The organism is Pseudomonas putida (assembly GCF_016406145.1).
Classification (GTDB): domain Bacteria; phylum Pseudomonadota; class Gammaproteobacteria; order Pseudomonadales; family Pseudomonadaceae; genus Aquipseudomonas; species Aquipseudomonas putida_E.
This window is the reverse complement of the sequence record NZ_CP066306.1, coordinates 4,739,887-4,855,229: the sequence shown is the minus strand read 5'-3', so window position 1 is coordinate 4,855,229 and position 115,343 is coordinate 4,739,887. Positions and strand designations below refer to the sequence as shown.

Below are 115,343 nucleotides of genomic sequence, written 5' to 3'. Positions count from 1 at the left end.
AGCCTCGATGCGCTCAAACCGATCCTGATCATTCCGCTGCTGGCGAGCCTTTTCACAGGCCTGGTGATGATCTACGTGGTCGGCCAGCCGGTGGCTGCCATGCTCGCGGGCCTGACGCAGTTTCTCGACAGCATGGGTACCACCAACGCCATCCTCCTCGGGCTGCTGCTCGGCGGCATGATGTGCATCGACCTGGGCGGCCCGATCAACAAGGCGGCCTATGCCTTTTCGGTAGGGCTGCTGGCATCCTCGAGCTACGCGCCGATGGCGGCGACCATGGCAGCGGGCATGGTGCCGCCGATCGGCCTTGGTATCGCCACGTTCCTGGCCCGTCGCAAGTTCGCCCAGAGCGAGCGCGAGGCTGGCAAGGCCGCTCTGGTGCTGGGTTTGTGCTTCATTTCCGAAGGCGCCATCCCGTTCGCCGCCAAAGACCCGCTGCGGGTCATCCCGGCAAGTATCGCTGGCGGCGCCTTGACCGGCGCGCTGTCGATGTACTTCGGTTGCAAGCTGATGGCGCCCCATGGCGGGCTGTTCGTGCTGCTGATTCCCAATGCGATCAACCATGCGCTGCTGTACCTGCTGGCCATTGTCGCGGGTAGCCTGCTGACAGCGGTGGTGTATGCGCTGATCAAGAAGAGCGAGCGGGTGGAAATGGTCGTGGCGCCGGCCAAGGGCTAGGGCGTTCGATCATCCTGCTCTGGTCGCTGGCAAGTCGGCTTCCCCAGGTACGCCACTGCTCTCAAGGCCAAGGGTGTACCTGTGGAGCCGGTGATAGTCCGCAACCGGCTCAGCGCCGATGCTTTTGCCGCAACGGCACCAGCAGATCCCCCAGGCCGTTGTGATCGACCTCGTGCATCAACGCCAGCAACCCACCCAGCTCACCCGCCGGAAACCCCTTGCGCGCAAACCATGCCAGGTAGTCACCCGGCAGGTCGGCAATTATCCGGCCTTGGTATTTGCCGAAGGGCATGGTGCGGATTACCAGCAGTTCAAGGGTTTCCGGTTTCATCGGCAGTGCCTGGCAGTGGAAGTGCGCCGACCATACTGCAATCTGCACGAGCGCCCAAGCGGCAATCATGCATAACGCCGTTTTTCAGTGTTTTGTACTTGCCTATAACTTCTTGTTTTTTAAGTGTTTTTACTTATTGCGCGGCTTGGCACGAAGGCTGCTCCTGTTTACATGACTATTACCTGCCAAGGAGTTTCAGCCATGAGCGACCTCAACAAAGACGTAATCGACGTGCTCAACAACCTGATCGAGTACAGCAAGGACGGCGAGAAAGGGTTCAAGGAGTCGGCCGATGATGTGAAAAATCCGGAGCTCAAAGCGTTCTTCGTCCAGCGCGCTGGCGAATGCGCCAATGCAGCAGGCGAACTGCAGAGTGAAGTGCGTCGCCTGGGCGGCGACCCGGAAACATCCACCAGCATCAGCGGCGACCTGCACCGCGGCTGGGTAAACCTCAAGTCGATGGTTACCGGTAAGGATGAAGAGGCCGTGCTCAACGAAGTAGAACGCGGCGAAGACCATGCCCTCAAAGCCTACAAGGAAGCGCGTGAGAAGCTGGTCAAGCTGGGTCGCTCCGTCAGCGATTCGAGCTATATGCTCGTGGAAAAGCAGCTGCAGGGCGTACAGCGTAACCACGACCAGGTGAAGGCACTGCGCAACGCCGCACGCGCCCGCTCCTAATCCGCAGGGCCCTCTACCCGGTTTCGGCCCTTGGCCTTGGCCCGGTAGAGCGCCTCGTCCGCGGCACCCAGCATGGTCGTCAGGTCTTGTTGGGTGCCGGGGGTGTGGACGCTGATGCCGATACTCACCGTCACCGCGTGTGCATCATCGGCAAAAGGTGCCAATGCCTCGACTCGGGTGCGGATCCTCTCTGCCAACAAGCGGGCGCCGGCCAGTTCGGTTTCCGGCAAAACCACCTGAAATTCCTCACCCCCATAACGCGCCGCCAGGTCCGCCGGGCGTCGTATGCACTGTTCGATCGTCTTGGCCACTTCACGTAAGGCGTGATCGCCTCCAGCGTGCCCATGGCGCTGGTTGAAGGCCTTGAAGTGATCCACATCCACCATCAGCACGGCCAACGGTTTACGGTTGCGCTGGGCGCGCGCCCATTCCTGGCGTAACACCTGATCCAGCCGGCGACGGTTGGCCAGGCCCGTCAGGCTATCCGTTGCTGCCAGCGTGGCCAGACCCTGCTCGGCCTCATGCCTGCGGCGCAATTCGCGGCCCAGCAGCAGGGTGAGCCAGAGAATGCCAATGCACAGCACGCCTGTGGCGATACTGACCACCAACGCCGTGCGGCGCCATGACTGGAACACCTCATCGCTTGAGTGCACCACCAGTATGATCAACGGCAGCTCGGCGACCCGGGCGAAGGTGTACATGCGCTGGGTGCCATAGATGCTGGAGCGGGCTGTAAAGCTGCCGCTGCGCTCGCCCAGGATGCGTTTGAAGTTGGGGCGGTCGGCAAAGCTGGTGCCGATCAACGGGTCCTGGTCGCGGCGCGGCTGGCGGGCGAGCAACTGGCCGTCGACGTTGAGCAGGTTGATGCTGCTTTCATGGCCGATATCAAGGCGCTGGAACAGTTCGCTGAAATAGGAGAGGCGCAGGGCACCGGCGGCCAGCCCGGCAAAGCTGCCATCGGCTGCGGAGATGCGCCGGCTGAAACTGATGCACCAGTCAAGGTCGCCGAGCCGTGCCTTGAAAGGCGGGCTGATCAACAAGCCCAGGCCAGGGTCGCGGCGATGGGCCCGGAAGTCGAAGGTGTCGGCGAAATTGGCCTGGCGCGGGGTGACGCTGGTGGAGTCGCCCACGACGTCGCCATTGGCATTGAGCCAGAGAATATCGCCGCGCACCGGGGCCGCGAACGTCTGGTTGAAGAGGATCTGTTGGCGCAGGTTGGGCGCGACCTGCAGCAGTTCGGGATGCTGCACCGCCCAGATCAGCCCGCGCAATGATTGGTCGTAAAGTTCGACATTGCGCAGGATGTCGCTTTCTATCAGCTGGACGATATTGCTGGAGGAGCGGATGGCCGATTGCTCGACACTCTCGCGCTCGCGCCCCAACAGGTAACTGACGATGCCCACGATAGCGAGCACGGCGATGCAACTGCCCAGATTGAGGATCAGCTCGGGGTGCGACCTGTAGAGTGCGAGACGCGGTAATCGAGTGGGCATGCGCGCTACTGCTGAGGCAGGGCCGGTTGCGGCGGGCGACATTCTAGGGAAGTGGTGATTGTCGGACAAGATTTGTCCGACGGAATCGTGCATTGGGCTGCTACGCAGCCCATCGCCGGCAAGCCAGCTCCTACCGAGACCGCGCAATTCTTGAGGTCTGCGCTTTCCCTGTGGGAGCCGGCTTGCCGGCGATGGGCCGCAAAGCGGCCCCCTCCTACCGGTCTGCACACACCGTGTGGGGCTGACTTGCGGTCTCAGGTCAGAACACGTTCAACGGATAATCGACGATCACCCGCAGTTCGTCGTTATCGCTGTTGCTGTCGATCGACGCATAGCCCTGGCCGCCGCGGTGTACGGCATAACGCACCAGCACCGACAGGTCTTTGAAGTCGCCTTGCTGGAACACGTATTTCACGTCCAGGTCACGTTCCCAGTGCTGAGCGTTCTTGCCGTCGGCGCGGTAGTAGTCGTAGTGGGTGTTGCCCTGGTCAGCCTTGGTCAGGTCCGCCTCGCCACGCGAGTACGACACGGTGGTGGTCAGCCCTGGCATGCCGAGCCCGGCGAAGTCATAGCCGTACTGCAGCTTCCACGAACGCTCGTTGGGCGCGTTGAAGTCCGAGTACATGCGCGAGTTGTCCAGGTACACGCTGTCGCCCAGGTTGATGTAGTCGAACGGCGTGTCGCCATTGACCCGCTGGTAGGCGGCAGTAACGCTGTGATAGCCGGCATTGACGGTGAAGTGCACGCTGTAGGTATTGTTGTCGATCTTGCCCAGCAGCGCCTGGCCGGTGTCTTGGGTGTGGTAGAAGTGCACGCCCGGGTTGAGGCTGACCAGGTCGTTGACCACGTAGGTGTAGTCGAAATCAGCGTAGTACTGGTTCCAGATATCCTTCAGCTCGGCGGCGTAAAGGTTGGCAGTGATGTTCTCGGTGCCGCTCCACGACGCACCAGCCCAGTTCAGATGCTTGCTTTTGTCGTGCTCATCCAGCGAGCCGTAGTAGGTGTCGATACGGCGGTGGCCGCTCTGGTTGTACGGCTTGGTGAAGCTGACCTGGCCACCTTCGAGCAGCAGGCCGTCGATGCTGGTATTGGTCAGGCTGACGCCACGGAAGGTCTGCGGCAGCATGCGGGTTTCGCCGCCGGCGATCACCGGGTTGGTAAGGAACAGGTCACCGGCCTTGAGTTCGGTGTCGAAGGCCTTGAGCTTGACCGCCGCGCCTGCGGTGGAGAACGAGTGCGGGGCGGCGCCCAGTTCGCCGTTGTCCTTCACGTGTTCGGGCAGGATGCTGGTGCCGGCATGGCCGCCACCGCCATCGAGCTTCAAGCCCAGCATGGCGTGCGCATCGAGGCCAAAGCCGATTACGCCTGGCGTGTAGCCCGACTCGAAGCGGGCAACCGCGCCTTGGCCCCACTCGCGGGTGTCGCGCACGCCGCTGTTGTGGTTGTCGCGGTTGAAGTAGGCGTTACGAAAATGCAGGTTGAAGGACGAGCCTTCGATGAAGCCATCAGCCTTGTCTTCATCTGCCTGGGCGGCGAAAGGCATCGTTGCGGTCAATGCAATGAACAGCGGGGTAACACGAAACGCGGAAGGCACCGGTACTAGCTCCTTTGGTCTGACGGTGGGGCAGTTTTTATTTTTGAATGTGCAACTTTCTTGTTAGAGAAATAACGGCCGGGCTGATCGTCAAAGCACATAAAAAAAGCCGCTGATCGGCAGCGGCTTTAAAAGGCTAACATATCGGCACCGGCGGTGCCCATGGTGTAGCCGGGGGGAAACGGGAGCGGCATCGTTGCGCGATCAGCTCTCGGCATTGGCGTCGATGGAAACCTTGGAAGCTGTCTGTTTTGCATCTTTGCCTGCGTCGGCCTTGTGCGCTACGGCCTCGCGGGCTTCCTGGTGAACAGCAGCAAGCTCTGCATTACGGGCGACGAAAGCCGGGGATTCTTCGGCCATGGCCAGGGGCGACAACAACAGGGAAGACAGAACGAAAACGCTGGCAATACCCATACTGTTGGACATGTTGAAACTACCTTCTTGCGGTGCAAGTGCTAATGGAGACAGGGCTAAAGTTAGTCTCTTCATTGCCTTGGAAACAGCACCGGGCGCGATAAGCACTGTTGCGCAAAAGGTAACTATCCCTGCGAAAAACATTAGATCTTTGCCGCAAACCCCTGCAGTTGAGCGTTTGGCAGGCGAATGCCGAAGGTGTTGGCACCCGCCTCGCTGCGCACAAAAACCTCACCCCCATGCATCAGCGCAATCGCCTTGACGATGGCCAACCCCAACCCGTGATTGCCCCCGCCACTGTTGCTGCGCGCCGCATCCACCCGGTAGAACCGCTCGAACAGCAGAGGCAGGTGATCATCGTCGATAGCCGGCCCTGGGTTGCTCACGGCAATGCTGACCTGCTCCGGCCCGGCATCGATATGCACGCGGATCACTTGGTGCGGTGCGGTATGCTGCACGGCATTGTTCAGCAGGTTGATCAACGCCCGGCGCAACTGGGCTTTTTCGATGGGGGCCTGGGCATCGCCGCTGACAGTGACGCTGACCTGGGCGTCTTCGAGGATGTAGTCGAGGTAATCGAGGGTGGTGGCCACTTCCTCGGCCAGCGATACCTGGGTCAGGGCAGTGGCCTTGCTGCCCTGGTCGGCGCTGGCCAGGAACAGCATGTCGTTGATGATGCTGCGCAGGCGTTCGAGCTCTTCCAGGTTTGATTGCAGCACTTCGAAGTAGTGTTCGGCGCTGCGCCCCCGGGTGAGGGCGACCTGGGTCTGGCCTATCAGGTTGGTCAGCGGCGAGCGCAGTTCGTGGGCAACGTCGGCGTTGAACGCTTCCAGCTGCGAATAGGCCTGGCTGACCCGGTCGAGCGCCGCGTTGAAAGCGCCGGCGAATTGCGCCAGTTCCGGGGCCAGGTTGACGGTTTGCAGGCGGCCATCCAGGCGTGGGGGGGCCAAGGCCTGTGCCTCGTTGGACAGCGCCAGCAGCGGGCGCAGGCCAATGCGCGCCACCCAGTAGCCGAGCACCGAGGCCAGCAGCACACCGAGCACCGCCAGCCCGACGATGGCCACCAGCAGGCTGTGCTGAGCCTGCCAGAAGGTCTCGGTATCAATAGCGATCAGAAAGCGCAGTGGCGGGCGAGCGCCCAGGGCCGGCAACTCGCTGACCAGCACCTTGTAAGGGTAGGGCCGGTCAGGCAGGCGCAGGTCGCGCATCCCTTCAGGGCCTTCGGCAAATGCGCGGACCCGTTCGCTGGGGTGGCCATATTCGAACGCCGGGTCGCTGCCGACCACCCAGAAGCGGATACGTTTGTCTTCCTCGCTGAGCAGGTTGAGCTTGTTGCGGATCTTGGCCCAGTGCTCGGGGCTGCCGTAGCGATTGAGGGTGGATTCGAGCACGCTGAAGCGGGCGTCCAGCTCGGCCGCCGGCAGCATGTCCAGGCTATGGTCGACCTGGCGGTAAAGTGCCGAGCCGATAAACAGAAACACGCCCATCGCCACCAGAATGAACAGCGCCGACAGGCGCAGTGCGATGGAGTTAACCGGCACGGTTTTCCAGGACATAGCCCATGCCTCGGATGGTATGCAGCAGCTTGTTGTCAAATGGCCCGTCGAGCTTGGCGCGCAGGCGCTTTATGGCCACTTCGACGACATTGGCATCGCTGTCGAAGTTGATGTCCCAGACCAGCTCGGCGATGGCTGTCTTGGAGAGTATTTCGCCTTGGCGCCTGGCCAGCACGCTGAGCAGCGAGAACTCCTTTGCAGTCAGGTCCAGGCGTTGGCCGCCGCGGCTGGCCTTGCGCGCCATCAGGTCGATCCACAGGTCGCCGACCTGCACCTGCAGTGGCTCGTGGCTGCCGCTGCGGCGAGTCAGGGCCTGCAGGCGGGCGACCAGTTCAAGGAAGGAGAACGGCTTGCCAAGGTAATCGTCGGCACCTTCGCGCAGCCCGTGGATGCGGTCCTCGACGCGCTCGCGGGCGGTGAGCATGATCACCGGTGTCTGCTTACGGGCACGCAAGGCACGCAGCACGCCATAGCCATCCAGACCCGGCAGCATCACATCGAGCACGATCACCGCATAGTCACCTTCAAGCGCCAGGTGCAGGCCGTCGATGCCGTCCCGTGCCAGGTCGACAGTGAAGCCTTGCTCGCTCAGGCCGCGATGCAGGTAGTCAGCGGTTTTCTCTTCGTCTTCGATGATCAGCACACGCATGGTCTTGTCTCAGTAGGTCCTTGGCGCGACCGCGCTGGCGGCCTTGCGGCGATGGAACAGGCGCTCCAGGGCCAAGTATATGACCGGGGTGGTGAACAGCGTCAGGGCCTGGCTGACCAGCAGGCCGCCGACCACCGCGATACCCAGCGGCTGGCGCAGCTCGGCGCCAGCGCCAAAGCCGAACATCAGCGGCACCGCGCCGAGCAGGGCGGCCATGGTAGTCATGATGATCGGCCGAAAGCGCGTCAGGCAGGCCTGGTGAATCGCCTGCTCGGGCGTCAGACCATGGCGGCGCTGGGCTTCCAGGGCGAAATCGATGAGCAGGATGCCGTTCTTCTTGACGATGCCGATCAGCAGCACCACGCCGATCAGGCCCATGATGCTGAAGTCCTGGCCCATGGCCCACAGCAGTAGCAACGCGCCCAGGCCCGCCGAAGGCAGGGTCGAGATGATGGTCAGCGGGTGCACCAGGCTCTCGTAGAGCACCCCAAGGATGATGTAAACCGCCACCAGTGCGGCGAGGATCAGCCACGGCTGGCTCGACAGCGAACTCTGGAAGGCCTGCGCCGCGCCCTGGAAGTTGCCGCTGATCGAGTCGGGCATGCCCAGTTCGCGCTGGGTGCGTTCCAGGATCGCCACTGCATCGCCCAGGGCCACGCCGGGGGCCAGGTTGAACGAGAGGTTGGCGGCCGGGAACAGACCGTCATGGCTGATCGACAGCGGCCCGGTGCTGGGCGCGGCGACATGCGCCAATGCCGACAGCGGCACCATTTCGTTGGTCAGGGGCGAGCGCAGGTAGAAGAAATTCAGGCTTTCGGCCTTGCCGCGCTGTTGGGCGTCCAGTTCCAGGATCACCTTGTACTGGTTGGTCTCGGTCTGGAATTCGCTGATCTGCCGCTGGCCAAAGACGTCGTACAGCGCCTGGTCGACGTCGGTGGTGGTCAGGCCGAAGCGGGCCGCAGCCTGGCGGTCGATGTCGATGCGGGTAACGCTGGCGCCCAGTTGCAGGTCGTTTGACAGGTCGCGCAACGCCGGGTTTTCGCGCAGGCGCTCGGTCAGGCGTTGGGTCCACAGGTTGAGGGCGACGCCGTCGTTACTTTTGAGCACGTACTGGTACTGGGTACGTGACGGGCCGGAGCTCAGGTTGATGTCCTGGCCGGCGCGCATGTACAGCACCACGCCAGGCACTTGCGCGAGTTGCGGGCGCAGCCGGTCGATCAGCTCGCTGGCCGAAACATCGCGCTCGCCGCGGGGCTTGAGGGCGATCCAGAAACGGCCGTTGGCGATGGTCTGGTTGCTGCCGGTAACCCCTACCGAATGGGAGAAGGCCCTCACGGCGGGGTCGGCTTCGATGATTTTCGCCAGTGCCAAGTGCTTGTCGATCATCGACGGGTATGACACATCCGCTGCCGCTTCAGTGGTGCCGAGAATGAAACCGGTGTCCTGCAGGGGGAAGAAGCCCTTGGGGATGGCCACGTAGCCGATCACCGCCAGGGCCAGGGTCAGGCCGAACACGCCGAGAGTCAGGCGCTGATGGGCCAGCGCCCGGTCCAGGCCCTTTTCGTACCACTTCAGCAGCCGTTCACCGAAGCCGCCATGGTGCTCCGTGGGCGGGCGACGCATGAACAGCGCGCACAGGGTCGGTGCCAGGGTCAGCGACACCACCACCGAAATCAGAATGGTGGCTGTGGCGGTAAGGGCGAACTCCTTGAACAGCCGGCCCACCACGCCGCCCATGAACAGCAGCGGAATGAACGCGGCAACCAGCGAGAAGCTGATCGACACCACGGTGAAGCCGATTTCGCCTGCCCCTTTGAGCGCAGCAGTGCGGCTGTCTTCGCCGGCTTCCAGATGGCGGTGGATGTTCTCCACCACCACGATGGCGTCGTCCACCACAAAACCGACAGCAATGACGATGGCCACCAGGGTCAGGTTGTTGAGGCTGAAACCGAACACGTACATCAGTGCGCAAGTGGCGATCAGCGATACGCCCAGCACACTGGACACCACCAGGGTGGCTGACCATTGGCGCAGGAACAGCGCCATCACCCCGATCACCAGGGCTACGGCGATCATCAGGGTCAGTTCCACCTCATGCAGCGACGCGCGGATGGTCTGGGTACGGTCCTGCAGCACCGATACCTCGACCGAGGCCGGCAGCATCTCCTGCAGCTTGGGCAAGGCGCCGAGCACGCGGTCCACGGTGTCGACGATGTTGGCGCCAGGCTGGCGGAACACCACAAGGTTCAGGCCCGGCTGGTTGCCAGACCAGGCTTTGACGTAGGCGTTCTCGGCGCCGTTGATCACCTTGGCCACGTCCTGCAGGTGCACCGGGGCGCCGTCGCGGTAAGAGACAATGAGCCTGGCATAGTCCTCGGGGTGGAACAGCTGGTCGTTGGCGGCGATGGTCGACACGCTGTGCTCTCCATACAGGGCGCCCTTTGCCAGGTTCAGGCTGGTCTGCTGGATGGCCAGGCGCAGGTCGGCGAGCGTAAGGCCCATGGCGGCGAGCTTTTCCGGCTGGGCCTGCACACGGATGGCCGGGCGCAACTGGCCGGTGATGTTGATCAGGCCGACCCCTTCGATCTGGCTCAGCTGGCGTGCCAGCAAGGTTTCGGCATAGTCGCTCAGGTCGTTGCCGGGCATCTGTGCGGAGCTGACGGTGAGTACCAGCACCGGGCTGTCGGCCGGGTTGACCTTGCGCCAGGTCGGCGGGTTGGGCAGGTCCTGGGGCAGGCGGGCGGTAGCCGTGTTGATGGCCGCCTGGACTTCCTGGGCGGCAGTGTCAATGTTCTTGTCGAGGGTGAACTGCAGGATCAGGGTGGTCGAGCCCAGTGCGCTGCTGCTGGTCATCTGGGTCATGCCGGGGATGGCGCTGAACTGCACCTCCATCGGCGTGGCCACCGAAGAGGCCATGGTTTCCGGGCTGGCCCCAGGCAACTGGGCGGTGACCTGTATGGTCGGGAAGTCGGCTTCTGGCAAGGGCGCCACGGGGAGCCGGGGAAAGGCGATGGCGCCCAGCAGTACTAGGGCGAAGGTCAGCAGCAGGGTGGCGACGGGGTGGTCGATGCACCAGGCCGACACGCTGTTGCGGCTATTCATGGCTGGCTCCGGCGGTCGGCCATTTCCGACGGCGGCGGTGCGTCCGGGGTGACCTCCACGCGAGAGCCCGGCTTGAGCCGCGACTGACCATCGAGCACCACACGCTCGCCCGGCTTGACCCCGGCAATGATGTTCAGGCCACTGTCCTGGTACAGCACCTTGACCGGCACACTGGTGACCTTGTCGCCGTCCAGGCGGTAGACGAAGTGGCCGTCGACGCCGCGCTGCACCACTGGCGGCGGCACCACCAGGGCGTTTTCTTCCACGGCAGTGCGCAAACGGATGGTCACCAGTTGCCCCGGCCACAGCCGGCCGTCCTTGTTGTCGAACTCGGCCTTGACCCGCACCGTGCCGGTGTTGGCCGAAATCTGGTTGTCGATCAGGGCCAGGTGGCCTTCACCCAGCAGGTTGCTTTCGCCATCGGCGTCCATGTAGGCCTGCACCAATGCGGGCGTGGGCGCCTTCAGCAGGCCCTGCAGGGTTGGCAGCATCTGTTGCGGCAGGGAGAACTCGACCGCGATGGGGTCGATCTGGGTCACGCTGAACAGGCCCTGGGTATCGCTGGCGCGCACCAGGTTGCCGGGGTCGATGTTGCGGATGCCGACACGCCCGGTGACAGGGGAGCGAATCTGCGTGTAGGAGAGCTGGACTTCGGCATTGGCGATGGCGGCCTGGTTGCCTTTTACGGTGGCTTGCAGCTGATTGACCAGCGCCTGTTGCTGGTCGAGGGTCTGCTTGGACACGCCGTCATCGCTGCTGAGCAGGCGGTAGCGCTTGAGGTCGACGCCGGCCACCTGGATTTGAGCCTGGCTCTGGCCGAGCTGGGCGCGGGCCTGGTCGAGGCTGGCGCGGATGCTGCGATCGTCCAGGGTGGCCAGCAGGTCGCCTTGCTTGACCCACTGGCCCTCTTTGACCAGTACCCGGGTCAGCACCCCTTCGACCTGCGGTTTTATTTCGACGCTGTGCAGCGACAGCACGGAGCCGATGGCGCTGGCGTAGCGCGGCACGTCCTGCTGGGCGACGCTGACCACGCGCACCGGAATGGCGCTTTGGGCGCGCGCAACCGGCGCCTCCTGGCGCTGGCCATACCAGATGCCAAGTGCTGCGAGGGCGAGCAGGGCGGTGGCGGCCAGCAGGAGAGGGCGGGTAGGACGTCGCATCGGCGCGGGCACCTTGGCCAAGAGGAGGGGGCGGTTATTGAAGCTTATAGCGCTGTGACCGGGTCGGCAGCGTGACAGCTGGCTGACAGCGCTGACAGGTTGGGGGCAGTTGGCAGCCCTAACGCGATCCTGACTGATTCATACCTCTGCTCCCCTTGATCCGTAAGAAGATTCTGAATCTGAAACCAGATGCTTCAAGAGCGCAGCCATGACGAATTATCCTACGCGCTCTGTCGGATGGCGTCTGATAGGCGGGGAACTGTTTCAGCGATAACTTCACGGTTCGCCACAACGGCGAGCGGCCGTGAGAAGCCGCAGCTGTATCCAGGATGCCATTTTTCATGGCAGCCGTGCGTGTGCGGGCTTCGGTCCGGGCCGCGGTTCCTGGACGCGGTCTTCTCACCTCGCGTACGGCTGCCACCCAATCCGTGAGAAGAACAAGGTGGTCGCTTTCCAATAGCATCTTCAGGAAAGTCATCATGAAAAAAATCGTTCCCGATCCACCGGACTCATTCCCGATCCCTTACATCACAATCATCGCCGACCTCTCCCCGGAAGACGCCAGGTCTCACGCTGCCGCGCTGATGGACTGCCTCTGTAAAACCAGCCAGCTCTACCTCGACACCGAAGCCGAAGACCATCGCTACGCGCTGCTGGAAAACCTCGGCATTCTCACTGAACTGCTGCGTGTCCTTGTCGCCCATATGGCGATGCAAGGAGATCATCCATGAGTGATGAACTGAAATCGCGCAGCACAGCCGGCAAGGAAACATTCCTCGAGTTGTACGCCATCCAGCCGGGCATACCGCTCGATCATGCTTTCGACGAGCTGTCGGTCTTGCTCGGTTGTATCCGGCATTTGAGCGAGGAAGCCGAGATGGAAGGCAACATGATCGCAGGCAGTGCGGCACGCATTCTCAGTGCCATGGCCAAAGCACTGATCAACGACATGGAAATGGGCATGAACCGCAGCGCTTAAGCGGTTGTGGGGCCGCTTTGCGGCCCATCGCCGGCAAGCCCGGCTCCCACATGGGGATCGCCAGCAAGCCGGGCTCCCACAGGGAGATCGCCGGGATTTGGTGCTGGCTTTGCTAGAAACCGATGAAGGCGTAGTACTGCGAAGGCGTGTCGCCAGCCTGCAAGCCCTGCGCCTGCAGTTTGGCCAGCAGGGCGGTGTCCTGCACGTGCAGCGCCCACGGCGCATCGTGCGGTGGCGGTACATCCGCCAGCGCCGCAGCCAAGGCGCCCATGTCCGGAAGGTAGGCCGTGAAGCCATTGCCCTTGAGCGCGCTGATGGTCATGCCCAAGGCCTGGCACACGGCAACCTTGGCCGCGATGTCATCACGATCTGCCTGCCGGGACGCTTGCACGAGTGCCAGCAGCGCCGGGTCCACCGGCAACGAACCATGAATCAGCTCAGGCCCTTGCTCCCAAGCCTCGGGCGGGCAGTCCTTGTTCTCTGGCCTTAGCGGAATGTGCGGGTTGATTTCCACCGGGTAGATGCGACAGACCAGCGGCCGGCTCTCGTAGATGGTGCACAGGTCGTTTTCGTCCAGGTTGCGGCAGCGCCCAGGGTTGAACGCGGCAAAGGTCACCGAAACCCGTACCTCGCTGTCACCGCAAGGCACCGGGTGCGAGCGGCGCAGCACATGCTCACGCTGGTCTGCCGGCATCCCCGGGCCATCCTCCACAAAGGCTTCGATCAGCACCACCACCTGGCCGCCGGATGCCGCCCACTGGCGCGACTCGGCCAGGGTCAGTGGTACATGGTGGCCGGTGCAGCACTTGCCACAGCCGGTACAGGCAAAACGCAGAGAGTCGTTCACTTGGCGTCTGGGTTCCATTCGCTGACGAAGGCCCGCTGGTGCTGGCGGTCGTACAAGCACAGCTCGGAGCCGGTGCGTTGCTGCATGTGCGTTTGTGGATACACCCCTTCGATGACCAGGGCGCTGAAGCCGACCTGGTCATCGAACTCTGCGGGCTTGCCGCGGGCGTGGGCATCCTTGAACTGGCTGGCGGCCAGGCAGGCCTTGAGCATCTGCTGGCGTTGTTCGTTCCAGGCCTGGCTGCTGGAGGCCTGGGCAACACCGCTGAAAAGGGCGCAGGCGATCAGGAGAGAGCTGAAAAACTTCATACGCTGTACCGTGAAACGTTCGAGGGGGGGAAGTATGACCGAGTCATCCCTGGCAACAGGCCAGGGAGTTTGTCGCTGAATATGACAGCACGGCCATCATCGCTCGGCAAACACTACCGTGCGTGCCGCCACCACCAGGCAATCGGTCAGCTCCGGTGAGGAGAACTTGGTCAGGATGGCATTGGCCCCCGCCAACCTGGCCTTCTCGGCACTCATCGCGCTGTCCAGCGAGGTGTGCAGCAGCACGTAGAGGTGCTGGAAGTCCGGTGTTTCGCGCAGGGTGCGGGTGAAGGCATAGCCGTCCATCTCCGACATCTCGATGTCGGACACGATGATGTTGATCTCCTGCGCGGTGCCCTGCAGCTCCAGCAGCACGTTGATTGCATCCTTGGCGCTGCGTGCGGTGTGGCAGTCGATGCCCAGGTTACGCAGGGTGTGCACCGACTGTTGCAGCGCCACCTGGCTGTCGTCCACCACCAGGATGTTGGCGGCGGCCAACAGGCTGGCGTCTTCTTCGTTCAGCTTGCCCGGAGCGGGCTCCGGCTCCGGCGGGGCGATGGCATGGATCACCTTTTCGATGTCCAGCACCTGCACCAAGGTATTGTCGACACGGGTCACGCCGGTGATGAACGAGCGGTTGCCCGAGCCAAAGGGCGGCGGCTTGATGTCGGTGCTCAGGCAGTGGATGATGCGGCTCACTGCCTGCACATGCAGGCCCTGGCGCGAGCGGCTGATCTCGGTGACGATCAGGCAGCCACCGTCCGGGTCGGCCAGCGGGCGTTCACCGATGGCCCGCGACAGGTCGATCACCGACAGCGGGTTGCCGCGCAGCGTCGCCACGCCTTTCACGTGGGGGTGCGATTCGGGCAACCTGGTCAGCGACGGGCAAGGGATGATCTCGCTGACCTTGAGCAGGTTGATTGCCATCAGCTTGCCGCTGCGCAGGGTGAACAGCAGCAGGGACAACGCGTCCGCGCGGGCATTTTGCGTGGCCATGGTGACCTTCATGGAAGACAGGGGATAACCGGTTATCGGCCTGTTCGGGCTGGGCTTTAACTTGGCGGCAGCCTTTGCTGGCCCTATCGCCGGCAAGCCGGCTCCTGCAAGGTCACCAGTGCGCCAACGGCTTGTGCAGTTCCTGTGGGAGCCGGCTTGCCGGCGATGGCCGCGCAGCGGCCCTTAGCGCTCGCGCAAGGCCTCCTTGGCGCGGTTCAGCGGCTTGATCAGGTAATCGAGAATGGTTTTTTCGCCCGTGCGGATATCCACCGTGGCAATCATCCCCGGCACGATCGCAAAGCGCTTGCCGGCCTTGTTCTGCAGGCTGTCCTGCTCGGTACGGATGAACACCCGGTAATAATAGATCTCCGGTTTCACCTCATCCTGCAGGGTATCGGGCGAGATGCCCACCACTTTGCCCTCCAGCCCGCCATACACCGAATAGTCATAGGCACTGATCTTCACCTTGGCCGCCTGGTCGGGGTGGATGAAGGCGATGTCCCGGGGGGCGATGCGCGTCTCGATCAGCAAGCGTTCGTCCATCGGCACGATCTTCATCACCTGCCCGCCGGGCTGTACCACCCCGCCCAGGGTGTTGACCTCGATGTCCTTGACGATGCCGCGCACCGGCGAGCGCAAGGTCAGGCGTGACAGCGAATCACTGCGTCCGCGGATCACTTCCGAGAGGCTGTCGGCTTCGGCGCTGGCCTTGGCCAGTTCTTCGCGGGCGCGTACCAGGTAATCGGACCGTGCTTCGTTGGCCTTGAGCTCGAGTTCCGAGCGTTGGCGGTTGAGGCGGATCACTTCGACCCGGCTGGAGGCGCCCATCTTGGCCAGGTTTTCGGTGATCTGCAGTTCGCTGCGCACCAGCCGCAGCGAGTCCTCGATGCCCGCCAGGGTCTGTTCCAGGCCGCGGCGGCGGGTCTGGTACAGCGCGGTTTCGGCGTCGATCAGGTCCGGCGAATCGCGCAAGCTGTCGGGGAAGGCCAGCGGCTTGCCGGTGACCTCGGCGCGCAAGCGCGCAACGCTGGCCGTGGCAGCACGGTACTTGGCCTCGCTTTCACCGACGCTGGAGGCGGTCTTGGTCGGGTCGAGCTGGGCCAGCACCTGGCCGCGCTCGACCAGGTCGCCTTCGGCCACATTCATCTCGGCGACGATGCCGCCTTCGAACGACTGGATCACCTGCTCGCGTGAGCTGGGGATCACTTTGCCGGTGCCGGTAGAGACTTCGGTGACCTCGAACCAGGCGGCCCAGGCCAGGAACGCGGCCAGCATCAGCGCACACACGGTGATGACGCGGCCTGCGCGCAGCACGGCCTGATCGTCCTGGCCATCCAGGTAGGACGCGGGGAGTTCATGGTTGCTCATGCCTGCGCTCCTTGCAATTTGGCCAGGGCGGCTTCACGGCTGTCGTCGATGACGATGCGCCCGCCGTCGAGCACGATGATCCGCTCGACCCGTTGCAGCACGCTCAAACGGTGAGTGGCGATCACCAGGGTGCGGCCTTGGCAGAAGCGGTCGAGGTTATCGAGCAGTTTGCGTTCGGTCGTGTCGTCCAGCGAGGCGGTGGGTTCATCCAGCAGCAGTACCTGCGGCTGGCGCACCAGCAAACGTGCCAGCACCAGTGCCTGGCGTTGCCCGCCGGACAGGCCCAGGCCACCTTCCAGAATCAGGTGGTCCATGCCTTTGGGTAGCCGGCGCACGAAGTCCAGTGCGCCCGTGGCGGCCAGCGCGGCAACCAGTTCCTGGTCACTGGCCTGGCCGGCACCGAGGGTGAGGTTTTCGCGCAGGGTGCCGTGGAACAGCCGCGCATACTGCGCCAGCAAGCCGACGTCACGGCGCAGGTCGGCCGGGTCCAGGTGGGCCAGGGCAATGCCGTCGAGCGTGACCTCGCCTTGTACCAGGTCCATGGCACCGCCCAGCGCCTGCAGCAGGGTCGACTTACCGGCGCCGTTGCGCCCCAGCACTGCGATGCGTTCGCCCGGCCGGATGTCCAGCTGGCCGATGTTCAGCACCGGTGGTGCCTCGGGGTCGTAGCGGAAATTGGCCTGACGCAGCCGGTACTCCCCGCGGATGGCCGGCAGGTGCACACGGGCTTCTCCTTCGGGGTGATCGACCGGTGACTGCATCAGTTTGTCCAGGCCCTGTAGTGCCACCTTGGCTTGCTGCCAGCGGGTCAGCACATGGGTGAGCTGCGCCAGCGGCGCCATCATCCGCGAGGAAAGCATCGAGGCGGCTACCAGGCTACCGGTGGTGAGGTCGCCGGCAATCACCATTGGCGCGCCTATGACGATGACCACGGCAAACACCGCGCCTTGCACGTTCTGGGTCCAGGTCACCAGGCCGTTGGTCAGGGTGCGTAGACGCAGGTTGGTGTGTGCGCAGGCTGCGTTGTACTGGTTCCATTGGCGCTCGAAGCGCGCTTCGGCCTGCAGTGCCTTGATTTCGTCCAGGCCCTGGACGCTTTCCACCAGCATGGCGTTGCGCAGTGACGATTCGCGCATCGAGGCATTGGCCAGGCGTGCCAGCCGGCGCTGCGCCAGCAAGCCAGGCAGGAGCATGGCCAGCAGTGCCACCAGGGGGATAAACACCAGCACGCCGCCGATCAGCCAGAACACGAACAGGAACAACAGGAAGAACGGTAGGTCTGCCAGCGCGGTGGCGGTGCTGGAGGTGATCAGGTCGCGGATCGACTCCAGCTCGCGCAACTGCGAAATGAACGAGCCGGTGGACTTCGGCCGCGCCGAGTTGCGCAGGCGCAGGGCATGGCCGTAGACCAGATCTGACACGCGCAGGTCGGCGCGCTTGCCGAGCAGGTCGGTAACCTTCAGGCGCAGCAGGCGCATGCTGAAGTCGAACACCAGCGCCAGCACCACACCGCCGAACAGCACGTACAGGGTGGGCAGGGACTCGGCGGGGATCACCCGGTCATACACCTGCATCGAGAACAGCACGCCGGCCAGGGCAAGCACGTTGGCCACCAGCGAGGCGACCATCACCTGCCCATACGGGCGCAGGTCTCGCAGGACGATGCGGGCGAACCAGTGGCGGTCGTACGGGGCGGTGTAGTCGTCGGTACGCACATCGCGCAACGGCCGAGCCGGGCGCATCAGTGCCACGCGGTTGATGCGCCCTTCGAGCGCTTCGCGGGGCAGGCGCGAGGTGAGGCTCTGATCGCCGGCGAACACCACGGCCAGCTCGTTGTCCTCGGTCACGGCTTCGACCACAGCCAACTGGCCATCGTCGAGTTCCAGCACCAGTGGTGTACGCCATTGCCGCAGGGCTTTGGCATCGAAGCGCACGAAGCGCAGCGACAGGCCTGCCTGGCGCGCCATGTGGCGCAGGATTTCATCCAGCGGCCGGGCATCTTCCACGGCCGCCAGGCGAATGCGCTGTGGGGATACATCCAACCGGTAGTGGTGGGCGACCTGCAGCATGACTTCAAGCCACGGGCCAAGGTCCGGCCGATGGACGATAGCCTGCTCCGGGTTTTGCTGCTGCGTGGCTTGGCTCAGGTTGACGGTATCGTTCATGGCTCGATCTCCACCCCTTGCAGGTTGCGCCCTTCAAGGCCTAAGGCCATGCGCAGGGCGCCGGTGTTGTACAGGCAGTCGACATCCAGGCGCAGCAGGTCGGAACGGGTGCCGGCAAGTTCGAAGCGCGACTGGTAGATTTCCTGCTCGGCATTGAGCAGGTCGAGCAGCGGGCGCGTGCCCAGGTCCAGGTATTGCCGGCCGTAGAGCATGCGTGCTTCCTTGATGCTGGCCTGGCGCGCCTCCAGCGAACTCAGCCGGCGGCCCAGCCCCGAGGTTTGCGCCATGGCTTCGGCCAGCCCTCGGCGGGCCTGCAGGCGTGCGGCGTCTTCGGCGGAATCGGCGGCGGTCAGGGCATGTCCGGCCGCGCGGCTGCGGGCGCTGATGGCGCCGCCTTGGTAGATCGGCACTTCGAGGTTCAGGTAAATGCCCGCCTGGGTACGGTCGAGGCGGTTGTTGTCGCGGTCGTAGTCGTTGTCCAGGTAGTGGTTGACCTGCGGCTGCAGCGACAGTGTCGGGTAGGCCTCGGCCTTGGCCTGTGCCAGTTCGGCTTTGGATTGCGCGCGCAGGGCCAGGGCCATGAGCACTGCAGGCAGGCGGTCGTCGGCTTGCGGTGGGCGCTTGCAGGCCTGGTTGAGTTCGGGGGGCGTTTCTTCGGCCAGGGCCGGCGGTGCGACGCGGCCGAGCAGGGCGGCGAGGGTCGAGCGCCACCGCTCGTACTGGGCCTGATACTCCTCGAGGGTGGCACGGGCGCCTTCCACCCGGGACTCGGCCTGGACCACGTCGGAGCGCGTGCTGGCGCCCATGTCGCTGCGCTGGCGCGCCATGCCGGCAATATCGCCAACGCCTTTGATCTGCTCGCGAGCAATCACCATGAGCTGCTCGTAACGGCGGGTTTCGATCCAGGCGTAGGCGGTATCGCGGGCCAGGTCGTCTACCACCAGCAGGATGTTGGCCTGGGCGCGGGCGGCGGCAGCGTGAGCCGCGTCGACAGCACTGTCGACCTTGCCGAAATCGTAGAGCATCTGCTTGAGCGACAGGTTCAGCGCCTGGCTGCTGCGGTCGCCGCCATACCCGCTGTCATAGCCGGTGCGGATACCGCCGGAAACCTGTGGGTAGTAACCGGCGCGGGCCACGTTGATGCCTTCGCCTTGCTTGTACAGGTTGCCGATGGCTTCAGCGATGCTGGGGTGCCACTGCGCAGCGGCCAGCACCGCCTCGGCCAGGCCGAGGCGATCGCCATTGTTGGCGGCCTGGCCTGCCGGTGGGCGGGCAGGGATGGCATCGGGGGCATCGCGTAGCAGTGACGGCCCGATGGAGCGCAGCGAGGGGTCTATGTCATCGGCTGCCTGGGCAACCGGGTTTGAAATCAGTACCAGGAGCGCGACGGCTCCCGGCAACAGCGGTGACAGCGGACTGCTTCGCTTCACATAATTCCCTTACTGCTGATCGTCCTTGCCGCCGGGCATGGCGCCCGGCGGGTTACTGCGGCCTCAGACGACATGAATGCCGTTTTGCACCCACAGGTGGTGGCTCGGATCCTCCTGGGCCGTGTATTGGTTATAGTCGATGCCGTCGGCGCTCTGGCTGCCGGTCAGGCTCCAGTTATCGGTCATGTGCACCGAATCCTTGTCGTCGCCTTTGATCAGCAGCGTGCTGCTGCCGCTTTCGGTGACGGCCACCACATCCGCCAGGTTCAGCGTCAGGGTCACCCCGCTGGTGTCGTTGAGGTCGATGATTTCGATATCGTGGACACGCCCGGCCAGGGAGCCCAAGTCGATGCTGGCATCGCCGCCGCCCCACAGCAGGGTGTCGGTACCACTGCCGCCATCGACGCTGGCAAAGGCCTGATCCACCACCACGAGGGTGTCGTCGCCGGAGCCGCCTTGCAGGCTGATCTGCCCGCCCTGGCTGCCATCGAGTTGGTCATTGCCATCGGTGCCGGCAATCACCTCGGTGGATGCAGCCGCGGCGACACTGGCCAGGGCCGCCCCCTCGTCGCCACTGTCAGCCAGCAGCGAAGTGGTCGCGGTGAGCCCGGCAGCGTTGTCCAGGTTGATGGTCAGCGTTGCGGTATCGGTGGTGCCGTTGGGGTGCGTCAGTTCGTAGGTGAAAGTGTCCTGTTGGCCGACAACTGCCGAAGTCAGGCCTGCCTTGAGGGTGTAGGTGTAGCTGCCGTCAGCATTCACCAAAAGGGTGCCGTAGGTGCCGGTCACGCTGACGCCGTTGTAACCGGGGATGGCGTAGGTGTTGGCCGCTACCAGCACGCTGAGCACGGTCAGCGTCGAACCGAGGTTGTCGGCACCGCCGCCGGCGGTGTCGGTCAACAGGTTGCCGGTCACTGGGGTGTAGCCGCTGACCACGAACTCGTTGGTATACGTGGTGGTGGTGTTGAGGCTGGTGGTGATCGAGCTGGCCAGGCCGATGCCGCCTGCGCTGACACGGATCTCGTAGGCACCTGGGCCCTGGTTCTGGAAGGTGTAGGCCGAGCCGCCGCCGAGCAGGCTGATCAGCGAACTGCCGGGCACAGACTGCACAAGCACGTACTGGCCGGTAGCCGTGTTGAGTTTGTAAAGGGCGATGGTGGTGCCGTTGAGCAGGCCTAGCAGGTTGGCGGAGTTGAGCACCACTTGCAGGTTGGCGGTGGTATCGGCGGCAACGCTGGTGTCATAGACCGCCTGCCGCGAGCCGATCAGCGGCAGGGACAGCGTCCCCAGTGTGGCGCTGCCGGTGTCCACCCGGTTTGCCAGGCTGATGTTGGTGCTGTCGATGTCGTTGACGGCATCGACCACCGTGGCGGGCGCGCTGAGGTTGCTGTCGCTCCAGACCTCCGTGGCTTGCGGGCTGTCGATCCGCACATAGAGGTTGGCGACATCGGTCAGGCCGTTGCCGTGCACCAGTTGATAGCTGAACACGTCTACTTTGCCGACGCTGGATGGGGTGCCGTTCGGCGTGTAGGTGTAGCTGCCATCGGCGCGGATCACCAGGGTGCCATACAGGCCTTGCACTTCGGTGGCGCTGCCAGCGGTGACGTAGCTGCCGTTCTTGAGCACCTGCAGCACGGCGCTGCTGTCCGGGCCACGGGCATCGGTGGTGCCGTCGACACCGGGGTCGGTGATGACGTTGCCGGTAGTGGGGGTACCGGTGCCGGTGAACTCGGTCAGGCTGGAGGTTTCGATGTCCAGCGTGGTGGTGACGTTGGTCACCAGGCCGATGCCGCCGCTGCCTACGGTCAGGCGGTCCCCCATTCACCGGCCTGCAGTTCGCCGATGTCGACCTGCACCCCCTGGCCCAGGGGAAGCAGAATCAGGTCTAGCAGGCCCAGGCTGTTACCGGTAGCCAAAGTCACCCAGGCCCCGGACGCGTCTTTTACCTGCAGGGTGAAGGTGGCGTTGTCGAGCAGGGCCAGGGCACTGCTGGTGGTCAGCGTCAGGGTCGGGTCCGCCGTGGTGCCGGCGTCGACGGTCCAGGTGTAGGTCTTGCTGAAGCCCGCCAGCAGTGTGGTGAAACTGTCGGTGTAGGTCTGCGTGGCGACAACCGGTGCCAGGTTGACGGTGGCGGTGGCCAGGTTGTCGCTGGCGATCACCGGTGCGTTGGCGTCGACGTCCGGCGCAGTGATGTTGACGTTGCCGGAGACGTTGTTGCGTGGGTCGGTGAGCGATACCGACAGTGTCTGGCCGTTGTCCTGGGCAGGGGTCAGGGTTACGGAGAAGGTGCCGTCGGGCTGCACCGTGCCGGTTTGCAGGACCGTGCCGGTGGAGCTGCGCACCGTGACCGTGGCGCCAGGCTCGCCGCTGCCGGTCAGGGTGCTGCCGTCGGCGCTGATCACCAGGTTGCTGGCGAGCGCTGGCGGGGTGAGGTCTGGAGCGGTCAGTGCGGTGCCGGTCGAGGTGTTGCCGGTGGCATCGGTCAAGGTGACAGTCAGGGCCTGGTTGTCGATTTGCGCCGCCGCCAGGCTGACCACGAACAGGCCGTTGCTGCCCACTATGGCGGTGCCCAGCACGGTGCCTGCAGTGTTGCGCACGGTGACGGTGCTGCCGATCTGGCCAGAGCCGCTTACCGTGGTGCCGTTGGCGTTGATGGCGGCCACTGGCGCGGCGGGTGGCGTGGTGTCCGGTGCTGTGATGCTGGCGCTGCCGGACTGGTTGCCGGCGGCATCGGACTGACGCACGGTAAGCAACTGCCCGTCGTTCTGCGTGCTGGTGAGGGTGACGGTAAAGCTGCCGTCGGGTTGTACCACGGCGCTGCCCAACGGACCGCCCGGGCCGGTAACGGTGACTGTCGCGCCGGGCTCGCCGACGCCGGTCAGTACGGTGCCTGCGCCGGTCACGGCAAGGCTGGTCGGTGCAGTCGGCGCCTGTGTGTCCGGTGCGGTATAGCTGGTACTGCCCGAGGTATTCTGTGCAACGTCGACCTGCGTCACACCGAGTACCTGGCCGTTGAGCTGCGCGCTGGCCAGGTTGATGCTGAACACGCCGCCAGCGTTGACTACGCCGGTGCCGAGCACATTGCCACTGGCATCACGCACGGTGACCGTGGCATTGGCTTCACCGGTCCCGGTAAGCACCAGGCCATTGGCGGACAGCGCCGTGACCACCGGGTTGGCCGGCGGCGTGGTGTCGGTTGCCTGCACGAATACCGGCTGCGATTCACCGCCCACCAGAGCCACGGCAGTGACCGAGAGCGATTGCCCATTCAACTGGGCGCTGTCGAGCTGGAGACTGAAGTCGCCGTTGAGGTCCGCTGCACCCGTGCCGATCAAATTGCCCTCATCGTCATAGACACGGATGGACGCCCCGCTGGTGGCGTTACCCGTGAGGGTCAGGCCATCGGCGTCCAGCACCACATTGGTGGGGGGCGCTGGTGGTGGGATAAGCGGGGTGATGTAGGTCTGCACTGCCGAGGTATTGGTACCGTCGCTTTGGGTCACAGCCAATGTCGCGACCGAGCCAGGTGCGGGTTCGAGTTCGATGGAGAAGTTACCGTTGGCATCGACCACGCCGGTGCCAATCACATTGCCTGCAAGGCTGACAGTCACTGTGGCGTTAGGCTCACCGCGCCCGGTCAGCACGTCGTAGTCGGTATTGATTGCCAGGTTGGTGACCAGAGCAGGTGGTGACGTGTCGGCAGCCTGGTAGGTGGCAGGCAGCGAGGCGTTGCCCGCCTCATCGGTGGCGACCACGGTCAGCAATTGGCCGTTGTTCTGCGCCGGGCTCAACGTGACGCTGAAGGTGCCGTCTTCGGTGGCCTGGACGGTGCCGACAATGATGTTGTCCGGGCCACGCACGGTGATGGTACTGCCGGGTTCGGCACTACCGATCAGCAGCGTGCCCGTCGGGTCCAGCGCCAAGTCGGCAGGTTGCGCTGGTGGCACCAAGTCCGGTGCGGTCACTTCGAATGGCGCGGAGGGGTTGCCGGTGACGTCCTGAGCGACGACGGTCAGTACCTGGCCGTCGATCTGTGGGGTTGTCAGGTCAAGCACGAAGGTGCCGTCAGGATCGATCACGCCTTGGCCGACCATGTCGCCACGGTCGTTCATCACCGTAATGCGTGCCCCCGCTTCGCCGCTACCGATCAGCTGGGTGCCGCTGTCGTTGAGCGACGCGACAACGGTGGCCGGGGGCGTGGTATCGACCGCGGTGACCGAGCTGATGGGCGATATGTTTTCGCTCTCGTCTGTCAGGGTTACCTGAAGGGTTTGGCCATTGAGCTGCGGCGAGCTGAGGTCAACCACGAAGGTACCGTCGGCATCCACCGTGGCGGTGCCGATTTCAGTGGTGCCCAGGTACACCCGTACCGTGGTGCCTGCTTCGCCGACGCCGCTTAGCTGATCGCCGGCAGCATTGAGGCGCAGTTCGGTTGCCGGTGCAGGTGGCGTGAGGTCGGGTGCATCGATCGTGACCGGCGCGCTGATGTTGCCGGGTGGGTCGGCCTGTTGTACCGACAGCACTTGCTGGTTGATCTGGGCTGGCGCCAGTTCCACAGAGAAGCTGCCATCGGCGAGCACAGTGGCCGAACCGAGCACTACGCCTGCGGCATTGGTCACCGTGACGGTAGCGCCCGGTTCGCCAAGGCCGGTGACCACACTGCCATCGGCATTGATGTCAACCTCGGTGAGGATGGCCGGCGGCGTGAAGTCAGGCGTTTGCAACGTGGCGACTGCCGACACGTTACCGGCTGCGTCGGCCTGGCTGAGGCTGAGCAGTTCGGCGTTGCCCAGCGCCGGGTTGAGGGTGACGGTGAAGTTACCGCTGGCATCGACCACTGCCGTACCGATTTCGTCGCCCTGCGCGTTGCTGACGCTGACCTGCGCGCCGGGCTCGCCGCGGCCGGTCAGGGTAACCCCGTCGCTGGAAATCGCAAGCTCAGTGGGGGCGGCCGGTGGAGTGGTATCGGCTGCAATGATGGCGCTGGGGTCGGACTGGTTGCCGGCGGCATCGGTCAGTATCACTTGCACCTGCTGGCCGTTGGCCTGCGGCGCGCTGAGGGTGACCTGGAAGGTACCGTCGGCGCGGACCACAGCGCTGCCCAGTGTGCTGCCATCGGCAGCCAGCACTTTGACGGTGCTGCCGGCCTCGCCGGTACCGTTGAGCAAGCTGCCGCCGCCGGCAAATGCCAGGTTGCCGGCAGCATCAGGTGCCACACGGTCGGGCGCAGTCAGGCTGACACTGTCGGACTCGTTGCCCGCTGCGTCGGTCTGCTGTGCACTGAGCTGTTCGCCATTGATCTGTGCGGTGCTCAGGCCAATGCTGAAGTTACCACTGGCATCGACCACGGCGGTGCCCAGGTCGACACCGCCTTCGCCGATCACGGTGACTGTGGCGCCCGGCTCACCTCGGCCAGTGAGCGTCAGGCCGTCGCTGCTCAGCACCAGGTTGGTCAGCGGTTGCGGGGCGGTGGTGTCCGGTGCCTGCAAGGTCGCAGGCAGCGAAGCACTGCCATCGGTGCCCACGGCATTGACCTGCAAGACTTCGCCGTTGGCCTGGGCGCTGTCGAGGTTGACCGTGAAACTGCCGTCATTGCCCACTGGCGCAGTGCCCAACAGCACGCCGTCAGGGCCATACACATTGACGGTGCTACCAGGGGATGCATTGCCGGTAACCACCAGGCCATCGGCTGAGAGCGTCAGGTTGTCCGGAATGTCCGGTGCCAGGTTGCCCGGCGCGGTCACGGTCTGTGCCGGCGAGGCATTCTGCGCGGCATCGGCCTGGGTCACGCTGAGGCTGTCGCCGGCGGTTGCCGCAGGGCTGAGCGCTACGGTGAAGCGGCCATCGCTGCCGACCGTGGCGGTCCCCAGCGAGGTGCCGTCGGGCGCACGCACGGTGACCGTGGCGCCGGCTTCGCCAGTACCTGTAAGGCTGGCGCCGTCGGCAGCGACGGCCAGGTTGGCGACGGCGGTGGGCGGTGTGGTATCGGCAGCGGTGTAAGGTGCAGCAGGCGACACGTTGCCTGCGGCATCTGTGGCGGTAACCTGCAAGATCTGGCCGTTGGTCTGGGCGCTGCTCAGGGTGACCTGGAAGGTGCCATTGCTGCTGGCCACGGCGGTGCCCAGGATATTGCCTGCGGCATCACGCACGGTCACGGTACTGCCTGCTTCGGCGCTGCCGCTCAGCTGCAGGCCGGTACCGGCCAGGGCGAGGGCGGCCGGCGCCGCCGGTGGGGTGAAGTCCGGCGCTGTTACTGCAACAGGAGGTGATGTGTTGTTGCCCGCGTCGGTCTGGGTCACGCTCAAGTTCTGAGCGTTAAGTTGCGCACTGGTCAGGGTGAGGGTGAAGCTGCCGTTGGCGGCCACCACGCCTGTGCCAATGATGGTGCCATCGGGGCCGCGCACGGTCACGCTGGCACCCGCTTCACCCAGGCCGGTGAGGGTCAGGCCATTGTTGTTGAGCACCACATTGCTCAGTGGGGCTGGTGGGGTGAGGTCGGGTGTACTGAGGGTGACAGCAGGGGAAGTGTTACCCGCTGCATCCACCTGGCTCACGCCGATGGCCTGGCCGGTTGCCTGTGGGGTATCGAAGGTGACCGTAAACCGGCCATCGGCGCCCACGGTCGCGGTGCCGACCACGGTGCCGGCAGCGTTGCGCACCTGCACGGTGGCGCCGGCTTCACCGCTGCCAGACAGCTGTTTGCCGTCGGCGCTGAGCACCGGGTTGTCGACCGCAGCCGGGGGCGTGCGGTCCGGTGTTGCCAGGCTCGCCGGGCCAGACACATTGCCAGCGGCATCGCTAAGGGTGACCTGCAAGGCGCTGCCGGTGGTCTGTGCATTTGGCAGGGTGACCTGGAACTGGCCGCTCTGGTTGACGGTACCTGTGGCCAGTATCGCGCCACTGGCATCGCGTACGGTCACCGTCGCGCCCGCCTCACCCTGGCCGCTGACTACGGTTGCCGCGCTGTTCAGGCTCAGGCCGGTGACAGCATCAGGCGCTTGCAGATCAGGCGCCTGCAAGGTTGCGGCGAGCGAGGTATTGCCCGCGGCGTCGCTCTGGGTAACGGTAAGGTTCTGGCCATTGGCTTGCGGGGGGGTCAGGCTGACGCTGAACAACCCGTTACTGCCAACGGTGGCAGTGCCCAGCTCGGTACCTTGGGCATCCACCACGCGTACGGTCGCGCCCACCTCGCCCTTGCCGATAAGGGTGCTGCCACTGCGGTCGAGGGCAAGCTGGGTGGGAGCATCCGGCGCGGTGCTGTCCTCTGCAACGATGGTGGCTGGTACCGAGGGTTTACCCCCGGCTGTAAGGCGTGCGCTGACCTGCAGGGTCTGGGCATTGAGCTGGGCGTCGCTGAAGAACACTCGGAAAATGCCGTCGCTGCCGACCGTCGCGGTGCCCAGTGTGGTGCCGCCGGAGGTCACGGTGATAAGCGAGCCCACGGTGCCTTCGCCAGTCAGGAGGAAGCCGTCGGCACTGATGGTCAGGGCGGTTGGTGTAGCGACTTCGGTGCCGTCTGGCCCGGCCACGTCGACCGTGGTCTCGTTGCCACCGTCGTCTCGGACCACTACCTGCACGGTGTCGCCGGAAACCAGGGGTGGGTCGACTTCGACAACGAAGGTGCCGTCCGGCCCGGCGGTTGCGGTGCCCAGGTCAGTGGTGCCGTCGCGAACGATGATGGTGGTGCCGGGTTCGGCCGTACCACCGATAAAGCCGCCATCCGGGCTGACCGTGATGTCGGTCGCCGCAGCGGGCGGGGTGGTATCCGGCGCGGTGACGGTCGATGCGCCAGAGTCGTTGCCGGCTGCGTCGCTGACCACCACGGTCAGGCTCTCGCCATTGGTGAAAAAGCGGGGTATCCAGCGGTACGCTGAAACTGCCATCGCCGTTCACTGCAACGGTGACGACAGTGCCATTGGGGTCGGTCACCGTGACCGAGCTGGCCCCGGGTGCGTTGCCGGTCACAGTGGTGCCGTCCGGGCTGACGCTTACATCGGTCGGCAGTGCAGGCGGTGTGAGGTCCGGCGCAGTTGCCTGGGCTGCGGTCGAGGTGTTGCCGGCAGCATCGGTGAGGGTGACGTCGAGGTTCTGGCCATCCAGTTGGGCCGGCGACAGCGGCACGCTGAAGTTGCCGCCCACCGGCACCACGACCGTGCCCAGCAGATCGCCGTTGGCATTGCGCACTTCTACGGTGGAGCCCACCTCGCCGTTGCCTTGCAGCGCTGTGCCATCGGCACTGACTTGCAGGCCGGTCGGCGTGGCGGGGCCGGTTGAATCGTCAGCGGTGAAGGTGGCCGATGGCGAGGTATTGCCCCCGCCGTCGACAAGCACTACCGACAGGACTTCGCCGTTGGTCTGGGGAGGTGCGAGGGTCACGGTGAAGCTGCCGTCGGGCTGCACTTGGGCATCGCCCAGCAGTTGCCCGCCGGCATCGCGCACTTCTACGGTGGCGCCTGGCTCACCCTGCCCGCTCAGCACACTACCGTCTGCGCTCAGCCCCAGGCCTTGTGCAGGTTGCGGTGCTTCGAGGTCGTTGGCGGTTATGGTGTCGGCAGCGGAGGTGTTGCCCGCAGCGTCCGCCTGGCTGACGGACAGCGTCTGACCGTTGAGCTGAGGTGGGTCGATGTTCACCCGGAAGCTACCGTCGGCCTCCACCACGGCGGTGCCCAATACTGCGCCGCCAGTGCCGGTGACGCGCACTTGCGCGCCGGGTTCGCCGCTACCGGTAACCACGGTGCCATCGGCGGAAAGGGCCAGGCCGGTAGGGGTGTCGGGCGCCTCGTTGTCCGGAGCAGGCAGGTCGACCGCTGCTGACACGTTACCGGTCGGGTCGCGTTGTTCCACGGTCAAGGCCTGGCCATTGGTCTGTGGAGGGTCCAGGGTAAGTTCGAAGGTGCCGTCGCCAGCCACCTCGACGCTGCCCAGCATAGCGCCGTCGGGGCTGCGCACGATCACGGTGGCACCCGGTTCGCCGGTGCCGGTAACGGTGGTACCGCTGGCGTCGATGCTCGGGTTGCCGATGAGTTGCGGCGGGGTGCTGTCTGGTGCGGTGAAGTCGACCGGGCCGGCACTGTTGCCGAGATTGTCGGTAGCCTCCACGGTGAGGATTTCGCCATTGCGCTGTGGCGGGTCGAGGGTGACATCGAAGCGCCCGTCGGCGCCGACTGTCGCGGTGCCCAGCACGGTACCGTCCGCCGCACGTACAGTGACTATCGAGCCGCTCTGGCCCTGGCCGGTCAGGTGCAGGCCAGCGCTGTCGACGGCCAGCCCGGAAGGCTGCAGAGGCCCGTCCAGGTCCGGCGCGGTCAGGGTTGCGGTCGAGGTGTTGCCCGCAGCGTCACGCAGTACCACGTCGAGCATCTGGCCATCGGACTGGGCCGGTGTCAGTGTGAGGGTGAAGACGCCGTTCGCGCCGACCACTGTAGTGCCCAGCACCGTGCCCTGGGCATCGCTCACCTGCACGCTGGCCCCGGGTTCACCGCGGCCAGTGAGGGTAGCGCCATCGGCGCTCAGTTGCAGATCACTGGCCGGGTTGGGCGGGGTGATGTCCGGTGCGCCGACCTGGGTCGGCAGTGAGCTGTTGCCGTCGGCGTCCAAGGCCACCACATCGAGCAGCTCACCATTAGCCTGAGCGGGATCAAGGGCGACGGTGAAGTTGCCGTCATTGCCCACTTGCACGCTGCCCAGCACATTGCCTTGGGCATCGCGCACCTCTACCAGGCTGCCCGCCGGAGCGGTGCCGCTGACGGACGAGCCATCGGGGGCTACCACCACCCCGGCAGGGCCTTCCGGGACGGGGGTCTGTGGCACGATGATGCTGAGCTCAGGCGACGGATTGCCGGCAGCATCGGTTTGCACCAGCACGATGCTTTCGCCCGCAGCCACCGGAGCATCCAGTTCGACCAGGAAGGTGCCATTGGCTGCCACGGTGCCACTGCCGATGACATTGCCGTCGGCATCCAGCACTTGCACTGTGGCACCCGCTTCACCGCGGCCCGATATCACGACGCTGCCGGCGCCCACCACCACGCCGGTGATGAGGGCCGGGGCAGTAATGTCCGGGGCGGTATAAGCCAGTGGTGCGGAGCTGTTGCCGGCGGCATCGGTGACTGTGATGGCCAAGGCTTCACCGTCGGCCTGGGCAGGGTCGAGGGTGAGGCTGAAGCTGCCGTCCGGCCCGACGATAGCGCTGCCGATCAGGGCTCCGGAGGCGTCGCGCACTTGCACCCGTGCACCGGGTTCGGCATTGCCGGTCAGCGTTTGACCATCGCTCAGCGTCAGCCCGGTCGGTTGCCCGGGGGCTACCAGGTCCGGTGCCGTCAGCGGGCTTGTCGTTGATACGTTGCCAGCGGCATCGGTCAAGGTCACTTGCAGCGACGAGCCATCGGTCACGGGCGGGGTCAGTTGCAGGGTAAAGGTGCCATCAGGCTGCACCGTCCCGGTCCCCACGACCTGGCCCTGGTCGTTCGATACGGTTACCGTTGCTCCTGCTTCACCGCGCCCCGAGACTGTACGGCCATCGGCGCTGATGATCAGGCCACTGGCGGGCGCTGGCGCAGTGGTGTCACCACCGCCCGTGTCGATGTCCGGCGCGGTGACGGTGCCGGCAGTGGAGGTGTTGCCGGCGGCATCGGTGGCCGTTACCTGTAACTGCTCGCCGTCGACCAGCGGTGGGTCGAGGGTGATGCTGAACGCACCGTTGGCGCCCACGACCACGCTACCCAGTACCGTGGTGCCGTCCGCTGCGAGCACGCGCACAGTACTACCTGGTTCGGCACGCCCGCTTACTACTCTGCCGTCAGCGCTGACGGCCAAGTCGGTCGGTTGTGCGGGCGGCGTGGTGTCGGGCGGGTTGCCGACCCCGTCATCGGGTGCGTTGACGGCTGTTGCGGGTGAGGTGTTGCCAGCGGCGTCACTGGCTGTGACTTGCAGCGGCTGACCCTCGGTTTGCGGGGGTTGCAGGGTGATGCTGAACAGGCCGTCGGCACCTGCCACGGCGGTACCCAGCACGGTACCGTCGGCGGCACGCACTTGCACGGTGGACCCGGGTTCAGCGCGGCCGGTTAGTGTGGTTCCTTGCTCGTTGACGGCCAGGTCGCTGGGGGCCAGGGGGGCGGTTGCATCCGGTGCGGCCACGTTGCCCGGCTGCGAGACGTTGCCAGCAGCATCGGTCAAACTGACATCCAGGCTTTCGCCATTGACCTGGGGTGGGTTCAAGGTCACGGTGAAGGTGCCGTCGGTGCCCACAGTGCCGCTGCCGATCAGGTTGCCGGCGCCGTCGCGTACATTCACCGTGGCACCGACCTCGCCGCGGCCAGTCAGGCGCAGGCCATCGGGCGAAACCAGCAGGTCTATGGGCGTGGCGGGTGGCGTGGTGTCGCCTGGCGCAGAGCCGTCGCCGCTGCTACCGCCTCCACCACCGCTGCCTGCGGCGGCGGCTGCGCCGCCAACGCCCAGCAGGCTCAGCCCGGCAATCGCCCAGGTCGGGGTTTCGCTGCCAGCGCCGCCGATGCCTGCGACCAGTTCATCGAGCGAGGCGACTTCCTCGAAGGTGAAACCGCTGAAGGCTTCGGCATCGTAGTTGGCGTGCCACAGGGTGCCATCTTCGCCGACGAAGACCATGTCACTGCCGACACCCGCCTGGTCCACGGCAAAGAAGTTGCCGACGGTAACCTTTTCCCCTGACTTGAGTGTGACGATCAGGTCCTGACCCCGCCGGGTCACGGTTGCCACCTGGTCAGGCGCAACGGGCATTTGCACCACGCCTGGGCTGTTGAGCGTGATATTGCCCCAGGCATTCTGGGTGGCGACGGTGGTTTGCTTGTCGGCGACGACGATGTTGTCCATGGATGCTCCCTGCTGGTGTGCGGTACACAGGGGCACCGTTGGCGATCCTGCTGGCGCAACCGCTTGTGCAGTAGCACGCAGCCCGGTCGTATAACGGCCCTGTTACCGATGGTAAGGGAGATATAGCAGCCCAACGGAAAGCAACCAGAGGCTTTCTGGGTTAATCCTTTGGTAGGAAACGCGTCTAGCGCAGGCCCAGGCGCCGAGCCAAGCGGTTTAAGTTGGCGCGGTCCAGGCCCAGTTCGCGGGCGGCGGCGGCCCAGTTGTCCTGATGGCGCTGCAGGCAGGCATCGATGATCTGGCGTTGGTAGCCGTCGACAGCTTCGCGCAAGCCACCTTCGGCCAGCGACGGCGCCGGCAGGGGCGCAGGGGAGGGTGCCTGTACCCCGCCCGCCACGGTACGCAGGTCCAGGTCACTGGCTTGCAGGGTAAGGATGCGTGGCCGGTCCGGGTGCTGGCCCAGCGCCTTGAGGGCTGAGCGACCGATCAGGTGTTCCAGTTCGCGCACGTTGCCGGGCCAGTCGTAAGCCAGAAGCGCCGATTGCGCTTCGTTGCTCAGGCGCAGGCTGTTCAGGCCCAGACGTGATCGATTCTGTTCGAGGAAGTAGCCCGCCAATAGCAGCACATCGCGCCCACGCTCGCGTAGCGGCGGAACCTGCAGCGGGTACACGCTCAGGCGGTGGTAGAAGTCGGCGCGGTAGTTGCCGTTGCGCACCTCGGCGGCAAGGTCGCGGTTGGTTGCTGCGATCAGGCGCACATCTACCGTGTGTTCGCGGTCTGAGCCCAGGCGCTGCAGTTGCCCGCTTTGCAATACCCGCAGCAGCTTTGCTTGCACCGCCAGCGGCAGTTCGCCCACTTCGTCGAGAAACAGCGTGCCGCCGTTGGCCAGTTCGAACTTGCCGCGACGCTCACCGTGGGCGCCGGTAAAGGCCCCGCGCACATGGCCGAACAGTTCGCTTTCCACCAGCGTGTCGGGCAGCGCGGCGCAGTTGAGGCTGATCAGGGGCTTGTTGGCGCGGTGGCTGGCCTGGTGCAGGGCCTGGGCCACCAGTTCCTTGCCCACGCCGGTTTCGCCGGTGATCAGCACGGTCAGGTCGCTACCGCCAACCAGGCGTATTTCATCCAGCAGGCGCTTGTGCGCCGGGCTTTGGCCAATCAGCTCTTTGTCCTGGCCGCTGGCCTGGCGATAGATTTCGGCGCGCTGATGCTCATCCTCGGCGCGCAGTGCCAGGTGCTCTATGCGTTCGGCCACCGTGACGGTGGCAGCTGCCAGGCTGGCGAAGGCTTGCAGGGCATCGAGCTCCAGGCTCTGGAACTGGCCCGGGGTGAGGGCATCGAGGGTTACCAGGCCCCATGGGCGCTCGTCGACCATCAGCGGGCAGCCCATGCAGTCATGCACGTGAAGGTCGACGTCGTGGGCATTGACCAGGCCGTCATAGGGGTCGGGCAACTGGGAGTCGCTGGGAAAGCGGGTGGGCTCGGCGCGGCTGAGCAAAACCTGGAAGCGCGGATGCTCGCTTACTTTGAAACGCCGGCCCAGGGTATCGGCAGACAAACCGTCGACAGCCAGTGGCACCAGCCATTCGCCATCGAGCCGCAGCAATGCAGCGGCATCGCAGGGCAGCAAGCCGCGCATGGCTTGCAGCAGGCGGCGGTAGCGTTCCTCTTCGGGCAGGTCACGGGACAGGTCGCTGACCAAGGGAAGCAGGGCGGTAAGCAGCGGCTTTGCAGTCATAAGGACTCCTGTTGGTCCAAATGACTATACGTCATGCCTGGTCATTTTGACATGTCATTAGCCAAAATACTGATTTTATTGATATTTAATGTTGGCACGAATACTGATACCGCACATGCAACCATTCGAAGCCTCTGGCTCAGGAGTCGTTGCAAATGCTCAATGCCGAACAACGTGCAATCATCAAAGCCACCGTCCCGCTGCTGGAAACCGGTGGAGAGGCGCTTACCACCCACTTCTACAAGTTGATGCTCAGCGAGTATCCGCAAGTGCGCCCACTGTTCAACCAGGCGCATCAGGCCAGTGGCGACCAGCCGCGCGCCTTGGCCAACGGCGTGCTGATGTACGCCCGGCACATCGACCAGCTGGAACAGCTCGGCGGCCTGGTCGGCCAGATCATCAACAAGCATGTCGCCTTGCAGATCCTGCCGGAGCATTATCCGATCGTCGGTAGCTGCCTGCTGCGTGCCATCGAGGAAGTGCTCGGCAAGGAGATCGCCACTGCAGAGGTGATCGCTGCCTGGGGTGCGGCTTATGGACAGCTGGCCGAGATCCTCATCGGCGCCGAGGAAGGCCTCTACAAACAGAAGGAAGAGGCCGCCGGTGGCTGGCGCGGCACCCGCGAATTCCGCTTGGTACGCCGCGAGCAGGAAAGCAGCGAGATCGTTTCGTTCTACTTCGCTCCCGTCGACGGCAAACCGGTGCTCAAGGCTGAACCGGGCCAGTACATCGGCTTGCAGCTGTTCATCGACGGCGCCGAGCACCGTCGCAACTATTCGCTGTCGGCCTTGTGCGATGGCAAGCAATACCGCATCAGCGTCAAGCGTGAGGCGGGCGGCAAGGTGTCCAACTACCTGCATCATGAAATGATGGTCGGCAGTACCGTGCAACTGTTCCCGCCGTCTGGCGACTTCACCCTTGCCGCCAGTGACAGGCCGCTGGTGCTGATCAGTGGCGGCGTCGGCATCACACCGACCCTGGCCATGCTCGAGGCGGCCCTTGAAACCAAGCGACCGGTGCATTTCATCCACTGTGCGCGCAATGCAGGGGTCCATGCGTTCCGTGACTGGGTCGATGGGCTGGCCCAGCAACATCCTCAACTCAAACGCTTCTATTGCTATGCCGAGGATGATGGTTCGCGCGATGCGAATGCGGTGGGGCTGTTGAGCCAGGAGCTTTTGGGTGAATGGATGCCGGGTGAGCGTGACGTGGATGCGTACTTCCTCGGGCCCAAGGGTTTCATGGCGGTGATCAAGCGTTACCTTAAAGAGCTGGGTGTGCCCCAGCAGCAGAGCCGCTATGAGTTCTTCGGGCCGGCGGCAGCTCTGGAGTGATCTACTGACTGTTCTGACCCCATTGCCGCCAGGCCGGCTCCCACAGGTACGCTGCCGTACCTGTGGTTTCTGGGCTGCTTTGCATATAAAGGAAAGATGAATCGTGCCAGCCATCTTTCATCGTTAATCGTCCTTTAATCACTGTATCCTTCACTCCCGGGTGTCGAGGGGCTTGCCCCTGCGCGGCGCCCGGGCAGCCGCTTTTTTACCGGCCAACGTTGAACCGACGTCACACCTGCCGGTCTCAAGCCCACTCCGGATAGCCCTCGCAGTGCTGTCTTGCCGCTTCCTCGACACGCTAACGGTCAGACCTGCGTGTAGACTTGCGCCAGGCAGGTGGACCACGCTGCCCCTATCCATCGAAGGAACCGGCAATGAACGAACAAACATCGCGCCTGAATCGGGAACGGCGCTTTCTGGTGCTGCTGGGGGGGATCTGTCTCGCCCTGATCGGTGGCGCTCTGTACATGCAGGTGGTGCTCGGCGAAGCCCCCTGCCCGTTGTGCATCCTGCAACGCTATGCCCTGCTGTTCATCGCCGTGTTTGCCTTCATCGGCGCAGCGATGCCCGGGCGGCGCAGCCTGACGTTGTTCGAAGGGCTGGTGGTGCTGAGCGCAATTGGCGGAATCGTTGCGGCCGGCAACCATGTGTATATACTCGCCAACCCCATGGTCAGTTGCGGTATCGATACCCTGCAGCCGATCGTCGACGACCTGCCGCTGGCCAAGCTCTGGCCGCTCGCATTCCAGGTCGACGGTTTCTGCAGCACGCCATACCCGCCGATCCTCGGTTTGTCCCTGGCGCAATGGGCACTGATGGCGTTCGTGCTGACGGCCATCCTGGTTCCGCTGGGCATCTACCGCAATCGGCGCCAGCCTTAGACATAAGTCCCGAATTTGCTGTGGTCTTTTGCACCCACAGAGAAGAGGGAAAAGTCGCCTCCCGCTTGATCCAGATCAACCACAAAGCCTTGCGCAATGCGGGTTTGAGGCCTATCAAGCGGGGTGCGACAAACTGTCGCGAAGTTGAATTTTTGACCAGTATTGTTACGCATTCTGTAAAAGACTGTTGCTCAATAAGTCATAGTCAAGGGTTGGCGACCTCACTACAATCGCCCCCAATTTCCGTTCGGCACTGCTTGCGAGTCGCAGGATTGAAGGAAGCCCCAGCGCTTTCTTTTGCTGACTTCGTCAAGTTTCGCCCAGCGGCGATACCGGGCGGATACCCCTCCGCGTTTTCCCGCACCAAATGGACTTGGTCTGAAGTACAGGCCTGTTGCCTACGAAACCATAAGCACCGCTAACACGCTTGAGCCAAGGTCCTGCAGTCGGACCCCAGGCAGGAGCGTATTCGGGCGCGAAATGCCTCACTTGGCAGGACGAAGTGTTGGCTACCAAAACACAAATTGCATTGAAGCAAGCTGATCTAGAGGTCGTGAGATGAGTAAAAAGCGTTACCCCAGACTGTTTGGCATATTGCCCTTTTTAGGCATGCTTTTACTCAGCGGGTGCAACTGGACCCTGCTCGACCCGAAAGGTCAGGTCGGCATTGAGCAAAAGAACCTCATCCTCATCGCTACCGGCCTGATGCTGCTGGTGGTGATCCCGGTCATCATCATGACCGTGGCCTTCGCCTGGAAGTACCGTGCTTCCAACAAGGCGGCCACCTACACCCCGGACTGGTCGCACTCGACCAAGATCGAGGCTGCTGTGTGGATCATCCCGATCCTGATCATCATTGCCCTGGGTTATGTCACCTACAAGTCCACCCACAAGCTGGACCCATACCGTCCGCTGGATTCGGACGTGAAGCCGATCCAGATCGACGTGGTCGCACTGGACTGGAAGTGGCTGTTCATCTACCCGGAGCAGGGCATCGCGACGGTCAACAAGATCAACTTCCCGGCTAACACCCCGGTCAACTTCCGCGTCACCTCCGACGCCGTGATGAACTCGTTCTTCATCCCGGGCCTGGGCGGCCAGATCTACGCCATGGCCGGCATGACCACCAAGTTGCACCTGATCGCCAACGAAAACGGCGTGTTTGACGGTATCAGCGCCAACTACAGCGGTGCTGGCTTCACCGGCATGAAATTCAAGGCTACTGCCACTTCCCAGGAAGACTTCGACAAGTGGGTCGCCGAAGTGAAGCAGTCGCCTCTGAAACTGGGCAAGGCCGAGTACGAAGCACTGGCCAAGCCTAGCGAATACAACCCAGTCGCGCTGTACAGCGAGGCGCCAGCGGAGCTGTTCCAGACCATCGTCGACAAGTACGAAGGCATGAACCGCGGCAAGCCGGTCCACGAAGAAGCAGGCAGCAAAGATCTGGCCACCACCACGGGTGTGGAATCGAGTACGCAACCAGCTGCCGGTGCAGAGGAGTAAGAGATGTTCGGTAAATTAAGCCTGGAGGCGATACCCTATCACGAGCCGATAGTCATGGTGACGCTTGCCATGATCGCGCTCGGCGGTATCGCTGTCGTCGGCCTTATCACCTATTTCCGCAAGTGGACCTACTTGTGGACCGAGTGGCTGACCACGGTCGACCACAAGAAAATCGGGGTGATGTACATCATCGTCGCGATGGTCATGCTGCTGCGCGGCTTTGCCGACGCCATCATGATGCGTACCCAGCTGGCTGCTGCTACCGGCGGCTCCGAAGGCTACCTGCCGCCTGAACACTATGACCAGATCTTCACCGCTCACGGTGTGATCATGATCATCTTCATGGCGATGCCGTTCTTCACCGGCCTGATGAACCTTGCGGTTCCTCTGCAGATCGGTGCACGTGACGTTGCCTTCCCGTTCCTGAACTCCCTGAGCTTCTACCTGCTGCTGGCAGGCGTGCTGCTGGTCAACATCTCGCTGGGCGTTGGTGAATTCGCCAAGACCGGCTGGGTTGCCTATCCGCCGCTCGCGGGCATTCAGTACAGCCCTGGGGTGGGTGTCGACTACTACATCTGGGCGCTACAGCTATCCGGATTGGGTACGACACTAACCGGTGTGAACTTCCTCGTCACCGTGATGAAGATGCGCGCACCTGGCATGAAACTGATGGACATGCCGATCTTCACCTGGACCTGCACCTGGGCCAACGTGCTGATCGTCGCTTCCTTCCCGATCCTGACCGCTGCACTCGCACTGCTGACTGTTGACCGTTATCTGGACTTCCATATTTTCACCAACGAGCTTGGTGGGAACCCGATGATGTACGTCAACCTGTTCTGGGCGTGGGGTCACCCTGAGGTTTACATCCTGATCCTGCCGGCCTTCGGCGTGTTCTCGGAAGTGACTTCGACCTTCTCCGGCAAGCGTCTGTTCGGCCACCACTCGATGATCTACGCATCGGGCGCGATCGCCATCCTGGGCTTTGCCGTATGGCTGCACCACTTCTTCACCATGGGTGCCGGCGCCAGCGTCAACACCTTCTTCGGCCTGGCGACGATGCTGATCTCCATTCCGACGGGTGTGAAGCTGTTCAACTGGCTGTTCACCATGTACCAGGGCCGTGTGCGCTTCACCGCACCGATGATGTGGACCCTGGGCTTCATGATCACCTTCTCCATTGGTGGCATGACCGGCGTTCTGCTGGCTGTTCCAGGTGCTGACTTCGTGCTGCACAACAGCCTGTTCGTTATCGCTCACTTCCACAACGTGATCATCGGTGGTGCGGTATTCGGCTACATTGCCGGCTTCGCCTTCTGGTTCCCGAAAGCCTTCGGCTTCACCCTGAACGAGAAGTGGGGCAAAGCTGCCTTCTGGTTCTGGATCTCGGGCTTCTACGTTGCATTCATGCCGCTGTATGCCCTGGGCTTCATGGGCATGACCCGTCGTCTGAACCACTCCGACAACCCGCTGTGGGAACCCTACCTGTACGTTGCCGTCGTCGGCGCCGTGCTGATCCTGTTCGGTATCGCTTGCCAGCTGATCCAGATCTACGTTTCGGTCCGCGACCGCAACCAGAACCTGGACGTGACCGGCGACCCATGGGGCGGCCGTACCCTGGAATGGTCGACTTCGTCGCCACCTCCGTTCTACAACTTTGCCCACATGCCTGAGAAAGTTGGCCTGGACTGCTGGCACGAAGCCAAGGAAGCCGGTGTTGCCTACAAGGCACCGAGCAAGTACGAGCCGATCCACATGCCGAGCAACACTGCTACCGGCTTGTTCATGGGCCTGTTCCTGACCGTCTTCGGCTTCGCCTTCATCTGGCACATCTGGTGGCTGGTGGGCGCGAGCCTGGTTGCGACCATCGCTGTCTTCGTTCGCCACGCTGCGCGTGACGACCAGGGCTACATGGTTCCGGCCGAAGAAGTGGCGCGCATCGAAGGCGAGCGCATGAAAGCGCTGGCCAAAGCAGGTGCTCTGCCTGCCGGCGCACGTGTCGAATCGTTTGAGCGGGTGTAATCAATGTCCAGTCAAGTAATCCACGGCGCTGCTCATGGTCACGACCATGGGCACGACGATCACCACCACGACTCGGGCCAGATGACCGTACTCGGTTTCTGGCTGTACCTGATGACCGACTGCATCCTGTTTGCGTCGCTCTTCGCCACCTACGCGGTGCTGTCCGGCAGTTTTGCCGGCGGCCCGTCGGGTCATGACATCTTCCAGCTTGATTTCGTAGCTGTAGAAACGCTGTTCCTGCTGCTGTCCTCGATCACCTTCGGCTTCGCCATGCTGAAGATGTTCGACGGCAAGAAAGCAGGCGTGCTGGGCTGGTTGGCAGTGACCTTCCTGTTCGGTGCTGCGTTCATCGCGATGGAAATCTACGAGTTCCATCACCTGATCGCTGAGGGCTACGGCCCGCAGCGCAGTGGCTTCCTGTCGGGCTTCTTCGCCCTGGTAGGTACCCACGGCCTGCACGTGACCGCCGGCCTGATCTGGATGGCAATCATGATGTACCAGATCAACAAGCACGGCATCACGCCGACCGCCAAGACCCGCATGAGCTGCCTGAGCCTGTTCTGGCACTTCCTGGACGTGGTCTGGATCTGCGTATTCACCGTCGTTTACCTGCTGGGGGTTCTGTAATGGCTAACGCACACGACACTCATCACGAAGGTAACCACGGCAGCGTGAAGTCCTACATGATCGGCTTTGTACTGTCGATCATCCTGACCGCGATCCCGTTCGGCCTGGTGATGTACCCGAGCCTGCCGAAGAACCTGACCGTCCTGATCGTGGTGGCCATGGCCGTCATCCAGGTGGTAGTGCACCTCGTGTACTTCCTGCACATGGACCGCTCGAAAGAGCAGCGTTCCAACGTGTCGACGTTCCTGTTCACCACCATGGTGATTGCACTGCTGGTCGGCCTGTCGCTGTGGATCATGTTCAGCATCCACTACGAAATGATGGCCAAGTGAGGTAAGACTGCATGTCCGTTAAGCACTTTATCCAAATCACCAAACCGGGGATCATTTTCGGTAACGTGCTTTCCGTGGCAGGCGGTTTCTTCCTTGCCTCGAAGGGCCATGTAGACTTCGCCCTGTTCCTGGCGGTGGTCATAGGTACGTCCCTGGTGGTTGCGTCCGGTTGTGTGTTCAACAACTGCATCGACCGCGACATCGATATCAAGATGGAACGTACCAAGAACCGCGTCATGGTCCAGGGCGGCATGTCGCTGACCCTCGCGCTGGTCTACGCCACCCTCCTCGGGGTGGCGGGCTTCAGCCTGCTGTATGTCCAGGCCAACCCGCTGTCGGCGTTCTGTGCGCTGATCGGGTTCATCGTCTACGTCGGTTTCTACAGCCTCTGGCTGAAGCGCAAATCGGTGCACGGCACCTTGGTTGGCAGCCTGTCCGGTGCCATGCCTCCGGTGATCGGTTACTGCGCCGTTAGCAACAGCTTCGACCTGGCGGCAGTGACCCTGCTGGTGATGTTCAGCCTGTGGCAGATGCCGCACAGCTTCGCGATCGCAATCTTCCGCTTCAAGGATTACAGCGCCGCCAACATTCCGGTCCTGCCGGTGGCACGCGGTATTCTTGCGGCCAAGAAGCAGATCGTGCTGTACGTGCTGGCCTTCGTGCTCGCTACCCTGATGCTCACCCTCGGCGGTTATGCCGGCCTCGGCTACCTGGCCGTGGCAGCTGCCATGGGCCTGTACTGGCTGTACATGGCCTGGGGTGGTTACAAGGCCGAGGACGACAGCAAGTGGGCCCGCAAGGTATTCGGCTTCTCCATCCTCACCGTTACCGCCCTGAGCGTGATGATGGGTGTGGACAGCCAGACCGCTGCGGACGTGCTGATGACCTACGCACGCTGATACATTCGCCTGTTACACGAAAACCCCGGCCATGTGCCGGGTTTTTTTTTCGATTCTGGCCCTATCATCGGCTTGGAAACATAAATCTCTGATTTTCAAAAAATACATCTGAAAAGTTCTAACAAAACAGGGTTATGTCCTTTACAGTCATGCTGTTTCGGCATTATCTTCTGATTCAGGCCGCCACATCGGCCAGCGTCGCTCGGACGGTTCCGGGCGCTTACGTACTCAGAGGAAACCATGGCCAACCCTGGTTCGCCGCGCCGCTTTGCGCGCATCGATCGTCTCCCCCCATACGTCTTCAACATCACTGCCGAGCTCAAGATGGCCGCCCGCCGCCGTGGCGAGGACATCATCGACCTGAGCATGGGTAACCCCGATGGCGCTACCCCGCCGCACATCGTCGAGAAGCTGGTGCAGGTTGCCCAGCGTGAAGACACCCACGGCTATTCCACCTCTCGCGGCATCCCGCGCCTGCGCCGGGCCATTTCCAACTGGTACAAGCAGCGCTACGAGGTCGACATCGACCCGGAAAGCGAAGCCATCGTAACCATTGGCTCGAAGGAAGGCCTGGCCCACTTGATGCTGGCCACGCTCGACCAGGGCGACACCGTGCTGGTGCCCAACCCGAGCTACCCGATCCACATCTACGGCGCAGTGATCGCCGGTGCCCAGGTGCGTTCGGTGCCGCTGGTGCCCGGTGTGGACTTCTTCAACGAGCTCGAGCGCGCGATCCGCGAGTCCATCCCCAAGCCTAAGATGATGATCCTCGGCTTTCCGTCCAACCCCACTGCCCAATGCGTGGAGCTGGACTTCTTCGAGCGCGTGGTGGCCTTGGCCAAGCAGTATGACGTGCTGGTGGTGCACGACCTGGCCTACGCCGATATCGTCTACGACGGCTGGAAGGCACCGTCGATCATGCAGGTGCCGGGTGCCAAGGACATTGCCGTGGAGTTTTTCACGCTGTCCAAGAGCTACAACATGGCCGGCTGGCGGATCGGCTTCATGGTCGGCAACCCTGAGCTGGTCAGCGCCCTGGCGCGAATCAAGAGCTACCACGACTACGGCACGTTCACGCCCTTGCAGGTCGCGGCAATCGCGGCGCTCGAAGGTGACCAGCAGTGTGTGCGCGACATCGCCGAGCAGTACCGCCAGCGCCGCAACCTGTTGGTCAAAGGCCTGCATGAGCTGGGCTGGATGGTCGAAAACCCCAAGGCGTCGATGTATGTATGGGCCAAGATACCCGAGCAGTACGCCCACCTGGGGTCGTTGGAATTTGCCAAGAAGCTGCTGGCTGAAGCCAAGGTGTGTGTCTCGCCGGGCATCGGTTTTGGCGATTACGGTGATGACCACGTGCGCTTCGCCCTGATCGAAAACCAGGACCGGATTCGCCAGGCGATACGGGGCATCCGGCAGATGTTCCGGGCTGATGGCCTGAGCCGCAAATAGTGCTGTATCAGGGGCCGCCATGCGGCCCCTGATGTTTGCCGGATCGACGGCAAACTATTTTTCGTTGCCCCTCTTCTCAGCCGACCTGGCTTCGATTACAAATGGCGCCGCGGGCCAGCCCCGATAACAATAACCTTCCCCTTCCGTGCCATCATGTCCGAATACAACCCTTGCCTTGACTGCGGCGCCTGCTGCGGGTACTTCCGTGTGTCCTTCTTCTGGGGCGAATGCCAGTCAGCCGGTGGCGTTGTGCCCGATGACCTGGTGGTGCAGATCAACCCGACCCGGGTAGCCATGATCGGCACCGATGCCAAGCCTTGCCGCTGCGTCAGCCTCAAGGGCGAGATCGGCACCGAGGTGGCGTGCACCATTTACGCCAACCGTTCCAGCCCTTGCCGTGAGTTCGAAGCGTCGTGGGAGGGTGGCGTACACAACCCCAGTTGCGACGATGCACGTGCTGCTTATGGTTTGCCGCCGCTGACGCCACCGGGGGCCAACGAGCCGCATTGGCCGGATGACGGGGCTGAAGTGGCTTGACCACCGCCGACACGGTCATCGTAGGAGCGGCCTTGTGTCGCGAAAGGGTGCGAAGCGCCCTCAGGATTTTAGGGTCGCCACAGGTATCGTTGGGGCCGCTTTGCGGCCCTTTCGCGACACAAGGCCGCTCCTACAACAATCGCATCGCCCGTCATGTGTAAGAAGTTTCTGAACCTGAAACCAAATGCTTCAGAAAGACGGGCTTGGCGAATTATCCTACGATGCGTGTCGGATGCCGCCTGATAGGCGGGGAAGGACTACAGCGATAACTTCACGGTTCGCCCATATGGCGAGCGAGTGTGAGAACTCGTTGTTGGTAGTCGGCCGTTTTTATGGCAGCTGTGCGCGTGCAGGCTTAGGCCTGACCGTGGTGACTCCAACACGGGCTTCTCACCTCGCGCACGGCTGCCACCCCAATCTGTGAGAAGGACCAGGGTGGTTGCTCCTAGAAATGTCATTGGAGTTCACCATGAAAAAAATCGTACCCGATCCACCCGACAGCTTCCCCATTCCCTACATCTCGATAATCGCCGACCTTTCCCTTGAAGATGCCAAGGCCCATGCCGCCGCGCTTATGGACAGCCTTTCGGGCACCATCGAGCTCTACCTCAGCACCGGGGCCGAAGACCAACGCAATGTGTTGCTGGATAACATGGGCATCCTCACCGAGCTCCTGCGGGCCCTTTTCGGCCATATGAGCACGTTGGAGAGGGTGCATGAGTGATGACCTGAAAGCGCGAACCACGGTTGGCCAAGAGACGTTTCTCGATCTGTATGCCATCCAGCCGGGAGTGCCGCTCGATCACGCGTTTGACGAACTTTCCGTTCTGCTTGGGTGCATTCGGCACTTGAGTGAGGAAGCCGAGATGGAGGGCAACCTCGTTGCCGGGAGCGCCGCGCGCATTCTAAGTGCCATGGCCAAGGCGCTGATCAATGACATGGAAATGGGCTTGAACCGCGGGGCCTGAAGCGTGTTCGCCCAGCGCACTTGAGATCGAGCGCCGCCCGCGCGGCGCTCAGTCTTCAATACCCCTTGAAACACCAGGCATGCCCCAGCCCCCCACATGACGTTAAACTGTCATTTCCCCAGCAATGGACAGGAGATGCGGCGTGACCCCACCCCGAAGTTTCCCCACCGACCTCTGCCTCGACAGCCCGCGTCTGCAGTTGCGCCCGATGCGCCACGCCGATGCCCAGCAATGGCTGACGATCATGGCCGACCCCGAGGTCATGCGCTATTGGCACCATGCCCCTTGGCAAGACCTGGCCGAGGCACAAAGCGCGCTGGCTGCCGACCGCGAGGCCTATGCCAATGGTGACCAGCTCAAGCTGGGCATGTACCGCCGTGACACTGGCGAACTGATCGGCATGGTCCAGCTGTTCAACATCGACGACACCTCCCGCCGTGGCGAGATCGGCTATTGCCTGGCCAGCGCAGTGCAGGGCAGGGGCTACATGGACGAGGCACTGACCTGCTTCATCGACTACCTCGCCCATACCCTGCACATGCGCCGCCTGGAGGCCGAGATCGACCCGCGCAACAATGGCTCGGCACGTACGCTGGAGCGCCAGGGCTTCGTCCTTGAAGGCACTTTGCGCGCACGCTGGTGTGTGGCGGGTGAGTTGTCCGACTCGGGCATTTACGGGTTGTTGCTCGAGCCCCCCGTTGCATGACTGCTTTCTACCTCACCTTCAGCCTTGCCCTGTTTTTGCTCGGCCTGTGTTTCGATGGCGCCCTGATGAGCGCCGGCAGGCACATGCCGGCCTTGCAGATGTTGCTGTACGGGCCGTGGGGCGTTCCGTTCGGGCTGTTTCAGTGGTTTGCCAACCCGCTGCTGGCCGTAGCAGTTCTTGCCCACCGGCGTTTTCGCCGCCTGGCGCTGGTAGCCGGGTTGGCTGCGTTGTACCTGGCGGCCAGCAGCTTTGGCATCGAACGGCTGCCGGATAACATCAGCTACGCGTTTCAGGACCGTACCGGCTTTGGTGCCGGGTTTTACCTTTGGCTGGCGTCTATCGTGGTGTTTTGCGCAGGGCAGGCATGGCATGTGTGGAAGGCGCGCAGTGCAGAGGACATGCCGGGTTGGCGCTGGCTCGACGTGGCGCTGATCGCGGCACTGGCGCTGGCGTTGTATGCCGCCACGCAAATGCCATCGCTGCGCTTTGTGCCGGGCAAGGTACTGATGCCTCCTGAGCAGCCGCAGGCGTTTTGATATTGACCAGGAGATGGTGATGAACAAGCAGTATCTGATGGGGTTGGCCTTGGCATGCTGCATACCCGTGGCAATGGCCGAGGACAACTCGCCGAGCTATACCCAGTGCATGGACAAGGCTTCCAGTACGGTGGCCATGAGCAGTTGCATCCAGGCCGAGACCCAGCTGCAGGATGCGCGGTTGAACCGGGCCTACAAGCAACTGATGGGCAAGCTCGAAGCGGAGCCGAAGAAGAGCTTGCGCGATGTTCAGCGCCAGTGGATCGCTTACCGGGATGGCAACTGCAAGTTCCATGTTCAAGCCAGCGGCGGGACGATGGCCCAGTTGGAAGGCGGGATGTGTGTGCTGGACATGACCCGCGAGCGGGCGGCTGAACTGGAGCGGGTGCTCAGCCCTGGGCAGTGATGTTGCCTGTGCGGGCCCCATCGCTGGCAAGCCAGCTCCCACAAGTCAGGTGCTAGCCCTTGCCGGTGTGGGAGCTGGCTTGCCGGCGATGGGCCGCGAAGCGGCCCCTAGCGATTGCGAGCCTTGAGGTACTCGCGCACCTCCACAGCATCCCCTGCAAACTCCACCCGGTCCGCCTTCGCATCACGCTGGTAGGCATACATCGGATCGTAGTATTCCTTCAGCAAGCCCTCGATCCACCCCCGGTGCAGATCGATGCCACCGCTGCGCTGCTGCTCATCCAGCGCCAGGCGCATAATCTCGGACAGGCGCTGGTAGCGCTCGCCACCCAGGCGCTTGTGAATGTTGCTCATGCTCTGCAGCAGGCGCTCGGCGAACAGTCGGCGCCCGAGTTCTTCGCCATGTAGCGCGACGAACTCGGCGCACAGGTTGATCACGTAGTCACGCAGAATGCGTTCGACACGGTTTTCGAAGCTGTCCTCCAGCCACACCAGCGGGTATTGCTGCATGCCCTGGTACAGCTCCAGCGGCACCGTGCAGCTCCCGACAATACGGCCCTCGTCCTCCAGCACGAACTGCTCGATACCACGTGCGCGTTTCTTCAGCACGTCGATGGCCAGCTTGTTCTCGAAGTCGATCTGCGCCGGCTGTGCGGTGGCGCGTTTGCCGAAGCTCGAACCGCGGTGGTTGGCATGGCCTTCAAGATCGATCACGTTGTTCAGCTGGTGCAGCACATCGGTCTTGCCGGTGCCGGTGAGGCCGCCGACCAAAACGAAATCGCATTGCTCCACGGCCTGCTGGGTTGTATCCAGCAGGAAAGTGCGCAGAGCTTTATAGCCACCCTTGATGCGCGGGTAGGCGATGCCCGCTTCGTCGCGCAGCCACTGCTGGACGATCAGCGAGCGCAGGCCGCCGCGGGCGCAGTACAGGTACCCATCGGGGTGGGCCTTGGCAAAGCTGGCCCAGGCATGCAGGCGCTCGCGCTTGAGGGTGCCGCTGACCAGTTGATGGCCAAGGGTGATGGCTGCGGCCTGGCCCTGCTGCTTGTAGCAGGTACCGACCTTTTGCCGCTCCTGGTCGGTCATCAGTGGCAGGTTGACGACGCCGGGGAAGGCGCCCTTGGCAAATTCGACAGGCGCACGCATGTCCATCATCGGCACGTCGTCGAGGAACAACTGGCGAAAGTCGGTGCAGTCGTGGCGCATCAGTTCACCTCGACTGCGTGGCTCTGTCGCTCGGCCAGCAGGCCGATCGGCGCAAGGTCCAGGCCCAGTTCGGCGGCAACGGCAAGGAACGCCTGCTCACCTTCGGGGGTGACCGCCACCAGCAGGCCGCCGCTGGTCTGCGGGTCGCACAGCAGGTGCTTCTGATCGTCGGTCAGCGCGCCGATCTTGTGCCCGTAGCTGTCGAAGTTGCGCAGGGTGCCGCCGGGGATGCAGCCCTCGGCCATGTAGTGCTCGATGCTCGGCAGCCGCGGGACGGCCGCGTAGTCCAGGTGCGCGGTCAGCCCGCTGCCCTCGGCCAGCTCGACCAGGTGGCCGAGCAGGCCGAAACCGGTCACGTCGGTCATCGCCTTGACACCGTCGAGCTTGCCAAAGCGGCTGCCGGGGGTGTTGAGGGTGCACATCCAGTCGCGGGCCAGGCCTTGGTCCTGCTCACGCAGCTTGGCCTTTTTCTCGGCGGTGGTGAGGATGCCGATGCCCAGGGGCTTGGTCAGGTACAGGCGGCAACCGACCGTCGCGGTGTCATTGCGCTTGAGGTGGCGCTTGCTGACCACGCCGGTGACGGCCAGGCCGAAGATCGGCTCGGGTGCATCGATCGAGTGCCCGCCGGCCAGGGGGATGCCGGCTTCGGCGCACACGGCGCGGCCACCGCGGATCACTTCACGGGCCACTTCTGGTGGCAGTACGTTGACCGGCCAGCCGAGGATGGCGATGGCCATCAGCGGGTCGCCGCCCATGGCGTAGATGTCGCTGATGGCGTTGGTGGCGGCGATGCGGCCGAAATCGTAGGGGTCATCGACAATGGGCATGAAAAAGTCGGTGGTGGACACCACGCCGCGTTCATCATCCAGGGCGTATACGGCGGCGTCATCGCGCGAGGCGTTGCCGACCCACAGGTTCGGGTCCAGGGCCTGGGCGCCACTTTCGGCAAGGATCACATCCAGCACCTTGGGGGAGATCTTGCAGCCACAGCCAGCACCATGGCTGTACTGGGTCAGGCGAATCGGCTCGCTCATTACGCACCTCATTTTTCGTGATGCGCGATTGTAGCAAAGCTGGCCTTTGCGTCTGCGCCACTTATAATCCTTCTCCGTCTGCCTATCGCCGACACTTTCCCCGCTATTGAACCGGAGAATCCCATGCTCAAACGCCCTCTGGCGCTCGCCGCCGGCCTCGTGCTGTCCTGCTGTGCCGTTGTAGCGCAGGCCGCTGATACCTTGCGGGTCAGTGCCATTCCCGACGAAGCGCCAACCGAACTGCTGCGCAAGTTCGAGCCGCTGGGCAAATACCTGTCCCAGCAGTTGGGCATGCAGGTGAAGTTCGTGCCGGTGGCCGACTACCCGGCAGTGGTTGAATCGCTGGCCAGCGACCGTCTGGATCTGGCCTGGCTGGGGGGATTCACCTTCGTTCAGGTACACCTCAAAGACCCGACCGCCACACCTTTGGTGCAGCGTGAGCAGGACGCCCAGTTCACCTCCAAGTTCATCACTGCCAACCCGGATGTAAAGAGCCTGGCCGACCTCAAGGGCAAGTCCTTCGCCTTCGGTTCGATTTCGTCCACCTCTGGCAGCCTGATGCCGCGCTACTTCATGCTCAAGGAAGACAACATCAAGCCTGAGGGCTACTTCAGCCGCGTGGCCTATTCCGGCGCCCACGATGCAACCGTGGCCTGGGTCCAGGCCGGTAAGGTCGATGGTGGCGTGCTCAACGCCAGCGTCTGGCAGAAGCTGGTCGATGCCGGCAAGGTCGATACCAGCAAGGTCAAGGTGTTTGCCACCACCCCGACCTACTACGACTACAACTGGACCGTGCGCGGCAACATGGACCCGGCGCTCAAAGACAAGATCAAGCAAGCCTTCCTCGCCCTGGACCCTTCGAACCCGGAGCATAAGAAGATCCTCGACCTGCAGGCCGCCAGCCGTTTCATCGAAACCAAGCCCGAGAACTATCAGGGCACCGAGCAGGCGGCACGTGAGGCCGGCCTGCTCAAGTGACTATCACGCTGCTCGACGCGGGCCTGCGCCACGGCCAGGTTCGCGCGCTTGACTCAGTCTCTGTGCGTATCACCCAAGGTGAGCGGGTCGCGATCATCGGCCCTTCAGGGGCTGGTAAATCCAGCCTCCTGCACCTGATGGCCACTGCCGTACAGCCCAGTGCAGGGCGCCTGGATTTGTTGGGTGAGCAGCCTTGGGCGTTATCGGCAAAGGCTCGCCAGCGTCTGCGCGCCAGGGTCGGCCTGGTACATCAGGCGCCGCCCCTGCCGCCTCGTCAGCGGGTGGTGACTGCTGTACTGGCCGGTCGTCTGGGCCAGTGGGGTACGCTGCGGTCGTTGCTCAACCTGGTGTACCCCACCGATGTGCAGGGTGCACGCCAGGTGCTGGCCGAACTGGGCCTGGCGGAAAAGCTGTTCGTCCAGTGCGGGCAGCTTTCCGGTGGCCAGTTGCAGCGCGTCGGCATCGCCCGCGCGTTGTATCAGCGGCCCGAGGTGCTGCTGACCGATGAACCGGTTTCAGCAATGGACCCCGTGCTGGCCGAACACAGTCTGGCCCTGCTCAACCGCCATGCTCAAGCCTACGGCGTGACGCTGGTAGCCAGCCTGCATGCAGTGGACCTGGCCTTGGCACATTTCCCGCGGGTTATCGGCATTCGTGAGGGCAGGGTGGCGTTCGACTGCTCTGCCGGGGCAGTGACCGAGCAGATGCTCGATGCGCTCTACGCCAACGAGCAGCTGGGGTCGCCATTGCCCCCGGCCCCGGCCCTGGCTGTGCAGATCCCGCGATGCTGAAGGCCAGCGCCCGCGATCCGGCGTTTGTGCCGCGCCTGTTGGTCGCCCTGGTTGCGCTGGCCCTGCTGTGGCCAGGGGCGCAGTTGAGCGAGCTGAACCCAGGCGTGCTGCTGCAAGCGGAAAACCGCCAGCAGATTGCCAGCTTCACCAGCGCCTTCTGGCCGCCGGCGCATGATGGCGAATTTCTCGAACTGCTGTACGAGGCGACCCTGCAGACATTGGCTGTAGCCACTGCCGGCATGGTACTGGCGCTGCTGCTGGCGGTCCCGGCGAGCCTGCTGGCCAGCCGTGCCTTGTCGTTGCGCGCGGCCTCTCGTGGTGGCCGTTCCGGCGCCTGGTCCCGCCTGCTAAGGATGCCGGTGCGCGGGCTGTTGATTTTCCTGCGCAGTGTTCCCGAGATCGTCTGGGCGTTGCTGTTCGTGCGTGCGGTGGGGCTGGGGCCTACGGCGGGGGTGCTGGCGATCGCCATCACTTACAGCGGCATGCTCGGCAAGGTCTATGCCGAAATCTTCGAATCGGTCGACCAGCGCCCGGCGCATGCCCTGCTGCAAGCGGGCAGTGGCCGGCTGACAGCCTTCTTCTATGGCATCCTGCCCAGTGCCGGGACGGAGCTTGTGTCGTACACCGTCTACCGCTGGGAGTGCGCGGTGCGCGCCTCGGTGGTGATGGGTTTCGTTGGTGCCGGGGGCTTGGGGCAGCAGATCGACCTGTCGATGCGGATGTTCGCAGGCGGTGAGGTGGCAAGCATGCTGCTCGCCTTCTTCGGCCTGGTGCTGCTGGCGGACCTGCTCAGCCGCTTCCTGCGGGGACGGTTGGCATGAACCGGGTGATCAATCTGCTGGTGATGGCTGCCTTGGTTGCCGCTGTAATCGCCTCGTTCAGTTATCTGGACCTCGACCTGCAGGCGCTGGTGGGTAACGGCGGGCTGGGGCAGATGGCCGAGTATGCCGGGCGTTTTCTGCATCCGGACGTTACAGGCGAACACCTGCAAGCGGTGGGGCGCGGTGCCCTGGAAACCCTGGCCATGTCCGGGCTGGGTACGCTGCTGGCAATGGTGCTGGGCATGCTGTTGGCATTACCCGCAGCGGGCCGCTTCGGTTGGCCGCTGCAAGCTGCGGCGCGCCTGCTGCTCAATGCCCTGCGTGCCGTTCCCGAGCTGGTGTGGGCAGCACTGATGGTACTGGCGGCAGGGCTTGGCCCCAACGCCGGGACGCTCGCGTTGGCACTGCATACGGCAGGTGTGCTTGGCCGGTTGTACGCCGAGGCGCTGGAAAATACCCCGGTCGAGCCAGCGGCGGCGATCCGCCTGCAAGGTGGCGGGCAACTGGCGGCGTTCTGCTTCGGCACCTTGCCCAACCTGTGGCCGCAGTTGCTGGCCTACAGCTTGTACCGCTGGGAAAACAACATCCGTATGGCCAGTGTGCTTGGGCTCGTTGGCGCAGGGGGGCTGGGGCAGATGCTCTATACCACCCTGAGCCTGTTCCAGGAGGCCCAGGCCAGCACGGTGATCTTGGCCATGCTGGTCCTGGTGCTGTTGGTGGACGTGTTCAGTGATGTCATGCGCCAGCGTTATGTGCGGGCCTGAACGCATCAGCCCCTAATTCCCCGCACTGCGCTTCACGTTGCATCGACTCCAGGTTGCGCTCGATGGTCTCGCAGATGGTATCCATCTGGATCTGGTGTTCACTGAAGCGGAACGGGCTCTGCAGGTCGGTGCCGATCCGCTCGATGGCTAGCAGCATGAACCCGACCACGGTAGACGCCAGTGGCGTGAACCAGCCCAGCGATTCGACCAGACCCACGGGCACGATCAGGCAGAACAACGAGATGAACAGCCGCGGAAAGTACACGTAAGGGTAGGGCAGTGGCGTGTTGGCGATACGCTCCATGCCGCCTTGGGCGTTGGACAGGTCCACCAGCGTCGATTCGAGCCGCGCCAGGCGAATGCTGTCCAGCCGCCCGGCCTTGTATTCGCGGGCGAGCAGGGCTGCCGAACCGCTGAGGATATCGTTGGCGAAATTGTTCGAACGGTTGCGCCGCTCGAACTCCCCGGGCGGGATGAACGCCATCAGTTCGTCGGGGCAGGCTTGGCCTTTGAGGTGCGCCGCCAGGCAATTCACATAAGCAATATGCCGGCGCAACAAGGTGGCCTTGATTGGGTTCAAGCCGTCATCCGGGTCGTCGATCAGCGTCAGCGTCTGCCGGGCGAAGCTGCGTGAACTGTTCACCAGCGCGCCCCACAAGGTGCGCGCCTCCCACCAGCGGTTGTAGGCACTGCTGTTGCGAAAACTCACCAGCACCACCAGCGCCGAACCCAGCAATGTCAGCGGGATCAGCGGTAGAGTAAATTTGCTGTTCAAGAACAGCATGAAATCGATGGTGACCAGCACGTCCCAGATCAGCAGCCAGAACAGCGACCAGCCGATGTAGCCGAAGGTTTTCACCACCAGGCGATACTTGCGGGCGATGATTTCTTTCACGCGGGGAACCTCGACAGGGGGATGCAGGATCGGACGTCGAGGGTCGAATAAGGTTCGGTGGTGGATGTTGCAAGAAGTTTTGATTCCGCCAACGCGACCCTTTTGCCATCCGGCGCCTGCCATGGCAGGTCCCTTTGCATGAGTCGTGCTGGCCTCATCATATGCCAGGCTGAGCAATGTGCCTGAGCTCAGGTTCAATTCAAGGCTTGGCGGCGACCACGACATACCCCTTGACTGCGGCAGGCGCGGCCTTGGGCTTCGTTTTATTGGCCAGATACTGGAACCTGCGCCATTCCTTGTCGATTTCGCTAAACGACATGAACACGCTGATACGTTCTTTGTCGGCAAGGTCGGGCCGGTTGCGCGCATCGATTTCATCTTTGGCGATGAACGCGACATTGATCCCAACGACCTTGCCGTCATCGGCGAACACCGGGCCACCGGACATGCCTTTGACCATCGGGCCATCGTGCACCGAATAGAACACGCTGCCTGGCGTGCCTTCCAGGCGTACCAGTGAAGCCAGGGTTTGGCCTTTGCCCTGCACCGGCATCATCAGGCTGTTGAAGCCGACCGCTGTCACGGACTCGCCCGGCACATACTGGCGCCAGAGCGGCACCCGGGCAGCCTTGTGCTTGAAGAACACCACATCACCCAGGCCTTCATGAACCACGTTGCGCAGGAAGGGGGTGTGCTTGGCGGTTACCGCATAGTCTTCGTTCCACTGGATGGCAGTGGCCATCAGCAACATCGGCAGCGGTGCACCGGAGGTGACCACGAAAGCCTGATCGTAGACGGGGTCTGACACGTAGGACGTTGGCACTCCATTGCACCCACTGAGCAGCATCATTGCTGCCAGGCAGGGCACAGTTGATTTCATGATTTGCACGAGTATTGAGAAATGGGAGCGCGACTATGGCTAAGTGCTATTACGCTATCAATACTTTCTGTGTATATCCGACGAATGACATCTTAGGTGGGGGTGACGGTGCTGGCCAATAGAATCCAGGCATGGCTGGAGATGCCGTGGTCATTGGGGTGGCGTCAAAATCGGCAGGGTTGAAAAGGGCTTTCGGTGATGGGTGAGCTGGTGTCAGCTCGTTGAGCTGCGTTGAGCTGCGTTGAGCTGCATTGAGCTATATTGAGCTGCATTGAGCTATATCCGGAGACGCCATGACAGTGCCAAACAAGATTCTGAGAGTGCTTCAGAACGATCAGAGCCTAAGATCGCGCGAGATCGCCGAGCGTCTCGATGCGAGTTGGTCCACAGTCAAGCGTCACCTCGATGCGTTGTTGGAGGCAGGTCAGGTTCAGCGGGAGAAGGACGGACGCATCACGCGTTATCGCCTGGTCACAGCAGTTGCCCAATTACCAGATAGTGCGCCTGCGCAGCCTCTTTCTGCTGAGCTGCCTTGGTCGCCTGCGAGTCTCGCCCTGCGCAAGTCTTTGACTCGTCCATTGGCAATGCGCGAAGTCGTCACCTATCACCGCGACCTTGTAGACAGCTACCAGCCGAACCAGACTGCCTGGCTGTCACCCAGCTTGACGGTTGTACTCGAGGCTGAAGGGCGGATGAGGGGGCAGCAGCCAGCCGGCACCTACGCGCGCAAAGTACTCGAACCTTTGTTGATTGACCTGTCATGGTCCTCGTCACGCTTGGAAGGCAACCGCTATACGCTGCTCGACACCCAGAGGCTGTTCGAAAGTGGTGTGACGCAGGGGGATCTGGATGCGGTCATGTTGCTCAATCACAAGGCGGCCATCGAATTCATGGTCGAGGCAGTGCCGGAATACGGGCTCAACTCAGCCGTGATCCGCAACTTGCATGGCTTGCTGATGCAGGATCTGCTGGCAGACAGCAATGCCCTGGGCAGTATTCGCCAGACAGTAGTGAACATCAGCGGTACGACCTATTTCCCAACCCAGGTGCCCTCACTGTTGGAAGAGATGTTCGAGTTGATACTCGACAAGGCGCGTCAGATCAAGAATCCCATCGAGGCGGCATTCTTCTTGTGGATAAACCTGGCCTACCTGCAACCGTTCGAAGATGGCAACAAACGCACAAGTCGATTGGCGGCGAACATACCGCTGATGCTCTACAACTGCTCGCCTTTGTCGTTCCTTGACGTAAACCCGCAGGGCTATGCTCTGGCGATGATGGGGGTGTACGAGCAGCGTGACATGGCGATGGCGGCGGATCTGTTTGTCTGGGTCTATCGCAGGTCGATCAGCAAGTATGGCGTGATGCTTGAAGCAATGGGGGTTCCGGACCCTGTTCGCCTGCAGTATCGAGAGGTGTTGAACGAGGCGATTGGTGCCGTCGTACGTGACAGGCTGACAGCCGGTTCAGTGGTAGCCGGGCTGCCTCTTTCAGAGGACGAGAAAAGGCAGTTTCAGCCTTTATTGCAGGCTGAACTGGATATCCTGGCGCTGCACAACTGCGCCAGGTATCGGCTGACCATGAGACAAGTAACGGAGTGGATCAAGGCAGGGCGACCCTCATGATTTCACGTGCCTGGTTATTGAACCCTTGCCCCGTTTTTGCAAGATGGTAGGGAGAGCCCTCTGGTCAAACCGCAGGCATAAAAAAACCGACCATAAGGTCGGTTTTTTCCGGATCTTGGTGCCCGAGGGAGACTGGGAGTCTATTGGTTTTGTCCAGTGTTTATTGGGATTTTCTGCAGGTTGAAATTTCTCCTACTCACAATCCTACTCACATTTCACCGAGTGGGTTGTTCCTGGGCTTCGTCCGTGTCCAAGTCTTTAACCCATTGCTCCATCATTTCGCATAGTTCGCGGGTAGTTGGGAATTTTGCCGCAAGCCAGGTGGAGGGAACGAACACATGGCCATCAGACATGGCATAGGGGGTGTCATCGATCTGCGTGCAAATCAGCACCACCTGTTCATCACCAGCGAAGGCCGCCGGAACAAAGATTGTCCCGGTGTTGGAGATAGCCACGGTCAACATCCACCAGGGCACCCCTTTGTTCCCTTGAAATTCCACCCAATCCAATTCCACGTTCACCTTCCCTGCTTGAAAAGATCGCCCTCGGACTACAACGATGCGGGCACCCGATCCTACCGTAGATATCCACTGCGCGTTGCACCAACGTCGGTTTGTTTGAGGGGTTGTCCTACCGGTAGGTACGGGAGACGAGTTGGTTAGGTATTTTTCCGGCCAAACCCCCTATTTATGGGGCTTTGCCTGCTTTGAGGAAACAACAACCAACCCCTCAACTTGGGTCATACATAGCGAAGAAGCGGGGCCCGAATTACCCCCTATGGGCGGTATTGCCGGGAGTACCTTTGGGTGGGGAGGGGCGCCCGAGGGGCGATATCGGTTTGCCCGTGGTGGGGCGTGTTGAGCGGCCGTCAGTGATGCCATGAATTGTCCAGTTGTGCCCATTTCATGCAGTCGTGCCCATGTATAAGTGTGGGCACGACTGGGGCACGAGTGCAAAACCGACGTAAAGCCCCATCGTGAGCCCGGACAGGGCGCCTGTGTAACTGCGCTAAATGCCTCGCAGATCAGCGCCAAAGCCCGGTATCGCCCGGTACATCGCCGAGACAGAGAGAGGTGGGGTTATCGTCCAAGGCCAGCAAGGGCGCGGCTTCCAGCGATTCCGTGTGTCCATCCCAAGGGAGGATGCAGGAAGGTGGGGAATGAATCAGATTGAAGCCCAGTGCGTCTAAATGCTCGTGCCAACCCTCCAACGCACGCCTTTTCAAGCCCTCGGCAGTGGTGTGGATGTAAGTGGCATCAAGATCTTTCATCGCGTGATTCAGCAGCATTTCTCCCACCATGTAATCCACACCTAGGTCAGTCCACGCAGTGCGAGCCACCTTACGCAGATCATGGCTGGACCATTCTGCTTTGGCTAAGTCGGTGAACAGGTTGCTGGCCTTGCTCGCGCTAATAGCCGAGCCTGCATTGCCTGGAAACAGCAGCGGCCCATTGTAGCCATCCGTCTGCTGCCGAACTCGATACCGATGCAGCAGTGCGCAGGCCTGGGCCGATAGCGGCAACTTGTGCTCAGCCTTAGTCTTGGTGTCGCATGCCGGGATGAACCATTGGCCACTTTCGAGGTTGATGTTGCGCCAGCGCGCCAACCGGGTTTCGCCCAATCGGGTGCCGTGGCACAGCATCATTAATGCCAGCATCACTCCTGCCGGCTCGCCCTCAAAGCCATCCGCCAGATCACTCAGCAACGCTGGCAGATCGTCGCCACGCAGGCGAGCAGGCTTGGGCTTGATCCGAGTTCGGACAAAATCGGTGTACTTGAGACTTTCCATTGGATTAACACGGAGCATGTCCAGCCGCATCGCTTGGCGAAATGCCACTGCGAGTACTCCATACACTGAGCGCACAAACGAGAGCGCATAGCGCTCCTGCATAGGCCACATTATGCGGCGGTCCAATTCGGACTTGGTCACGTTGTTAAGCGGAAGGTCACCCAGGCACGGGATTAGATGGCAATTCAATGCAGATTTGGCGCTGGCCTTGCGCTTCACCGACAAACCACGATCACGCGCCATCCGGTCCAACCACCACACCAGCAGTTCACCGACCGTGCGCCAGTTGGTGGTGGTCGATGTCGCCGAAACATCCAGCGCCCTCCGAGCCAAAATTTCGGGGAGTGTGGCTAGCAGGGTCTTTGTGTTGATACCGGGGTAACTACCGGCTTTACGCCATACCTGATCTACAACGACGTGCCACGCTCCGCGAGTGCGATCAGTTGTGGAATAGCGGAAGCGAATTTCTCGATGACGGGAGTCGCGCAGTTGACGAACTTCGCCGCCAGCATGGCGGCGAATCTCGGCGTCACTAATAGTGACGGTAAGGGTTTTAGCCTTAGGAAGGGACATTGCGCACGGGCACTCAGGACCCGGTTTTGACTTTGGCGCGCGCCAAGCCGCGATAGTCTAACGGCGCCACGCCGGCATCGATCCGTACCTTGAGGCTAACCCCATCTACGGTCCAGCCTTCCTGCTCCTCCAAGTAGGGCGTATCAACGCCATCCAGGTAGGCCACTTCGATGGTATCCGCGCCCTGTTCTGCCGCCACGTACCAGTACGGTGTCGCCACCCGATCCAGGCGACTCTCAACGATCAGTTCGCCCATTTTGTTGACGGGGTTGGCTATCCCGCTGTTGTAGTCTGCGCCTGGAACCGAGGAGCTATTGAGTACCTGCATGGCAGCTGACTCCAGGCCGGCCGGGACGATGACGAAAGCGGGCGAAATATTCAGAGCTGTATCGAAGTCATCCTTCTGCAAGCGCATCTTGCGGCGCAGTTCACCCAGGATTACCGGAGACATTGCGGCAGCCGATTCATCGGTGTTGCCGTGATCAGCACCAAACAGTGGTTTGCCGTCCACGAAGGCCGCATTGGTGGTCAGCACTGAATAGACCAAGTCGCCGATGGTGCGACTAGCCGAGCGGCCTAGGTGAGCTGGCAAAGTGCTGAAGGCGCTCAGGTCGTCGTTGATGATCGCTTGGCGCGTGATGCTGAACAGGCCGCCATAGGTAGCCAGAGCGATGGGGGCGCCCCGGTCGTTGCAGGTGACGTACTTGTACTCTGCACCCTCTGGAACTTTTGGCAGCGTCGGGAAACCAGAAATGCCCACGCGGCGGGCAGGGTGGAAATTGCTCAGCGAGCCTTTCTTGGTCCAGCGCTGGAACGTCTCACCACTGGCCTCCCAGCCGCGCAGCATGGCTTTTCCAGAAACGTCCATCAGCACGTTGCCAAAATCGCTACTCATGTGGGTGAAGGCCGCGCCGACCAGCTGCATTTTCGAGCCGTAGCCGGACACGCCTACACCGCGCTCGATGAGCGAGGCGCGGGCCATCTCGGCTAAGGTCATGGTGCGGAAGGGGTTGCGGTTATCTTGAGCTTGGGCAAGGCCAAGGCGAGTGGTCAGAGCATCGACCATGCCGTCTCGCACGATGTTGCCGTTACTCACGTAACCGGGGGTCGAGTAGGCCGATTGAACGTTGCATGGCGTTGTGTCCGCACCCAGGGCGGCCAGGATTGCTTCGCCTGCTTGCTTTGTGCTGTAGCTCATGAATTCTTTACTCGCTTTAATGCGCTGGACACCTTCGTGACTCTCAAAACCTGCTGTGAGGAAATTGAGCATTTTCAGCCGGTGTGTGTGGTGTGCTTCGCGGCTGTTGTCGAGTCGTTGTCGGCAGCGCGTAGCGGCTTCAGGGGTTTGGATAACGCGCTCGATGAACGCCATGGCTGTGGCGGCCATGCGCGGTTTGCTGCGCTCGGAATTGTCGACTCGGTGGGCGAAGCCGGCATCGACAGCCTCATAGCTGTTGAACCAGGTTTCAGCGCCCATGATGGCGGTGATTTTTTCTGCGCTCAGGCCCGTGCGTTCGGTGTAAAGCGCGGTCATTTCCCGGCTGGCAACGTCGAGCGTATCGGCGGTTTTGCGCATTTCGTCCGCATCTCCTGATGCGACCGTCCAGGGGTTATGGACCATCATCAAGCTGTGCTCAGCCATCACGATCTCATCGGCGGCAAGCGCCACGAGAGTTGCCGCACTGGCGCATAGACCGTCGACGATGGCGGTGACGCGTCCCGTATGTTTTCGCAGGACGGTGTAGATCGCCAAGGCATCGGTGACGCTGCCGCCTGGGCTGTTGATTTGTACCGTGATCGGCATCTGGCCCACTACGATAGCCTTGACCCTCTGCGCGGTGGCGGCATCGATTACGTCATAGATTTGCAGGTCCATGCTCAGCCCTCGGCGCGAGTGGCTTCATCGCTAGCGGGTTGTTCCCAAGGGCGAGGCATGGGCGCGGCGACATGGTCACACCACTTGCGGATCGCGTGACGGGCCAGGGCGGGGAGCGAGAATACGGGGGCGTGTTCCCCGGCCTGGGCATCAATGCGGCGTTTGAGTTGTTCGAGGTCGCGGATGCAGCCTTCGTCCAGGTGAATGGTCATACGTTTTTCTGTCATGGGGTTTCTCCGTGTACTTTCTGAACTGCTGATAAATGTCAGCAATGTGAGAAAGCACACATTGGAGAATCCACGCTTGCCGCTCAACGCGGTACTTAGTCAACCTTGGACGGTTTTATCCAGATAGCTCTGGATATCGGCGACTTTGTAGAATCTACGGTTACCGCGACGCATGAAGGGGAGCGGTGATTGTCCTGCCGCCGCCAAACGTCGTAGATAGGAGTGGGCATAGCCGACAAGTGCAGCAGCAGCGAATTCAGGAACTAGTCCGCCAAGCAGGGGAATCACATCCATCGCCTCTAGGCGTGCCCGAATTTCTTCTTCAATCGTATTCACATTACCTCCGTCCCGGCCATTGCCGGCGGACTTTTGAGAAAGCGTCGTTACGCGTAACGGGATTGCTTAACATCATGCAAATGACTCGTTTGGCATCAAGGCATGGCTCGCGCTTATTGGTCGTGAGTCTGCGGGCGCTGGGAATAACGCATAGTCTCCATGGGCTTGGGGTAGCGACCAGGTGACCAATGTCTCCCCTCCGAATCCAGATCGCGCGGTTACCACAGAAAGCCGCTCACGAGCCCTGCGAATCTGCTTCTGGGTGTAGCCGTTGTCGGTCATCAATTTTTTTGCTTCGCGGCCAGTTATAGGGCCAGCGCTCAGAATCCGTCTTAACGCCTCTGCAGGGTCATCGCCGTCTTCCAATCTTTCGTCATCGGATGCTTCAACATCGCCCAGAATCTCGCGCGCAGTTCCCTCAATCGCAGAGCCCCAGACGACCCGTGTCGTTTCAATTCCATCGCTGATATCACAAGGCTCAATCGTGTAGGACACGCCGCCTTCATCGGTACCGATGTTGGACTTAGCGCGAGCTAAGACACGGGCATCTGATCCCTCCTGTTTGGCCGCAACCAACACGGTTCGGGCCAGAGCGGAGAAAGCCTGTGAACCAATCACTCGATCCGCAGGTGACGAGCCCAAGCCGCCCTTTGCAAAGTGGGAAATACCGACCACAGCGCAGTTGTTCTGCTCGGCAAAGTCTACGACCCCCTGCAATGCTCGCCTCACGTCATTGGCTTTGTGCATGTCCCCTTTTACCGCGCTGACAATGGGGTCAAGCATCAGAAGGGACACGCCGCCTATGTCATCCGCAGTCGCTCGAAGCAGCGCAATGTCATTGGCCGGGTCGAACGGGTCAGCATCGCCCTGAGCGTTGGTGCGACCCTGGATGATGTACACCCGGCTCATATCAGCTCCAGCAGCGGTCAGGCGTGGGATCAACGTATCGGCTGGATCATCCTCACTTGACCAGATCAAGGCATTGCCAGGCTCGTTGCAGTGGCTTCCATCAGGCCAGCGCCCGCCTGTGGTAATGGTAGCGATCAGACCTAAGAGCAGTGTGGTTTTCCCAGTGCCGCCAGCGCCCGCGAGGATGTGCAGTTTCCCTTTTGCAAGCCAACCAGGCCAAAGCCAGCGGATGGCTACCGGCTTGATTGACGCAGCGCTGGCCACCTTCACCTTCCAAAGTGCTGGCGCCGCCTCTCGGTTGATCGGGCTAAGTGGTTCGGCCCATTCTTCGGCAAACCGATCAGTAGTCATTTGACCCCCAGGCGCTGCTTAGCAAGGTTGAAGCGCACGAGATCGTCACCTTCCAGAATTCCTTGTAGGTGGAGGGATTGGCCGATTTGAAGAATCATCCGCTCATGCTCAATGGCGGCTTTACTCGGGCCGCGACGCCTTTTTGTATTCCCTGGGAAAAGGTCGCGAAGTTGTAAACCAATAGCCTGAACAACCTCATTAGCGCTGCAGCCCGCCCAGCACTTAATCAGAACGACACCGTCGCTAGTTTCAGAAATCTTGAGGCTTGGGGACTTGTCCAAATGGGCGGGGCAGCAAGCGATCCACTTGCTTGCCCCTGCGCTTTTAACTTTGTCCAGACGACTGATAACTTTTTCGAGGCAAGCGGACCCCGTCAGCGCAGATAGGCGCTGTGATGGAATATTCATGATTATTCCCCTTGGTGGCTTCTTTCAGCTATTTCCAGCTGGCCAACAACGGAGTTTATTGTTGCCAGGGCACTCTCAAGGGTATGAGAAACCATGAATGCGGTGTTACCCGCCAGCGCGGTATCTCCAACGGCTGCTTCTGTAATTACGTCTCTTACGCTATTGAGCAGATCAACGGCTGCATATAGTGCCGCCTGGGCACTGACGCCGGGATTCACCGAAAAGAGGTCATTTTTCCGGAATGCGTGTGGTGGAGCGAAGAAAGACGTGTGGTCAGTAGTAAGGAGCTTCATTGGGCACCCCCAACCAGCAAAGACTCAAAGAAGCGAGCACGCGCCATTTCGGAGTTGTAGCGCTCATGGCGTACTTTGAGGCTGGATTTGCTTTTGAGCTGGGCGACTGCGCGAGCGCGGTGAAGCTCAATTTTTGACTGGATTTCAGGCGTAGTGAGGCTGAATAGTCGAGCAAACATGGAGGTAGCTCCTTCTTGATTTGAGGAGCTGCCAGAATCCTTCCTACGGGATTGGGTGGCAGCTATGCGTGGGGTAGGAATACCGGGCAAGAAGGGCCCCGGCCAGACCGAAGTCTGCCCACGCACGGCCGCCATAACTAAATATCGCGGGCACAAAAAAAGCGCCTGCGATTGAAATGGGGCGCCTATGCGCCTTCTTGAATTCGGGTTCCTACGCCCGGTCGCTGAATTTGCAGCGACGACGAAAAGATATCCGGTTTGTCCGTGTATAGCAACAGGGGTACGCGGCTTTTCTAGAGTCGTGCCCTCAGTGGTGCCCGTCCTATGGCATGGGCATGACTGCCGTTGAAGGGCACGACTGGATAGAACAATAAGCATCAGGCTACCTCGCCTCTGCTCTCGGCGATACGTTCGTCGCACCAGGTGAGAATTTCTGCTTCTACCCACACAACACATTTCGGACTGAGCGCAATTTGCTGAGGAAAGGTCTGAGCAGCCATGCGGCGATAGATTTCTGAGCGAGAGAGGCCGGTGATGGCCTCTACATCCTGACGCTTGATGAATTTCCGGGTGATGGATGGAAGTGGGGATACGCTAGCCATTCTTGGCGCCTCCTGGGCGTTGTGGGGATGGCTAGGGATTAAATACGCTCATTCGAGCGATTTCGATGTAATGTTCTGAGAGCGATCCTTTCCGGAAGATTACAGGCCTTGAAGATTTCCGACTTTCTTCTTAAGTACCCGGTTGCTGATATCGAGTGCGGCCACAGCCATAAGCTCTGATGTGTTTTTTATGAGTCCGTGAGCGGTAGGCCTGATGGTCTTACGGATGTTGTCCGGCCCAGAGTCGGCATTCGGAAACAGCGCTGCAGAGATTATATGGTCTGGTAGCTTTGCACCTGTTTGGTGGCACCATATCTCTAAATCGAGCAGAGGAAGAATTCCAAATCTCGCCCAGCGATCAAAGGGCAGCTGACGGTACTGTTTTCGGACTTTTGAGTTTTCTTTTCTTCTAGTGGTGGCTAGCCAGACTTTGAAGCTCTCGATAAGCACTTCGTCAGGAAGTTTCATGTTGATACGAGTGGTTGCGTATTTGGTCTCGTTCTCATGAGGAAAATCTGCGAGCTTAATCCCTTCATCTGCGGCGTTGAAGGAACCGTTGGGTAGTTGGTCCCAGTTTTCTCCAGCCTCATCAATCCAGCTGTGAACCTCGCTCAAGCTGAATTTGGAGTTTGTAAAGTGCCTGAGTGTTAACGAAGTTACAGCGCCAAAATGTGCAAAGTGCTCAAGAAGCTCTGTTTCGTTAGATATATGAGGGAGTATGTAGTTGGTTTCTTTGATGTCCCGACCTCTGGTTTGCTGGGTCAAGTTGGAAAGCGCATCTTCGGCGAGCCTCATTAAGTCAGGCCTATGTGTTTCCGTACGATACTCAAGCAGTGTGCAAAAATGCTTTCTTTGCACTATTTGCAGATACCATTCGTGCGGTTGAAGCTCGTGAGCGCTTTGGTAGTTTTCGAGGTCAAACCATTCGGGTAGCTGACAGATGCTAGTTATTTTTTTCATTCTTTCGCGGCCGGTTGATTTTTAGGCTCTTGCTTTGAATTTTACGACACTGGTTTGTTCGGCTAGGGCGTCAACATGGTCTGCCCAGGTCTGCATCATTTCCCGTCGCTGCTCCAGGTAATGTGCATGGTTGTACGTGTCGCGAATCGAGTCTTGATCGCCGTGGGCCAGTTGCCGTTCGATCCAGTCGCGGTTGTAGCCTCGAGTATTTAGACTGGTGCTCAGCAGATGACGGAAGCCGTGGCCAGTCTGGCGACCCTCATAGCCCATCGTGGACAACGCCTTGTTCACTGTGTTCTCGCTCATTGGTCTGGATCGATCATTACGCCCAGGGAAGGCGAGGGGGTAGGTGCCGGTTAGCTCATGCAGGGCACGCAGCAGGTTCACGGCCTGACGCGGGAGCGGGACTATGTGTGGGCGCCGCGCTTTCATCCGGGCTGCAGGGATCGTCCAGGTCGCTGACTCCAGGTCGAACTCATCCCATGGTGCCAGCCGCAGCTCCCCAGGTCGCACTGCCGTCAGCAGCAGCAGGCGAATGGCGATCTTGCTGGTGAAGTCGCATTGGGCTGCCTCAAGTTTCTCCAGTAGCTCCGGTAATTCGGCTTCCGATACGTGCGGATGGTGGCGAGTGCGCGGGGCGTGGGCCGCTACCACGTCCAGATCGGTGGCGGGATTGCCGGCCACTACGCCCTTGGCCAGACCGAAGCGGAATATCTGGCTTAGCCACTGGCGAACCTTGCGGGCGACATTAAACGCCTCTCGCTGCTCGATCTTGCGGACTAGGTCAACAAGTTCAGGGCGCTGGACTTCGGCGGCGGGCCGCTTGCCAATCAGCGGGAAAATGTCGGACTCCAGATATTGCAGGGCCTTGGACGCGGTGGCCGGTGCCCATCGCGGCTGGTTGTAGTCGTACCACTCCCGAGCCAGCGTTTCGAGCGTCAGGGCCTGGGCCTCAGCGGCTGCTTTTTCCTGCTGTTTATATGCGCTTGGGTCGATGCCCTGCGACAAGAGTTTTCGAGCAGCATCCCGGCGTTCGCGGGCGTGGGCGAGGGTAACGGAGGGGTAGGTGCCCAAGCCAAGCATTTTGGCTTTGCCTTCAAAGCGATAGCGAAGGCGCCAAAGCTTCCCGCCAGCTGTTGTCACCTCAAGGCAGAGACCCTGCGCGTCAGCGATTCGGTATAGCTTGTCGCGGGGTCTTGCGGTGCGAATGGCGGTATCGGTGAGCGCCACGGCTATTCCCTTGCAGTAGCCCAACCGCAGAGCATTGCGGTCGGTATGTGAGTAGGATTTCAGACCGAACTCGGCCTACTCACAAATCTACTCACATAAAATTGGGCTTACAAGGGAATCGTCGGGAATGCTGGGCACAAAAAAACCGGCCAAGTGGCCGGTTTCTCTGGTGTTCCGGGTCTGGTAGGGACCGCTTGGAACTATGTGATGGTGCCCCGAGGGAGACTCGAACTCCCACTCCTTTCGAAAACGGATTTTGAATCCGCCGCGTCTACCAATTCCGCCATCAGGGCGTGTGGCGCGCAGTATAGAGAGGTGATTCAGGTCGGTCAATCGGCTTTCATGGTCAATTTTCACGCATTGGGCTAAACTTCCCGGCCCTGCCGAACCCGAACATCATCATGCGCGTCGCCGATTTTTCCTTCGAACTCCCCGATTCCCTGATCGCCCGCCACCCTCTGGCCGAGCGCCATGGCAGCCGACTGCTGGTCCTCGATGGGCCGAGCGGGGCGCTGGCGCACAAGCAATTCACCGATCTGCTCGACTACCTGCGCCCCGGCGACCTGATGGTGTTCAACAACACCCGGGTCATCCCGGCGCGTTTGTTCGGCCAGAAAGCCTCCGGCGGCAAGCTGGAAGTGTTGGTCGAGCGTGTGCTCGACAGCCACCGCGTGCTCGCCCATGTGCGTGCCAGCAAGGCGCCTAAAGAAGGCGCGGTGATCCTCATCGACGGCGGTGGCGAGGCCGAAATGGTTGCGCGCCACGACACGCTGTTCGAACTGCGCTTCACCGAAGAGGTGCTGCCATTGCTCGAGCGTGTCGGGCACATGCCGCTGCCGCCCTACATCGACCGCCCGGACGATGGCGCCGACCGTGAGCGCTACCAGACCGTGTACGCCGAACGTGCAGGTGCCGTAGCCGCGCCAACCGCTGGCCTGCACTTCGACCAGGCGCTGCTGGACAAGATCGCCGCCAAGGGCGTGGAGCGCGCCTTCGTCACCCTGCATGTGGGTGCTGGCACCTTCCAGCCGGTGCGGGTCGACAAGATCGAAGACCACCACATGCACAAAGAGTGGCTCGAAGTGAGCCAGGATGTGGTCGATGCCATCGAGGCCTGCCGGGCCCGGGGTGGCCGTGTGGTCGCGGTTGGCACCACCAGCGTACGGTCGCTGGAAAGCGCGGCACGCGATGGGGTGCTCAAGGCCTTCAGCGGCGATACCGACATCTTCATCTACCCAGGCCGGCCGTTCCATGTGGTCGACGCCCTGGTCACCAACTTCCACCTGCCGGAGTCCACGCTGCTGATGCTGGTCTCGGCATTCGCCGGTTACCCCGAGACCATGGCTGCCTACGCGGCGGCGGTCGAGCAGGGGTACCGCTTCTTCAGTTACGGTGATGCCATGTTCATCACCCGCAATCCGGCGCCACGCGGCCCAGAGGATCAAGCATGAGTCGCACCTGTCGAATGTCCTTCGAACTGCTGGCCACCGACGGCAAGGCCCGTCGTGGCCGCCTGACCTTCCCCCGTGGCACCGTCGAAACCCCGGCGTTCATGCCGGTGGGTACCTATGGCACGGTCAAGGGCATGCTGCCGCGTGACATCGAGGCCATCGGCGCCGAGATCATCCTCGGCAACACCTTCCACCTGTGGCTGCGCCCAGGCACCGAGGTGATCAAGAAGCACAACGGCCTGCACGATTTCATGCAGTGGAAAGGCCCGATCCTGACTGATTCGGGTGGTTTCCAGGTGTTCAGCCTGGGTGCCATGCGCAAGATCAAGGAGGAGGGCGTGACCTTCGCCTCCCCAGTGGATGGCTCCAAGGTGTTCATGGGCCCGGAAGAGTCCATGCAGGTGCAGCGTGACCTGGGTTCAGACATCGTGATGATCTTCGACGAGTGCACACCGTACCCGGCAGAGCACGATGTGGCGCGCACCTCCATGGAACTGTCGCTGCGTTGGGCGCAACGTTCGAAGAACGCCCACGGGGACAACACTGCGGCGCTGTTCGGCATCGTCCAGGGCGGCATGTACCAGGACTTGCGCATGCGCTCGCTGGAAGCGCTGGTCAATATCGACTTCGACGGCCTGGCCATCGGCGGCCTGTCGGTGGGCGAGCCCAAGCACGAAATGATCAAGGTGCTGGATTACCTGCCGGCCCAGATGCCTGCTGACAAACCTCGTTACCTTATGGGGGTAGGCAAACCTGAAGATCTCGTTGAGGGTGTGCGCCGCGGCGTCGACATGTTCGACTGCGTGATGCCGACGCGTAACGCGCGCAACGGCCATCTGTTCGTCGATACAGGGGTGATCAAGATCCGCAACGCGTTCCATCGCCACGATGATTCGCCGCTGGATCCGACCTGTGATTGCTACACCTGCACAAACTTCTCCCGCGCTTATCTCCATCACCTGGACAAGTGCGGCGAAATGTTGAGCAGCATGCTGAATACCATCCACAACTTGCGCCATTACCAGCGCTTGATGGCCGGTTTACGCGAGGCTATTCAACAGGGTAAATTGGCCGCCTTTGTCGACGCCTTCTATGCCAAACGCGGGCTGCCTGTGCCGCCTTTGGACTGATTGTTCGCACCATCTAATTAAAACTTAAGCAACTGGAGTGCCCAATGAGCTTCTTGATCCCCGCCGCCTATGCGGACGCTGCTGCACCCGCCGCTGGCCCAGCCGGCACCGGCTTCGAGTGGATTTTCCTGGTCGGTTTCCTGGTCATCTTCTACCTGATGATCTGGCGCCCCCAGGCCAAGCGTGCCAAAGAGCAGAAGAACCTGCTGAGCAACTTGCAAAAAGGTGATGAAGTTGTCACCAACGGCGGCATCGCTGGCAAGATCGTCAAGGTTTCCGATGATTTCGTGGTTCTCGAAGTGTCCGACACCGTCGAGCTGAAGTTCCAGAAGGGCGCCATTGCCGCGACCCTGCCAAAAGGTACGCTCAAGGCTATCTGAGTTACCGGTTTTTTTTCCAGTCGGGGCGCGCAACGCGCCCCGCGTCTTGAACGGGCGGCGTGATGCTGAACAAATACCCTCTGTGGAAATACGCACTGATCGTGTTGGTACTGGCGATCGGTTTTATTTATTCCGCTCCCAACCTCTACCCGGATGACCCGGCGGTGCAGATCAGCGGTGCCAGCTCGGCGCTGCAGGTGAACCAGTCCGACCTCGACCGCGTCAGCAAGGCGCTGACCGAAGCCGGTATCACCGTCAAGGGTGCAAGCCTGGGTGAGAAGGGCAGCGCGCTGGTGCGCCTGAGCAACCAGGAAGACCAGCTGCCAGCCAAGGATGTAGTGCGCAAGGCACTGGGCGATGATTATGTCGTGGCCCTGAACCTGGCCCAGACCACTCCACAATGGCTGCGTAACCTGGGTGCAAGCCCGATGAAGCTGGGCCTGGACCTGTCCGGTGGTGTGCACTTCCTGCTGGAAGTGGACATGGACAAGGCCATGAGCGCCCGCATGAAAGTCTACGAAGGCGAGGTCAAGACCTTGCTGCGCAAAGAGCGCGTCCGCTACCGCAGCCTGCCTCAGCAGGATGGCGGCATCATGCTGGGCTTCGCCGACGATGCCACCCGCGAACAGGCACGTGCCCTGATCCGCAAGAATTTCAGTGATTTCGACCTGACCACCAGCGAGCGTAATGAAACCGCCGTGCTGCGTCTGGCGCTGACTCAGGCGAAAGTCGCCGAGATCCGCGAATACTCGATCAAGCAGAACCTCACCACCGTGCGCAACCGCGTCAACGAGCTGGGCGTCGCCGAGCCGCTGGTTCAGCGCCAGGGCGCCAACCGCATCGTGGTCGAACTGCCAGGTGTGCAGGACACTGCCGAAGCCAAGCGTATCCTCGGCAAGACGGCCAACCTGGAGTTCCGCTTCGGTGCCGAGCCGGGTGCATCCAGGGCCACTACCGAGGTCTTCGAGTTCCGTGAGGGCGGCCGTTCCGCCCAGGTCGAGCGTGGCCTGATCATCACCGGTGACCAGGTCACCGACGCCCAGGCCAGCTTCGACGAGCATGGACGCCCGCAGGTGAACATTCGCCTCGACGGCCACGGTGGCGAGCTGATGAGCCGCGCGACCCGCAGCAATGTCGGGCGCAGCATGGCGGTGATCTTCATCGAGCAGAAGCCGGTTACCCGCTACGTCAAGCAGACTGTCAACGGCGTCGAGAAGGACGTGCCGGTGCAGAGCTTCCTGGAAGAGAAGAAGATCATCAGCCTGGCGACCATCCAGTCGCCGCTGGGCAGCCAGTTCCGCATCACCGGCCTTGACGGTCAGGGTGAATCGTCCGAACTGGCCCTGCTGCTGCGTGCCGGTGGCCTGGCCGCGCCGATGTACTTCGCTGAGGAACGTACCATCGGCCCAAGCCTGGGTGCCGACAACATCACCAAGGGTATCGATGCGTCGCTGTGGGGCATGCTGTTCGTCTCGCTGTTCATCATCGCCATCTACCGCGCGTTCGGTGTGCTGGCAACCATCGCCCTGGCGGGCAACATGGTCTTGCTGCTGGCATTGATGTCGCTGTTGGGTGCCACCCTTACCTTGCCGGGTATCGCCGGTATCGTGCTGACCATGGGTATGGCGGTCGACGCCAACGTACTGATCTTCTCGCGTATCCGCGAAGAGATCGCTGCCGGTATGTCGGTGCAGCGCGCGATTCATGAAGGCTTCAACCGGGCGTATTCGGCGATCGTCGATGCCAACCTGACCACCTTGCTGGTCGGCGGCATCCTCTTTGCCATGGGTACCGGCCCGGTCAAGGGCTTTGCCGTCACCATGTCCCTCGGGATTTTCACCTCGATGTTCACCGCCGTCATGGTGACCCGTGCACTGGTCAACCTGACCTGTGGCGGGCGTGACATCAAGAAGCTGTGGGTTTGAGGGAGCAACGATGAAAACCATCAACTTCATGGGCGTGCGCAATGTTGCGTTCGCCATAACCGTGCTCCTTACCGTGCTGGCACTGTTCAGCTGGTGGCAGAAGGGCCTGAACTTCGGCCTGGACTTCACCGGCGGTACGCTGATCGAGCTGACCTACGAACGCCCGGCCGACCTCAAGGCGGTACGTGCCGAGCTGGTCGAATCCGGCTTCCAAGATGCCGTGGTGCAGAGCTTCGGCGCTACCACCGACCTGCTGGTGCGCATGCCTGGCGATGACCCGATGCTGGGTAACAAGGTGGCCGAAGCCCTGCAGAAGATTGGCGGTGACAACCCGGCGACGGTCAAGCGCGTCGAGTTCGTCGGCCCGCAGGTGGGTGAAGAACTGCGTGACCAGGGGGGCCTCGGCATGCTCCTGGCGCTGGGCGGCATCCTCATCTACCTGGCCTTCCGCTTCCAGTGGAAGTTCGCCGTGGGCGCGATCATCTCGCTGATCCACGACGTGGTGGTGACGCTGGGTATCCTGTCGTTCTTCCAGATCACCTTCGACCTGACGGTGCTGGCGGCGGTGCTGGCGATCATCGGTTACTCGCTCAACGACACCATCGTTGTGTTCGACCGGGTACGTGAGAACTTCCGCGTGATGCGCAAGGCTTCGCTGATCGAGAACATCAATATCTCGACCACACAGACCTTGCTGCGCACCGTAGCCACTTCCGTTTCGACCCTGCTGGCAATCGCTGCGCTGCTGTTCTTCGGCGGTGACAACCTGTTCGGCTTCTCCCTGGCCCTGTTCATCGGTGTCATGGCGGGTACCTACTCCTCGATCTACATCGCCAACGTGGTGCTGATCTGGCTGAACCTGAACAGCGAAGACCTGATTCCGCCGGCCAAGACCGACGGTGTGGATGATCGTCCTTAAGGCATAGCCCTACGCCGTTCGGCGATCGAAAAGGCGCGAGTGTTGAACTCGCGCCTTTTTTTTTGCTCCAAGGCTGGGAGCAGGCGGGTTTACCCCGCGGGTATGAATCAGGAGGTTCAAGTGAATAAATCAATGCTGGTGGGTGCGGTACTGGGTGCTGTCGGTGTTACTGCCGGAGGTGCTGTGGCGACCTACAGCTTGGTGAACAAAGGCCCCGAATACGCCCAGGTCACCGACGTGCAGCCGATCAAGCAGCAGGTGAAAACCCCTCGCGAAGTGTGCAAGGACGTGGCCGTGACGCGTCAGGCGCCGGTCAAGGATCAGCATCAGATTGCCGGTACCGTTGTAGGCGCCCTGGCGGGCGGCTTGCTGGGTAACCAGATCGGTGGTGGCACCGGCAAGAAAATCGCCACCGTGGCCGGTGCGGTCGGTGGTGGCTATGCAGGCAACAAGGTGCAGGAGGGCATGCAGGAGCGTGATACCTATACCACCACGCAGACCCGTTGCAGCACGGTCAACGATGTCAGTGAGAAGGTCGTTGGTTACAACGTGACCTACTCAATCGGTGACCAGGTCGGCAAGGTGAAGATGGATCGCGAGCCTGGCTCGACCATCCCACTGGACAAGAATGGCAAGCTGATCCTGAGCGACGCCGGGCAGCAATAATATTGCAGGCACAAAAAAAGCACCGCGAGGTGCTTTTTTTGTGCCTGCAAACTGCGCTTAGCGCTTCATGTGCTCTGGCAGGTGCGGCTGGATAGCGGTCAGCACGGCCTTGAAGCACTTGATGTTGCCGGCAACGATGTGACCTTTGTCGAGGAAATCGTGGCCACCGTTGAAGTCGCTCACCAGGCCGCCCGCTTCCTGGATCAGCAGCACGCCCGCTGCCATGTCCCATTCGGACAGGCCCGACTCCCAGAAGGCGTCGAAGCGGCCGGCGGCCACGTAGGCCAGGTCCAGGCTGGCGGAACCAGCGCGGCGGATGCCGGCAGTCTGGCCAGTCAGAGCGCGGAACATGCCCAGGTAGTTGTCCAGGTCGGCCATCTGGCTGTCACGGAACGGGAAGCCGGTGCCCAGCAGGGCGCCGTCCAGGCTGGTGCGCGAGCTGACGCGCAGGCGACGGCCATTGAGCTGGGCGCCACGGCCACGGCTGGCGGTGAATTCTTCCTGGCGTACCGGGTCGAGAACGACGGCGTGTTCAATGCGGCCACGGTATTTGCAGGCAATGCTGACGGCGAAGTGCGGGATGCCACGCAGGAAGTTGGTGGTACCGTCCAGTGGGTCGATGATCCACAGGTAGTCCTTGCCTTCTTCGCCGGTGCCCGCGTGCATGCCCGTCTCTTCACCCTGAATGGAGTGGTTCGGGTAGGCCTTGCGCAGTGCGTCGACGATCTTCTGCTCGGCGGCGCGATCAACCTCGGAAACGTAGTCCTTAGCCTCTTTCTCGTCCACCTTGATGCTATCCAGGCGTTCGATGGAGCGGAAAATCAGTTCACTGGCGCTGCGAGCGGCGCGCAGGGCGATATTCAGCATAGGCTGCATGGGCGGGTCACCTGGAGATGTTAAAGAAGAAAGCCGAACATTCTAGCAGAAAAGTTTGGCGGCAGAAGTGTCACATTTGCTTTCATGGCGTTACGCTGGTCGGTTCTGTAAGATCGAACCCCTAAAACCCGCATCTGTGAGCACAACACCTTGCTGCAAAATATTCGTGTTGTTCTGGTCAATACCAGCCACCCCGGCAACATCGGCGGCGCTGCGCGTGCCATGAAAAACATGGGCTTGACGCGTCTGGTGCTGGTGCAGCCAAAAGAATTTCCCGCCGCAGACGCCAGTGCGCGTGCCTCCGGTGCCGACGATGTACTGGCCGGTGCCCAGGTGGTCGACAGCCTTGAGCAGGCGCTGGTCGGCTGCAGCCTGGTCATGGGCACCAGCGCCCGTGAGCGCAGTATTCCCTGGCCGTTGATCGACCCCCGTGAATGCGGGGCCAAGGCCGTGGAGCATGCCGTCGGCGGTGAGGAGATCGCCTTGGTGTTCGGGCGTGAGCACGCCGGCCTGACCAACGAAGAACTGCAGCGATGTCACTTCCACGTGCACATTCCCTCGAACCCCGACTTCAGCTCGCTGAACCTGGCCGCTGCGGTCCAGGTGCTCGCCTATGAGGTGCGCATGGCCTGGCTGGCGGCTGAAGGCACGGCGCAGAAAGTCGAAAAGGCCGACGCCAGCGAGCTGGCGACCATGGACGAAATGGAGCTGTTCTATGAGCACCTGGAAAAAACCCTGGTGGACATCGGCTTCCTTGACCCCGAAAAGCCCAAGCACCTGATGGCGCGCCTGCGCCGGCTGTACGGGCGCAGCTCGGTGGAACGTCCGGAAATGAGCATTTTGCGCGGTATCCTCACCGAGACCCAGAAGGTCGCACGGGGCGAGCCGCATAAAAGGAAGGACTGACAGATGTTCGAACGTCTGCGTGAAGATATCCAGAGCGTTTTCCATCGGGATCCGGCGGCACGCAATGCCTTCGAGGTGCTGACCTGCTACCCGGGCATGCATGCCATCTGGTTGCATCGCCTGGGCAATGCCTTGTGGAAGCGCGATTTCAAATGGCTGGCTCGCCTGGTGTCGAACTTTGGCCGCTGGATGACTGGCATCGAGATCCATCCCGGCGCAACCATCGGGCGGCGCTTTTTCATCGATCACGGCATGGGTATCGTGATCGGCGAAACCGCAGAGATCGGCGACGACGTCACTCTTTACCAGGGCGTGACCCTGGGTGGCACCAGCTGGAACAAAGGCAAGCGCCACCCGACCCTGGAAAACGGCGTAGTGGTGGGGGCGGGGGCCAAAGTGCTCGGCCCGTTCACCGTAGGCGCCGGGGCCAAGATCGGTTCCAATGCAGTGGTGACCAAGGCGGTGCCGGCAGGTGCCACGGCGGTCGGCATTCCGGGGCGGATCATCGTCAAGAGCGAAGACAGCGAAGTCGAGGCTAGGCGCAAGGCCATGGCCGAAAAGATCGGCTTCGATGCCTACGGCGTCAGTGGCGACATGCCTGACCCGGTGGCGCGTGCCATCGGCCAGATGCTCGACCACCTGCAGGCTGTCGACGAGCGCCTGGAGGGCATGTGCGGCGCATTGACCAAAATGGGCAGTGACTACTGCGCCAAGGAGCTGCCGGCCCTGCCCGAAGATGACTTCAGCGAGACTGCGGCAGCGGTCCCGCGCGACGCTCGGTCGCATTGATCGCGCCCCAGTGAAGTCATACTGACATATGGGGCGTGTGCTCGCGCCCCTTTACTGCTACAATCGCGCCCCATTCCCAGATGCAAACCCGACTAAAGCAGTAGGTCTAATAGTTGACTTAAATGCTCGGGAATCGCATACTCGCTCACATCCTGTAACTCCCGTGGTATCCATTAGCCATGCGACTGACTACCAAAGGCCGATACGCCGTGACAGCCATGCTTGATCTGGCGTTGCACGCGCAGCATGGGCCTGTGTCTTTGGCCGACATTTCCGAGCGCCAGGGCATTTCCCTCTCTTATCTGGAGCAGCTGTTCGCCAAGCTGCGCCGCAGCAGCCTGGTATCCAGCGTGCGCGGCCCGGGCGGTGGTTACCAGCTGTCCCGTGGCATGGAAACCATCCAGGTGGCCCAAGTCATCGACGCGGTCAACGAATCGGTCGATGCCACCCGTTGCCAGGGCCTTGGGGATTGCCATGCCGGTGACACCTGCCTGACCCACCACTTGTGGTGCGACCTCAGCCAGCAGATCCACGAATTCCTCAGCGGCATCAGCCTGGCCGACCTCGTCATGCGCCGTGAGGTGCAGGAAGTCGCCCAGCGCCAGGACCTGCGTCGTGTCGCAGGCCGTTCTGCCCAGCTGGACAAGATTGAGACGTCCGCCGTCGACTGACCTTTATTAACAGTGACGACGAGCGACGCCACCGCCTGATAGGAGATACTCAATGAAGTTGCCGATCTACCTCGATTACTCCGCGACCACGCCGGTCGATCCCCGTGTCGCCCAGAAGATGGCCGACTGCCTGCTGGTCGACGGTAACTTCGGTAACCCGGCTTCGCGCTCCCACGTGTTTGGCTGGAAAGCAGAGGAAGCGGTCGAAAACGGCCGTCGCCAGGTTGCCGAGCTGATCAACGCCGACCCGCGCGAGATCGTCTGGACCAGCGGTGCTACCGAGTCCGACAACCTCGCCATCAAAGGCGTGGCGCACTTCTATCAGTCCAAAGGCAAGCACATCATCACCTCCAAGATCGAGCACAAGGCGGTCCTGGATACCGCTCGCCAGCTCGAGCGCGAAGGCTTCGAAGTCACTTACCTTGAGCCAGGCGAAGACGGCATCGTCACCCCGGCGCAGGTCGAGGCGGTGCTGCGTGACGACACCATTCTGGTCTCGCTGATGCACGTCAACAACGAAGTCGGCTCGATCAACGACATTGCCGCCATCGGTGAACTGACCCGTTCGCGCGGCGTGTTGTTCCACGTTGACGCCGCCCAGTCGGCCGGCAAGGTGGAAATCGACCTGCAGAAGCTGAAAGTCGACCTGATGTCGTTCTCTGCGCACAAGGCCTACGGCCCGAAAGGTATTGGCGCGCTGTATGTCAGCCGCAAGCCTCGCGTGCGTCTGGAGGCGATCATCCACGGCGGTGGCCATGAGCGCGGCATGCGGTCGGGCACCTTGCCGACCCACCAGATCGTCGGCATGGGCGAAGCGTTCGCCATTGCCAAGCAGGAAATGGCTGCTGAAAACCAGCGCATCAAGGCCCTGAGCGACCGCTTCTTCAAGCAGGTCTCGGACCTCGAAGAGCTTTATGTCAACGGTAGCCAGACTGCCCGCGTACCGCACAACCTGAACCTGAGCTTCAACTATGTCGAAGGCGAGTCGCTGCTGATGTCGCTCAAGGACATCGCGGTATCGTCCGGTTCGGCCTGCACCTCCGCTTCGCTCGAGCCGTCGTATGTACTGCGCGCTCTGGGCCGTAACGACGAGCTGGCGCACAGCTCGATCCGCTTCTCCTTCGGCCGCTTCACCACCGAAGAAGAAGTCGACTACGCCGCGCAGAAAGTCTGCGAGGCTGTAAACAAACTGCGTGAGCTGTCGCCGCTGTGGGACATGTACAAAGACGGCGTTGACATCTCCAAGATCGAGTGGGCCGCCCACTAAGCAGTCGCCGGCAAGAGCGGCTCCCTGATGAGGAAGGAATTGCACCATGGCATACAGTGAAAAGGTCATCGACCACTACGAAAACCCACGTAACGTCGGCAAGATGAATGCCGAGGACCCGGATGTCGGTACCGGCATGGTCGGCGCCCCAGCGTGCGGTGACGTGATGCGTCTGCAGATCAAGGTCAATGAGCAAGGCATCATCGAAGATGCCAAGTTCAAGACTTACGGCTGCGGTTCGGCCATCGCTTCCAGCTCCCTCGCCACCGAGTGGATGAAGGGCAAGACCCTGGACGAAGCTGAAACCATCAAGAACACCCAGCTGGCGGAAGAACTGGCGTTGCCGCCGGTCAAGATCCACTGCTCGGTACTCGCCGAGGATGCCATCAAGGCAGCCGTTCGCGATTACAAGCAGAAGAAAGGCTTGATCTAAGTCGCCTGTTGCGAAGTATCCGACGTTGAGGAAAAAGTACCGATGGCTATCAGCATGACAGAAGCCGCCGCCAACCACGTGCGGCGTTCCCTCGAAGGGCGCGGCAAGGGCGAGGGCATCCGCCTGGGCGTGCGCACCACCGGTTGCTCGGGCCTGGCCTACGTGCTGGAGTTCGTCGATGAGCTGGCGGACGAGGACACCGTGTTCGAGAACCATGGCGTCAAGGTGATCATCGATCCCAAGAGCCTGGTTTACCTTGACGGCACTGAGCTGGACTTCGTCAAGGAAGGGTTGAACGAAGGCTTCAAGTTCAACAACCCCAACGTACGCGGTGAGTGTGGCTGCGGCGAAAGCTTCAACGTCTGAGGCTTGCTGTGGGTACTCCTTGTCATTTCGCTCTGTTCGACCTCCAGCCGTGCTTCCGGTTGGACCTCGACAAGCTGGCCACTCGCTATCGCGAGCTGGCCCGCGAGGTTCATCCTGACCGCTTCGCCGACGCTTCCGAGCGTGAGCAGCGGGTAGCGCTGGAAAAATCCGCCGCCCTCAATGACGCCTATCAGACCCTGCGCAGTGCCCCGCGCCGTGCCCGCTATTTGCTGGCCATCGGTGGCCACGAGGTGCCTCAGGAAGTCACGGTCCACGACCCTGACTTCCTGCTGCAGCAGATGCAGTGGCGCGAGGAACTCGAAGAGCTGCAGGACGAAGCCGACCTCGACGGTGTCGCCGTGTTCAAGAAGCGCCTGAAGGCTGCTCAGGAACAGCTCAACGAGGATTTTGCCGCCTGCTGGGATGTGCCTGCCGAGCGCGACAAGGCCGAGCGCCTGATGCGCCGCATGCAGTTCCTCGACAAGCTCGCCCAGGAAGTGCGCCAACTAGAAGAGCGCCTCGACGATTAACCCGGCGTTGCCCGTGATGACGCCTAAGGTATTCAGATAAGCATGGCCCTACTGCAGATCGCCGAACCCGGTCAAACCCCCCAGCCGCACCAGCGTCGCCTGGCGGTGGGCATTGACCTGGGTACTACCAATTCTCTGGTCGCTGCCCTGCGCAGCGGTCGCAGTGAACCCCTGCCCGATGCGCAGGGCAACGTCATTCTGCCCTCCGCGGTGCGCTATCTGGCTGGCCACAATGAGGTCGGCCTGGCAGCGCGTGAAGCTGCCGCCAGCGACCCGCTGAACACCGTGCTGTCGGTCAAGCGCCTGATGGGACGTGGCCTGGCCGACGTCAAGCAACTGGGTGAACAGCTGCCGTATCGCTTCATTGGCGGCGAGTCGCACATGCCGTTCATCGACACTGTCCAAGGGCCGAAGAGCCCGGTGGAAGTGTCCGCTGATATCCTCAAGGTGCTGCGCGAGCGCGCCGAAGCGACCTTGGGTGGCGAGCTGGTGGGTGCGGTGATCACCGTGCCGGCTTATTTCGACGATGCCCAGCGTCAGGCGACCAAGGACGCAGCCAAACTGGCTGGCCTGAATGTACTGCGCCTGCTCAATGAGCCGACCGCTGCTGCAGTGGCCTATGGCCTGGATCAGAATGCCGAAGGCCTGGTGGCCATCTATGACCTGGGCGGCGGTACGTTCGATATTTCTATCCTGCGCCTGACTGCAGGCGTGTTCGAGGTACTCGCCACTGGTGGTGACACCGCCCTGGGGGGCGATGACTTCGATCACGCCATTGCCAGCTGGATCATAGAGCAGGCCGGCCTGTCCGCCGACCTCGATCCTGCTACCCAGCGCCAGCTGCTCCAGGCCGCCTGCGCCGCCAAGGAAGCCCTGACCGACACCGACGTGGTCAGTGTCAGCCATGGCGCCTGGCAGGGCGAGCTCAGCCGCGCCGCTTTCGAAGCCATGATCGAGCCTCTGATTGCCCGTAGCCTCAAGGCCTGCCGTCGTGCCGTGCGCGACAGTGGCGTCGAGCTGGATGAAGTGGGGGCGGTGGTCATGGTGGGTGGTTCGACCCGCGTACCGCGTGTGCGTGAAGCAGTAGGTACGCTGTTCGGCCGTACCCCGCTGACCTCGATCGACCCCGACCAGGTGGTGGCCATCGGCGCCGCCATTCAGGCTGACACCCTGGCCGGCAACCGCCGCGAAGGCGGTGAGCTGCTCCTGCTCGACGTCATTCCGCTGTCCCTTGGTCTTGAGACCATGGGAGGGTTGATGGAAAAGGTGATCCCGCGCAACACCACCATTCCGGTGGCCCGCGCGCAGGAGTTCACCACGTATAAAGATGGCCAGTCGGCCATGATGATTCACGTTCTGCAGGGTGAGCGCGAGCTGATCAGCGACTGCCGTTCGCTGGCGCGTTTCGAGCTGCGTGGTATTCCGGCCATGGTTGCCGGCGCCGCGAAAATCCGCGTGACCTTCCAGGTCGATGCCGACGGTTTGCTCAGCGTCGCGGCCCGTGAGCTGGGTTCCGGTGTAGAAGCCAGTATCCAGGTCAAGCCGTCCTACGGTCTGACTGACGGCGAGATCGCACGCATGCTCAAGGACTCCTTCGAGCACGCAGGCTCCGACAAGCAGGCGCGTCAGCTTCGTGAGCACCAGGTCGACGGCGAGCGCCTGCTTGAAGCTGTCCAGGGTGCCCTGGATGCTGATGGCGAGCGACTGCTCAGCACTGAAGAGCGCGAAGCCATCGAATTCCAGATGCAAGAACTACGTGATTTGCTGGCCGGCACCGATGGCCCTGCCATCGAGCAACAGACCAAGCGTCTGTCGCAGGTGACCGATGCATTTGCCGCCCGTCGCCTTGATTCGACGGTCAAAGCCGCACTGGCCGGGCGCAACCTGAATGAGATCGAGGAGTAACCGATGCCGCTGGTGACATTCCTGCCGCATGAGAAGTTCTGCCCAGAGGGGCTGAGCGTGGAGGTCGAGCCCGGGACCAATATCCTGGAGCTTGCCCACGACCATCACATCGAGATGGAAAGCGCCTGCGGTGGCGTGAAGGCCTGCACCACCTGCCACTGCATCGTGCGCAAGGGTTTCGACTCGCTTGAAGAAGCGGACGAACTCGAAGAGGACATGCTGGATAAGGCCTGGGGCCTGGAGGCGCAATCGCGTCTCGGCTGCCAGGTGATCGTCGGTGATCAGGACCTGACCATCGAGATCCCCAAATACTCGCTCAACCACGCTGCCGAAGCGCCCCACTGAGGATTTTTCAATGAGTCTGAAATGGGTTGATGTACTTGAGATCGCTATCCAGCTTGCAGAAAGCAAGCCGGAAGTCGATCCTCGTTATGTGAATTTCGTCGATCTGCATCGCTGGGTGCTGGCCTTGCCGGAATTCAGCGACGATCCGTCACGCGGCGGTGAGAAAGTGCTCGAGGCCATCCAGGCGGCCTGGATAGACGAAGCCGACTAAGCGTGACGCTGCAGGTTAGGCAATCCCCTGGAACCCGCGTATAATTCGCGGGTTTAATTTTTCGCAACACTCATATTCTGGAGTTTTCCATGGCTGTTCAACGTACTTTCTCGATCATCAAGCCTGACGCAGTTGCCAAAAACGTCATCGGCAAGATCACCACTCGCTTCGAAGAAGCCGGCCTGAAAATCGTTGCTTCGAAAATCAAGCAACTGTCCAAAGCCGAAGCCGAAGGTTTCTACGCTGAGCACAGCGAGCGCGGCTTCTTCGGTGACCTGGTTGCCTTCATGACTTCCGGTCCGGTTGTCGTTCAGGTTCTGGAAGGCGAAAACGCCATCGCTCTGAACCGTGAGCTGATGGGCGCCACCAACCCTAAAGAAGCTGCTGCCGGCACCATCCGTGCTGACTTCGCCGAGTCGATCGACGCCAACGCCGTTCACGGTTCGGACTCCGAAGCTGCTGCTGCTCGCGAAATCGCTTACTTCTTCGCTGCTACCGAGGTAACCACTCGCTAAGCGAAAGCTTACGGGTGAGGGTGAATCCATGACGACATCTACTGGCAAAATCAACCTGTTGGGCCTGACCCAGCCGGAAATGGAACAATTCTTCGACTCTATTGGGGAGAAGCGCTTCCGTGCCGGCCAGGTGATGAAATGGATTCACCATTTTGGCGTCGATGATTTCGCCGCCATGACGAACGTCGGCAAGGCCTTGCGCGAAAAGCTCGAGGCTGTTGCCGAAATTCGCCCACCGGAAGTGGTCAGTGAGGACATTTCCGCAGACGGCACCCGCAAATGGGTGATCCGCGTTGCCTCCGGCAGCTGCGTCGAGACCGTCTACATCCCAACCGACGATCGCGGTACTCTGTGCGTTTCGTCGCAAGCCGGCTGCGCCCTGGACTGCAGTTTCTGCTCCACCGGCAAGCAAGGCTTCAACAGCAACCTCACCGCCGCCGAAGTGATCGGCCAGGTGTGGCTTGCCAACAAATCCTTCGGGACCGTCCCGGCCAAGATCGACCGCGCGATTACCAACGTGGTCATGATGGGCATGGGCGAGCCTCTGCTGAATTTCGACAATGTCATCGCTGCCATGAAGATCATGATGGATGATCTGGGCTATGGCATTTCCAAACGTCGCGTCACCTTGTCCACCTCCGGTGTGGTACCGATGATCGACGAACTGGCCAAGCACATCGACGTGTCCCTGGCCCTGTCGCTGCATGCGCCGAATGACGAACTGCGCAACCAGCTGGTGCCGATCAACAAGAAGTACCCGCTGAAGATGTTGCTGGAGTCGTGCATGGGCTACATGGCCACCTTGGGTGGCAAGCGCGTGCTGACGGTCGAGTACACCCTGCTCAAGGACGTCAACGACCAGCCCGAGCATGCCGCGCAGATGATCGAACTGCTGCGCGATGTACCGTGCAAGATCAACCTGATCCCGTTCAACCCGTTCCCGCATTCCGGTTACGAGCGCCCTAGCAACAACGCTATTCGCCGCTTCCAGGACTTGCTGCATCACGGTGGTTTCAACGTCACCACCCGTACCACCCGTGGCGATGACATCGATGCCGCCTGTGGCCAGCTGGTCGGCCAGGTCAATGACCGTACCCGCCGCAGCGAGCGCTATATCGCCGTACGTCAGCTGTCTGCCGACGCCGAGCTGCAAGACAGCGCCGTGCGCCACTGAGTCCGGGCCCGCCATGAGCCTGCGCGCCGCGCTGTCGATCCTTGCGCTTTCGCTGCTGGCCGGCTGCGTGTCGGGTGGCGCGAGCGACCCTCTTGCCACTCATCAGGGGCGCGTGGAGGCGGGGCGTGCTTACGTGCAGCTTGGGCTTGGCTATTTGCAACAAGGTTTGACCGAGCAGGCCAAGGCTCCGTTGGGCAAGGCACTGGTACTCGATGCCAAGGATGCCGATGCCCACGCAGCCTTGGCCCTGGTGTTTCAGGCCGAAGGTGAAGCTGCGCTGGCTGAGGAACACTTCAAGAAAGCGTTGTCGGCAAGCCCCGGTGACACGCGAATTCGCAACAATTACGGCAGTTTCCTATATGCTCAGCAGCGTTTCGCCGAAGCCGAGCAGATGTTTCGCCTGGCCAGCGCCGATACCCTGTATCCTGAACGTTCGCGCGTCTACGAGAACCTTGGCCTGACAGCCCTGGAACTCGGCAACCGTGACCAGGCGCAGGCGTATCTGAGCAAGGCCCTGCAACTCAACCAGCGGCAACCCAGGGCGTTGCTGGAAATGGCTGAGTTGTCCTACGAAAACAGGCATTATGTGCCGGCACGGGGTTTCTACGATCGTTTCAGCCAGTTGAGCGATCACAATGCCCGTAGCCTCCTGCTGGGCAGCCGCCTTGCCCGGGTGTTCGACGAGCAGGGCACACAGGCCGAACTGGGCCAGCAATTACAACGACTTTATCCCGGTACGCCGGAATATCAGCAATACCTGTCGGAGCAACGATGAAAGCCGCGCATCCCGAAGTAGCAGCAGCGACTGGCCAGAACCCCGGTGAATTGTTGCGCCAGGCCCGCGAAAGACGGGAGTGGTCGCAAGCCGAGGTGGCCCGCAAGCTCAACCTCACCGTAAGTTCGCTGAACCACGTGGAAACCGGTGCCTTCGACAAGCTGCCAGGGCATACCTTCGCCCGTGGCTACATCCGTGCCTATGCCAAGCTGATGGACATGGACCAAGCGCCGCTGGTCGAGGCCTTCGACCAGTTCACCGGTACCCACGCCAAGGGCAGCGACGTACATTCACTGGGCCGCATCGAAGAGCCGGTGCGCCTTTCGCACAACATCCTGCGCGGTGTCAGCCTCTTGCTGCTGGTTGCGGTGGTCGGTGGCAGCTTCCTGTGGTGGCAGGACCAGGGCAGCCTGCGCGGCAAGGACCTGGCCAATATCGCCCTGGAGCATGTCGAGGTCGAAAGCGCCGACGGTACCACCCAGATCCACCCGCTGGACGAGCCTGAAGACCAGGCGGTTACCTTAAGCCAGCAGGGCGAAAGTGCGCCGCTGCCGCTGGAGCAGGCACCTGCCGAGCCGGTTGCCGAGGCCATCAGCGAGGCCGCCCCGGCTGCCGCAGCAGGCGCGCCGGTCCAGCAGGCGCCTGCACAGGCTGAAGCGGCTGCGCCGACAACGGCAGCACCTGCTGCACCAGCCACGCCAGCCGCCCCCGTAGCCCAGGCCGCTCCTGTTGCGCCTGCCGCCAGCGTGCCGGCCATTGCCTCCGAGCCTGCCGCCGTACCGGCTGGCAGCGCCAAGGTTGCAATCCAGTTCACCGCCGATTGCTGGACCCAGGTGTCCGATGGCAACGGCAAGGTGCTGTTCAGCGCCATCAAGCGCAAGGGCGACAACCTCGAGCTGACCGGCAAGCCGCCGTTCGCGGTGCGCCTGGGCTTTGCCCGCGGCGCCCAGGTCAGCTACAACGGCCAGGCCGTCGATGTTGCCCCGTTCACCAGTGGCGAAACCGCTCGCCTGAAGTTGGGACAGTAAGTCATGCACGGCGAATCTCCGATCAAACGTCGCGAATCCCGCAAAATCTGGGTCGGCAATGTGCCGGTGGGTGGTGATGCCCCCATTGCGGTGCAGAGCATGACCAACACCGACACCAATGATGTCGCCGCCACCGTGGGCCAGATCCAGCGTCTGGTCGATGCCGGTGTCGACATCGTCCGTGTTTCGGTGCCGGACATGGACGCCGCCGAGGCGTTCGGCAAAATCAAGCAACTGGTCAGCGTACCGCTGGTCGCCGATATCCACTTCGACTACAAGATCGCATTGCGCGTGGCCGAACTGGGTGTCGACTGCCTGCGTATCAACCCGGGCAACATCGGCCGCGAGGACCGTGTTCGTGCTGTGGTCGACGCCGCTCGTGACCGTGGCATTCCGATCCGTATCGGTGTCAACGCAGGCTCCCTGGAAAAGGACCTGCAAAAGAAATATGGCGAGCCGACCCCGGCGGCGCTGGTCGAATCGGCCCTGCGCCATGTCGAGCACCTCGACCGCCTGGATTTCCAGGACTTCAAGGTCAGCGTCAAGGCCTCCGACGTGTTCATGGCCGTCGAAGCCTACCGCTTGCTGGCCAAGCAGATCATCCAGCCGCTGCACCTGGGCATCACCGAGGCCGGTGGGCTGCGCTCCGGCACGGTGAAATCCGCCGTCGGCCTCGGTATGCTGCTGGCCGAAGGCATCGGCGATACCATCCGCATTTCGCTGGCGGCCGACCCGGTCGAGGAAGTGAAGGTCGGCTACGACATCCTCAAGTCGCTGCACCTGCGTTCGCGTGGCATCAACTTCATCGCCTGCCCGAGCTGCTCGCGGCAGAACTTCGATGTGGTCAAGACCATGAACGAACTGGAAGGGCGCCTGGAAGACCTGCTGGTACCGCTGGACGTGGCGGTGATCGGTTGTGTGGTCAACGGCCCTGGCGAAGCGAAGGAAGCCCACGTTGGCCTGACCGGCGGCACGCCGAACCTGATCTACATCGACGGCAAGCCGGCGCAGAAACTGACCAATGACAACCTGGTCGATGAGCTGGAAAAGCTCATCCGCCAGAAAGCGGCCGAAAAGGTCGAGGCCGACGCGGCGCTGATCGCCCGCGGCTGACACACAGATTCGTAAGGACTTTTCGTGAGCAAATCGCTGCAAGCCATCCGTGGCATGAACGACATCCTGCCAGAGCAGTCGCCGCTGTGGCGCTACTTCGAAGGTACCGTCGCCGGGCTGCTGGACACCTATGGGTACAGCCAGATCCGCACGCCGATCGTCGAGTTCACCGAGCTGTTCAAGCGCTCCATCGGTGAAGTCACCGACATCGTCGAAAAAGAGATGTACACCTTCGAGGACCGCAACGGCGATTCGCTGACCCTGCGCCCTGAAGGCACCGCTGCCTGCGTACGTGCAGTGCTCGAGCACGGCATCACCGGCAACGGCCAGGTGCAGAAGCTGTGGTATATCGGCCAGATGTTCCGCCACGAGCGTCCGCAAAAGGGCCGCTACCGTCAGTTCCACCAGATTGGCGTCGAGGTGTTCAACCTGGACGGCCCGGACATCGATGCCGAACTGATCATGCTGACCTGGCGTTTGTGGGGCCTGCTGGGCATCCAGGATGCGGTCAAGCTCGAGCTGAACAGCCTGGGCACCAGCGAGGCCCGTGCCCGCTACCGTGACGCGCTGGTCGAGTTCCTCTCGGCGCGCCTGGAGCAACTCGACGAAGACAGCCAGCGCCGCCTCAAGAGCAATCCGCTGCGCATCCTCGACAGCAAGGACCCGAACACCCAGGCGGTGCTGGTTGGCGCGCCGAAGCTGGAAGACTACCTGGACGAAGACTCCCGCGTGCACTTCGAGGGCCTCAAGGCCCGTCTGGATGCCGCTGGTATCCCGTTCGTGATCAACACCAAGCTGGTGCGCGGCCTGGACTACTACAGCAAGACCGTGTTCGAGTGGGTCACCGACAAGCTTGGCGCCCAGGGCACCGTCTGCGCAGGCGGCCGCTACGATGGCCTGGTCGAGCAGATGGGTGGCAAACCGACCACCGGCGTTGGTTTCGCCATGGGTATCGAGCGCCTGATCCTGCTGCTGGAGACCCTGGGCAAGGTACCGGCGTCCATCAACCGTCAGATCGATGTCTACCTGTGCGCCTTCGGCGAACAGGCGGAGCTGGCTGGCCTGCGCTTGTCCGAAAGCCTGCGCGACCGGCTGCCGGGCTTGCGCCTGGCGGTCAACGCCGGTGGCGGCAGCTTCAAGAGCCAGTTCAAGAAAGCCGACAAGAGCGGCGCGTTGTTCGCCCTGATCCTGGGCGACGATGAGCTGGCCAAGCAAGAGATTGGCCTCAAGCCCCTGCGTGGTCAGGGCGAACAACAGAACATTGCCTGGGATGCTCTGGCTGAGCACCTGGAAACCGCGATCGCACAGGCGTAACGCGGTTCAACAAGCGAATAGGCGAAAAGGAGTATTGGGGTGTCGAGTACTGATGATGATGACCTGGCAGGGGTCAAGGACTGGTGGAACCGTAATGGCAAGCCACTGCTGACCGGTGCGCTGCTGGCTGGCGTGGTGGTGTTGGGCTGGAACACTTGGAACAAGTACCAGGACAACCAGTCGCAAGGCGCATCGCAGCTTTATCAGGCCCTGCTTGAAACCAGCCTGACGCCGAGCGGGCAGCCGGATGCGACCAAGGTCGCGGAGCTGTCCGGCAAGCTCAAGAGCGAGTTCGGTGGTACCGCCTACGCCCAGTACGGCAGCCTGTTCGTGGCCAAGGTCGCGGTAGAGAGCGGCAAGCTCGACGACGCCGCGGCTGAGCTCAAGAATGTGCTCGACAAGCCTGCTGACGACACCCTGGGCGAAATTTCGCGCCAGCGCCTGGCACGCGTGCTCGCGGCCCAGGACAAGGCTGAAGATGCGCTCAAGCTGCTCGACGGCGACGCCGACAAGGCATTTTTGGCCAGCCGTGAAGAATTGAAGGGCGACCTGCTGGTGCAGTTGGGTCGTGCCGACGATGCCCACAGCGCTTATGAAAAAGCCAAGGCCGCGCTGTCCGATGAGGCGGCGGTCGGTGGCCTGCAACTGAAGCTGGATGACTTGGCCAAAGGGGACGCGTGACGTGATCGGTTGGAAACAAGCAGCAGTGCTGACCCTGGCCGTACTGGCCGCAGGTTGCAGCAGCAACAGCAAGAAGGAACTGCCTCCGGCCGAGCTGACCAAGTTCACCGAAGAAGTGGTACTGAAAAAGCAGTGGAGCCGTTCGATCGGTGACGGCCAGGGCGAGACTTACAATACCCTGGTGCCGGCCATCGAGAACGACCGCATCTACGCCAGCGACGTCAATGGCGAAGTCTTCGCCCTCGACCGCATTACTGGCGACGTAGTGTGGAAGCAGGATCTGGAGCTGCCCGTTTCCGGCGCCGTCGGCGTTGGCTATGGCCTGGTCATGCTCGGCACCCTCAAGGGTGAAGTGATTGCCCTGGACTCCAGCACCGGTGAAGAGCGCTGGCGCTCCCGCGTAACCAGCGAAGTGCTGGCGCCGCCTGCCAACAACGGTGACGTTGTGGTGGTGCAGACTCAGGACGACCGTCTGATCGGCCTCGATGCCGCTACCGGCGACCGCCGCTGGATCTACGAGAGCACCCCGGCTGTACTGACCCTGCGGGGCACCGGTGCACCGATCGCCACCAACCGTCTGGCCGTTGCCGGCCTGTCCACCGGCAAAGTGGTCGCGGTCGACATCAACAACGGCGTGCCGGTGTGGGAGAGCCGTGTGGCGATCCCGCAGGGCCGTTCCGAGCTGGACCGTGTGGTCGACATCGACGGCGGCCTGCTGCTGTCCGGTGGTACGCTGTACGTCAGCACCTACCAGGGCCGTGTAGCGGGCCTGGACCTGGAAAGCGGCCGTGTGCTGTGGCAGCGTGATGCCTCGAGCTACGTGGGTGTCGCCCAAGGTTTTGGCAACGTCTATGTCAGCGAAGCTTCGGGCAGTGTCGAGGGCGTCGACGAGCGCTCTTCCAGCGCACTGTGGACCAACGACTCGATGGCGCGCCGTCAATTGTCGGCGCCGGAAGTGTTCTCCAGCTACGTGGCTGTAGGTGACTTCGAAGGTTACCTGCACCTGCTCAGCCAGGTCGACGGCCGTTTCGTCGGCCGTGAGCGTATCGACAGCGATGGCTTGCGCGCCCGGCCCCTGGTGGTCGGCGACACCATCTATGTCTTTGGCAACAGCGGCAAGCTCGAGGCACTGACCATCCGCTGAAGCTATGCTCAAGGCCACGACAGGTCTTGAGTTGCGGCGTAGGACACGCCGCCCGAACTCCGGCCGCTGCCTTGCAGCGGCCTTTGCATTTTCAAGAATTCAAGAGTGGAGAGCCGCATGGTTCCCGTAATCGCCCTGGTGGGACGGCCGAACGTCGGCAAATCCACCATGTTCAACCGCCTGACCAAAACCCGCGATGCCATCGTGGGTGACCTGTCGGGTCTGACCCGTGACCGCCAGTATGGTGATGCCAGCTGGCAGGGTCGCTCCTTCATCCTGATCGACACCGGTGGTATCACCGGTGACGAAGTGGGCATGGACGAGAAGATGGCCGAGCAGTCGCTGATGGCCATCGAAGAAGCCGACTATGTGCTGTTCCTGGTCGACGCCCGCGCCGGCATGACTGCCGCCGACCAGATGATCGCCGAGCACCTGCGCAAGCGGAACAAGTCGGCCATCCTGGTGGCCAACAAGATCGACAACATCGACGCCGACGTCGCCCGCGCCGAGTTTTCGCCGCTGGGTATGGGCAATGCCATTCCGGTGGCCGGCTCGCAGGGCCGAGGCATCAATCAGTTGATGGAGTCGGTGCTGGGCCACATTCCTCGCGACGCTGAGGAAGAAGCCCTCGACCAGGAGGTTGCCGAAGGCGAGGAAGCGGTACGCATCCCCGGCCCTAGCGAAAAGGATGGCATCAAGATCGCCATCATCGGCCGCCCCAACGTGGGCAAGTCGACCCTGGTCAACCGCATGCTCGGCGAAGAGCGCGTGGTGGTCTACGACCAGCCGGGTACCACCCGTGACAGTATCTATATCCCGTTCGAACGCGATAACGAGAAGTACACCTTCATCGACACCGCTGGCGTGCGCAAGCGCGGCAAGATCCACGAGGAAGTCGAAAAGTTCTCGGTGGTGAAGACGCTGCAGGCGATCAAGGACGCCAACGTGGTGATCTTCGTCATGGACGCCCGTGAAGGTGTGGTCGACCACGACCTCAACCTGCTGGGCTTCGCCCTCGAAGCGGGCCGCGCCATCGTCATCGCCCTGAACAAGTGGGACGGCATGGAGTCGGGTGAGCGCGACTACGTCAAGACCGAGCTGGAGCGCCGGCTGTTCTTCGTCGACTTTGCCGACATCCACTTTATCTCGGCGTTGCACGGCACCGGCGTGGGTCACCTGTACAAGTCGGTGCAGGCCGCGTTCAAATCGGCGGTCACCCGCTGGCCAACCAGCCGCCTGACACAGATCCTCGAAGACGCCGTCAGTGAGCACCAGCCACCGCTGGTCAACGGCCGCCGCATCAAGCTGCGCTATGCCCACCTCGGTGGTGCCAACCCGCCGCTTATCGTGATCCACGGCAACCAGACCGAGAAGATTCCCAAGTCGTACTCGCGTTACCTGGAAAACACTTACCGCCGGGTGCTCAAACTGGTCGGTACGCCGATCCGTATCGAGTACAAAGGCGGTGAGAACCCGTACGAGGGCAAGAAGAACACCCTCACAGACCGCCAGGTCAACAAGAAGCGCCGCTTGATGTCGCACCACAAGAAGGCCGAGAAGAAGCGCCGCGACAAGCGCTGACAAGCGGCAAACTTCAAGTCGCAAGCTGCAAGAATGAGCGGACGCTGATACATGTCGCTTTTTCTTGTGGCTTGGAGCTTGTAGCTTATAGCTCTCCGTCCCCCAGGAAAGAGGGCTCCATGATCCGCAGCAAACTGCCGAACGTCGGCACGACCATCTTCACCACCATGTCCCAGCTCGCCGTGCAGACCGGCGCGCTCAACCTTTCCCAGGGTTTCCCCGACTTCAATGGCCCGCAGGCTTTGCTCGATGCGGTTGGCCGCCATGTGTCCGCCGGGCATAACCAGTATGCGCCGATGACCGGCTTGCCGGCCTTGCGCCAGCAGGTGGCGGCCAAGGTCGAGCGCCTGTATGGGACCAAGGTCGATGCCGATCAGGAAGTGACTATCACCCCGGGCGCCACCGAGGCGATCTTCTGTGCCATCCAGGCGGTGATCCACGCGGGCGACGAGGTGATAGTCTTCGACCCCTGTTACGACAGTTATGAGCCCTCCGTGGCGCTTGCCGGCGGTCGCTGCGTGCACGTTCAACTCAGTGATGGCGACTTCCGTATCGACTGGCAGAAGTTCAGCGATGCCCTGAGCCCGCGCACGCGCATGGTCATCCTCAATTCGCCGCACAACCCCAGTGGCGCGCTGATCACGGCTGAAGACCTGGACCAGCTGGCACGCCTGATCGCTGATCGCGATATCTACCTGGTCAGCGACGAAGTGTATGAACACCTGGTCTACGATGGCGTACGTCATGCCAGCGTTCTGGCCCATTCAGAGCTGTACCGCCGGGCGTTCGTGGTCAGTTCGTTCGGCAAGACCTACCACGTGACCGGCTGGAAGACCGGTTACGTGATCGCGCCACCTGCCTTGAGCGCGGAGCTGCGCAAAGTGCATCAGTACGTCAATTTCTGCGGAGTCACACCGCTGCAGTGTGCACTCGCTGACTTCATGGCCGAACACCCTCAGCATGTCGACGAACTGCCAGGTTTCTATCAGGCCAAGCGCGACCTGTTCTGCGACCTGCTCAAAGGTTCGCGCTTGAGCTTTACCCGCACGGCCGGCACCTATTTCCAACTGGTGGACTATTCGCAGATCCGGCCAGACCTGAACGACGTCGAAATGGCCCTTTGGCTCACCCGTGAGCACGGCGTGGCGACAATTCCGGTGTCGGTGTTCTACCAGCAACCCATCCCCGAGCAACGCCTGGTACGCCTGTGCTTTGCCAAACGTGAGGAGACGCTGCGTCAGGCAGCGGAGAAACTATGCGCGATCTGAGTGCACTGCCCAACCTGAAAATCGCCCTTGTGCAAACGACCCTGGCCTGGCACGACCGCGAGGCCAATTACGCGCATTTCGAGGTGTTGCTCGACCAGGCTGGAGATGCCGACCTGGTGATACTCCCCGAGATGTTCACCACTGGTTTTTCCATGGAATCGGAAAGCTTGGCCGAGCCCGAGAACGGCCCGACCTACAAGTGGCTCAAGGCTCAGGCCAAGCGCATCAACGCAGTGGTTACCGGCAGCGTGATCATCCAGGCCGCCGATGGCAGCCACCGCAACCGCTTGCTGTGGGCGCGCCCGGACGGTGAGATTCTGCACTACGACAAACGGCACCTGTTCCGCATGGCCGGTGAGCACAAGCATTACACCCCGGGTGAGCGTCAGGTGCAGTTCGAGATCAAGGGCTGGCGGGTACGCCCGCTGATCTGCTATGACCTGCGTTTCCCGGTGTGGAGCCGCGATGCGCAGGATACCGACCTGCTGCTGTACACCGCGAACTGGCCGGCTGCGCGCCGCCAGCACTGGAACCGGCTGCTGCCGGCGCGGGGCATCGAAAACCTGTGTTTCGTGGCGGCGGTGAACCGGGTGGGCACCGATGGCAAGGGTTTCGCGTATTCGGGCGACAGCCAGGTGCTGGATTTCCAGGGTGAAAGCCTGCTCAGCGCGGGCGAGGCAGACGGGGTGTTTACGGTCGTGCTGAGGGCGGTGGAGCTTGCCAACTACCGCACCCGCTTCCCGGCCAACCTGGATGCCGATACCTTCGAGCTGCACTGAGCCAGCACCGGCCCCCGGTAGGAGCGGCCTTGTGTCGCGAAAGGGTCGCAGAGCGGCCCCAGCAATTGTTGCATCAATGCCGAAACATCGAGGGCCGCTTCGCGGCCCGTTCGCGACACAAGGCCGCTCCTACAGCGGCCAGTTGTGTCAGTTCAATCCCTGATCAGTAAACATCCCGCCGATAACGCCCGTCTTCGATCAACTGCTCGACCATTTCTTCACCCAGCATGCCCTTGAGTGCCACATCAACACCGGCCGCCATCCCTTGCAGGCTGCCGCAGACATACACATAAGCGCCATCGGCAACCCAGCGCTTGAACTCTTCAGCCTGCTGCAGCAACACATCCTGCACATACACCTTCTCTGCCTGATCCCTCGAAAACGCGAGGTCCAGGCGTGCCAGGTCGCCGCGCTCCAGCCAGCCTTGCAGCTCATCGCCACACAGCATGTCATGCGCGCGGTTACGCTCGCCGAACAGCAACCAGTTGCGCTGCTCGCCGGCATTGATCCGCGCCCGCAGCAGGCTGCGCAGGCCAGCAAGGCCAGTGCCGTTGCCGATCAGGATCATCGGCGCGGCGCTTTCGGGCAGATGGAAGCCACTGTTGCGCCGCAGACGCAGGTTAAGGGTGCCATCGACTGGCAGGTACTCGGTCAGCCAGCCAGAACCCAGGCCAAGGTTGCCGTCGGGGTGACGCTCCTGGCGCACGATCAGCTCCAGCACGCCATCGCTGGCGATTGAGGCGATGGAGTATTCACGGCTGCCGATCGGTACCAGCGCATCGACCAGCGCTTGTGGCTGCAAGCCTATCAAGTGGTCCCGGCGGGTTGGTAGCTGGCGGCCTGCCAGAGCCTGGCCGAGGGTCTCGTTCAGGCCCTGAAGCTGCACAGTGGCGTTGGCGTCGACGGCCATGCCGCTGAGGAATGCATCCACGCGTGGCTGGCCATTGAGCGGCAGAACTTCTACCAGGTCACCGGCCTCCCAGCTAGCGGGCTCTTCAGAGCGCAGGCCGATCAGGTATACCGGTTGTCCTTGACTACCTGGATTGAGCAGATCGCGGCTTACCAGGTTCCAGTTGCCAAAACTTGGCGGTTGCCAGGCAGCCACGGGTTGAGCGCCGGTCAGCTGCGCCAGCTCCTGTTGCCATTGCTGCAGGGCCGCCGGGTCGGCGTTGTCCACTTCCACCGGGCTGAATGCCATGCTGGCGCCGCGCTCGCCGAGCCATGCCTGCAGGCGCCGGGCAAAGCCGCAGAAATGCGGATACTGGCGATCACCGAGCGCCAGCACGGCATAGCTGAGGCCGTTCAGGGCCCACGGCTGGCCCAGCACCTTGCGCTCGAAAGCGCGGGCGCTGTCAGGCGCCTCGCCGTCACCGAACGTGCTGACCACGAACAGCGCACGGCGCGTCTGGTGCAGGTCCTCTTCGCCAAGATCGGCAAGCGCACGTACTTGCACCGGCAAGCCTGCGGCCTGCAGCTGCCTGGCGCTTTGCCAGGCCAGTTGTTCGGCAAAACCGCTCTGGCTGGCAAAGCCGATCAGCCAGCTGTCGCCGTTGCTGGTGGCGCTGTCGACGCTGCCACGCGCGGCGCGGATCTGACGCTTTTTGCGCCGGCGGTCGAGGTACAGCAGCCAGCCGGTGACGAAGAACAGCGGCATGGTCAGGCTCGCGAGGGTGACGATGATCCGCCCCGGCAGGCCGAAGTATTCACCCACGTGCAACGCATAAACACTTTGCAGCAGCTGTGCCTTGAAGGACTTGTCGGTGTAGCGGTCATGGTTTTTCACCTGGCCGGTGGCCGGATCCAGGGTCAGGGTATTGAAGGCGCGTGGGTGCGCGGCGCTGTCGAGCAGGTAGAACAGGCTGGCGGGCTGGCCGCCAGCAGGCGGCAGACGCAGGTTGTACATGGCAAGGCCTGGCCCGGCGGCGTTCTTGAGGTTGGCCCAGATGGCGTCGTAGTCGACCACCAGCGGCGGCGCGTTCTTGTCCATTTTCTGCGGCCCATGGCGGCCACGGCCTTCGCCGCGCTTGTGCTGCTGTCCTGCGGCAGGCGCGTCGGCCAGTAACTTGTTCAGGCCTTCGCGGTACCACTCGTAGGACCAGAACAGGCCGGTCAGCGCGAACAGAAGGTAGAACAGCAGGCACCAGGTGCCGGCAACGGCATGCAGGTCCCAATTGAAGGCGCGGCCTTTTTTTGCCCAGTCGAAGGTCAGCCAGGTGCGCCAGTTCAGGGCTTTGCGCGGCCAGCGCAGGTACAGACCGGAGAGGCAGAAAAATACCAGCATGAGGGTGCAGGCGCCCGTGATCTGCCGGCCAGTGTCACCCATGGCCAAGAACCGGTGCAGGGTGAGCATCAGTTTGAAGAAGTCTTGCCCGGCGGCCTGGCCCTTGAGCTCACCGGTATAGGGGTCGGCGTAACGCAGCTCACCGCGACGCTCGCCCGGCGGGGGTGTGAAGAAGACCCGTGCGGCGTTGCCTTCGCGCACATCGACCCACAGCATCGACACTTTGTCGCCTTGGGCGGCCTCGACCCGGCGCACCAGTTCAGCCGGAGGCAGTACGCCCTGGGCGCGTACCTCGACTTTCAAGACATCGGCGTTGAAGGCACGCAGCAATTCTTCCTGGAACGAATAGAGCGCTCCGGTAATGCCCATCAAGGCCAGCACCAGGCCGGCGGTGATGCCAAAGAACCAGTGTAATTGGAACAGCGTCTTCTTCACCACATCGTTCACCTTGTGTTGCTGCCGCGCCCTGCGCGGGGTGCATTATGCCTTGATACGCAAAAGCCCCGCTCACTGGAATGAACGGGGCTCCGGGTTGCTGCTTTAGAAGTGGACGCTGGTGGTCAGCAATGCAGTCCTGCCCGCCGCCTGGTTGGCGAAGTGGGTGGAAAACGCCTTGTCGTAATACACCTCGTTGGTGAGGTTCTGCACATTCAGTTGCAGGTCGACGTTCTTGGTCAGCTTGTAGGCGGCCATGGCGTCGTAACGTACATAGCTGTCGACCATGGTGGTGTTGGCCACGTTGCCGTAGACGTCATCCACATAGAAGGCGCCACCGCCGACCGTCAGCTTCGGGGTGATCGAGTACGTGGTCCACAGGCTGGCGCTGTTGTTCGGCGTGTTCGGCAACTGGTTGCCGTCGTTGGCCTTGCCCAACGGGCCGCCGTCGATCTGGCGGGCTTGCAGGTAGGTGTAGCCGGCGAACACCTGCCACTTGTCGGTGAGCTTGCCGCTGGCCGACAGCTCGATGCCTTGCACGCGGGTTTCGCCGACGTTTTCGTAGGTGGTGGTGTCCACCTGCACACGGGCGTTTTCCTTTTCGGTGCGGAACAGCGCGGCGGCCAGGGACAGGCGCTCGTCGAGCAGGTCCCACTTGGTGCCGATTTCGTAGTTGGTGGTTTCTTCCGGCTCCATGTCGCTGGCCAGGATGTTGCCACCACGGTCGGTGGTGCCCGACAGCGGGTTGCCTTCGGTACCTTCGCCGAGCATCGCCCCGGGCGGGGTGGCGGAAGTGGCATAGGACACGTAGATGCTACCGTTCTCGGCCGGTTTCCAGACCAGGCCCAATTGGCCGGTGAAGAACTCGCTGGTGTCGCGGCCTTTGGTCGGGACGCCGTTCTTGTTCACCACGGTCGCGCCCGAGGCATCGTAAGTGCGGAACTTGGTATCGAAGTGGTCATAACGCAGGCCCATGTTCAGCAGCCACTCAGGCGTCAGCTCCAGAGTGTCGAAGGCGTAGATTGCGCGGGTCTTGCTGCTGGTCTTTGTGCCAGCGTAGTTGCGCGAGATCGTGCCATCCCAGGCATCGTCGGGGTTCGGGTCGCTCAGCGAAGTACAGCTGCCACCATTGCCCGGGCCGGTGCAGGTGAGCTTGCTGTTTGGCGACACCGTGTAGCTCTGGCGGTCCGAGTCTTCCTTGCTGAACTCGACCCCGGTGGAGAAGCTGTTCTTGAAACCGCCCACGAAGAACTCACCGAACAGGTCGGTCTGGTTGGTGGTGGTGGCAGTGTTGCCCACACGGGTATTGGCACGACGCCATACGCCGTTGTTGTTCACGTTGCCCGCGCTGTCGTCCGGCTGGGTCAGGATGTAGTCCTGCATGCTGTTGCCATGACGCAGGGTGTTCTTGATGGTCAACGAGTCGCTCAGGTCGTGTTCCACGGCGATAGTAGCGATGTCCACACGGGTCTTGCGGAAGTCGCGACCGGTCAGGCCGTAGAAGTTGTCGCTGTCGCCGCCGTCGATCGGCTTGCTTGGGTGCGCCGAGGTGCGCGCGCTGCTGCCACCGGTAGGGATGCTGTACGGGATGCCCGAATCCGGCAGGTCGTCGCTTTCCAGGTGGTAGTAGTCAAGGTTGACGCGGGTTGGCGTGCCCAGGCCGAAGGCCAGGGATGGGGCGATACCCCAGCGGTCATAGTTGACCTTGTCCCGGCCGGCAACGTTGCTCTCATGGGTCATCAGGTTGAGACGGCCGGCAGCGGTGTCGCTGAACTGGTAGTTGCCGTCAAAGGTGTAGCGCTGGGTCTGGTCGCTGCCCCAGGTCCAGGCACCGTCCAGCGAGTTGCCCAGGTGTGCACGCTTGCTCACCAGGTTGATGGTGCCGCCTGCCGCGCCGCGGCCACCGATGGCCGAGTTGGGGCCTTTGGCCACTTCCACCGATTCGATGGCGAAGATTTCACGGGTCTGCGCACCGGTATCACGTACACCGTCCAGGTAGGTGTCACCCTGGGCGTCAAAACCACGAATGAACGGGCGGTCGCCTTGCGGGTTGCCGCCTTCGCCTGCGCCAAAGGTGATGCCTGGCACAGTGCGCAGGGCATCCTGCAGGCTCAGGGCGTTGGTGTCCTTGATGACTTGCTGGGGTATTACGGTAACCGAGCGTGGGGTGTCCACCAACGGCGCGGTGTACTTCTGCGAGGAGGCCTTTTCGACCTTGTAATCGGTGCTGGCCTGTTCAGCCTTGCCATTGACGCTGGTGGCATCCAGGGTGATGGCGCTGCTGGTAGCCGGATCGGCGGCGTAGACGGACGAAGCGCTCAGAGCGACGCCGATGGCAGACACGATCAGGCGTGGAGAGCTCACTGCAGATGGCACGTATTGACGCATTGTTATGGACCTTCCCCAAGGTGTGAAGGCCGCGGATCATAATGCAAGTGATTGCAGGTCACAATTGAGATTCGTTACCATTCACTGCGAACTTACAATCTTTACAAATTCTCTTTACGGTTTAATCAAGCTGAAACGTCTCGGGTGAAGAAAGGACTTGTACGGCGTAAAAGGGAATCAATATCATTGCCGCCTTTACACTCTCAACGGTGCCGCCGCCATGCTGCTTCATATCCCCGGCCTGTTCGACGCCGACGAGCTTGCCCGCATTCGCGAGGCACTGGAGCAGGCCGATTGGGCCGATGGCAAGGCCACGGCCGGCTATCAGTCGGCCAAGGCCAAGCACAACTTGCAGCTGCCAGAAGGTCACGCGCTGGCGAAGGAAATCGGTAGCGCGCTGATCGACCGCCTGTGGAAAAACCCACGGTTCATGTCGGCGGCCCTGCCGCACAAAGTCTTTCCGCCACTGATCAACTGCTACCGCGAGGGTGGCAACTTCGGCTTCCACATCGACAATGCCTTGCGCCAGCCAAAAGGCAGCCCGGAGCGAGTGCGCACCGACCTGTCCTCGACGCTTTTCCTGAGTGATCCGGACAGCTATGACGGGGGCGAACTGGTGATCCAGGACACTTATGGCGAGCAGCAGGTCAAGCTGGCTGCCGGTGACCTGGTGCTGTACCCGGGCACCAGCCTGCACAAGGTCAATCCGGTGACGCGCGGCGTGCGTTATGCGGCGTTCTTCTGGACCCAGAGCCTGGTACGTGAGGACAGCCAGCGGGCGTTGCTGTTCGAGATGGACAATGCCATCCAGCAACTCACCGCCGATGTGCCCGAGCATCCCTCGTTGCTGCAATTGACCGGCACCTACCATAACCTGCTGCGCCGCTGGGCAGAGGTCTGAGCCGTGTCCTATCAGTTGCGCCGTGAAGAAGTGGTGGATGTCGCAGGCCTCAAGGCCATGCTCGAAGGCAGTCCGGGCAAGGCCGCCCAGGCGATTCTCGCGGCGGCAGGGCAGGGCGTGATCGAGGCGCAGTTGCTGCTCGGGCAGATCCTGCTAGACGGCCGTGGCATCGAAGCGGATGCCGGATTGGCCCGGCGCTGGTTCGGCATTGCCGCCCAGGGTGGCAGCGCCATGGCGCACAACATGCTCGGGCGTTGCCTGGAGCATGGTTGGGGCGGTGAGGTGAGTGTGGCGCAGGCTGCGGTTCACTATGCCCGTGCGGCCGACGCCGGGTTGGATTGGGGCCTGTATAACCTGGGCAACCTGCTGGCTACCGGGCGTGGGGTACCGGCCAATCAGGCGCAGGCATTGATGTGCTACGAGAAGGCTGCGCAGCTGGGGCATGCCAAGTCGATGAACCTGTATGGGCGTTACCTGGAGCAGGGTATCGCTACGGCGCCCAGCCCGGCGCGGGCAGTGCGCTGGTACAGGCGTGCCGCCGAAGCGGGGGATTTTCGTGGGATGTTCAGCCTGGCGCTGGTGCTGGTAGAGCGTGGGCAGATGGCCGAGGCCGGGCAGTGGCTGGAGCAGGCGCGGGTTGAGGGGAACATGAATTTCCTGCGCAGTGCTTTGGCGACCTTGCAGGGAGCGGGGCCAGGGTTGATGGCCTTTGCGGCGCGGTATGCCGCAGAGATAGAACAGCGCGAAGCGTGATGGTGTCGGTACTGGCCTTATCGTCGGCAAGCCGGCTCCTATAGGTATTGCACAAGGCTTGAGGCCTGTGGAGCTCTATGTGGGCCGGGTTGCCGGCTATGGGGCCAACCCAGGCACAAATGAAAACGGGGCCTTTCGGCCCCGTTCTGCATTACAGGTAGTAGGCCTTCAGCGGCGGGAAGCCGTTGAATTCCACCGCGCTGTAGCTGGTGGTGTAGGCACCGGTCGACAGCCAGTAGAGGCGGTCACCGATCGCCAGGTTCAGCGGCAGGCCGTACTTGTAGTGCTCGTACATGATGTCGGCGCTGTCGCAGGTCGGGCCGGCGATGACCACTTCTTCCATCTCGCCTTTCTTTTCGGTCCAGATCGGGAACTTGATGGACTCGTCCATGGTTTCGATCAGGCCGGAGAATTTGCCCACGTCGGTGTATACCCAGCGCTCGACGGCGGTGCGCGACTTGCGCGCAACCAGCACTACTTCGCTGACCAGGATACCGGCGTTGGCGATCAGCGAACGGCCTGGCTCAAGGATGATTTCCGGCAGGTCGTCGCCGAAGTCTTCCTTCAGGAAGCGGATGATCTCTTCAGCGTAGGTTTCCAGGCTGTTGGTGCGGGTGATGTAGTTGGCCGGGAAACCGCCACCCATGTTGATCAGCTTCAGCTCGATGCCGTCTTCTTCCTTAAGACGCTCGAAGATCACCTTGACCTTGGCGATGGCGGCGTCCCACACGCTGATGTCGCGCTGTTGCGAACCCACGTGGAAGGAAATGCCGTATGGCACCAGGCCCAGATCGCGGGCCAGGATCAGCAGGTCCATGGCCATGTCGGTCTGGCAGCCGAACTTGCGCGACAGTGGCCAGTCGGCAGTGGTGGAGCCTTCGGTGAGGATGCGTACGTAGACCTTGGAGCCCGGCGCGGCCTTGGCGATGTTGCGCAGGTCGGCTTCCGAGTCGGTGGCGTACAGGCGCACACCTTTTTCAAAGAAGTAACGGATGTCCTTGGACTTCTTGATGGTGTTGCCGTAGCTGATACGGTCGGCGCTGACGCCACGGCCCATCACCTTGTCCAGCTCATAGATCGAGGCGATGTCGAAGCTCGAGCCTTTCTCTTTGAGCAGGTCGATGATCTCGACCGCCGGGTTGGCCTTGACCGCGTAGTAGACCTTGGCGAACTCGAAACCGGCGCGCAGGTCGTCGTAGGCCTGGCTGATCATCTGGGTATCGATGAGTACGAACGGGGTTTCCTGCTTGTCGGCGAACGCCTTCATTTTCTGGAAGGTGTCACGCGCGAAATAGTCTTCGACCTGGATCGACATGCTCAGGGACTCCATGGGCAAACTGAAAAGATAAGTGGCTGCAAACTGAACGTCCTCCGTATCCCCACTTTGGTTCGCCTACTCAGTACTTGAGCCGGATGGATCGTTTCCAGCATGGACGTTCGGCGCGCACTTTAGGGCGTGAAGAATGCAAGATCAACAGGTAATCCGGGCGTGTCGGCCCAGGAACGGCGCGTTGTCACTTGAATAACCGACTCGTGTGACCGGCAGATGTTCCCCGCGCGTTGGCAGGCGTAAAAAATTGTGGAATAGACCGTTTCGGGCCCGTCACGGGCAAGCCCGCTCCCACAGGGATAGTGCGGTTTCTATAGAGGCGTTCTTACCCGCGAGAAAGGCGAAGGTGTTCATATTTATGGCCACGTTCATTGGCAGTGCAGTGCCTGAAATCACTCATAAATTTTTTGTTACCGACTGGCGGATTTGCTGTGCTTTATGAGAAATATTACTATTCGCGCCATTATCTGGCCCCTTGCTGACGACCCCGACCGTGTCCGGACACAAAGGCTTCCTCGACCATTACCAAGAGCTGATCGGCACCTGGACGCGCAAGCTGCGCAGTCGTCAGCAGGCCGAGGACCTCACCCATGACGCCTTCATACGGGTTCTGGAAAACCCGCGCGAGCAGGTCGAGCAGCCACGTGCCTACCTTCACCAGACCGCCCGCAACATTGCGGTGGACGGTTTTCGCCGCGAAGACCGGCGCCAGGCGCTCGAGCTTGAAGCCTTTGATGAAGGGGCCGGCGGCACGGACGACCCCGAGGCGTATGTACATGCCCTGGAACTGGCCGCCAGCGTCGAGCGGGCGCTGGCCGAGCTGCCGCTCAATTGCCGACGTGTGTTCATCTGGCAGAAGCTCGAGGGGCTGACCCAGGCCGAGATCGCCGAGCGCATGGGTTTGACCAAGAATATGGTCGAAAAGTATATGATCCGCACGCTCCGGCATTTGCGTGAGCACCTGGATGTGTCGGCAAGATGAGTCAGGAGACCTTGTCTATGAAACAGCACGGCACCGATACCGTCCGCCAGCAGGCTGCCGAGTGGTTCGCACGCGTGCAGGATGCACCGGACGATGCCGTGCTCCAGGCACAGCTGCGTGCCTGGCTGGAGGCTGATCCGCAACACCGCGAGGAGTATGAGCATCTTGTCAGCCTGTGGCGGGCCGCCGACTGCATACCGCGCCAGCGCCTCGATGCGCTGTGCCAACCTGAGCCGGTGCAGCAGTTGCCACGGCGGCGTTTCCTGCGCCAGGCACTGGCGGCCGGTGTGGCGGTAGTTGCCCTGGGGCTGGGCTTCAGTGGCTGGCATTACCAACGCCTCAATCATCAGGCGCAATTGCAGACCGCCTTTGCCGAGCGCCGTCAGATCTTACTGCCGGACGGATCACAGCTGGAACTCAACGGCGCTACGCAGTTGCAGGTCGACTACAGCCCGGGGCGGCGGCAAATTCGGCTTGATGCCGGCGAAGCGATGTTCATTGTCGCCCACGACAGCAACCGGCCGTTCGTGGTCGATACCGCACAGGGCAGTGTGACCGTCACCGGTACCCGCTTCGATGTGCGGCTCGACCCTGGCGCCACCCGTGTGGCAGTGGAGCAGGGCTCGGTAAGCGTGCGGGGCAAGGATGCTTCGCTGGCGCAACTGACGGCGGGCCTGGGCATACAGATAGATGCACAAGGCAAGCTTGCTGCGCCCTATGCGGTCAACGCCGCTGCGCTGACGGCGTGGCGCCAGGGCAAGCTGGTCTTTGACAACGCCACCCTGGCTGAAGTGGTTGCCGAAGCCTCGCGCTATCGCACAGAGCCATTGCGCGTTGCCCCCGGCAAGGTGGCGCAGATGCGCCTGTCCAGCACCTTCAGCATCGATGATACCGATGCACTGCTGCGCGCCTTGCCGAGCATCCTGCCGGTGGCGATCAAAACCCGTGAAGACGGCTCTCGCGAAATAATCGCGAAATAGATTCAGGTTTTTTTCGGCTCGTTCGTCTTCCTCGCCAGCTGCAACTGCCAAGCATTTCCATTTGCATGCAGTTGGCGTTTATCCCGAACTTCAGGATGTCTTGACGACGTGAACAACAATAAACCTTTGCCGCGCTTGCGCGTTATGGCGCTGGCCCTGGCGGTCAGTGCCGTGGCCGTCAACAGCCACGCCGAACAGGGCGACACCACCATCCAGATCCAGGCTCAACCTTTGGCTTCGGCGCTCAGCCAATTGGGCCAGCAAACCCACCTGCAGCTGTTCTACAGCCCTGAGCTTGTGGCCGGCAAGCAGGCCCCGGCGGTGTCCGGTAAGCTGGCGCCGGTGCAGGCCCTGCAACAGTTGTTGCAGGGCAGCGGGCTGACCTTCGAAATGTCCCAGGATACCGTGGTGGTAAAGCCGCTGCCGACCACCCTCGACCTGGGCAGCGGTAGCCTGGAACTGGCGCCCACCGATATCAACGTGGTTGGTGACTGGCTGGGTGATGCCGATCAGGCCGTTGTGCAGAATCACCCCGGTGCGCGCACCGTGGTGCGCCGTGAGGCCATGGTGGAAAAGGGCACGATGAACGTGCGCGACGCACTGCGTGGCATCCCGGGCGTGCAAGTGCAGGACTCCAACGGCACAGGTGGCAGCGACCTGTCGCTCAACGTAGGTGTACGCGGCCTGACGTCGCGCCTGTCGCCTCGCTCTACGGTGCTGATCGATGGCATCCCGGCCGCTTTCGCTCCTTACGGTCAGCCGCAGCTGTCCATGGCGCCGATCTCCTCGGGCAACCTCGACAGCATCGATGTGGTGCGTGGTGCCGGTTCGGTGCGCTATGGCCCGCAGAACGTCGGTGGGGTGATCAACTTCGTCACCCGGGCGATCCCGCAGCAGGCTTCGGCGGAGCTTTCCACCACCCTGGAGACCTCGCAGTACGGCGGTTGGAAGCACACCGAGTCGGCCTTCGTCGGCGGCACTGCCGACAACGGCATGGGTGTGGCGCTGCTGTACACCGGGGTGAACGGCAACGGCTACCGGCAGAGCAACAACGGCAATGACATCGACGACGTCATCCTCAAGACCCACTGGGCACCGACCGACGTTGACGAGTTCTGGCTCAACTTCCATTACTACGATGGCCGTGCCGACATGCCCGGTGGCCTGACCCAGGCCCAGTACGACAGCAATCCGTACCAGTCACTGCGTGATTACGATTACTTCGCCGGGCGTCGCAAGGACGTGTCGTTCAAATGGCAGCGCCAACTCGACGAGGCCACCCAGTTCGAAGTGCTGACGTACTACACCGACAGCTTCCGCGGCAGCACCATTGCCTCGCGTGACATGAAGACCCTGTCGTCCTACCCGCGCAATTACCACACCTTCGCCATCGAGCCGCGCGTTTCGCGGATCTTCTTCGCCGGCCCCACCACCCAGGAAGTCAGTGTCGGTTACCGCTACCTCAAAGAAGCCATGCGCGAACAGTCGACCCGCCTGGCGCTGATCGACAACGTTCCGACGCCTACCCCGACGTCCGACGGCCATGTATTCCAGGACCGCAGCGGCGGCACTGAGGCCAGTGCCTACTACATCGATGACAAGATCGACGTCGGCAACTGGACCATCACCCCGGGTGTGCGCTTCGAGCACATCAATACTGACTGGCGCGACCGCCCGGTGCTGGGTGCCAACAACCGCCCGGTGGCTGAGAAGAAACGCAGCATCACCAGCAATGAACCGCTACCTGCGCTGAGCGTCATGTATCACATCTCCGATGCCTGGAAGGTGTTTGCCAACTACGAAACGTCGTTCGGCAGCCTGCAGTACTTCCAGCTGGGCCAAGGCGGTACCGGTAACAGCACGGCTAACGGCCTGGAGCCGGAAAAGGCCAAGACCTACGAGCTGGGTACGCGCTATGACAATGGTGCTTTCGCCGGGGAGCTGACGGCCTTCTACATCGACTTCGACGACGAGCTGCAATACATCAGCAACGACGTGGGCTGGACCAACCTGGGTGCAACCAAGCACCAGGGTATCGAGGCGTCGGTACGCTACGACCTGGCCGGGTTGGACCGGCGTCTGGAAGGGCTGTCGGTGAATGGTGGCTACACCTACACCCGCGCGACTTATGAAGGGGAGATTCCCGGCTTCAAGGGGCGCGATCTACCGTTCTACTCACGCCAAGTGGCCACCGCCGGCCTGCGCTACGCGGTCAACCACTGGACCTGGAACCTGGACGCCTACGCCCAATCCAAGCAGCGCGCGCCGGGTACGGGGATCAATGCCGACGGGAGCTTCAATGGCGACTACATCACCGAGCCGAGCGCTGACGGGCAGTATGGCGACATTCCGGGGTATGTGACCTGGCATGCGCGTGGTGGCTATGAGTTCGGACCGAAGATGGCCAATTTGAAGCTGGCGGCGGGGGTGAAGAACCTCTTCGACAAGCAGTATTTCACCCGCTCCAGCGACAACAATGCCGGCATTTATGTGGGTGAGCCGCGGACCTTCTATGTGCAGGCCAGCGTGGGGTTCTGATAGCAGCAGTGCCTCAATCGCAGGCAAGCCGGCTTCCACATTGACAGCAGCGCTGCCGAACCCTGTGGGAGCCGGCTTGCCGGCGATGGGAGCGCGAAGCGCTCCCTTTGATCAGGAAACCACCGCCTCAGCCGGTGAGACGATGCTGGTCTTGGCCCCGCGCGATCTCCCCGAGCTCAGGTAAGCCGCGATCGACTCCTGCGTCACCTCGCCCAGGAACACCTGTTCGGCATCGAGCACCGGCAACCAGGCGCGGTTGAACTCGTACATCCGCGACAGCAGGATGCGCAGATGCTCATCGTGGGAAGCCGTTGCATTGAACTGGCGCAGGAAATCCGCGCAAGTGCCTTGCTGGCGGTGCATGTCGCGCCGGCGTACATACCCCAGCGCCTTGTTCTGTGCATCGGTGACCACCACATAGCGGCGGTCGTGCTCGTCCAGCAGCTCCAGCGCATCGCTCACGGGCGTTTCTGGGCTTACCGACGGGGCGTTGTCCGCCGCATCTTCGGCGCGCACCAGCAACAGGCGTTTCAAGGTGCTGTCCTGGCCCACGAAGTTGCTGACGAAGTCATCCACCGGGTGCGCCAGCAAGGTGTCCGGGTGGTCCAGTTGCAGCAACTTGCCGGCGCGGAAAATGGCAATCTTGTCGGCCAGCTTGATCGCTTCGTCGATGTCGTGGCTGACCATGATCACGGTCTTGTTCAGCGCCCGCTGCATTTCGAAAAACTCGTTCTGGATCATCTCGCGGTTGATCGGGTCGACTGCGCCGAACGGCTCGTCCATCAACAGCACCGGCGCGTCTGCAGCCAGCGCACGGATCACCCCGATGCGCTGTTGCTGGCCACCGGACAGTTCACGCGGGTAGCGTTGCAGGTACTGCTTGGGCTCGAGCTTGATCATGTGCATCAGCTCACGGGCGCGGTCGTGGCACTTTTGCTTGTCCCAGCCGAGCAGGCGCGGGACCACGGTGATGTTCTCCTCGATGGTCATGTTGGGGAACAGGCCGATCTGCTGGATCACATAGCCGATATGGCGGCGCAAGGTCACTTCGTCCAGGCCGCTGGTGTCTTCGCCATTGATGAACACCTGGCCGGAGGTTGGCGTGATCAGGCGGTTGATCATCTTCAGCGTGGTGCTCTTGCCACAGCCCGATGGGCCGAGAAACACGCAGATTTCGCCTTCGTTGACGGTCAGGCTGACCGAATCGACGGCTTTGACGTCCTTGCCGTTGACGTTGAAGGTTTTGCTGAGGTTCTTGAGTTCGATCATGAGCGCAGTCCTTCTGGAGTCAGGGCACGTTGCAGGGTTTGCAGGAGCAGGTCGGCGATGATTGCCAGCAGGCTGACCAGTACGGCGCCGACCAGCAGCATCGACATGTCGCTGCGGCTGATGGAGGTGAGGATGAGCACGCCCAGGCCACCGGCACCGATGGTCGCGGCGATGGTCATCACGCCGATGTTCATCACCACGGCAGTGCGCACGCCGGCGAGGATGACGGGGACGGCAATGGGTAGCTCGACCATGCGCAGGCGCTGGCCGAAGGTCATGCCGATACCGCGCGCGGCTTCACGGATGCCAGGCTCGACGTTGGTCAGGGCGAGGTAGGTGTTGCGCAGGATGGGCAGCAGTGAATAAAGAAACACCGCAGTGATCGCAGGCAATGGCCCCAGGCCCTGGCCGAACTTGGAGTAGAACGGCAGCAGCAGGCCGAACAGGGCAATCGACGGGATGGTCAGCAGCACTGTGGCGCTGGCTTGCAGCGGCCCGGCCACCACCGGGAAGCGGGTCATCAGGATGCCCAGCGGCACGCCGACCAGGATTGCCAGGCCGACGGCAATGCCGACCAGCATGATGTGCTGCCAGGTCAGTTGCAGCACCAAGGCCCAGTCGAGGTGGGCGAAGGTATCGAGCAGGCTCATGGCTGCACCTCCTTGAGTGGATGCTCACGCAGGAATGCTGCGGCCACGGCAGTCGGGCTCTGGTGCTCGACGTCGACCTTGGCATTGAGCTGGCGCATGGTCTCGTCATCGAGCTGCTCGGCCAGTGGCTTGAGCAGGGCGACCAGTTGCGGGTTGGCGTCGAGCACGGCCTTGCGCACCACTGGGGCCGCGGTGTAGTCGGGGAAGTAGTGCTTGTCGTCTTCCAGCAGCTTGAGGTTGAACGCACTCAGGCGGCCGTCAGTGGTGTACACCAGGCCGGCGAACACCTGGTTGTTGTGCATGGCGGTGTAGACCAGGCCGGCGTCCATCTGCCTGATGTTGGCTCGGCCGACTTGCAGGTCGTACATCTCCTTCAGGCCTACCAGGCCGTCCGGGCGGTTGGCGAACTCGGTGTCCAGGGCTACCAGGTGGTTGCGCTGGCGCTCGTCGCGCAGCACTTGGTTGAGGTCACTGATCGTGTTGATCTGTGGGTAGGCCTCGGCGACCTGTTTGGGCAGGCCCAGGGCGTAGGTGTTGCTGAACTTGGTCGGGGTCAGCCAGATCAGGTCCTTCTTGGCGTCCAGCGCCTTGACCTTGGCGTAGGTGGCTTCGGCGCTGGGCATGCGCTCTTCGATGTGGTTGTACGACACCAGCGACACGCCGGTGTATTCCCACATCAAGTCCAACTGGCCGGTCTCCTGGGCCTGGCGGGCGAGACTGCTGCCAAGGCCGGAGGTGACGCGCACATCGAAGCCATTGGCGCGCAGGTATTGGGCGGTGATTTCGGCGAGTACGGTCTGTTCGGTGAACACCCGTGCGCCGATGCGCACCAGGGGTTTTTCCGCCGCCTGGGCAAAGCCTGCGAACAGCAGGGCCGCGCCCAGCAGCAAGGCGATTCTCTTCTTCATACGTTCCCTCTTTTTATTGGGCCAGGCCACGTTCCAGCCAGCGCTTGCTGGAGAAACTCACCGCGGCATCCAGCGCCAGTGCCAGCAACGCCGTGCAGGCCGCGCCAAGCAGCAGCTGTGGCTGGTTGTTCAGGGCAATGCCGGGGAAGATCAGGCTGCCCAGGCTGTTGGCACCGATCAGGAACGCCAGGGGCGCAGTGCCCACGTTCAGCGCCAGGGCCACGCGCACACCGCCGACTATGATCGGCACGGCATTGGGCAGTTCCACCTGCCACAGTTGCTGGCGCGGGGTCATGCCGATGCCGGTGGCGGCTTCCTTGAGCGAGGCGGGGACGTTTTTCAGGCCTTCGTAGGTGTTGCGCACGATGGGCAGAAGGGAGGCGAGGAACAGCGCGAAGATCGCGGGCCCGGCGCCGATGCCCAGGATACTGAGGGCGATGGCCAGAACGGCCAGGGGGGGAATGGTGTTGCCAACGTTGAAGAACTGCATGAAGCGCTCGGCTTTGTCGACCCGGTGCGGTCGACTCAACGCAATGCCGGCGGGGATGCCCACGGCCAACGCCGCCGCCATCGAAGCCAGCACCAGTACCAGGTGCGCTTGCAGGTAGAACCCAAGATCGTCGCGGTAACGCGCGATCGTGTCGATGCCGATCCAGTGAACCAGCAGGGCCAGGATGACGAGCACGGCGGCCCATCCCAACAGCCCTTTTCCGTAGCGTGTAGCCACAGGCGGACTCCTTGTGTTGTCGGCGAGCACACTCTTTTTATGGCCGGCCATGGCTGGCGGCGAGTGGTGTGTTCGCGATTAGCAGCGTGAAGCAACCGAAGGCTGCGATCAGGCCATGAGCCGAACCCCGTCGGGCCCGAAAATGCTGATGAAACCAGTCCCCAAGCGAAGCGGGTTGCAGGGGAGTGGACGTCTCCGAGGGCGTAAAGGTTCCCATCTGCAGCGGCATTTGGCCAGTGTTAATCACTGGTTTGAGGGAAAATTGGCCAGAGAAAACAGTGGCTTAATGCGTTGAAGGCGTTGAAATAACTGGCCTGTGGCCATTTGTTAGTTCAGGCCGCTTCGTGGGCACGCCCGTGAGGTAGCTGATGACTTGGGCTTTGGTCGAATGCCCAACTTCAGGTATGATATCGCCCCTTTTTGAATCCCCCAGTCAGGCGATTTCCCATGACCAACCAGGCCGCCGAAGTCGCGAAGCGCCGCACTTTCGCAATCATTTCCCACCCCGACGCCGGTAAGACCACCATCACCGAGAAACTCCTGCTGATGGGCAAGGCCATTGCCGTCGCCGGTACCGTGAAGTCGCGCAAGTCCGACCGCCACGCCACCTCCGACTGGATGGAAATGGAGAAGCAGCGCGGTATTTCCATCACCACCTCGGTGATGCAGTTCCCGTACCGCGAGCACATGATCAACCTGCTCGACACCCCCGGCCACGAAGACTTCTCGGAAGATACCTATCGCACCCTGACTGCAGTGGACTCGGCGCTGATGGTGCTCGACGGCGGTAAAGGTGTAGAGCCGCGGACCATTGCCCTGATGGACGTCTGCCGCCTGCGCGACACGCCCATCGTCAGCTTCATCAACAAACTCGACCGTGACATCCGCGACCCGATCGAACTGCTCGACGAGATCGAAGCGGTACTGAAGATCAAGGCCGCGCCGATCACCTGGCCGATCGGTTGCTATCGCGACTTCAAGGGTGTGTACCACCTTGCCGGCGACTACATCATTGTCTACACCCCGGGCCACGGCCATGAGCGTACCGAGGCGAAGATCATCGAGAAACTCGACTCTGATGAAGCCCGTGCCCACCTGGGTGACGAGTATGACCGCTTCCTCGAGCAGCTCGAGTTGGTGCAGGGCGCCTGCCATGAGTTCGATCAGGACGAGTTCATCAATGGCCAGCTGACGCCGGTATTCTTCGGTACCGCACTTGGCAACTTCGGTGTCGACCATGTGCTTGACGCCGTTGTCGACTGGGCGCCGCGCCCGCTGGCCCGTGTAGCCCACGAGCGTACCGTGGAGCCGGTTGAAGAGAAGTTCACCGGCTTCGTGTTCAAGATCCAGGCGAACATGGACCCGAAACACCGCGACCGTATCGCCTTCATGCGCATTTGCTCGGGCAAGTACGAGAAGGGCATGAAGATGCGCCACGTGCGTACCGGCAAGGATCTGCGCATCGGTGACGCGCTGACCTTCTTCTCGTCCGAGCGCGAGCAGCTCGAAGAAGCCTACGCTGGCGACATCATCGGCTTGCACAACCATGGCACCATCCAGATCGGCGACACCTTCACCGAAGGCGAGGCGCTCGGCTTCACCGGCATCCCGCACTTCGCCCCGGAACTGTTCCGCCGCGTGCGCCTGAAGGACCCGCTCAAGTCCAAGCAGCTGCGCCAGGGCCTGCAGCAGCTGGCCGAAGAGGGCGCGACCCAGGTGTTCTTCCCAGAACGCAGCAACGACATCATCCTTGGTGCGGTCGGTGTGCTGCAGTTCGACGTGGTCGCCAGCCGCCTGAAGGAAGAGTACAAGGTCGAGTGCGCCTACGAGCCGATCACCGTGTGGTCGGCACGCTGGATCAGCTGCGACGACAAGAAGAAGCTCGAAGACTTCCAGGTCAAGGCCATGGAAAACCTGGCCATCGACGGTGGCGGTCACCTGACCTACCTGGCCCCGACCCGGGTCAACCTGTCGCTGATGGAAGAGCGCTGGCCGGACGTCAAGTTCCGCGCTACTCGCGAGCATCACTGATCCTGGGAGGGCTATGCCCTCCTTTCGCGACACAAGGCCGCTCCTACAGAAGCTCACCTACTCCTGCAGGAGCGGCCTTGTGTCGCGAAAGGGCCGCAAAGCGGCCCCATTTCAGTTCCCCGCCTTGATACTGGTCCAGATGCGTGTACGAATGCGGTCGATCTTGGCCGGCATCGCCTCCAGCGCATACAGCTTGCCCATCATCTCTTCGCTCGGATAAATCATGGTGTTGCCCTTGAGTGCCGGGTCCACCAGGGCGTCGGCCTTGAGGTTGCCGTTGGCGTACTGCACATGGTTACTGATATTGGCCATCACCTGCGGCTGCAACAGGTAATTCATGTAGGCATAACCCGCCTTCTCATCCGGTGCATCGGCCGGCATGGCAACCATGTCGAACCACATCGGTGCGCCTTCCTTGGGGATCGAATAGCCGACCTTCACCCCGTTCTTCGCCTCATCGGCGCGGTTTTTCGCCTGCAGCACGTCACCCGAGAACCCTACCACCACGCAGATATCGCCATTGGCCAGGTCACCTGTGTACTTGGATGAATGGAAGTAGCTGATGTACGGGCGCACCTGCATCAGCAGTTCCTTGGCCTTCTCGTAGTCCTTCGGGTCTTTGCTGTGGTGCGGCAAACCCAGGTAGTGCAGGGCGATGGGTAACAGTTCAGGGCCGTTGTCGAGCACGGCGATCCCACAGCTCTTGAGCTTGCTCATGTACTCGGGCTTGAAGATCAGGTCCCATGAATCCACCGGGGCGTTGTCACCGAGCACTGCCTTTACCTTGTCGATGTTGTAGCCGATGCCGGTACTGCCCCACAGGTACGGGAAACCGTACTGGTTGCCGGGGTCGTTGACCTCCAGCGCCTTGAGCAGCACCGGGTTGAGGTTGTTCCAGCCGGGTAGCTGCGACTTGTCCAGCTTCTTCAGGGCCTTGCCCTGAATCTGTCGGGCCATGAAGTGGTTGGAGGGGAACACCACGTCGTAGCCTGAGTTGCCGGTCATCAGCTTACCGTCGAGGGTCTCGTTGCTGTCGTACACGTCGTAGGTCGGGTTGATGCCGGTGGCCTGCTGGAAGTTCTTCAACGTGTCGGGGGCCACGTAGCTGGACCAGTTGTAGATCTTTACCGAGTCGGCGGCATTGGCCACGCTGGCGGCCAGCATCAGGGGTGCGAGAAGGAGGGTACGCATGTCGGGTTTACCTTGCTTTGTCTGTTGTTTTCGAAGGCAGGCGATCAGCGGATCAGAAGATCAGAACGTAGGTCTTGCGCACGGTTTCCTGGATATCCCAGATGCCCATGCTGTTGGCCGGTAGCATCAGTGCGTCTCCGGCTTCTATGTGAAGGGGCTGGCCACCGTCGGGTGTGAAGGTGCAGCGGCCCTTGATGAAGTGGCAGAACTCTTGTTGCGCGATCTGCCGCCGCCAGCGCCCGGGCGTGCATTCCCAGATGCCGGTTTCGACGCCATCGCTGCGTTCCACGCAGGTGACCGAGGTCACTGCCACGGGTTCGGCAAGCGGCACCGCGACCGGGTTGGAGCTGTCCAGCACGGCGCTTTCGGTGTGTTTGAACTGGGTGATGCTCATTACCGTTGGATCCTGTGTGGGTGAAAGGGAAGTCAGTGCATGAAGCCTTCCATGAAGTCCGCCAGCGAGCCGGCCAGGCGCCGCCGCCATGGCACGGTGGCGGGGTTGGCGAGGGTTCGGTCCTCGTGCACGAAGCTCTGGATGATCGCGTTGTAGCCCAGCCAGCGGCAGGGCTCGGGCGGCCAGCTGGCCAGGCTCGACAGCGGACGGTTGTCGAGCACCCAGGGTTGCGCGGTCAGTTCGTTGTGCTGGTTGAGAATCAGCGCGGCCAAGGTGCGCCCACCGAGGTTGGTGGCGCCGACACCTTCGCCGCCATAACCGCCGGACAGGGCAATACCGCGCTGGCGGTCACACAGCATGTGCGGGCGGAAGCGCCGGGCCATGCCCAGGTTGCCACCCCACGAATGGGTGATGCGCACATGCTTGAGTTGTGGGAACAGCTCGCTGAACAGGTAGCGGCGCAGTTCGACTTCGGCATCTGTCAGGGTGAAGTCTTCGCGCAACCTGCCGCCGAAGCGGTAGCCGCCGCGGGCGCCGAATACCAGGCGGTTGTCGGCGGTACGCTGGCCATAGGTGACCTGGCGGCTGCTCTCGCTGAAGGCCTGACCTTGTGACAGGCCGATCTGCTCCCAGGTCGATTCGGGCAGGGGCTCGGTGGCCACCAGCAGGCTCTGCACCGGCAGTTGATGTTTGCCCAGCGGTGGCAGGCTGGCGGCGTAGCCCTCCACAGCAGGGACCATCCACTGGCAGCGGATGCGCGCCAGTGGTGCCCGTACTTCACCGGGCTGCCAGTCGACGGCGGGGGTGTTTTCGTAGATCGGCACGCCCAGCGCTTCAACCGCCCGGGCCAGGCCACGCACCAGCTTGGCCGGTTGGATGGTCGCGGTATGCGGGCTGTAGATCGCGCCGTAGGCGTTGCTCACGCGAAGCTGGGCGTCCAGTTGCTCAGGGCGCAGCCAGCGGTAGTCATCCTCGGTCATGCCCTGGCGGTAGAGGTCATCGAGGTAGGCACGCAGGCTGCGCTCCTGTTCCGGGTAGCGCGCAGCGCAATACAGCACGCCGCCTTTGCGGTAGTCGCAATCGATGCCTTCGCGTTGCAGCACGCGGTGGACCTCGTCGGGGATGCCATGCAGCAGGTCGATGCTGGCGCGGCGTTGTTGCGGCGACAGGGTGGCGAGCAGGCGGTCTTCACCGAGCATGTTGCCCATCAGCCAGCCGCCATTGCGCCCTGAGGCGCCAAAGCCGGCAATGTTGGCCTCGATCACGGCGATGTTCAGCTGTGGTGCCTGGCGCTTGAGGTAGTAGGCGGTCCAAAGCCCGGTGTAGCCAGCGCCGATGATGCACACGTCGACGTCGATGTCTTCTCGCAGGGCGGGGCGGGCGCACAGTGGTTCTTCTAGCTGGTCCATCCACAGGCTGAGCGTGCGCAAAGGTTGCATCGGGTTCGGCTCCACATCCGTCAAGGTCTGTGGGCGATCCTAGTGGCGTTCAGCGCTGGCTGTCTTACGTGCGTGCACGCAGGGAAATTTGCTTCAGATAGGCCTTGGGCGTAAGCCCGGTGTGCTCGCGGAAGCACTTGTAGAACGCCGACAGGGAGTTGAAGCCCGCGCTGAACGCCAGGTCGTCGATCGGCGCCCCGACCCTGTCGTCATCCAGGCTGGCCATCAGGTGCTGCAGGCGGGCCTGGTTGACGTAGCGGTAGAAGCTTTGCCCCAGCACCTGGTTGAGCAGGTAGGAGATCTGGTTGCGGCTGTAGCCACTGGCATCGGCCACCTGCTGCAGGTCCAGTTCCGGGTCAAGGTAGGGGCGCTGGCGCTGGAAGTAGTGTTCCAGGTCCTGGGCCATGGTCGACAGCTGTCGCGGCGAAAGGCCCAGGCGGCTGACGGCTGGGCGCGTGCCGCTGCTGGCAAGACCCTGGATGGTCTGGCGGACCAGCGTGGCGTACTCATTGACCCGCCAGATCAGCCCGTCCTTGACCGTGATCGCTTCGCTGGACTGAAACGCCACCAGACCTTCGCCGCCCTGCACCGTGACCTGGTACTGGATGAATGCCGTACTGCCGTCTACGCGGATGCGGTCACCATGGACGATGTCCTCCCCCGCCTGGTGCGGCAGGCAGGCGCGGACGTAGTCACGCAACGCGTCGTAACCGAGCACGCGGTTCTGGAAAAAGTCGTGGTACTGCACGTCCGGGTGATACAGCGCAATCACCCCGTCGAGGTCGCGGTGCTTCCAGCACAGGTGGTAGCGCAGCACGGTTTCGGCGGTGATCGGCGTTTGTTCAGGGCCGTCGGCGAGGATGGTCGGGGTCATGGCTTGATAGTGCCGGGGAGGGCGGAAGCAGGCAAGTCTGTGGGCCCTGGGATGCGTGGGTCGGATCTTGGCGGGCGTTGCATAAACCCTGAGCCGCGAGCCGCGTTTCGGGTGTTTTGCACGGTCCTAGGACGTACGCTTGAGCTAAGTCATTGATTTGGAGGCATGTCATTTTTTGACACAACTGGCACAGCCTCTGCACCGATTACAGGGCAATGGACCTGTTATCAACAATAAAGGCGAAAACCTCATGATTCCCTCTGCCGACTACCCGCATGTCGATTCCCAGAGCCGCTCAGGCGTGTCCTGGGCGGCCATCTTCGCCGGGGCAGCTGCCGCTGCGTCCCTTTCACTGATCCTGATGGTACTGGGTGCGGGGCTCGGCTTTGCCGCTACCTCGCCTTGGGCCGATGAAGGCGCCAGCGCCAAGGCACTGGGCATCTCGACCATCATCTGGCTGTTGCTGACCCAGATTCTTGCTTCCGGGCTGGGTGGCTATATTGCCGGGCGCCTGCGGGTGAAGTGGGCGAACCTGCACGGTGACGAGGTGTACTTCCGCGACACGGCGCATGGTTTTCTCGCCTGGGCAATCGCCACCCTGGTAGCGGCGATGCTGATCGTGAGTACCGCCGGGGGGCTGGCCAGTGCCGGTGTGCAGGCCGGCGCGAATGCCGTGGGAGCCGCAGCCAGCATGGCGCCCAAGCCTGACGCCAATGGCTATTTCGTTGACAGCCTGTTCCGCAGTGATGGCCCGGCGCCTGTGAGTGATGACGCCGCCAATGGCGTGGCCGCACGGATTATCGCCAGGTCCATTGCGCAAGGGACGCTCGCCGAAGATGACCGCGCTTACCTGGCGCAACTGGTGGCCCAACGTACCCGCCTGAGCCAGCCTGAAGCCGAAGCACGCGTAGACCAGGTGTTCGCCCAGGTCGAGCAAGCCAAGGTCGAGGCAAAAAAAGCTGCCGACACCGCAGCCAAAGTGGCGGCATGGACCGCGCTGTGGACCTTCGTTGCGCTGTTGTGTGGGGCGTTCTTCGCCAGCCTGGCAGCCCTGTACGGTGGTCGCCAGCGTGATCGCGTGATGTGGCTGGAAGGGGAAGGGGTTGATTACACCGCGCGTCGTACTGTTCAACGTTGAGTAAGGAGAAACATCATGCGCTCATTACTGCTGTGGATGCTTGGGGTGCCGATTCCGGTGATCATTCTGATCGCGATATTCATGCATTGAGTGGTTGGGGCCGCTGTGCGGCCCATCGCCGGCAAGCCGGCTCCTACAGGTACATCACCGTTCTCAGGAGCAGTGAACTACCTGTGGGGGCCGGCTTGCCGGCGATTGAGGCTATGCCGACCTAAAGAAACTGCTCGGCATAGTGACAGGCGACTTGCCTGGTCCCGACCTGCCGAAACGCCGGCACTTCAACACCACACCGCTCCGTCGCATACGGGCAGCGTTTGTGAAATGCGCACCCATCCGGCGGGTTGAGCGGGTTGGGCAGCTCGCCGGCAATGCGGATCTTCGGCTTCAACGGGTCCGGGTGTATGGCCGGTGTCGCTGAAAGCAGGGCCTGGGTGTACGGGTGCAGCGGCTTTTCGTAGATATCTTCCTTCGGCCCCATTTCCGCCGGCCGGCCCAGGTACATCACCAGCACCTGATCCGCTACGTGGCGTACCACTGCCAGGTTGTGGGATATGAACACGTAGGCGGTGTTGAACTCCTTCTGCAGGTCCATGAACAGGTTCAGCACCTGTGCCTGGATCGACACATCCAGCGCCGAGGTCGGTTCGTCGGCCACCAGCACTTTGGGTTGCAGCATCATCGCCCGTGCCAGGGCGATGCGCTGGCGCTGGCCGCCCGAGAACATGTGCGGGTAGCGCTGGTAATGCTCAGGCCGCAACCCCACTTGCTCCATCATCTTCTGCACTTTTTCGCGCCGCTCGGCCTTGCTCAAGGAGGTGTTGATCAGCAGCGGTTCGGCCAACTGATCGCCGATCTTCTGCCGTGGGTTGAGCGAGGCATAGGGGCTCTGGAACACCATCTGGACGTCGCGGCGCAGCTGCTTGCGCTCGCTTTTGCTGGCGCCTTTGACCTCGGTGCCGTCGATCTGCAACGAGCCGGAAGAGGGCTCTTCGATCAATGTCAGTGCGCGCGCCAGCGTGGACTTGCCGCAACCCGACTCACCCACCACGGCCAGGGTCTTGCCAGCTTCCAGCTCGAATGACACGCCATTGAGTGCGCGCACCAAGGCATGGCCCTTGAACAGCCCGCGGGACACTTCGTAATGCCGGGTCAGCTCCCGTGCGGTTAGAACGACGCTCATCACGCCACCTCCTGGTTCAGCGGGTAGAAGCAACGCACTAGGCTATGGGCCTGAGGATCAAGGGGCGGGCGTTGGCGCCGGCAGTTGTCCTGCACGTACGGGCAGCGTGGCGACAGCAGGCAGCCGTCCGGGCGGTCGTAACGGCCAGGGACGATGCCCGGTAGCGTGGCCAGGCGTTCGGCGCCGATGCTGTGTTCGGGGATCGCCGCCAGCAGTGCTTCGCTGTAGGGGTGCGCGGGCACGTCGAACAGCTCTGGCACCTGGCCCACTTCCACGGCTTGGCCGGCATACATCACACAGACGCGTTTGGCGGTTTCGGCGACCACGGCCAGGTCGTGGGTAATCAGGATGAGCGCCATGTTGCGCTCCTTCTGCAGGTTGATCAGCAGTTCCATGATCTGCGCCTGGATGGTCACGTCCAGCGCCGTGGTCGGCTCGTCGGCTATCAGCAGCTTGGGCTCCCCGGCAATCGCCATGGCAATCGCTACGCGCTGGCTCATGCCACCGGATAGCTGGTGCGGGTAGGCGTCCAGGCGGCTTTCGGCAGCCGGGATCTCGAC

At 62.2% G+C, this 115,343-nt stretch carries 102 protein-coding genes, 1 tRNA gene and 1 pseudogene (2 of these 104 only partly in view); 57 read left to right on the top strand and 47 right to left on the bottom strand.

Annotated features, from left to right (window positions below; translation table 11 throughout):
* On the top strand, positions 1-678 hold the 3' end of the coding sequence (locus JET17_RS22370) for a PTS fructose-like transporter subunit IIB (RefSeq protein WP_012316205.1). It extends 1,062 nt beyond the left edge of the window; the window shows 678 of its 1,740 coding nt (coding positions 1,063-1,740); its start codon lies beyond the left edge, outside the window; the stop codon is at positions 676-678.
* Positions 679-787: 109 nt separating this feature from the next.
* Here JET17_RS22370 and JET17_RS22365 read toward each other — a convergent pair whose 3' ends face one another.
* Positions 788-1,009, bottom strand: coding sequence for a DUF3820 family protein (locus tag JET17_RS22365; protein WP_012316204.1), 222 nt, complete (start codon positions 1,007-1,009; stop codon positions 788-790).
* Between the two features lie 201 nt (positions 1,010-1,210).
* On the opposite strand from JET17_RS22365, the gene JET17_RS22360 reads away from it, so the two are divergent.
* Positions 1,211-1,687: a ferritin-like domain-containing protein gene (locus JET17_RS22360; protein ID WP_012316203.1), complete on the top strand. Its 477-nt coding sequence runs from the start codon at positions 1,211-1,213 to the stop codon at positions 1,685-1,687.
* Here JET17_RS22360 and JET17_RS22355 read toward each other — a convergent pair.
* The 7 genes from JET17_RS22355 to JET17_RS22325 form a co-directional block, all read right to left on the bottom strand.
* Positions 1,684-3,180 carry a sensor domain-containing diguanylate cyclase gene (locus JET17_RS22355; RefSeq protein WP_012316202.1) on the bottom strand — a complete coding sequence of 499 codons (1,497 nt, stop codon included), beginning with the start codon at positions 3,178-3,180 and terminating at the stop codon, positions 1,684-1,686. The genes JET17_RS22360 and JET17_RS22355 overlap by 4 nt on opposite strands.
* 259 nt (positions 3,181-3,439) lie before the next feature.
* Complete coding sequence (locus JET17_RS22350) at positions 3,440-4,774, bottom strand: OprD family porin (protein ID WP_012316201.1); 1,335 nt, start codon at positions 4,772-4,774, stop codon at positions 3,440-3,442.
* A gap of 204 nt (positions 4,775-4,978) precedes the next feature.
* Positions 4,979-5,200: a hypothetical protein gene (locus JET17_RS22345; protein WP_012316200.1), complete on the bottom strand. Its 222-nt coding sequence runs from the start codon at positions 5,198-5,200 to the stop codon at positions 4,979-4,981.
* Between the two features lie 131 nt (positions 5,201-5,331).
* Positions 5,332-6,744 (bottom strand): heavy metal sensor histidine kinase, encoded by a 1,413-nt coding sequence (locus JET17_RS22340; protein WP_012316199.1) that lies wholly within the window; start codon positions 6,742-6,744, stop codon positions 5,332-5,334.
* On the bottom strand, positions 6,719-7,393 hold the full coding sequence (locus JET17_RS22335; RefSeq protein WP_012316198.1) for a heavy metal response regulator transcription factor: 675 nt from the start codon (positions 7,391-7,393) through the stop codon (positions 6,719-6,721). Before JET17_RS22335 ends, JET17_RS22340 begins: the two co-directional genes overlap by 26 nt.
* Positions 7,394-7,402: 9 nt before the next feature.
* A complete protein-coding gene (locus tag JET17_RS22330; protein ID WP_012316197.1) occupies positions 7,403-10,495 on the bottom strand; it encodes a multidrug efflux RND transporter permease subunit in 3,093 nt (1,030 codons plus the stop codon).
* On the bottom strand, positions 10,492-11,655 hold the full coding sequence (locus JET17_RS22325; protein ID WP_012316196.1) for an efflux RND transporter periplasmic adaptor subunit: 1,164 nt from the start codon (positions 11,653-11,655) through the stop codon (positions 10,492-10,494). Before JET17_RS22325 ends, JET17_RS22330 begins: the two co-directional genes overlap by 4 nt.
* A 479-nt stretch (positions 11,656-12,134) precedes the next feature.
* Here JET17_RS22325 and JET17_RS22320 point away from each other — a divergent pair, with 479 nt between their 5' ends.
* On the top strand, positions 12,135-12,386 hold the full coding sequence (locus tag JET17_RS22320) for a hypothetical protein (protein WP_042111742.1): 252 nt from the start codon (positions 12,135-12,137) through the stop codon (positions 12,384-12,386).
* Positions 12,383-12,634, top strand: coding sequence for a DUF3077 domain-containing protein (locus JET17_RS22315; RefSeq protein ID WP_012316194.1), 252 nt, complete (start codon positions 12,383-12,385; stop codon positions 12,632-12,634). Before JET17_RS22320 ends, JET17_RS22315 begins: the two co-directional genes overlap by 4 nt.
* Before the next feature lie 112 nt (positions 12,635-12,746).
* Here JET17_RS22315 and JET17_RS22310 read toward each other — a convergent pair whose 3' ends face one another.
* The 8 genes and pseudogenes from JET17_RS22310 to norR form a co-directional block, all read right to left on the bottom strand.
* Positions 12,747-13,481 carry a YkgJ family cysteine cluster protein gene (locus tag JET17_RS22310; protein WP_042111741.1) on the bottom strand — a complete coding sequence of 245 codons (735 nt, stop codon included), beginning with the start codon at positions 13,479-13,481 and terminating at the stop codon, positions 12,747-12,749.
* Positions 13,478-13,789: a hypothetical protein gene (locus tag JET17_RS22305; protein WP_012316192.1), complete on the bottom strand. Its 312-nt coding sequence runs from the start codon at positions 13,787-13,789 to the stop codon at positions 13,478-13,480. The genes JET17_RS22310 and JET17_RS22305 overlap by 4 nt, the downstream gene beginning before the upstream one ends.
* A gap of 96 nt (positions 13,790-13,885) precedes the next feature.
* Positions 13,886-14,785, bottom strand: coding sequence for a chemotaxis protein (locus JET17_RS22300; protein ID WP_012316191.1), 900 nt, complete (start codon positions 14,783-14,785; stop codon positions 13,886-13,888).
* Between the two features lie 183 nt (positions 14,786-14,968).
* Positions 14,969-16,153: an HlyD family type I secretion periplasmic adaptor subunit gene (locus JET17_RS22295; protein ID WP_012316190.1), complete on the bottom strand. Its 1,185-nt coding sequence runs from the start codon at positions 16,151-16,153 to the stop codon at positions 14,969-14,971.
* Positions 16,150-18,318, bottom strand: coding sequence for a type I secretion system permease/ATPase (locus JET17_RS22290; RefSeq protein WP_012316189.1), 2,169 nt, complete (start codon positions 18,316-18,318; stop codon positions 16,150-16,152). Before JET17_RS22290 ends, JET17_RS22295 begins: the two co-directional genes overlap by 4 nt.
* Entirely contained in the window at positions 18,315-19,748 is a 1,434-nt protein-coding gene (locus JET17_RS22285) for a TolC family outer membrane protein (RefSeq protein ID WP_012316188.1), read from the bottom strand. Before JET17_RS22285 ends, JET17_RS22290 begins: the two co-directional genes overlap by 4 nt.
* A 63-nt stretch (positions 19,749-19,811) precedes the next feature.
* Positions 19,812-31,592, bottom strand: a pseudogene (locus JET17_RS22280) (BapA/Bap/LapF family large adhesin).
* Positions 31,593-31,776: 184 nt separating this feature from the next.
* The gene (gene norR, locus JET17_RS22275) at positions 31,777-33,327 is read right to left on the bottom strand and encodes a nitric oxide reductase transcriptional regulator NorR (protein ID WP_012316186.1); all 1,551 of its coding nucleotides are present in this window, start codon (positions 33,325-33,327) and stop codon (positions 31,777-31,779) included.
* A 155-nt stretch (positions 33,328-33,482) separates the two neighbouring features.
* Here norR and hmpA point away from each other — a divergent pair, with 155 nt between their 5' ends.
* The 14 genes from hmpA (at position 33,483) to JET17_RS22205 (ending at position 45,527) form a co-directional block, all read left to right on the top strand.
* A complete protein-coding gene (hmpA, locus tag JET17_RS22270; protein WP_012316185.1) occupies positions 33,483-34,661 on the top strand; it encodes an NO-inducible flavohemoprotein in 1,179 nt (392 codons plus the stop codon).
* A gap of 374 nt (positions 34,662-35,035) precedes the next feature.
* Positions 35,036-35,542, top strand: a complete 507-nt coding sequence (locus JET17_RS22265; protein WP_012316184.1) for a disulfide bond formation protein B — start codon at positions 35,036-35,038, stop codon at positions 35,540-35,542.
* Between the two features lie 558 nt (positions 35,543-36,100).
* Positions 36,101-37,045, top strand: a complete 945-nt coding sequence (cyoA, locus tag JET17_RS22260; RefSeq protein WP_012316183.1) for a ubiquinol oxidase subunit II — start codon at positions 36,101-36,103, stop codon at positions 37,043-37,045.
* Between the two features lie 3 nt (positions 37,046-37,048).
* Positions 37,049-39,067 carry a cytochrome o ubiquinol oxidase subunit I gene (cyoB, locus tag JET17_RS22255; protein WP_012316182.1) on the top strand — a complete coding sequence of 673 codons (2,019 nt, stop codon included), beginning with the start codon at positions 37,049-37,051 and terminating at the stop codon, positions 39,065-39,067.
* A gap of 3 nt (positions 39,068-39,070) precedes the next feature.
* Positions 39,071-39,694: a cytochrome o ubiquinol oxidase subunit III gene (gene cyoC / locus JET17_RS22250; protein ID WP_012316181.1), complete on the top strand. Its 624-nt coding sequence runs from the start codon at positions 39,071-39,073 to the stop codon at positions 39,692-39,694.
* Positions 39,694-40,026: a cytochrome o ubiquinol oxidase subunit IV gene (gene cyoD / locus JET17_RS22245; RefSeq protein ID WP_012316180.1), complete on the top strand. Its 333-nt coding sequence runs from the start codon at positions 39,694-39,696 to the stop codon at positions 40,024-40,026. The genes cyoC and cyoD overlap by 1 nt, the downstream gene beginning before the upstream one ends.
* An 11-nt stretch (positions 40,027-40,037) precedes the next feature.
* Positions 40,038-40,925: a heme o synthase gene (cyoE, locus tag JET17_RS22240; protein WP_012316179.1), complete on the top strand. Its 888-nt coding sequence runs from the start codon at positions 40,038-40,040 to the stop codon at positions 40,923-40,925.
* Positions 40,926-41,165: 240 nt separating this feature from the next.
* The gene (alaC, locus tag JET17_RS22235) at positions 41,166-42,374 is read left to right on the top strand and encodes an alanine transaminase (RefSeq protein WP_012316178.1); all 1,209 of its coding nucleotides are present in this window, start codon (positions 41,166-41,168) and stop codon (positions 42,372-42,374) included.
* Between the two features lie 153 nt (positions 42,375-42,527).
* Positions 42,528-42,911 carry a YkgJ family cysteine cluster protein gene (locus JET17_RS22230; RefSeq protein WP_012316177.1) on the top strand — a complete coding sequence of 128 codons (384 nt, stop codon included), beginning with the start codon at positions 42,528-42,530 and terminating at the stop codon, positions 42,909-42,911.
* A 469-nt stretch (positions 42,912-43,380) separates the two neighbouring features.
* Positions 43,381-43,635 (top strand): hypothetical protein, encoded by a 255-nt coding sequence (locus JET17_RS22225; protein WP_012316176.1) that lies wholly within the window; start codon positions 43,381-43,383, stop codon positions 43,633-43,635.
* Positions 43,628-43,879 (top strand): DUF3077 domain-containing protein, encoded by a 252-nt coding sequence (locus JET17_RS22220; RefSeq protein WP_012316175.1) that lies wholly within the window; start codon positions 43,628-43,630, stop codon positions 43,877-43,879. The genes JET17_RS22225 and JET17_RS22220 overlap by 8 nt, the downstream gene beginning before the upstream one ends.
* Positions 43,880-44,021: 142 nt before the next feature.
* Entirely contained in the window at positions 44,022-44,585 is a 564-nt protein-coding gene (locus tag JET17_RS22215) for a GNAT family N-acetyltransferase (protein ID WP_012316174.1), read from the top strand.
* The gene (locus JET17_RS22210) at positions 44,582-45,121 is read left to right on the top strand and encodes a hypothetical protein (protein WP_012316173.1); all 540 of its coding nucleotides are present in this window, start codon (positions 44,582-44,584) and stop codon (positions 45,119-45,121) included. The genes JET17_RS22215 and JET17_RS22210 overlap by 4 nt, the downstream gene beginning before the upstream one ends.
* Before the next feature lie 19 nt (positions 45,122-45,140).
* Entirely contained in the window at positions 45,141-45,527 is a 387-nt protein-coding gene (locus tag JET17_RS22205) for a lysozyme inhibitor LprI family protein (protein WP_012316172.1), read from the top strand.
* 107 nt (positions 45,528-45,634) lie between these two features.
* Here JET17_RS22205 and mnmH read toward each other — a convergent pair whose 3' ends face one another.
* Together mnmH and selD are read right to left on the bottom strand one after the other, a co-directional pair.
* Positions 45,635-46,732, bottom strand: a complete 1,098-nt coding sequence (gene mnmH / locus JET17_RS22200) for a tRNA 2-selenouridine(34) synthase MnmH (RefSeq protein WP_012316171.1) — start codon at positions 46,730-46,732, stop codon at positions 45,635-45,637.
* Positions 46,732-47,766: a selenide, water dikinase SelD gene (gene selD / locus JET17_RS22195; RefSeq protein WP_012316170.1), complete on the bottom strand. Its 1,035-nt coding sequence runs from the start codon at positions 47,764-47,766 to the stop codon at positions 46,732-46,734. The genes mnmH and selD overlap by 1 nt, the downstream gene beginning before the upstream one ends.
* A 123-nt stretch (positions 47,767-47,889) precedes the next feature.
* On the opposite strand from selD, the gene JET17_RS22190 reads away from it, so the two are divergent.
* Genes JET17_RS22190 through phnE form a run of 4 tightly spaced genes read left to right on the top strand, consistent with a single transcriptional unit; the run spans position 47,890 to position 51,120 of the window.
* Positions 47,890-48,744 (top strand): putative selenate ABC transporter substrate-binding protein, encoded by an 855-nt coding sequence (locus tag JET17_RS22190; RefSeq protein ID WP_012316169.1) that lies wholly within the window; start codon positions 47,890-47,892, stop codon positions 48,742-48,744.
* On the top strand, positions 48,741-49,535 hold the full coding sequence (locus JET17_RS22185; protein ID WP_012316168.1) for a phosphonate ABC transporter ATP-binding protein: 795 nt from the start codon (positions 48,741-48,743) through the stop codon (positions 49,533-49,535). Before JET17_RS22190 ends, JET17_RS22185 begins: the two co-directional genes overlap by 4 nt.
* Complete coding sequence (locus tag JET17_RS22180) at positions 49,529-50,356, top strand: PhnE/PtxC family ABC transporter permease (RefSeq protein WP_012316167.1); 828 nt, start codon at positions 49,529-49,531, stop codon at positions 50,354-50,356. The genes JET17_RS22185 and JET17_RS22180 overlap by 7 nt, the downstream gene beginning before the upstream one ends.
* Positions 50,353-51,120 carry a phosphonate ABC transporter, permease protein PhnE gene (gene phnE / locus JET17_RS22175; protein WP_012316166.1) on the top strand — a complete coding sequence of 256 codons (768 nt, stop codon included), beginning with the start codon at positions 50,353-50,355 and terminating at the stop codon, positions 51,118-51,120. Before JET17_RS22180 ends, phnE begins: the two co-directional genes overlap by 4 nt.
* Here the strand turns inward: phnE and JET17_RS22170 are convergent.
* Together JET17_RS22170 and JET17_RS22165 are read right to left on the bottom strand one after the other, a co-directional pair.
* Positions 51,092-52,015: a bestrophin family protein gene (locus JET17_RS22170; protein ID WP_012316165.1), complete on the bottom strand. Its 924-nt coding sequence runs from the start codon at positions 52,013-52,015 to the stop codon at positions 51,092-51,094. The genes phnE and JET17_RS22170 overlap by 29 nt on opposite strands.
* Positions 52,016-52,214: 199 nt before the next feature.
* Complete coding sequence (locus tag JET17_RS22165; RefSeq protein ID WP_042112114.1) at positions 52,215-52,862, bottom strand: trypsin-like peptidase domain-containing protein; 648 nt, start codon at positions 52,860-52,862, stop codon at positions 52,215-52,217.
* A gap of 326 nt (positions 52,863-53,188) precedes the next feature.
* Between JET17_RS22165 and JET17_RS22160 the strand changes: the two genes are divergently transcribed.
* On the top strand, positions 53,189-54,520 hold the full coding sequence (locus JET17_RS22160) for a Fic family protein (protein WP_012316163.1): 1,332 nt from the start codon (positions 53,189-53,191) through the stop codon (positions 54,518-54,520).
* 215 nt (positions 54,521-54,735) lie between these two features.
* Here JET17_RS22160 and JET17_RS22155 read toward each other — a convergent pair whose 3' ends face one another.
* From JET17_RS22155 to JET17_RS22095, 13 genes are all read right to left on the bottom strand, one after another.
* Positions 54,736-55,035: a hypothetical protein gene (locus tag JET17_RS22155; protein ID WP_052293028.1), complete on the bottom strand. Its 300-nt coding sequence runs from the start codon at positions 55,033-55,035 to the stop codon at positions 54,736-54,738.
* Positions 55,036-55,544: 509 nt separating this feature from the next.
* Positions 55,545-56,882 carry a tyrosine-type recombinase/integrase gene (locus tag JET17_RS22150; protein WP_012316161.1) on the bottom strand — a complete coding sequence of 446 codons (1,338 nt, stop codon included), beginning with the start codon at positions 56,880-56,882 and terminating at the stop codon, positions 55,545-55,547.
* Between the two features lie 13 nt (positions 56,883-56,895).
* Positions 56,896-58,758, bottom strand: a complete 1,863-nt coding sequence (locus JET17_RS22145; RefSeq protein ID WP_012316160.1) for a ClpP-like prohead protease/major capsid protein fusion protein — start codon at positions 58,756-58,758, stop codon at positions 56,896-56,898.
* Positions 58,759-58,760: 2 nt separating this feature from the next.
* Positions 58,761-58,985, bottom strand: a complete 225-nt coding sequence (locus JET17_RS22140; protein ID WP_012316159.1) for a hypothetical protein — start codon at positions 58,983-58,985, stop codon at positions 58,761-58,763.
* A gap of 99 nt (positions 58,986-59,084) precedes the next feature.
* Positions 59,085-59,321 carry a DNA-binding protein gene (locus JET17_RS22135; protein ID WP_233100411.1) on the bottom strand — a complete coding sequence of 79 codons (237 nt, stop codon included), beginning with the start codon at positions 59,319-59,321 and terminating at the stop codon, positions 59,085-59,087.
* 72 nt (positions 59,322-59,393) lie between these two features.
* Positions 59,394-60,581 (bottom strand): AAA family ATPase, encoded by a 1,188-nt coding sequence (locus JET17_RS22130; protein WP_012316158.1) that lies wholly within the window; start codon positions 60,579-60,581, stop codon positions 59,394-59,396.
* Complete coding sequence (locus JET17_RS22125; protein WP_012316157.1) at positions 60,578-60,988, bottom strand: CHC2 zinc finger domain-containing protein; 411 nt, start codon at positions 60,986-60,988, stop codon at positions 60,578-60,580. The genes JET17_RS22130 and JET17_RS22125 overlap by 4 nt, the downstream gene beginning before the upstream one ends.
* Positions 60,989-60,990: 2 nt before the next feature.
* Positions 60,991-61,281: a hypothetical protein gene (locus tag JET17_RS22120; protein ID WP_042111736.1), complete on the bottom strand. Its 291-nt coding sequence runs from the start codon at positions 61,279-61,281 to the stop codon at positions 60,991-60,993.
* The gene (locus JET17_RS27420) at positions 61,278-61,460 is read right to left on the bottom strand and encodes a hypothetical protein (RefSeq protein ID WP_150105137.1); all 183 of its coding nucleotides are present in this window, start codon (positions 61,458-61,460) and stop codon (positions 61,278-61,280) included. The genes JET17_RS22120 and JET17_RS27420 overlap by 4 nt, the downstream gene beginning before the upstream one ends.
* A 377-nt stretch (positions 61,461-61,837) precedes the next feature.
* A complete protein-coding gene (locus JET17_RS22110; protein WP_012316156.1) occupies positions 61,838-62,062 on the bottom strand; it encodes a helix-turn-helix transcriptional regulator in 225 nt (74 codons plus the stop codon).
* Positions 62,063-62,161: 99 nt separating this feature from the next.
* Positions 62,162-63,022, bottom strand: coding sequence for a DUF6387 family protein (locus JET17_RS22105; RefSeq protein ID WP_012316155.1), 861 nt, complete (start codon positions 63,020-63,022; stop codon positions 62,162-62,164).
* A gap of 21 nt (positions 63,023-63,043) precedes the next feature.
* Positions 63,044-64,252 (bottom strand): tyrosine-type recombinase/integrase, encoded by a 1,209-nt coding sequence (locus JET17_RS22100; protein WP_012316154.1) that lies wholly within the window; start codon positions 64,250-64,252, stop codon positions 63,044-63,046.
* A gap of 208 nt (positions 64,253-64,460) precedes the next feature.
* Positions 64,461-64,545: transfer RNA gene (locus JET17_RS22095), tRNA-Leu, on the bottom strand.
* Between the two features lie 108 nt (positions 64,546-64,653).
* Here JET17_RS22095 and queA point away from each other — a divergent pair.
* The 6 genes from queA (at position 64,654) to JET17_RS22065 (ending at position 70,723) form a co-directional block, all read left to right on the top strand.
* Positions 64,654-65,703, top strand: coding sequence for a tRNA preQ1(34) S-adenosylmethionine ribosyltransferase-isomerase QueA (gene queA, locus JET17_RS22090; protein ID WP_012316153.1), 1,050 nt, complete (start codon positions 64,654-64,656; stop codon positions 65,701-65,703).
* 14 nt (positions 65,704-65,717) lie between these two features.
* On the top strand, positions 65,718-66,833 hold the full coding sequence (gene tgt / locus JET17_RS22085) for a tRNA guanosine(34) transglycosylase Tgt (protein WP_162144435.1): 1,116 nt from the start codon (positions 65,718-65,720) through the stop codon (positions 66,831-66,833).
* 44 nt (positions 66,834-66,877) lie between these two features.
* Positions 66,878-67,213: a preprotein translocase subunit YajC gene (gene yajC, locus JET17_RS22080; RefSeq protein WP_008092587.1), complete on the top strand. Its 336-nt coding sequence runs from the start codon at positions 66,878-66,880 to the stop codon at positions 67,211-67,213.
* Positions 67,214-67,275: 62 nt separating this feature from the next.
* A complete protein-coding gene (gene secD / locus JET17_RS22075) occupies positions 67,276-69,138 on the top strand; it encodes a protein translocase subunit SecD (protein ID WP_012316151.1) in 1,863 nt (620 codons plus the stop codon).
* Positions 69,139-69,148: 10 nt separating this feature from the next.
* Positions 69,149-70,057, top strand: coding sequence for a protein translocase subunit SecF (secF, locus tag JET17_RS22070; RefSeq protein ID WP_012316150.1), 909 nt, complete (start codon positions 69,149-69,151; stop codon positions 70,055-70,057).
* A gap of 120 nt (positions 70,058-70,177) precedes the next feature.
* Complete coding sequence (locus JET17_RS22065) at positions 70,178-70,723, top strand: glycine zipper 2TM domain-containing protein (RefSeq protein ID WP_042111733.1); 546 nt, start codon at positions 70,178-70,180, stop codon at positions 70,721-70,723.
* 57 nt (positions 70,724-70,780) lie between these two features.
* Here JET17_RS22065 and suhB read toward each other — a convergent pair whose 3' ends face one another.
* On the bottom strand, positions 70,781-71,599 hold the full coding sequence (gene suhB / locus JET17_RS22060) for an inositol-phosphate phosphatase (RefSeq protein ID WP_012316148.1): 819 nt from the start codon (positions 71,597-71,599) through the stop codon (positions 70,781-70,783).
* Positions 71,600-71,749: 150 nt separating this feature from the next.
* Between suhB and trmJ the strand changes: the two genes are divergently transcribed.
* The 21 genes from trmJ to JET17_RS21955 all read left to right on the top strand — a co-directional run bounded on the left by trmJ (position 71,750) and on the right by JET17_RS21955 (position 90,394).
* Positions 71,750-72,505: a tRNA (cytosine(32)/uridine(32)-2'-O)-methyltransferase TrmJ gene (gene trmJ / locus JET17_RS22055; protein WP_012316147.1), complete on the top strand. Its 756-nt coding sequence runs from the start codon at positions 71,750-71,752 to the stop codon at positions 72,503-72,505.
* Positions 72,506-72,508: 3 nt separating this feature from the next.
* The gene (cysE, locus tag JET17_RS22050; protein ID WP_012316146.1) at positions 72,509-73,294 is read left to right on the top strand and encodes a serine O-acetyltransferase; all 786 of its coding nucleotides are present in this window, start codon (positions 72,509-72,511) and stop codon (positions 73,292-73,294) included.
* A 179-nt stretch (positions 73,295-73,473) separates the two neighbouring features.
* Complete coding sequence (gene iscR / locus JET17_RS22045; protein ID WP_042111731.1) at positions 73,474-73,965, top strand: Fe-S cluster assembly transcriptional regulator IscR; 492 nt, start codon at positions 73,474-73,476, stop codon at positions 73,963-73,965.
* Between the two features lie 52 nt (positions 73,966-74,017).
* Complete coding sequence (locus JET17_RS22040) at positions 74,018-75,232, top strand: IscS subfamily cysteine desulfurase (protein WP_012316144.1); 1,215 nt, start codon at positions 74,018-74,020, stop codon at positions 75,230-75,232.
* Between the two features lie 46 nt (positions 75,233-75,278).
* Complete coding sequence (iscU, locus tag JET17_RS22035) at positions 75,279-75,665, top strand: Fe-S cluster assembly scaffold IscU (RefSeq protein ID WP_007929523.1); 387 nt, start codon at positions 75,279-75,281, stop codon at positions 75,663-75,665.
* Between the two features lie 42 nt (positions 75,666-75,707).
* Positions 75,708-76,031 carry an iron-sulfur cluster assembly protein IscA gene (iscA, locus tag JET17_RS22030; RefSeq protein WP_008092567.1) on the top strand — a complete coding sequence of 108 codons (324 nt, stop codon included), beginning with the start codon at positions 75,708-75,710 and terminating at the stop codon, positions 76,029-76,031.
* A gap of 8 nt (positions 76,032-76,039) precedes the next feature.
* Positions 76,040-76,561 (top strand): co-chaperone HscB, encoded by a 522-nt coding sequence (hscB, locus tag JET17_RS22025; RefSeq protein ID WP_012316143.1) that lies wholly within the window; start codon positions 76,040-76,042, stop codon positions 76,559-76,561.
* 42 nt (positions 76,562-76,603) lie between these two features.
* Positions 76,604-78,466 carry a Fe-S protein assembly chaperone HscA gene (gene hscA, locus JET17_RS22020; RefSeq protein ID WP_012316142.1) on the top strand — a complete coding sequence of 621 codons (1,863 nt, stop codon included), beginning with the start codon at positions 76,604-76,606 and terminating at the stop codon, positions 78,464-78,466.
* Between the two features lie 3 nt (positions 78,467-78,469).
* Positions 78,470-78,811 (top strand): ISC system 2Fe-2S type ferredoxin, encoded by a 342-nt coding sequence (gene fdx / locus JET17_RS22015; RefSeq protein ID WP_012316141.1) that lies wholly within the window; start codon positions 78,470-78,472, stop codon positions 78,809-78,811.
* A 10-nt stretch (positions 78,812-78,821) separates the two neighbouring features.
* A complete protein-coding gene (gene iscX, locus JET17_RS22010; RefSeq protein ID WP_003248529.1) occupies positions 78,822-79,022 on the top strand; it encodes a Fe-S cluster assembly protein IscX in 201 nt (66 codons plus the stop codon).
* 89 nt (positions 79,023-79,111) lie between these two features.
* Complete coding sequence (gene ndk / locus JET17_RS22005) at positions 79,112-79,537, top strand: nucleoside-diphosphate kinase (RefSeq protein WP_012316140.1); 426 nt, start codon at positions 79,112-79,114, stop codon at positions 79,535-79,537.
* Positions 79,538-79,565: 28 nt separating this feature from the next.
* Positions 79,566-80,711, top strand: coding sequence for a 23S rRNA (adenine(2503)-C(2))-methyltransferase RlmN (gene rlmN / locus JET17_RS22000; protein ID WP_012316139.1), 1,146 nt, complete (start codon positions 79,566-79,568; stop codon positions 80,709-80,711).
* Positions 80,712-80,724: 13 nt separating this feature from the next.
* Complete coding sequence (gene pilW, locus JET17_RS21995) at positions 80,725-81,486, top strand: type IV pilus biogenesis/stability protein PilW (protein WP_012316138.1); 762 nt, start codon at positions 80,725-80,727, stop codon at positions 81,484-81,486.
* Entirely contained in the window at positions 81,483-82,514 is a 1,032-nt protein-coding gene (locus tag JET17_RS21990) for a RodZ domain-containing protein (protein WP_012316137.1), read from the top strand. The genes pilW and JET17_RS21990 overlap by 4 nt, the downstream gene beginning before the upstream one ends.
* Positions 82,515-82,517: 3 nt before the next feature.
* Complete coding sequence (gene ispG, locus JET17_RS21985; RefSeq protein WP_012316136.1) at positions 82,518-83,627, top strand: flavodoxin-dependent (E)-4-hydroxy-3-methylbut-2-enyl-diphosphate synthase; 1,110 nt, start codon at positions 82,518-82,520, stop codon at positions 83,625-83,627.
* A 24-nt stretch (positions 83,628-83,651) separates the two neighbouring features.
* Positions 83,652-84,941, top strand: a complete 1,290-nt coding sequence (gene hisS, locus JET17_RS21980; protein WP_012316135.1) for a histidine--tRNA ligase — start codon at positions 83,652-83,654, stop codon at positions 84,939-84,941.
* Between the two features lie 39 nt (positions 84,942-84,980).
* Positions 84,981-85,622 carry a tetratricopeptide repeat protein gene (locus JET17_RS21975; RefSeq protein WP_012316134.1) on the top strand — a complete coding sequence of 214 codons (642 nt, stop codon included), beginning with the start codon at positions 84,981-84,983 and terminating at the stop codon, positions 85,620-85,622.
* A gap of 1 nt (position 85,623) precedes the next feature.
* Positions 85,624-86,766, top strand: a complete 1,143-nt coding sequence (gene bamB / locus JET17_RS21970; RefSeq protein WP_042111726.1) for an outer membrane protein assembly factor BamB — start codon at positions 85,624-85,626, stop codon at positions 86,764-86,766.
* A 117-nt stretch (positions 86,767-86,883) separates the two neighbouring features.
* Positions 86,884-88,347, top strand: coding sequence for a ribosome biogenesis GTPase Der (gene der / locus JET17_RS21965; RefSeq protein WP_012316132.1), 1,464 nt, complete (start codon positions 86,884-86,886; stop codon positions 88,345-88,347).
* Positions 88,348-88,466: 119 nt separating this feature from the next.
* Positions 88,467-89,615, top strand: a complete 1,149-nt coding sequence (locus JET17_RS21960; RefSeq protein WP_012316131.1) for a pyridoxal phosphate-dependent aminotransferase — start codon at positions 88,467-88,469, stop codon at positions 89,613-89,615.
* Positions 89,603-90,394, top strand: coding sequence for an amidohydrolase (locus JET17_RS21955; RefSeq protein ID WP_012316130.1), 792 nt, complete (start codon positions 89,603-89,605; stop codon positions 90,392-90,394). The genes JET17_RS21960 and JET17_RS21955 overlap by 13 nt, the downstream gene beginning before the upstream one ends.
* A 163-nt stretch (positions 90,395-90,557) precedes the next feature.
* Here the strand turns inward: JET17_RS21955 and JET17_RS21950 are convergent, their stop codons facing one another.
* Positions 90,558-93,113: a PepSY domain-containing protein gene (locus JET17_RS21950; protein ID WP_012316129.1), complete on the bottom strand. Its 2,556-nt coding sequence runs from the start codon at positions 93,111-93,113 to the stop codon at positions 90,558-90,560.
* 102 nt (positions 93,114-93,215) lie between these two features.
* On the bottom strand, positions 93,216-95,498 hold the full coding sequence (locus JET17_RS21945) for a TonB-dependent receptor (protein WP_012316128.1): 2,283 nt from the start codon (positions 95,496-95,498) through the stop codon (positions 93,216-93,218).
* A gap of 220 nt (positions 95,499-95,718) precedes the next feature.
* Here JET17_RS21945 and JET17_RS21940 point away from each other — a divergent pair, with 220 nt between their 5' ends.
* Positions 95,719-96,399 (top strand): Fe2+-dependent dioxygenase, encoded by a 681-nt coding sequence (locus tag JET17_RS21940; RefSeq protein ID WP_012316127.1) that lies wholly within the window; start codon positions 95,719-95,721, stop codon positions 96,397-96,399.
* A 3-nt stretch (positions 96,400-96,402) separates the two neighbouring features.
* Positions 96,403-97,152: a tetratricopeptide repeat protein gene (locus JET17_RS21935; RefSeq protein ID WP_012316126.1), complete on the top strand. Its 750-nt coding sequence runs from the start codon at positions 96,403-96,405 to the stop codon at positions 97,150-97,152.
* Between the two features lie 151 nt (positions 97,153-97,303).
* On the opposite strand, the gene JET17_RS21930 is transcribed toward JET17_RS21935, so the two are convergent.
* Positions 97,304-98,467, bottom strand: coding sequence for a type III PLP-dependent enzyme (locus tag JET17_RS21930; RefSeq protein WP_012316125.1), 1,164 nt, complete (start codon positions 98,465-98,467; stop codon positions 97,304-97,306).
* A gap of 508 nt (positions 98,468-98,975) precedes the next feature.
* On the opposite strand from JET17_RS21930, the gene JET17_RS21925 reads away from it, so the two are divergent.
* From JET17_RS21925 to JET17_RS21915, 3 genes are all read left to right on the top strand, one after another.
* Positions 98,976-99,464 carry a sigma-70 family RNA polymerase sigma factor gene (locus JET17_RS21925; protein WP_012316124.1) on the top strand — a complete coding sequence of 163 codons (489 nt, stop codon included), beginning with the start codon at positions 98,976-98,978 and terminating at the stop codon, positions 99,462-99,464.
* A gap of 17 nt (positions 99,465-99,481) precedes the next feature.
* Positions 99,482-100,444 (top strand): FecR family protein, encoded by a 963-nt coding sequence (locus tag JET17_RS21920; protein WP_012316123.1) that lies wholly within the window; start codon positions 99,482-99,484, stop codon positions 100,442-100,444.
* A gap of 108 nt (positions 100,445-100,552) precedes the next feature.
* On the top strand, positions 100,553-102,982 hold the full coding sequence (locus JET17_RS21915; protein ID WP_012316122.1) for a TonB-dependent siderophore receptor: 2,430 nt from the start codon (positions 100,553-100,555) through the stop codon (positions 102,980-102,982).
* Between the two features lie 111 nt (positions 102,983-103,093).
* Here the strand turns inward: JET17_RS21915 and JET17_RS21910 are convergent, their stop codons facing one another.
* Genes JET17_RS21910 through JET17_RS21895 form a run of 4 tightly spaced genes read right to left on the bottom strand, consistent with a single transcriptional unit; the run spans position 103,094 to position 106,536 of the window.
* Complete coding sequence (locus JET17_RS21910; protein ID WP_012316121.1) at positions 103,094-104,251, bottom strand: betaine/proline/choline family ABC transporter ATP-binding protein; 1,158 nt, start codon at positions 104,249-104,251, stop codon at positions 103,094-103,096.
* Positions 104,248-104,901: an ABC transporter permease gene (locus tag JET17_RS21905; protein WP_012316120.1), complete on the bottom strand. Its 654-nt coding sequence runs from the start codon at positions 104,899-104,901 to the stop codon at positions 104,248-104,250. Before JET17_RS21905 ends, JET17_RS21910 begins: the two co-directional genes overlap by 4 nt.
* Positions 104,898-105,809, bottom strand: coding sequence for a glycine betaine ABC transporter substrate-binding protein (locus JET17_RS21900; protein ID WP_012316119.1), 912 nt, complete (start codon positions 105,807-105,809; stop codon positions 104,898-104,900). Before JET17_RS21900 ends, JET17_RS21905 begins: the two co-directional genes overlap by 4 nt.
* Positions 105,810-105,822: 13 nt before the next feature.
* Positions 105,823-106,536, bottom strand: a complete 714-nt coding sequence (locus tag JET17_RS21895) for an ABC transporter permease (protein WP_012316118.1) — start codon at positions 106,534-106,536, stop codon at positions 105,823-105,825.
* 447 nt (positions 106,537-106,983) lie between these two features.
* Between JET17_RS21895 and JET17_RS21890 the strand changes: the two genes are divergently transcribed.
* Positions 106,984-108,567 (top strand): peptide chain release factor 3, encoded by a 1,584-nt coding sequence (locus JET17_RS21890; RefSeq protein WP_012316117.1) that lies wholly within the window; start codon positions 106,984-106,986, stop codon positions 108,565-108,567.
* 111 nt (positions 108,568-108,678) lie between these two features.
* On the opposite strand, the gene JET17_RS21885 is transcribed toward JET17_RS21890, so the two are convergent.
* From JET17_RS21885 to JET17_RS21870, 4 genes are all read right to left on the bottom strand, one after another.
* Positions 108,679-109,758 carry a polyamine ABC transporter substrate-binding protein gene (locus JET17_RS21885; RefSeq protein ID WP_012316116.1) on the bottom strand — a complete coding sequence of 360 codons (1,080 nt, stop codon included), beginning with the start codon at positions 109,756-109,758 and terminating at the stop codon, positions 108,679-108,681.
* Positions 109,759-109,810: 52 nt separating this feature from the next.
* Complete coding sequence (locus JET17_RS21880; protein ID WP_012316115.1) at positions 109,811-110,152, bottom strand: cupin domain-containing protein; 342 nt, start codon at positions 110,150-110,152, stop codon at positions 109,811-109,813.
* A 32-nt stretch (positions 110,153-110,184) separates the two neighbouring features.
* The gene (locus tag JET17_RS21875; RefSeq protein ID WP_012316114.1) at positions 110,185-111,591 is read right to left on the bottom strand and encodes an NAD(P)/FAD-dependent oxidoreductase; all 1,407 of its coding nucleotides are present in this window, start codon (positions 111,589-111,591) and stop codon (positions 110,185-110,187) included.
* 64 nt (positions 111,592-111,655) lie between these two features.
* Complete coding sequence (locus JET17_RS21870) at positions 111,656-112,465, bottom strand: AraC family transcriptional regulator (RefSeq protein WP_012316113.1); 810 nt, start codon at positions 112,463-112,465, stop codon at positions 111,656-111,658.
* 250 nt (positions 112,466-112,715) lie between these two features.
* Here JET17_RS21870 and JET17_RS21865 point away from each other — a divergent pair, with 250 nt between their 5' ends.
* Complete coding sequence (locus JET17_RS21865; RefSeq protein WP_012316112.1) at positions 112,716-113,603, top strand: hypothetical protein; 888 nt, start codon at positions 112,716-112,718, stop codon at positions 113,601-113,603.
* 211 nt (positions 113,604-113,814) lie between these two features.
* On the opposite strand, the gene JET17_RS21860 is transcribed toward JET17_RS21865, so the two are convergent.
* Positions 113,815-114,783 (bottom strand): peptide ABC transporter ATP-binding protein, encoded by a 969-nt coding sequence (locus JET17_RS21860; protein ID WP_012316111.1) that lies wholly within the window; start codon positions 114,781-114,783, stop codon positions 113,815-113,817.
* Positions 114,783-115,343 carry the 3' portion of an ABC transporter ATP-binding protein gene (locus tag JET17_RS21855; RefSeq protein WP_012316110.1) on the bottom strand. It continues 408 nt past the right edge of the window, so 561 of the gene's 969 nt are visible here — the last part of the coding sequence; the start codon falls outside the window, past its right edge; it ends in the stop codon at positions 114,783-114,785. The genes JET17_RS21860 and JET17_RS21855 overlap by 1 nt, the downstream gene beginning before the upstream one ends.

Bases quoted from the DNA above. Each gene is read 5' to 3' on its own strand.
- selD (WP_012316170.1), bottom strand. From the start codon at position 47,766: ATGAGCGAGCCGATTCGCCTGACCCAGTACAGCCATGGTGCTGGCTGT.
- JET17_RS22345 (WP_012316200.1), bottom strand. From the start codon at position 5,200: ATGTCCAACAGTATGGGTATTGCCAGCGTTTTCGTTCTGTCTTCCCTG.
- JET17_RS22290 (WP_012316189.1), bottom strand. From the start codon at position 18,318: ATGAACGATACCGTCAACCTGAGCCAAGCCACGCAGCAGCAAAACCCG.
- JET17_RS22365 (WP_012316204.1), bottom strand. From the start codon at position 1,009: ATGAAACCGGAAACCCTTGAACTGCTGGTAATCCGCACCATGCCCTTC.
- JET17_RS21910 (WP_012316121.1), bottom strand. From the start codon at position 104,251: ATGATCGAACTCAAGAACCTCAGCAAAACCTTCAACGTCAACGGCAAG.
- suhB (WP_012316148.1), bottom strand. From the start codon at position 71,599: ATGCAGCCTATGCTGAATATCGCCCTGCGCGCCGCTCGCAGCGCCAGT.
- JET17_RS22110 (WP_012316156.1), bottom strand. From the start codon at position 62,062: ATGGCTAGCGTATCCCCACTTCCATCCATCACCCGGAAATTCATCAAG.
- JET17_RS22335 (WP_012316198.1), bottom strand. From the start codon at position 7,393: ATGCGTGTGCTGATCATCGAAGACGAAGAGAAAACCGCTGACTACCTG.
- cysE (WP_012316146.1), top strand. From the start codon at position 72,509: ATGTTCGAACGTCTGCGTGAAGATATCCAGAGCGTTTTCCATCGGGAT.
- JET17_RS22315 (WP_012316194.1), top strand. From the start codon at position 12,383: ATGAGTGATGAACTGAAATCGCGCAGCACAGCCGGCAAGGAAACATTC.
- JET17_RS21860 (WP_012316111.1), bottom strand. From the start codon at position 114,783: ATGAGCGTCGTTCTAACCGCACGGGAGCTGACCCGGCATTACGAAGTG.
- JET17_RS22230 (WP_012316177.1), top strand. From the start codon at position 42,528: ATGTCCGAATACAACCCTTGCCTTGACTGCGGCGCCTGCTGCGGGTAC.
- secD (WP_012316151.1), top strand. From the start codon at position 67,276: ATGCTGAACAAATACCCTCTGTGGAAATACGCACTGATCGTGTTGGTA.
- JET17_RS22150 (WP_012316161.1), bottom strand. From the start codon at position 56,882: ATGTCCCTTCCTAAGGCTAAAACCCTTACCGTCACTATTAGTGACGCC.
- JET17_RS22360 (WP_012316203.1), top strand. From the start codon at position 1,211: ATGAGCGACCTCAACAAAGACGTAATCGACGTGCTCAACAACCTGATC.
- JET17_RS21870 (WP_012316113.1), bottom strand. From the start codon at position 112,465: ATGACCCCGACCATCCTCGCCGACGGCCCTGAACAAACGCCGATCACC.
- iscX (WP_003248529.1), top strand. From the start codon at position 78,822: ATGAGTCTGAAATGGGTTGATGTACTTGAGATCGCTATCCAGCTTGCA.
- norR (WP_012316186.1), bottom strand. From the start codon at position 33,327: ATGACTGCAAAGCCGCTGCTTACCGCCCTGCTTCCCTTGGTCAGCGAC.
- JET17_RS21930 (WP_012316125.1), bottom strand. From the start codon at position 98,467: ATGTCGATCCAGGTCGAAGACTATTTCGCGCGTGACACCTTCCAGAAA.
- pilW (WP_012316138.1), top strand. From the start codon at position 80,725: ATGAGCCTGCGCGCCGCGCTGTCGATCCTTGCGCTTTCGCTGCTGGCC.
- JET17_RS22340 (WP_012316199.1), bottom strand. From the start codon at position 6,744: ATGTCCTGGAAAACCGTGCCGGTTAACTCCATCGCACTGCGCCTGTCG.
- JET17_RS22295 (WP_012316190.1), bottom strand. From the start codon at position 16,153: ATGAGCAACCATGAACTCCCCGCGTCCTACCTGGATGGCCAGGACGAT.
- JET17_RS21955 (WP_012316130.1), top strand. From the start codon at position 89,603: ATGCGCGATCTGAGTGCACTGCCCAACCTGAAAATCGCCCTTGTGCAA.
- JET17_RS21880 (WP_012316115.1), bottom strand. From the start codon at position 110,152: ATGAGCATCACCCAGTTCAAACACACCGAAAGCGCCGTGCTGGACAGC.
- yajC (WP_008092587.1), top strand. From the start codon at position 66,878: ATGAGCTTCTTGATCCCCGCCGCCTATGCGGACGCTGCTGCACCCGCC.
- JET17_RS27420 (WP_150105137.1), bottom strand. From the start codon at position 61,460: ATGTTTGCTCGACTATTCAGCCTCACTACGCCTGAAATCCAGTCAAAA.
- JET17_RS21945 (WP_012316128.1), bottom strand. From the start codon at position 95,498: ATGCGTCAATACGTGCCATCTGCAGTGAGCTCTCCACGCCTGATCGTG.
- hmpA (WP_012316185.1), top strand. From the start codon at position 33,483: ATGCTCAATGCCGAACAACGTGCAATCATCAAAGCCACCGTCCCGCTG.
- JET17_RS22190 (WP_012316169.1), top strand. From the start codon at position 47,890: ATGCTCAAACGCCCTCTGGCGCTCGCCGCCGGCCTCGTGCTGTCCTGC.
- der (WP_012316132.1), top strand. From the start codon at position 86,884: ATGGTTCCCGTAATCGCCCTGGTGGGACGGCCGAACGTCGGCAAATCC.
- JET17_RS21875 (WP_012316114.1), bottom strand. From the start codon at position 111,591: ATGCAACCTTTGCGCACGCTCAGCCTGTGGATGGACCAGCTAGAAGAA.
- rlmN (WP_012316139.1), top strand. From the start codon at position 79,566: ATGACGACATCTACTGGCAAAATCAACCTGTTGGGCCTGACCCAGCCG.
- JET17_RS22265 (WP_012316184.1), top strand. From the start codon at position 35,036: ATGAACGAACAAACATCGCGCCTGAATCGGGAACGGCGCTTTCTGGTG.
- iscU (WP_007929523.1), top strand. From the start codon at position 75,279: ATGGCATACAGTGAAAAGGTCATCGACCACTACGAAAACCCACGTAAC.
- JET17_RS22355 (WP_012316202.1), bottom strand. From the start codon at position 3,180: ATGCCCACTCGATTACCGCGTCTCGCACTCTACAGGTCGCACCCCGAG.
- JET17_RS22305 (WP_012316192.1), bottom strand. From the start codon at position 13,789: ATGAAGTTTTTCAGCTCTCTCCTGATCGCCTGCGCCCTTTTCAGCGGT.
- JET17_RS22140 (WP_012316159.1), bottom strand. From the start codon at position 58,985: ATGACAGAAAAACGTATGACCATTCACCTGGACGAAGGCTGCATCCGC.
- JET17_RS22320 (WP_042111742.1), top strand. From the start codon at position 12,135: ATGAAAAAAATCGTTCCCGATCCACCGGACTCATTCCCGATCCCTTAC.
- JET17_RS21940 (WP_012316127.1), top strand. From the start codon at position 95,719: ATGCTGCTTCATATCCCCGGCCTGTTCGACGCCGACGAGCTTGCCCGC.
- JET17_RS21865 (WP_012316112.1), top strand. From the start codon at position 112,716: ATGATTCCCTCTGCCGACTACCCGCATGTCGATTCCCAGAGCCGCTCA.
- hscA (WP_012316142.1), top strand. From the start codon at position 76,604: ATGGCCCTACTGCAGATCGCCGAACCCGGTCAAACCCCCCAGCCGCAC.
- JET17_RS22165 (WP_042112114.1), bottom strand. From the start codon at position 52,862: ATGCTGCTCAGTGGGTGCAATGGAGTGCCAACGTCCTACGTGTCAGAC.
- JET17_RS21885 (WP_012316116.1), bottom strand. From the start codon at position 109,758: ATGCGTACCCTCCTTCTCGCACCCCTGATGCTGGCCGCCAGCGTGGCC.
- cyoD (WP_012316180.1), top strand. From the start codon at position 39,694: ATGGCTAACGCACACGACACTCATCACGAAGGTAACCACGGCAGCGTG.
- JET17_RS22130 (WP_012316158.1), bottom strand. From the start codon at position 60,581: ATGACTACTGATCGGTTTGCCGAAGAATGGGCCGAACCACTTAGCCCG.
- alaC (WP_012316178.1), top strand. From the start codon at position 41,166: ATGGCCAACCCTGGTTCGCCGCGCCGCTTTGCGCGCATCGATCGTCTC.
- cyoC (WP_012316181.1), top strand. From the start codon at position 39,071: ATGTCCAGTCAAGTAATCCACGGCGCTGCTCATGGTCACGACCATGGG.
- JET17_RS22205 (WP_012316172.1), top strand. From the start codon at position 45,141: ATGAACAAGCAGTATCTGATGGGGTTGGCCTTGGCATGCTGCATACCC.
- JET17_RS22105 (WP_012316155.1), bottom strand. From the start codon at position 63,022: ATGAAAAAAATAACTAGCATCTGTCAGCTACCCGAATGGTTTGACCTC.
- JET17_RS22160 (WP_012316163.1), top strand. From the start codon at position 53,189: ATGACAGTGCCAAACAAGATTCTGAGAGTGCTTCAGAACGATCAGAGC.
- JET17_RS22145 (WP_012316160.1), bottom strand. From the start codon at position 58,758: ATGGACCTGCAAATCTATGACGTAATCGATGCCGCCACCGCGCAGAGG.
- phnE (WP_012316166.1), top strand. From the start codon at position 50,353: ATGAACCGGGTGATCAATCTGCTGGTGATGGCTGCCTTGGTTGCCGCT.
- JET17_RS22220 (WP_012316175.1), top strand. From the start codon at position 43,628: ATGAGTGATGACCTGAAAGCGCGAACCACGGTTGGCCAAGAGACGTTT.
- cyoA (WP_012316183.1), top strand. From the start codon at position 36,101: ATGAGTAAAAAGCGTTACCCCAGACTGTTTGGCATATTGCCCTTTTTA.
- JET17_RS21890 (WP_012316117.1), top strand. From the start codon at position 106,984: ATGACCAACCAGGCCGCCGAAGTCGCGAAGCGCCGCACTTTCGCAATC.
- JET17_RS21960 (WP_012316131.1), top strand. From the start codon at position 88,467: ATGATCCGCAGCAAACTGCCGAACGTCGGCACGACCATCTTCACCACC.
- JET17_RS22300 (WP_012316191.1), bottom strand. From the start codon at position 14,785: ATGGCCACGCAAAATGCCCGCGCGGACGCGTTGTCCCTGCTGCTGTTC.
- ispG (WP_012316136.1), top strand. From the start codon at position 82,518: ATGCACGGCGAATCTCCGATCAAACGTCGCGAATCCCGCAAAATCTGG.
- JET17_RS22330 (WP_012316197.1), bottom strand. From the start codon at position 10,495: ATGAATAGCCGCAACAGCGTGTCGGCCTGGTGCATCGACCACCCCGTC.
- secF (WP_012316150.1), top strand. From the start codon at position 69,149: ATGAAAACCATCAACTTCATGGGCGTGCGCAATGTTGCGTTCGCCATA.
- cyoE (WP_012316179.1), top strand. From the start codon at position 40,038: ATGTCCGTTAAGCACTTTATCCAAATCACCAAACCGGGGATCATTTTC.
- JET17_RS22225 (WP_012316176.1), top strand. From the start codon at position 43,381: ATGAAAAAAATCGTACCCGATCCACCCGACAGCTTCCCCATTCCCTAC.
- fdx (WP_012316141.1), top strand. From the start codon at position 78,470: ATGCCGCTGGTGACATTCCTGCCGCATGAGAAGTTCTGCCCAGAGGGG.
- JET17_RS21900 (WP_012316119.1), bottom strand. From the start codon at position 105,809: ATGAAGAAGAGAATCGCCTTGCTGCTGGGCGCGGCCCTGCTGTTCGCA.
- JET17_RS22120 (WP_042111736.1), bottom strand. From the start codon at position 61,281: ATGAAGCTCCTTACTACTGACCACACGTCTTTCTTCGCTCCACCACAC.
- iscR (WP_042111731.1), top strand. From the start codon at position 73,474: ATGCGACTGACTACCAAAGGCCGATACGCCGTGACAGCCATGCTTGAT.
- JET17_RS22040 (WP_012316144.1), top strand. From the start codon at position 74,018: ATGAAGTTGCCGATCTACCTCGATTACTCCGCGACCACGCCGGTCGAT.
- JET17_RS22325 (WP_012316196.1), bottom strand. From the start codon at position 11,655: ATGCGACGTCCTACCCGCCCTCTCCTGCTGGCCGCCACCGCCCTGCTC.
- queA (WP_012316153.1), top strand. From the start codon at position 64,654: ATGCGCGTCGCCGATTTTTCCTTCGAACTCCCCGATTCCCTGATCGCC.
- tgt (WP_162144435.1), top strand. From the start codon at position 65,718: ATGTCCTTCGAACTGCTGGCCACCGACGGCAAGGCCCGTCGTGGCCGC.
- iscA (WP_008092567.1), top strand. From the start codon at position 75,708: ATGGCTATCAGCATGACAGAAGCCGCCGCCAACCACGTGCGGCGTTCC.
- JET17_RS21990 (WP_012316137.1), top strand. From the start codon at position 81,483: ATGAAAGCCGCGCATCCCGAAGTAGCAGCAGCGACTGGCCAGAACCCC.
- mnmH (WP_012316171.1), bottom strand. From the start codon at position 46,732: ATGCGCCACGACTGCACCGACTTTCGCCAGTTGTTCCTCGACGACGTG.
- cyoB (WP_012316182.1), top strand. From the start codon at position 37,049: ATGTTCGGTAAATTAAGCCTGGAGGCGATACCCTATCACGAGCCGATA.
- JET17_RS22180 (WP_012316167.1), top strand. From the start codon at position 49,529: ATGCTGAAGGCCAGCGCCCGCGATCCGGCGTTTGTGCCGCGCCTGTTG.
- JET17_RS22125 (WP_012316157.1), bottom strand. From the start codon at position 60,988: ATGAATATTCCATCACAGCGCCTATCTGCGCTGACGGGGTCCGCTTGC.
- JET17_RS22210 (WP_012316173.1), top strand. From the start codon at position 44,582: ATGACTGCTTTCTACCTCACCTTCAGCCTTGCCCTGTTTTTGCTCGGC.
- JET17_RS21905 (WP_012316120.1), bottom strand. From the start codon at position 104,901: ATGAGCCTGCTCGATACCTTCGCCCACCTCGACTGGGCCTTGGTGCTG.
- ndk (WP_012316140.1), top strand. From the start codon at position 79,112: ATGGCTGTTCAACGTACTTTCTCGATCATCAAGCCTGACGCAGTTGCC.
- JET17_RS21920 (WP_012316123.1), top strand. From the start codon at position 99,482: ATGAAACAGCACGGCACCGATACCGTCCGCCAGCAGGCTGCCGAGTGG.